Origin of the sequence: Vibrio sp. G-C-1, assembly GCF_021728015.1 — a bacterium.
Taxonomy (GTDB): domain Bacteria; phylum Pseudomonadota; class Gammaproteobacteria; order Enterobacterales; family Vibrionaceae; genus Vibrio; species Vibrio splendidus.
The window spans coordinates 1-115,343 of sequence record NZ_JAKKCR010000010.1; the positions used below are offsets into that span (position 1 = coordinate 1).

General features: G+C 44.5%; 62 protein-coding genes and 2 pseudogenes (1 of these 64 running past the window's edge). 32 read left to right on the forward strand and 32 right to left on the reverse strand.

The window, feature by feature from the left end; translation table 11 throughout:
* Window positions 1-814: 814 nt before the first annotated feature.
* From L3V36_RS15250 to L3V36_RS15295, 10 genes and pseudogenes are all read right to left on the reverse strand, one after another.
* Window positions 815-2,383, reverse strand: coding sequence for a polysaccharide lyase family 7 protein (locus tag L3V36_RS15250; protein ID WP_065682235.1), 1,569 nt, complete (start codon window positions 2,381-2,383; stop codon window positions 815-817).
* A gap of 422 nt (window positions 2,384-2,805) precedes the next feature.
* Window positions 2,806-4,548 (reverse strand): polysaccharide lyase family 7 protein, encoded by a 1,743-nt coding sequence (locus L3V36_RS15255; protein WP_102447722.1) that lies wholly within the window; start codon window positions 4,546-4,548, stop codon window positions 2,806-2,808.
* 237 nt (window positions 4,549-4,785) lie between these two features.
* Window positions 4,786-6,657, reverse strand: a complete 1,872-nt coding sequence (locus L3V36_RS15260; RefSeq protein ID WP_017095152.1) for a methyl-accepting chemotaxis protein — start codon at window positions 6,655-6,657, stop codon at window positions 4,786-4,788.
* A 1,076-nt stretch (window positions 6,658-7,733) separates the two neighbouring features.
* Complete coding sequence (locus L3V36_RS15265) at window positions 7,734-8,615, reverse strand: NAD(P)-dependent oxidoreductase (RefSeq protein ID WP_004733521.1); 882 nt, start codon at window positions 8,613-8,615, stop codon at window positions 7,734-7,736.
* A 512-nt stretch (window positions 8,616-9,127) separates the two neighbouring features.
* Window positions 9,128-11,206 (reverse strand): DUF4962 domain-containing protein, encoded by a 2,079-nt coding sequence (locus tag L3V36_RS15270; protein ID WP_017077170.1) that lies wholly within the window; start codon window positions 11,204-11,206, stop codon window positions 9,128-9,130.
* Between the two features lie 219 nt (window positions 11,207-11,425).
* Entirely contained in the window at window positions 11,426-13,204 is a 1,779-nt protein-coding gene (locus L3V36_RS15275) for a transporter (protein ID WP_102447721.1), read from the reverse strand.
* Between the two features lie 767 nt (window positions 13,205-13,971).
* Window positions 13,972-14,688: a FadR/GntR family transcriptional regulator gene (locus tag L3V36_RS15280; protein WP_017091179.1), complete on the reverse strand. Its 717-nt coding sequence runs from the start codon at window positions 14,686-14,688 to the stop codon at window positions 13,972-13,974.
* A 390-nt stretch (window positions 14,689-15,078) separates the two neighbouring features.
* Window positions 15,079-15,917 (reverse strand): annotated as a pseudogene (locus L3V36_RS15285) (fumarylacetoacetate hydrolase family protein).
* 297 nt (window positions 15,918-16,214) lie between these two features.
* On the reverse strand, window positions 16,215-18,368 hold the full coding sequence (locus tag L3V36_RS15290; RefSeq protein ID WP_208775195.1) for a heparinase II/III family protein: 2,154 nt from the start codon (window positions 18,366-18,368) through the stop codon (window positions 16,215-16,217).
* Window positions 18,369-18,370: 2 nt separating this feature from the next.
* Window positions 18,371-20,578 (reverse strand): heparinase II/III family protein, encoded by a 2,208-nt coding sequence (locus tag L3V36_RS15295; protein WP_208775193.1) that lies wholly within the window; start codon window positions 20,576-20,578, stop codon window positions 18,371-18,373.
* 333 nt (window positions 20,579-20,911) lie between these two features.
* Between L3V36_RS15295 and L3V36_RS15300 the strand changes: the two genes are divergently transcribed.
* From L3V36_RS15300 to L3V36_RS15320, 5 genes are all read left to right on the forward strand, one after another.
* The gene (locus tag L3V36_RS15300; RefSeq protein WP_004733502.1) at window positions 20,912-21,247 is read left to right on the forward strand and encodes a cupin domain-containing protein; all 336 of its coding nucleotides are present in this window, start codon (window positions 20,912-20,914) and stop codon (window positions 21,245-21,247) included.
* A gap of 34 nt (window positions 21,248-21,281) precedes the next feature.
* The gene (locus tag L3V36_RS15305; protein ID WP_017077178.1) at window positions 21,282-22,214 is read left to right on the forward strand and encodes a sugar kinase; all 933 of its coding nucleotides are present in this window, start codon (window positions 21,282-21,284) and stop codon (window positions 22,212-22,214) included.
* 73 nt (window positions 22,215-22,287) lie between these two features.
* Window positions 22,288-22,914 carry a bifunctional 4-hydroxy-2-oxoglutarate aldolase/2-dehydro-3-deoxy-phosphogluconate aldolase gene (locus tag L3V36_RS15310; protein WP_017069898.1) on the forward strand — a complete coding sequence of 209 codons (627 nt, stop codon included), beginning with the start codon at window positions 22,288-22,290 and terminating at the stop codon, window positions 22,912-22,914.
* Between the two features lie 859 nt (window positions 22,915-23,773).
* Entirely contained in the window at window positions 23,774-25,540 is a 1,767-nt protein-coding gene (locus L3V36_RS15315) for a transporter (RefSeq protein WP_017077180.1), read from the forward strand.
* Window positions 25,541-25,805: 265 nt separating this feature from the next.
* Window positions 25,806-26,570, forward strand: a complete 765-nt coding sequence (locus L3V36_RS15320) for a transporter substrate-binding domain-containing protein (RefSeq protein WP_102447717.1) — start codon at window positions 25,806-25,808, stop codon at window positions 26,568-26,570.
* A 120-nt stretch (window positions 26,571-26,690) separates the two neighbouring features.
* Here L3V36_RS15320 and L3V36_RS15325 read toward each other — a convergent pair whose 3' ends face one another.
* The 3 genes from L3V36_RS15325 to speA form a co-directional block, all read right to left on the reverse strand.
* On the reverse strand, window positions 26,691-56,951 hold the full coding sequence (locus L3V36_RS15325) for a retention module-containing protein (RefSeq protein ID WP_208775191.1): 30,261 nt from the start codon (window positions 56,949-56,951) through the stop codon (window positions 26,691-26,693).
* A gap of 663 nt (window positions 56,952-57,614) precedes the next feature.
* On the reverse strand, window positions 57,615-58,544 hold the full coding sequence (gene speB / locus L3V36_RS15330; protein ID WP_102447716.1) for an agmatinase: 930 nt from the start codon (window positions 58,542-58,544) through the stop codon (window positions 57,615-57,617).
* Entirely contained in the window at window positions 58,544-60,451 is a 1,908-nt protein-coding gene (speA, locus tag L3V36_RS15335) for an arginine decarboxylase (protein WP_102447727.1), read from the reverse strand. Before speA ends, speB begins: the two co-directional genes overlap by 1 nt.
* Window positions 60,452-61,012: 561 nt before the next feature.
* Between speA and L3V36_RS15340 the strand changes: the two genes are divergently transcribed.
* From L3V36_RS15340 to L3V36_RS15355, 4 genes are all read left to right on the forward strand, one after another.
* Window positions 61,013-62,449, forward strand: a complete 1,437-nt coding sequence (locus L3V36_RS15340; protein WP_102447715.1) for a coniferyl aldehyde dehydrogenase — start codon at window positions 61,013-61,015, stop codon at window positions 62,447-62,449.
* Window positions 62,446-63,024, forward strand: coding sequence for a TetR/AcrR family transcriptional regulator (locus L3V36_RS15345; protein WP_017088387.1), 579 nt, complete (start codon window positions 62,446-62,448; stop codon window positions 63,022-63,024). The genes L3V36_RS15340 and L3V36_RS15345 overlap by 4 nt, the downstream gene beginning before the upstream one ends.
* A 492-nt stretch (window positions 63,025-63,516) precedes the next feature.
* Window positions 63,517-65,091, forward strand: a complete 1,575-nt coding sequence (locus L3V36_RS15350; RefSeq protein ID WP_102447714.1) for an ATP-binding cassette domain-containing protein — start codon at window positions 63,517-63,519, stop codon at window positions 65,089-65,091.
* Between the two features lie 114 nt (window positions 65,092-65,205).
* Window positions 65,206-66,444 carry a leucine-rich repeat-containing protein kinase family protein gene (locus L3V36_RS15355; RefSeq protein ID WP_102447713.1) on the forward strand — a complete coding sequence of 413 codons (1,239 nt, stop codon included), beginning with the start codon at window positions 65,206-65,208 and terminating at the stop codon, window positions 66,442-66,444.
* Between the two features lie 133 nt (window positions 66,445-66,577).
* On the opposite strand, the gene L3V36_RS15360 is transcribed toward L3V36_RS15355, so the two are convergent.
* The 6 genes from L3V36_RS15360 to thrS form a co-directional block, all read right to left on the reverse strand.
* A complete protein-coding gene (locus L3V36_RS15360) occupies window positions 66,578-67,027 on the reverse strand; it encodes a hypothetical protein (protein ID WP_102447712.1) in 450 nt (149 codons plus the stop codon).
* 69 nt (window positions 67,028-67,096) lie between these two features.
* Entirely contained in the window at window positions 67,097-67,411 is a 315-nt protein-coding gene (gene yqfB, locus L3V36_RS15365; protein ID WP_017086672.1) for a N(4)-acetylcytidine aminohydrolase, read from the reverse strand.
* Window positions 67,412-67,623: 212 nt separating this feature from the next.
* The gene (gene rplT, locus L3V36_RS15370; protein ID WP_004733517.1) at window positions 67,624-67,977 is read right to left on the reverse strand and encodes a 50S ribosomal protein L20; all 354 of its coding nucleotides are present in this window, start codon (window positions 67,975-67,977) and stop codon (window positions 67,624-67,626) included.
* 42 nt (window positions 67,978-68,019) lie between these two features.
* Window positions 68,020-68,214, reverse strand: a complete 195-nt coding sequence (rpmI, locus tag L3V36_RS15375) for a 50S ribosomal protein L35 (RefSeq protein WP_004733518.1) — start codon at window positions 68,212-68,214, stop codon at window positions 68,020-68,022.
* 104 nt (window positions 68,215-68,318) lie between these two features.
* The gene (gene infC, locus L3V36_RS15380) at window positions 68,319-68,870 is read right to left on the reverse strand and encodes a translation initiation factor IF-3 (protein WP_076646145.1); all 552 of its coding nucleotides are present in this window, start codon (window positions 68,868-68,870) and stop codon (window positions 68,319-68,321) included.
* Window positions 68,871-68,872: 2 nt separating this feature from the next.
* Entirely contained in the window at window positions 68,873-70,801 is a 1,929-nt protein-coding gene (thrS, locus tag L3V36_RS15385; RefSeq protein ID WP_029222173.1) for a threonine--tRNA ligase, read from the reverse strand.
* Window positions 70,802-71,198: 397 nt separating this feature from the next.
* Between thrS and L3V36_RS15390 the strand changes: the two genes are divergently transcribed.
* Window positions 71,199-72,182, forward strand: coding sequence for a DUF3187 family protein (locus L3V36_RS15390; protein WP_102488255.1), 984 nt, complete (start codon window positions 71,199-71,201; stop codon window positions 72,180-72,182).
* Window positions 72,183-72,298: 116 nt separating this feature from the next.
* Here the strand turns inward: L3V36_RS15390 and L3V36_RS15395 are convergent, their stop codons facing one another.
* Entirely contained in the window at window positions 72,299-73,042 is a 744-nt protein-coding gene (locus tag L3V36_RS15395; RefSeq protein WP_016789246.1) for a sporulation protein, read from the reverse strand.
* 181 nt (window positions 73,043-73,223) lie between these two features.
* On the opposite strand from L3V36_RS15395, the gene hutC reads away from it, so the two are divergent.
* The 6 genes from hutC (at window position 73,224) to L3V36_RS15425 (ending at window position 80,576) form a co-directional block, all read left to right on the forward strand.
* Entirely contained in the window at window positions 73,224-73,937 is a 714-nt protein-coding gene (hutC, locus tag L3V36_RS15400) for a histidine utilization repressor (protein WP_102488256.1), read from the forward strand.
* A 113-nt stretch (window positions 73,938-74,050) separates the two neighbouring features.
* Entirely contained in the window at window positions 74,051-75,301 is a 1,251-nt protein-coding gene (hutI, locus tag L3V36_RS15405; protein WP_208775190.1) for an imidazolonepropionase, read from the forward strand.
* Window positions 75,288-76,316 carry a formimidoylglutamase gene (hutG, locus tag L3V36_RS15410; protein ID WP_102488258.1) on the forward strand — a complete coding sequence of 343 codons (1,029 nt, stop codon included), beginning with the start codon at window positions 75,288-75,290 and terminating at the stop codon, window positions 76,314-76,316. The genes hutI and hutG overlap by 14 nt, the downstream gene beginning before the upstream one ends.
* Before the next feature lie 66 nt (window positions 76,317-76,382).
* Window positions 76,383-78,077 carry a urocanate hydratase gene (gene hutU / locus L3V36_RS15415; RefSeq protein WP_017078666.1) on the forward strand — a complete coding sequence of 565 codons (1,695 nt, stop codon included), beginning with the start codon at window positions 76,383-76,385 and terminating at the stop codon, window positions 78,075-78,077.
* Between the two features lie 14 nt (window positions 78,078-78,091).
* Complete coding sequence (gene hutH / locus L3V36_RS15420; RefSeq protein ID WP_017085756.1) at window positions 78,092-79,624, forward strand: histidine ammonia-lyase; 1,533 nt, start codon at window positions 78,092-78,094, stop codon at window positions 79,622-79,624.
* A 226-nt stretch (window positions 79,625-79,850) separates the two neighbouring features.
* Complete coding sequence (locus L3V36_RS15425; RefSeq protein ID WP_010438254.1) at window positions 79,851-80,576, forward strand: DUF3581 domain-containing protein; 726 nt, start codon at window positions 79,851-79,853, stop codon at window positions 80,574-80,576.
* 156 nt (window positions 80,577-80,732) lie between these two features.
* Here the strand turns inward: L3V36_RS15425 and L3V36_RS15430 are convergent, their stop codons facing one another.
* Together L3V36_RS15430 and L3V36_RS15435 are read right to left on the reverse strand one after the other, a co-directional pair.
* A complete protein-coding gene (locus L3V36_RS15430; protein ID WP_208775188.1) occupies window positions 80,733-81,167 on the reverse strand; it encodes an isoprenylcysteine carboxylmethyltransferase family protein in 435 nt (144 codons plus the stop codon).
* 66 nt (window positions 81,168-81,233) lie between these two features.
* Complete coding sequence (locus tag L3V36_RS15435) at window positions 81,234-84,269, reverse strand: FAD-binding and (Fe-S)-binding domain-containing protein (protein WP_017078670.1); 3,036 nt, start codon at window positions 84,267-84,269, stop codon at window positions 81,234-81,236.
* Window positions 84,270-84,490: 221 nt separating this feature from the next.
* Here L3V36_RS15435 and L3V36_RS15440 point away from each other — a divergent pair, with 221 nt between their 5' ends.
* The 7 genes from L3V36_RS15440 (at window position 84,491) to L3V36_RS15470 (ending at window position 90,669) form a co-directional block, all read left to right on the forward strand.
* Complete coding sequence (locus L3V36_RS15440; RefSeq protein ID WP_004733423.1) at window positions 84,491-85,174, forward strand: DUF3334 family protein; 684 nt, start codon at window positions 84,491-84,493, stop codon at window positions 85,172-85,174.
* A 209-nt stretch (window positions 85,175-85,383) separates the two neighbouring features.
* Entirely contained in the window at window positions 85,384-86,073 is a 690-nt protein-coding gene (locus tag L3V36_RS15445) for a DUF2786 domain-containing protein (protein WP_004733422.1), read from the forward strand.
* A gap of 142 nt (window positions 86,074-86,215) precedes the next feature.
* On the forward strand, window positions 86,216-86,884 hold the full coding sequence (locus L3V36_RS15450) for an OmpA family protein (RefSeq protein WP_004733421.1): 669 nt from the start codon (window positions 86,216-86,218) through the stop codon (window positions 86,882-86,884).
* Between the two features lie 157 nt (window positions 86,885-87,041).
* On the forward strand, window positions 87,042-88,136 hold the full coding sequence (locus L3V36_RS15455; protein WP_102483129.1) for a tetratricopeptide repeat protein: 1,095 nt from the start codon (window positions 87,042-87,044) through the stop codon (window positions 88,134-88,136).
* A 165-nt stretch (window positions 88,137-88,301) separates the two neighbouring features.
* Entirely contained in the window at window positions 88,302-88,490 is a 189-nt protein-coding gene (locus L3V36_RS15460; RefSeq protein WP_004733419.1) for a hypothetical protein, read from the forward strand.
* A 344-nt stretch (window positions 88,491-88,834) separates the two neighbouring features.
* Window positions 88,835-89,242: a SulA-like leucine-rich domain-containing protein gene (locus L3V36_RS15465; RefSeq protein ID WP_102483130.1), complete on the forward strand. Its 408-nt coding sequence runs from the start codon at window positions 88,835-88,837 to the stop codon at window positions 89,240-89,242.
* A 323-nt stretch (window positions 89,243-89,565) separates the two neighbouring features.
* The gene (locus tag L3V36_RS15470; protein ID WP_004733417.1) at window positions 89,566-90,669 is read left to right on the forward strand and encodes a phosphoribosylaminoimidazolesuccinocarboxamide synthase; all 1,104 of its coding nucleotides are present in this window, start codon (window positions 89,566-89,568) and stop codon (window positions 90,667-90,669) included.
* A 176-nt stretch (window positions 90,670-90,845) separates the two neighbouring features.
* Here the strand turns inward: L3V36_RS15470 and L3V36_RS15475 are convergent, their stop codons facing one another.
* Window positions 90,846-91,223, reverse strand: a complete 378-nt coding sequence (locus tag L3V36_RS15475; RefSeq protein WP_004733416.1) for a hypothetical protein — start codon at window positions 91,221-91,223, stop codon at window positions 90,846-90,848.
* A 203-nt stretch (window positions 91,224-91,426) separates the two neighbouring features.
* A complete protein-coding gene (locus tag L3V36_RS15480; RefSeq protein WP_102483131.1) occupies window positions 91,427-93,805 on the reverse strand; it encodes a helicase-related protein in 2,379 nt (792 codons plus the stop codon).
* Between the two features lie 184 nt (window positions 93,806-93,989).
* Here L3V36_RS15480 and L3V36_RS15485 point away from each other — a divergent pair, with 184 nt between their 5' ends.
* The 3 genes from L3V36_RS15485 to L3V36_RS15495 all read left to right on the forward strand — a co-directional run bounded on the left by L3V36_RS15485 (window position 93,990) and on the right by L3V36_RS15495 (window position 98,240).
* The gene (locus tag L3V36_RS15485; RefSeq protein ID WP_004733414.1) at window positions 93,990-95,678 is read left to right on the forward strand and encodes an NAD-dependent malic enzyme; all 1,689 of its coding nucleotides are present in this window, start codon (window positions 93,990-93,992) and stop codon (window positions 95,676-95,678) included.
* Window positions 95,679-95,872: 194 nt separating this feature from the next.
* Window positions 95,873-96,673 (forward strand): ElyC/SanA/YdcF family protein, encoded by an 801-nt coding sequence (locus tag L3V36_RS15490; RefSeq protein WP_029406252.1) that lies wholly within the window; start codon window positions 95,873-95,875, stop codon window positions 96,671-96,673.
* A gap of 196 nt (window positions 96,674-96,869) precedes the next feature.
* Window positions 96,870-98,240: a DASS family sodium-coupled anion symporter gene (locus L3V36_RS15495; RefSeq protein ID WP_017085749.1), complete on the forward strand. Its 1,371-nt coding sequence runs from the start codon at window positions 96,870-96,872 to the stop codon at window positions 98,238-98,240.
* Between the two features lie 300 nt (window positions 98,241-98,540).
* On the opposite strand, the gene L3V36_RS15500 is transcribed toward L3V36_RS15495, so the two are convergent.
* Window positions 98,541-98,891, reverse strand: coding sequence for a GlpM family protein (locus tag L3V36_RS15500; protein WP_004733411.1), 351 nt, complete (start codon window positions 98,889-98,891; stop codon window positions 98,541-98,543).
* A gap of 124 nt (window positions 98,892-99,015) precedes the next feature.
* Window positions 99,016-100,311, reverse strand: coding sequence for a GGDEF domain-containing protein (locus L3V36_RS15505; protein WP_208775187.1), 1,296 nt, complete (start codon window positions 100,309-100,311; stop codon window positions 99,016-99,018).
* Window positions 100,312-100,615: 304 nt separating this feature from the next.
* On the opposite strand from L3V36_RS15505, the gene L3V36_RS15510 reads away from it, so the two are divergent.
* Entirely contained in the window at window positions 100,616-101,440 is an 825-nt protein-coding gene (locus tag L3V36_RS15510) for a DUF2797 domain-containing protein (RefSeq protein WP_017070245.1), read from the forward strand.
* Between the two features lie 287 nt (window positions 101,441-101,727).
* On the opposite strand, the gene L3V36_RS15515 is transcribed toward L3V36_RS15510, so the two are convergent.
* Window positions 101,728-102,951, reverse strand: a complete 1,224-nt coding sequence (locus tag L3V36_RS15515; RefSeq protein WP_102483146.1) for a sensor domain-containing diguanylate cyclase — start codon at window positions 102,949-102,951, stop codon at window positions 101,728-101,730.
* Between the two features lie 401 nt (window positions 102,952-103,352).
* A complete protein-coding gene (locus tag L3V36_RS15520) occupies window positions 103,353-104,237 on the reverse strand; it encodes a LysR family transcriptional regulator (protein ID WP_102483133.1) in 885 nt (294 codons plus the stop codon).
* Window positions 104,238-104,476: 239 nt separating this feature from the next.
* Here L3V36_RS15520 and L3V36_RS15525 point away from each other — a divergent pair, with 239 nt between their 5' ends.
* Window positions 104,477-105,148 (forward strand): type 1 glutamine amidotransferase domain-containing protein, encoded by a 672-nt coding sequence (locus tag L3V36_RS15525; protein ID WP_102483134.1) that lies wholly within the window; start codon window positions 104,477-104,479, stop codon window positions 105,146-105,148.
* A gap of 191 nt (window positions 105,149-105,339) precedes the next feature.
* On the opposite strand, the gene L3V36_RS15530 is transcribed toward L3V36_RS15525, so the two are convergent.
* Together L3V36_RS15530 and L3V36_RS15535 are read right to left on the reverse strand one after the other, a co-directional pair.
* Window positions 105,340-106,575, reverse strand: a complete 1,236-nt coding sequence (locus L3V36_RS15530; RefSeq protein ID WP_208775185.1) for a cysteine desulfurase-like protein — start codon at window positions 106,573-106,575, stop codon at window positions 105,340-105,342.
* Window positions 106,559-107,215: a 2OG-Fe dioxygenase family protein gene (locus tag L3V36_RS15535; protein ID WP_029405778.1), complete on the reverse strand. Its 657-nt coding sequence runs from the start codon at window positions 107,213-107,215 to the stop codon at window positions 106,559-106,561. The genes L3V36_RS15530 and L3V36_RS15535 overlap by 17 nt, the downstream gene beginning before the upstream one ends.
* Before the next feature lie 1,611 nt (window positions 107,216-108,826).
* Here L3V36_RS15535 and L3V36_RS15540 point away from each other — a divergent pair.
* Window positions 108,827-109,861, forward strand: coding sequence for a Kiwa anti-phage protein KwaB-like domain-containing protein (locus L3V36_RS15540; RefSeq protein ID WP_017093813.1), 1,035 nt, complete (start codon window positions 108,827-108,829; stop codon window positions 109,859-109,861).
* Between the two features lie 157 nt (window positions 109,862-110,018).
* Here the strand turns inward: L3V36_RS15540 and L3V36_RS15545 are convergent.
* Window positions 110,019-110,093, reverse strand: a pseudogene (locus tag L3V36_RS15545) (regulator); the annotation flags it as partial.
* 521 nt (window positions 110,094-110,614) lie between these two features.
* Window positions 110,615-111,001, reverse strand: coding sequence for a DUF6575 domain-containing protein (locus L3V36_RS15550; protein ID WP_017093815.1), 387 nt, complete (start codon window positions 110,999-111,001; stop codon window positions 110,615-110,617).
* A 312-nt stretch (window positions 111,002-111,313) separates the two neighbouring features.
* On the opposite strand from L3V36_RS15550, the gene trxB reads away from it, so the two are divergent.
* The 3 genes from trxB to cydC form a co-directional block, all read left to right on the forward strand.
* Window positions 111,314-112,273, forward strand: a complete 960-nt coding sequence (gene trxB, locus L3V36_RS15555) for a thioredoxin-disulfide reductase (protein WP_004733400.1) — start codon at window positions 111,314-111,316, stop codon at window positions 112,271-112,273.
* A 161-nt stretch (window positions 112,274-112,434) separates the two neighbouring features.
* Complete coding sequence (gene cydD / locus L3V36_RS15560) at window positions 112,435-114,219, forward strand: cysteine/glutathione ABC transporter permease/ATP-binding protein CydD (RefSeq protein WP_208775184.1); 1,785 nt, start codon at window positions 112,435-112,437, stop codon at window positions 114,217-114,219.
* On the forward strand, window positions 114,212-115,343 hold the 5' portion of the coding sequence (cydC, locus tag L3V36_RS15565) for a cysteine/glutathione ABC transporter ATP-binding protein/permease CydC (protein WP_208775182.1). Its footprint extends 590 nt past the window's final position; only the first 1,132 of its 1,722 coding nucleotides appear in the window; its start codon is at window positions 114,212-114,214; its stop codon lies beyond the right edge, outside the window. Before cydD ends, cydC begins: the two co-directional genes overlap by 8 nt.

A 115,343-nucleotide genomic window follows, 5' to 3' on the forward strand; every position in this document is an offset into this window, starting at 1 on the left:
ATCTTCAATGGTCTCGTGTGCCATTGCTAATTCTTGTTCAAGCATAAAAAAATCCCCATCAACGTTGTTGATGGGGATTATCTGCTAACTGCAAGATCGTTCAAGTCTTCTTAAACGATCGGCATTAGTCCTTGTGACGGCATTTTTATTCCATTCAACTTACCTAAATCGTTCATTTGTCAGAAGCTAACTCGCAGACGCCCACCTATTAGCTTACTTGGATGTACATACTTAACACTCACTACAAATTCAGCTTATATAAACTCGTTAATATCTGTCGAATCAATGATGCATTAATATTTCATCAAAACAGCATGTTAATTTTTTAAAACCAACACTATTAGCTGAAGAGGCAAATAGAGCTCTGTATTACCCATTTAATGCCTCAAGTTCAATTTCTACCCTGATCTATCATCGTTAACCCATTCTCTAGCATTTGAAACATCCGCAGCCTGTAAATTCGACTTTGAAAATAGAGAAGCATTGGTGCATATTGATACCAATTCATCTTCTGGTTTAATCACACCAAAAACCAACCTTAGACACTCTTAGACACTCTTAGACACTCTTAGACACTATCCCTAGATTGGTTAACCCTGTCTTACGAATACAGGTCTATGAGCGAATGAAAGACTATACGTTAGATATTAGATTAGGGGGATTGGAAAGAGGATGTTGAAAGCAGAAGTCAAGGTCAGCCACCAGCTTTTAATCTATATGTTTATCTTTAATAACTGATGGTTTCTGCCTAAACAACAGGCACAAAAAAGCCTCCGAACTCTGAGAGTTGGAGGCTTGGGTTTATAGGGTTAGATTACTTTTGGTATTGATCGTGCGATACATCTAGCTGGTAGAAAGTCGCTTGTGAGTAATCGTCTAGGTCGCCGCTGATGTTTTGGTTGTAAACACCGGCCTTGAAGTACATGTACTTGCCGCCTGCGTCGTAGCCGCTGTTGCTCATATCAACCACTTGTACAACATCGTCTTTGCCTTCACGCATTAGCGTTACAGTCATCGTGTTGCCTTTAACGTCAATACGGTAGCTGAACACTTCGCCAAGCGCGATACCATCGTCACCCACTTCAGCCGTCATGTCGCCCACTAGAGGGTAGAAGTCCTCTTTAGTTGCGTCTTGGCTTTCATGTGCGAAGTAAACAGCACCCGTTTCTTGGTTTGGCAGTTTACGGTAGTACAAACGAATTGGTTCATCGTTTTGATCGTGAATCTGACCAATGATAAAGCGACCTACTTCATTCGCATTACCCGTCGTTGTTGCATGGTCGATTTTCAACGTCGCTTCTAGAACGCCGTCAATACCCGCTGCCGACTCTAAGTCAGATTCAGGAGCACTTGAGAATACCCAGTTATTCTTGTTAACACCTTTAGTGCTAATAGACTGATCACCACGACGCATCATTTCACGAAGCTCTGTACGCGCGTACTTAGTGTTTTTAGATGTACGTACACCTTTCACGTAAGCTTTGAATACTAGGCCGCCGTCATCAGCTGTGTAGAAGATTTCAGGGTGTTGGTAACCGTTTGCAAGATTCCACTCAGAAACGTCATCAGGTTTGCCATTTTTGTCATGGTCAAATGGTTGAGATAGGTACCAATGCGTCATGTCAAAGTTTTCGCTCGGTGCGTTACCAGCAACTGGTGTCGCTGGCAGGCCTGTAGGAACTGGCAGTGCACTGCGTGTGTCGCATTCAACGGTCGTCTCACAAGGGTAAACCGCTGCTACACCGAAGTTACCAGAGCGTAGATCTTTGCGCGCATCTTTACGTGCTTTTTCTGCCGCTTTCATTTCAGCAATAATCACGGCTTCTGCTGCTACCACGTCTGAAGTGATGATATGGCTAGCAGGACATGCGTTGATGCTACAGTTAACCGCCGCTAATCCAGTCACACTGTTCCAACCGTTTTTGGTGTTACCGTGACCAACGTATCTTACGAAGCGTGCTTGCACTGCTGGCTCAAATTGGAAACGCTCTAGGCCGATCGCTTTACCTGAGCTTAGTTGGTTTTCTAGTACCGTTGTCCAGCTTTCGCCATCAACACTCACTTGGATATCAAATTTAGATTGGCGCTGATTACCTTTACTGAAAGATGCCTGAACCGCGTCAAACTCTTGTACTGAACCATAGTCTAGCGTTGCCCACTCGCCGTCACCCGCAGATGACCAACGTGTAGTTAGGTCTTGGTCAACGAGACGATCAGGTCCGTTACCATCATGGCTACTAGCGGAAACAGCAACTGGCGTCAGAAGCGCTTCACCAGTTTCTTTGTTATTTGGAAAATCAGCAGTAGGCGTGCTCGTGCTCGCACAACCAACCGCAAGTAGAATAGAAGAAGCGAGTAAAGTTTTTAGAGTAATTTGTTTCATATTTAATCCATTATTATAATACAAAGACAGCGTTCGTAAGTGAAAGCTAAATCAGCAAACACGAGCTATAAGGCGATACACCTATCAGTATTTGCGATAACACGAAAATATTACGTAATCTTATAATACAAATAAAACACTTCGTTGGATAAATGAGACTAGGAACACTTTCCGATTTTTCCATACTTTAACTGGATCACATTTCCTATTGATAAAAGACGATATATGAAAATTTCGAATGCAAAATGGGCTATCAAGAGCAAAGAAACAGAGCTGTAATAATAAGTGTTTGTATCAATCTATGCAGAACATTTGTCCTTCCAAACACATCACTGTAAGTGTCCAAAAACAAAAAAGACCACATTGTAGGTATCAATATGGTCTTCTTCATTACCGACATGGCTAATCAAACATCAGAGAACTCAGTTATGCTCTGCTCTTAGAGAACTAAAGCTCACATCAAACACTTCACCCGCATAGTCGCTATCAGGCTTAAATTGTGGGTAGATGCCCGCTTTAAAATAGAAAGCGATGTCTGTCGATGTCCAATCTGACGTCAACGAGACCGTGTCCCCATTTTTATCTGAGTAATCCTTTCCCCACGGGATTAGGTGAGAGACTGTATTAGTTCCATCTAAATCATGAGTCGCCAAATAGACACCGTCTTGATTGGCGCGAATCGTATACCGCCACTCTTCGTTAGCTGAGTATGTGCCTAATTCGACACTGAACGGGTCACAATGGTTACAATCTTGGTTGTTGCGTTCAAAATCGGAGTTCAGTATCACTCTTACTGGCTTACTCTCTCCTTCCCATAACAACTTCACCAATGCTTGATTGATCTTCCAACCATGGACTTGTCCAAGTACCACTTTTGGATCTTGATTGTTGATGTTCGGGTAATCTTCAACTCGCAAAGTTGCGGTGAGCTGATGGTTAGTTTTATTGGTTCTTGTATCGTCCAAATACCAACTTGTATCTTCATCGCTGGTGCTACAATCCGGTTGAGCACTGCTTTGATACAACTCCCTGAGCTCAGAGCGAATATAGCTAGAGTTTTGTGTGCTAGTGCCATAACCCATATCTGCTCTAAAGTGCATTCTTCCTTCATCGGTATTGAAATAAGAAAGGTCAATATCGCTATGATAGACATCGCTATCATTAGCGAGAAGGTCTTTACTCGATTCACAGCGCTCAGGTTCTAGTTCAGCCGCACTGTCACCCCCACTTCCATACCAAGTGTCTTTACTCGCAGGAATCGTCAACTTCCAATCATTAGTATCCCAATCGTTTGAGCCGTTGACCTGTGTGGTCGTGTATCGCAGTGCCTGAAAGTGAGCCGTGGCTTCACCATTTTCAAATTGATTATAGATACCCGCTTTAAAGTAACTCAGTAGGTGCTGCCAGTAGGTGATGTCTTCGTCGACTTTAACTTCATCGTTCACTTTGATCGAAAGGGTGTTTTCATAAACAGAAAGATCAAACTTAGTGAAGCTATCAAGATCCGCCTCTCCTAAATCATAACGATTATATGAAGTGGCGTAACAATCCGAAGAGTCAGCAGCGCTACTACAGTCAATGGCATTATTTTTCATGACTGCCCAGTAGTGACCTGTGAGGCCATCTCGTTCTTGCTCCCAAACCACACGCAATAGCGGATGAGGGATATAACCCGTACCACTCTCGTCTGTACCTTTATTGTGGATCTGTAGCACGGTCACTTCATCGTAATCAGCCGGTGAACTTGCCATCGAATGTTCGATATCGGGCAAGCTTATTTCTGCATACAAACTGCGTCTCACGCCTGCTTCATTGATATCGAAGTTTTCTCCTTCACGAACTTCAGAGCGCATCTTGTAGTTCGCCATTTTGAAGATCAGATTTTCCGTCTCTTCGTCAGCATAAAAATAATCACTGACATAACCATCGAAGTTACCATCTTTGACTTCAGAGGTTTTATTGCCCTCCTCTCCATTAGGATCAGATACCTGAAGATCTGAGCTGGAAAGAATGTTTTGATACTTGGTAATATCATAGGGAGCAACAACACCAGCGGGCATTCCTGGGTTATTGGTATCGGAAGGATCACTACTGTCACTGGAGCTGCTTCCACCGCAGCCGTACGTAAACGAAGCGAGTACTACGACGAAGATTGGCTTATTCACATTTATCTCACTTATCCATAAGAATAGAGTGACAATGTATATTTGTACTATTTTATGTCAATTGTCTATTTATCAGAATGTGAGATGTGGCAAATGAAGTGGAATGAATGAGTATTGCGTAGAGTTAGACTCAAGAAAAACGCATAAAGGCCACTCTAAACTCGCAAGTTATTGAGTGGCTCTCAGATCAACAAATAAACTTAGTATGTTGATTTTTAAATATAAATATTAGAAAAGTTAAACCTTAAAGCTGCTCATCAAGTCACTAACGCTGCCGTTAAGTGTTTTGATTTCTGCTGATTCAATCAGCTGATCTTGGCTTAGCTTATTAAGCTCCTCAACAAAGCTTTCAATCTTATGCATGTTCTTAGCGATGCTCTGAATAAGGGCGTTTTGCTCAACAGACGAACCCGAAATGTCATTGTTAAAACGACTCACCGTTTCCATCTGTTCCGTTAGCTTCGCTAACATATTTACCGCTTGAACCACTTGAGCACGGGTCATTTCACAGTTGCTTTTGGTCAACTCAATCGATTTAACCAAACCATCTGATTTAGACTGCAAGCCAGAGAGCGCTTCATCAATTTCAGAAGTACTGATTTGAGTTCGGTTGGCTAACGCACGGACTTCATCAGCAACCACCGCGAAACCTCGACCATGCTCACCCGCCCTTGCCGCCTCGATTGATGCATTCAATGCCAGCAAATTAGTTTGTTCCGCAATTCCACCAATCACAGACACGATTGACTGGATGCTCTGCGTTTCATTGGCCATTGAGCGAATATCATCAGAGGTGGTGCAGACTTGCCTCTCAAGATCACTGATATAGGTTTCCGTCACCATGTTAATCTGTTTGGTCTCATCACTGAACACAGCCGCTTCTCTTGCTGCTTCTGCCGCCGACTGAGAACTCTTCTCTACTTCGTTTGATGCTTCAGACAAGCCGTTAATCGCAGAGACCACTTGAACCGTTTCATCAGTATGAACTTTCAATACATCGCTGGTTTCTTTGCAACCTTCCCTAATACTCAATACCTTGGTATCGAGATCCGAGTTCTTGAATTTGACGTCCTTAACCATCTCTTGTAAACCGATAATGAACAAGTTTATGTCTTTGGCGATATGCCCTAAGTCGTCATTCCCCTTCTCAGCAAGCCTTTGGGTCAAGTCTCCGTTACCTTGAGATAGGTCGTGGACGATTTTTCTCAGTGATACGATTGGGCGGTAAAAGCGATTTAGAAGCAAAATCATCAATATCACCGAGCCAAGCACACAAGCCACGATAAGGATGCGCGCACTCGACATCACGCCATTCAACTGATTGAGCGCGAGTTCAGGGTCAATACTGGAGATCATGAACCACTCTTTCTGGCTGCCAATATCCACTTTCTTGGCCATCAAGATTCTCCGGTTACCATCAATCACCCCCTCAATGAATTGATCAGGCTGTTCAATGGCACTGTTGAGTTTCATTTGAGTATCTGCAGAAGATATATTGGTTTGCGGAAGTACGTTTTCGATTGTTGAAGCGACCACCATCCCCTTCTCGTCGATGATAATGCCTTTGGCTTCGTAGATGCTGTCCAGCTGTTCAAGCTGAGTTTCCAAATCGTCAAAACGTATGTCGGCCATGATGACACGATCTTGGTATGAGTACGTCACACCAATCATAGGCACTTGAGTACTCTTAGTGAAAAACAGATCACTAAAAGATAAGCCTGATTTCAATTTCGCTTGTTGATACCAAGGTCGAGTGGTTGGATTATACTTTTCTTTTATTCCAACACCGTTAGGGAAAGACTCTGAAGGGCGAGAGGTATAAGAACGGCCGTCGTCAAAACCCACCACAATCTTGTCAATGCCACCAAGCTTAGCCGCATAATGCATGAGTGCTTCATTCGGCACTTGGTATGGGGATTTCGTAAACTCTTGTGCAACAGAGTTAACGGTATCGATGGTACGCTGAACGGTACTTTCTATATGATTGATTTCTATCGTAAGCGAGTGATCAATCTCGTTATAAATCGTTTGGTTTACCTGTTCAGTGGCCAAGTTAAGCGTAAACCAGTTCGTAAATGCTAAAGCACTAGAACTGACGATCGCTACCATTAAAATCAATTTTCCTTTAAACCCTAGAGACAATTTTGAATTCATAAAACTCATCATCCATATCAACCTATGTCTATTATTTTCATCCGAATGAAATGGTCATTTTTTACATTTTCGAAGATACGGAAAGCGAAACTTGTTCATGCCGTTCCATCGTCACAACCATCAATTTAATTAATATTGTATGTTTAATTGGCCAGGCATTCTGTGAGCGATCTTGATATATTAAAACTGGCTAAAATCGCCCTGTGACATAGGTATCATTTATGAGTTTGGATTTTGTTCGAAGTTAAACATTGACGCATAACACATTCAAATAGATCGATTTTTAGATAATTAGCTCATCATTTCTCCGATAACATCTTTTCGAAAACTCTTCTTATTTACCTCACCCAGCTGAGTGAAAAAATGAGTCTTAACTCACACTTCTACCAACTAACCATTCACTAAAGGCATTCAAACTTAAAATTTATTTGTAATACAATAAGCCTTAAGTTATGGTGTGTTTGAATCATAACTTAAGTTCTTTCTGGATGCTTTTGTTCAATTCAAAGTGATAATTGAAGCAGCCGCTTTAAGGTCATTGAACGCGTTTAACGTAGAAACTGTCGGGGGATCTCGTTATTCGTTTTTTCACTTACTATTGCTCATTTGTTTGTCCAGACGGCTCGTCCGAACATGCCCATACAGTCACCAGCTGTGTGGGCTTTTTTTTACTTTCTTTTCAGACCCGATATACGAGCGGTGTTAGGCCATCACCAACAATCAGTTAAGTGCACTGGTTTTAAGTTTACGTAGAAAAGTAAGTGAACGAGTGGGTGCTAGAAGGCTTTGAATTTGCCGTTAGAAATAGATATAGATATAGATGTAGATATAGAAAAAAATAGGAATTGAGGCAGTAACAGAGTTAAACAGAGATTTGATTAGGTGTAGCTGAGGAAATTGAAGTAGAAGTAGAAGTAGAAGTAGAAGATTTTAACGAGGGAACAAAAGTTGGATATGGCAGATAAAAACGAACCTCGCTCAGGTATCGCCATCTAAAAGACAGGCAATACCCTAGCGAGGTCGTACGTCGATTACTTCTCTAGTTTAGCGAAGTAGTCGAAGATTACTGGTACGTCGTTGTTACCCATGCCAGCATCTACAGCAGCTTGTAGGCTTGTTGCAGTACCTTGAGCGATTAGAGACTCAGTACCTAGCTCTTCACAAAGAGCAAGGAAGTAACCAAGGTCTTTGTTTGCGTTAGCAACAGAGAAACCTAGCTTCTCTTCGCCGTCTACCGCGTAGAACTTACAGAATTGCATGAACGGAGAGTTAGATGGACCTGCAGACATGATGTCAAACAGTTGTTGGCCATCAACACCAGCGCGTTGAGCAACAGCGAAAGCTTGAGACATAGTCGCAACAGTCGTCATACCCATGAAGTTGTTTACAAGCTTAGTCACGTGACCAGAACCTAGAGCACCTAGGTGGAATACGTTTTCGCCTTGCTCTTCAAGAACAGGTTTAACTTTGTTGAAAGTTTCCATGTCGCCAGCAGCCATGATGTTCAGAAGACCATCTTTAGCGTGTGCAGGAGTACGACCTAGAGGTGCGTCGATCATGCCCGCGCCTTTTTCAGCAAGAGCTGCGCCGATTTTCTTAGTAGAAGCAGGGATAGAAGTACCGAAGTCTACTAGTACTGCGCCTTCTTTGATGCCCGCTAGAACGCCGTCTTCGCCGTAAACGATTTTTTCAACAACAGCAGAAGTTGTCAGACAAAACTGAACGATGTCACTTGCAGCAGCTAGTTCTTTAGCAGAAGTGAATGCAGTTGCGTTGCCGCGATCTGTAACGCGAGCAACAGCTTCAGCGCTTAGATCCATTACGTTTACGTGGTAGCCGCGCTTTTGTAGGTTTTCAACCATGTTGCCGCCCATAAGACCTAGGCCAATGAAACCGATTACAGGTTTAGTCATGTTCAAACTCCAAATATAGTATTGTATGATTATATGCTCATTATAATAACGACGTCTTTCTCGTTACGCAATAGTTTTAGGGCATTGATTTGATGGTTAGACGCAAGTTGTGACGGGGGTTCACTTTACGAGAAAATATGGGGCACGCTTTGTACTTACAGGAACTATTTACTACTTTAAAAACCGTCTATTGATGAAATAACATACGTTAAATGTCATACGATTATTAAGAACAAGCTACGCCTTTACCTATGTATAGTTCACTACTCCCTTACTCAGCCAGTGACGAAGGTAATTCACTGTAAAACTGACTAAACCGTCGTAACGCTAACTAAACCGTTGCAACACTGGGCTCGGTGCTTGGGTTACTTAAGGCGGTGGTTTTCACCAAGGTGATTTAGGTTTATTTCGACCTAAAGGATTTGCCAACTTAACTAACTAGCTAGACAAACAAAAAAACTCCGAGCTTTCACTCGGAGTTTTTAGTATCTAACTTCTGTTACTTCAGCGGATTACAGTTCGATTGAAACCGTTTCGCCATCAACATTGAGCAGTAGCGTGTTGCCTTCAAGCTTGTGAGACACTTCAACTTGCTCGCCTTCGTTCTTATTAGGAACAAGAAGCGTCAGGATGTTGTGCTCTTTCGATGGCTTGAATTCCACTTCCACGTGACGGTGGATCTCAAGATCTTTGAACTCGTATGGGTCAACTTCGCCAAAGCCTTCAACGTTCTTAACTGACGTGATGTTATCAGCAGACTCGTTGATGAAGTTTACGTCTAGGTGCGCAACTTCGCCACGGATAGTGAAAGACTTGTCTGCCACTTCGTTTGCGAAAGTTGTGTGCATTAGCCAAGTCATGTCTTTCTCTTCAGAAAGCGTTGCCTTGTCTTGCATTACGAATACTTTACCTTGAACGAACCAGACTTTACGCTTGTAAGATTCAATTTCAGGAACGAAGTACTTGTAAGATGCCGTTGCATCACCTTCAACCATCTTCACATCAGATTCTGTGTCGAAGTCAGAGATAGTACCGCCCGCTTCGATACAGAAGCGATCTTGGTGGTTTTCGTAGCCTGTGTTCTTGTTCTCGCCGTACTGACCTTTACCACCGAATAGTGGAAGGTTTTTAGAGAACGTTTGACGACGCCATTTCGTGTGCATGTCTACACCGAAACCACCGTAGTAACCTGTTACTGATGCTAGCGTTTCACCGAATGCGTGCAACGTAAATGCGTTTTGGTCACCGTGAGAGTGGCTGATTGAGCCAAACGGAGAACATTTGAATACCATGTGAATATGGTTATCACGCTCAGTCATCTTGTTGTGGAATGCAGCCCAACCCGTGATTGGGAATACTTTCAACAGTGGATCGTTCGATGGTGCTTTCTCTTCAGGTGCATCCCAAAGGAAGTTGAAACGAAGATCGTCGTAGCCGAAGTCCCACCAACCAAAGTTGTAGAATTTGGTGTGTGCTTCAGTATCACGGCCTTTCAGTTGGTTGTAGTACCAAACGTACTCAGGCTTCTGGTTAACACCTGCGTAGTGCTTGATGTTGTAAGCCAGTTTTAAACCTGGGAAATCGCCGATTGAAGACTGGTCACAGAAGCTCGCACGCTTAGAGTGAACAGGCATGCAGTAAAGCGGGAAATCACCTGTGTTTTCGTAGAATGTTTTATTAAACATGTCTACACCACAGTATGCTTTCAATAGGTCGAATGCTTCGCCTAGGAATGCAGTTTGCGTGTTCCAGTAATCAGGACCTTCAGCCCAACCGCCGTCTACACCGCCCCATGGTGGGTAATGTACTGCGTAGTATTCTAGCGCGTATGCAATGTACTCGCCTGCTTTCGGGTGATCATGGTAAAGCGCGATACACGTTGGGATGATAGCAGAAGAGATAGAACGAACACCGTGGCTGTTTAGTGGGTTGTTCAATAGATCAACCGTCACTTTCAGGTGGTGCATGATTTCGTCTAGACGCTCAATCAAAGCATCTTGAACTTGCTGGCGTTCTTCATCTGTGAAGTAGCCGTGTAGCCAGTCGTAACCCCAAGCCATAGCAGCAATAACACGGAAAGCCGCTTCATCGTTATAGCCACGAGAAGTCACGCCTTCTGGATCGTACGTAGACAGTTTTAGAGTCCAAGCTTTTGCTTTCGCAATTAGCGCTTCGTCTTCTTTCACAACACCAGCAATCGCTAGGTTACGTGTCGCGTTCAGTGCCATTTGGCAATCAACGTACATTTGACGCCAATAAGGACGCCATAGAGAAGCTTTACCTACCGTCTCAGCTGGGTACGCTTGAGGCTCTTCGAAAGGAGCAGTCTCAAGGAACTTAACGGTAGAGTTGTTGTAGAAATCATCAAACATACAGTGAGCTTGATCAGCTTTCACTTTTGCTTTGAATTCTTCTAACTGATCAGCTTGAACAAGAAGACGCGGACGTGCTTCGCTCAAGGTGTCTAGGAATGATAGGTCGAAGTCACGTGTTTGAACTTCGATAGGAAGTAGGTCTACAAGATTACCTGCTGAAGTATCGTTTTCCAGCTTCATCTTCCTGATTGCATCAAGAGATTTTTGGTCGCTCATTCTAACTCACTTATTTTTCAAGTTGATTGAAAGGAATTAGCAATAATATACGTCTTATTGTAGGACAATTGAATATATTTCGATTCGATTGAACCACTTTGTACAGTTTTCGTGATTTAGGTCAGATATCTTTCACCTGACGGTTTTCCGGTTCCGCAGAATAAAAAAATGCGACGCCCTTTCGAGTCGTCGCATTCTATTATAAACGTTTTCTATGTATTAGCTTTCGGTTACTGCTTTCGCTTGCTTGCCGCCATCATCGACCGCTTTCACAAGTAGAACACCAACACCACCAACAATCACACCACAAAGGATGAAGACTAAACGTCCCCACATTGGGTTCGTCAGAACAGCCATCAACATGATACCAACACCCGCTACCGCAATCAGTTTACCAAGCATTTGACGTTGTTTGTTATCCAACACTTTTTGCTCTGCCGATTCTGCTACTAATGGTGTATCTAAGTTGCCAAAGAACTTATCAACATCCGCTTGACGTTCTTTTGATAGAGGCTTGTAGAACATCGTAGATAGTACGAAGAAGCCACCGGTTAGCGTGATGTGAGCAATCAGACCAATCGCAACTTTAACATCAGACCATTCACGTCCTGTTAGAGTATCAAGACCAAACGCCGCGGCTACCATCTCTGCGTCGATAACAAAACCAACCACATAAGATACGATACCACCAACAACTAGCGTACCCCAACCAGCCCAGTCAGGAGTCTTCTTGATGAAGAAACCAAGGAATGCAGGAATCGTCATAGGGAAACCGATTAACGCACCTACGTACATCATCGTATCAAACAGGCTTAAACCTTTTAATGAGTTGATGAACTGTGCGATTAGGATAATAGCGAAACCAAATACCGCTGAAGTAATTTTAGATACGGTTACTAGCTCTTTTTCTGATGCTTGACCTTTACGAACGATTGTTTCGTAGAAGTTCTTAACAAAAATACCTGAGTTACGGTTTAGACCTGAGTCCATTGAGGACATTGTCGCTGCAAACATCGCGGCAACTAGAAGACCAACCATACCTGCTGGCATGTACTCTTGTACGAAGTATAGGTAAGCAAAGTCACCCGCTTTTTTACCTGCATTCGGGTAAGCCGCTGATAAATCAACACCTTGGCCTGCAATGAACCAAGAAGGCATGAACCAAATAAACACACCACACAACATCAACACACAAGCAAGCAATGCAGCTTTCTTAGCATTCTTTGAATCTTTTGCTGCTAGGTAACGGTATGAGTTAAGCATGTTGTTCGTGATTGAGAACTGCTTAACGAAGATGAAGAATGCCCAAATCGTAAAGATGCTTAGGTAGTTGATGTTGTTGCCCCAAAGGAACGAACCACCATCTTGTACTGGGAAGTTGTTAACAATCTCACCAACACCGCCACCTTGAACAACCGCTACAACCGCACAAGTTACCGTTACCGCCATGATGATAACCATCTGCATGAAATCAGATGCGATTACCGCCCATGAACCACCTGTTACCGACATTGCCAATACCACTAGGCCAGTCACCCAGATAGTCATGTTCATGTCGAAACCGAAGATACCCGAAGCGATGATTGCCAATGCGTTTAACCACACACCCGCAGATACCACTGAGTTTGGCATTGAAGACCAAGTGAATACTTGTTCGTTGGTCGCACCAAAACGCATACGAATCGCTTCGATTACCGTAACAACGCGAAGTTGACGGAATTTCGGCGCGAAGTACGCGTAGTTCATGAAGTAACCAAATGCGTTGGCTACGAAGATGACCGCTACAGCGAAACCATCGTTATACGCTTTACCTGCTGCACCGGTGAATGTCCATGCACTAAACTGGGTCATAAAGGCGGTTGCACCAACCATCCACCACAACATGTTACCGCCCCCGCGGAAGTAGTCACTCGTAGTGCTTGTAAATGTTCTAAACATCCAACCTATCGCAATCAAGAATAGGAAATAAATGCCGACAATAATCGTGTTGAGTTCCATCGTGTATCCTTTGTCCGTTTTAATTTGTTACGAGGACTATAGGAAATTCGACTCCTTATTTGTAGTACAATAATCCAAATAAGTGATGGCGATCTTATTTTGATTGATTAAGTTAATTATATATATGACATAGGATGGAATATGGCTAATCCATTAAGGAAATTGTTAGGGTTTTAGGTAAAAACCCAAAAGATCAAACACTCAAAATAAATTAAACCTTAAAAACAACAACTTAAAATAAAAGTGAGACTTTGCACACTTATTAACAAATACAACCAAACACATATAAACATAAAGATCTCAAAAATAATAAAAGAGAATCCGTGACCAAACCCACATCATTCATCACACAATAAACCAGTGTTTTTTACGAAATCGAGCGGGTAATATCATTAGAATTCAATTTAAATATCTAAATATTAAATCCACGAACCCTGTTTGTTTAATCCCAGATTTTGAATACTTAGAGGTGAAAAATCCCGGCTGTCGCATAACTACTTGTCTGATACGGGCAGCTAAAAATGTGTTTAGAACGATGCTTGGGGATTGTTACGTAGACGTTAAAAATAAGGCGGGTTGTAACGTGGAAGAATAGCTTAACAGACGTTGCAAAAAGACTGACCCAAAATAGTGCTACAGATGGTGCAACAAGCGGTCTAAAAACCCAAAAAGGCATGCACTAGGCATACCTTTTTAAGTCGCTTATCTGCATATGAGGCTATTCATCTCAATGTGAGATGGCTCAGATGCACTTTAAATCGTTTCTATTACGCAGTAGCCAAACGGTGGTTAGCATCTTGCAAGTGAGCTGCAGACACAACTCTCGCCTTGTCACTGTCACCCGCCATGATAGCTTCATAGATTCTACGGTGTTCATTGATACATGTGCTCCCCTCTTCAGAAGAGTGCACAATGAAGTTAATGAACATAGTTGTCAGAATGTTGCCAAATGGCAAGTAGAAGTCGTTACCTGTCGCATTGAAGATCAAGCTATGGAAACGAGTATCAATGTCTGTCCAACGTTCTTGGTCAAACACTTCAGCTTCATCCACTTCGACCATTTTTTGGAAGATCTCTGAAAGCTCAATACGTTGTTCAGCCGTCGCAAATTTGGCTGCCAGTGCACACGCTTCAGGTTCAATCGCACGGCGAAGACCTAAGAACTGTGAACAGAATTGGTCTACGTCGGTTAGGCCGTCCATCCATTCAATCAGTTGTGGATCAAGGAAGTTCCAGTATGCGCGGTCTACTACACGAGTACCGATTTTCGGGCGGGACTCTAATAGACCTTTAGAGGTCAATAGTTTAACTGCTTCGCGAAGTGCCGTTCGGCTGATACCAAACTGTTCACACAACGCCATTTCACCAGGAATAATAGAACCTTGCGGCAGATCACCAGACAAAATTCCACGAGCGATTTCGCGTGCTACTTGCACGTGCAGGCTACGCTTCGAGCCCGAAATTGAATTAAAAGTGCTAGCCATAAGTTCGCTTATTTATATGTTATGTTTATGTATTATTTAAGGAGCACTATAACAGTATTTCAACCTACAGCCAATTGAGTAAAATCAAAGCGGATAGTACCTATTAATTTATGCAATTAATCAAACACTTAGAAAGCATCTAATTTCTCTTAGCTAGAAACACTGTGTTACACCACTAACAAAACCCTCGCCGAGCATGTAGGTTCGTCATTCTCGTTTTCTCTGCTCGCTTCCAAAAACATCACTCAATTGGGCTAAAATAATGGAACCGAAAAACGGTTAGTTTATTCACTACACAAGTTAACCTAGTTCAAATTAATAGGTTCAAGTCGTCTACGTACTGCAAATTCAGACATAAGCTCTGTAGCTCCCAACGCTAATTCAATTCCATCAGAACCGCACTTCGTTGACCACAGTCCCTACCCCTTCAATCGTTACACTCACTTGGTCCTTGTCGGACAAAGCATAGGTTCTTCCCGGCGTTCCCATGAAAACAAGATCGCCCGGTTTGAGGGTAAAATAGTGGCTCAAGTAGCTGATGACTTTTGTAGGTTTGTGAATCATAAACGATGTATTCTCTTGTTGAACAACCTTGCCATTTACACGCGTGGTTAATTGCACGTTGTTATAATCGATACCACGAACAATCGTATTACCAACGGGGCCAAAGCCATCTGAAGCTTTCGCTCGAAGCCATTGTAAATCCGTGCCTTGCCAGCTTCTTTCTGTAATATCGTTGCCCACCGTGACACCAAAGATCGCTTGTTCGGCTTCTTCTTCACTGGCTTGACTGAGCTCTTTCCCAATCACAACCACCAGCTCGCCTTCAAAGTGAACATTTCTTGCTTTTGGTGGCACTTGAATCACTTCGCCTGTGAGAATCAAAGAAGAAGGAAGTTTAAGAAACATCGGCGGTGGTGCATCGGCGGTGGTGCATCGGCAGGTGAGGCTAAGTGGCTAGCGAAGTTCATCCCGACGGCGAAGACTTTCTCTGGTTTTGTCGGTAGTAACACCTCAACCGACTCTAACGGGATCGAATTTTTTGCTACCGAATATTCGCCAAAGAGATCGCCGCTGACCGGTAACACTGCGTCATTGTCTAGCTTTCCATAGCTGATTTTGTCTTGGTATTGATAACGGACGAAATGCTCACTGCTCACCTCAACATTCTTATTTTCTGCCGCCAATGCGACACCAGACATCGCAACTATTGCCAATAACCACTTCATCCTTGAATCCCTTTATTTTTAAATCCTAAATTATACTTTAGCCCACTCTGTAAGATTCGAAGGAAAAGGGCAGCTCCGTTGCCCCATCCTCTTTCCCCCTTCTTATAAAAGCAGCACGCATAAAAAAACCGAGCAACTCGCAGTGAGTTACTCGGTTTGACTTATTCCCGATGTTTTCAGTCGTTGTTGGTATCAACGAACGATTTTGCAATCACGACTGAATTCAATGTGATGCTTCGTTCCCGCAAAGCACCACATCAATACATGCCATCGTTAAACGGCATGTATGTTAATCATTTACAGTTGAGCAAATGATCCTTCCCACGAGTATGTCTCACCCACGAACTCAACAGTGTGAGTTGCTTGCTGCGTGTCTTCAGCTTGGTTTGAGATACCGTAGTGGTAAGTGTTGCCAGCAGTAGTCTGAATGCGAACAACAGTCCCGACACTGTTATGGCCCACAACAGACACTGATTTAACTAGACCACGAGCGCCTACAGAGGCTTCGATAGACTCGTTAAAGTAACCATGCGTTTCTAGTACAGAAGCAAACACGTGGTTTTGACCAGACTGACGTAAGATGAACGCAGGCTCACTCTTAAGGTTGAAGTCTGGATCGTTAGCACCAGTGCGAGCAAAAATCACTTCGCTGCCCGCATTCGCGCTGGTTACTAGGCTGTAGTAGCTGCTGTCATGTAGCCAGCTTACTAGAGAACCTTCTTCGTTCACTTTGCCTGAAGCCACGTTCCATAGGTGTTGGTAACCGTTGTCTTCACCTAATGGCTTAAGCGTTTTTTCCATGTTGTAATCGAAGTCAGTACGGATGATTTGACCAGAGTGGTGAACGGGTAGGTCGTACTGGTGTTCAGCGTCAGCTTCGATGCGGTATACATCAATCACTAGTGGCTTCTCGAACTCAGGAAGTTCAGCAAGAATCACGCTGCGTTGCATGTCTACGCCAGTGTAGTATTCAGAAATTGTGCCGCTCATGCCTTGTAGAGACTGGTCGTCTGCTACGAAGAAGTGCTTCTGACCAAACTTAGACTCAGCCAATGCTGTGTTGAAGTTGTTCTGCGTTTTCTGATCAACCGTTACTGTGTTGTGAGCAACCGTCTGCTTACAGTAAGACTTGTTCTCTGGAATGTAACGACCGCCAAACTTAGGCTCAACGTTTACCCAGCGACCGAAGCCGTAATCGTGCAGCACTTCGTGGCCACGGTTGAATACGCTTAGGTGCAGGCCATCGTAGTGACCGTGGTCTAGAGCCGAGTGGTACTGGTGATCAGAACCGTGTTGACCAAACCAGATCAACGCCATCGTGTCGTCATCTTGCTCGTCACGGTGACGAAGGATGCTTACGCCGCCTTTTTCGCCTTCAGGGCCGTCGGTTACAAACAGGCTACCCCAGTTGAATGCTTTGATGTCGTCTGCTGAATCAACCGCGTCAGACAATGTTTTACCTGAAGCATGAACCCAAACGTTTTGTTGGTGGTTAGCCATACCAAGCAGAGTTTCAGTCTGCTCGTAACGGTGGTAACACACAGACGTTGCCATGATAACGCCTTCATCGTTGATTGAGATTGTCTTCGATGAATCGTTCAGAGCTGGCAATGTACCGTCTGGGAATGCCGTTTTGAATACAGAGTAAGACGTTGTCTTGATCACTGAATCGTTGAATTCATAGATTCCAACCTCAGGCTGACGACGTTCAATCGCTTCTGCGAACAGGTAGATTGGACGCAGAGAGAAACGGTGGTAGTAAGGACCTTCCATGTAGTAGCCGTCTGGCGAAAACAGTTGGTCTAGTTGCGCTAAGAAACCGCCGCTTACTTTGTCTAGTTTCAGGCCGTATAGTGCTTTGTCTACAGACTCTTGATCGTTGATTGCGTAACCACAGATACCTACTGCTGCCACTGCCCATAAGCCGTGGTTGTGTACGATATCGAAGTCGTGTGCGTAAGTCACAACGAACATTTCGATCATTTGCTTAAGAAGATCGTCTTCGATCAGGCGCTTTTGCTCTTCAGAGATGGTGTGGTAGATGCAGCTGTACGCACAAGAAGCGTAAAGCATCCACATGTTCTCGTTCAACGTTTGGTGGAACAGCTTACCCGGAGGGTTAGAGTCACGGCTTACGTTGCTTTCAAGTGTTGGGTACACCGTCGCGTACGCTGTTAGCATATCAACGATGTAATCTCGGTATTTTGTTTCCTCAGTGATAAGGAACAAACGGCCTGCTAGATCCATATGGATGTAGTTTTGCTTATGACGATTGTGCTCGTAACCGCCGCCTTCACCGTGACCTGGTACTTCAATGCCAACTTCCGCCATGTAAGCGTCAGTTTGTTTAATGTCGCGAGTCAGTGCGTTACCTAATAGGCTATCCTTGCCAAGTTCTTTACGAAGTTCAGCTGCTTCATCAAAGTTAAGTAAAAGTGGTTGATAGCTCATTATTATTTCCCCTGCTCTGCAGTGCTAAGTTCTTCTGAATTCGTTTCTTGTAAAGTTGTCTCTACTGAGTAGAAGCCTTTCCAGCTGTATACTTTGCCATTCAGTTCTACTTTGTGTTCAGTGCTGTCAGTCGCGCCAAGTTGGTTGCTGATCATCACTGTCACGTTTGATTTCTCTGTGGTGATCTCAACTACCGAACCGACATTGGTGTGAGCCACGACTTTGATGTCTTTCACAACACCACGTGCATTGACAGATTGCTCGAATTCTTCGTTGAAATAACCGTGCGTTTCAACAACAGAAGCAAACAGTGTTGTTTCGCCTTTGCTGCGTAGAATGAACGCAGGCTCTGAACGTAGATTGAAACTTGGGTCGTTAGCGCCAGTGCGAGTAAATATTACTTCAGCATTATCGTTAGACGTTGCACCTAGCCATGTGTAGTAGGTGTTGTTTTGTAGCCAGCTTACAATTGCTGTGCCCTTCACTTCACCGCTTGCGACGTTCCATAGGTGTTGGTAACCGAAATCGTCACCTAGAGTGTTCAGCTCTTTGTTTGCTTGGTATTCAAAGTTAGTACGAACAATCTGACCTTGATATTGGTGTGAGTAATCGTATTGATGCTCGCCTTCGCCGCCTTTCTCAGAATCTAAACGGTAAAGGTCTAATAGTAGCGGAGATTCTATCTCTTCAAGGTTTAGCATGAACACGCTGCGTTGCATGTCAAAGCCTTGGTAGTGATCGTTAGCAAATGCACTCATACCGTTGATTTGCTCGTCTTCTACTTTGAAGAAGTGTGGTAAACCGTGTACAGCGTCTGCACGTTCAACGTCAAAGTTGTTCTGACATTTTTCATCAATCGTGACTGCGTTGTGAGCAATCGTTTGACGAGCGTAAGATTTGTTTTCGTCTAGGTAACGGCCGCCGAATTTAGGCTCCACGTTAACCCAACGACAGAAGCCGTATTCGCGTAGCACTTCTTGACCGCGGTTGAAGAAAGAAATACCCAGCGTATCAAAGTTGCCGTGACCCATGCCGTGTTGGCCGTAGTTCATCACAAGTTGAGAAACATCGCCTTTCTTATCCTGCATGCGGATAAAGCCTTGCGCGCCGTTGTGACCTTGAGGGCCTTCATTCAATTCAACACTAGGCCAGAAAGGCATGCCGATTTCTTTCTCCTCAGAAGCGGCTTCGTAGGCTTTAGATAGCTCAAGACCACATGGGTGCATCCATACTGCGTCTTGAATCTTCGCCATACCCAGAATATTTTGGTCTACGCCGTTTTCAGAAGAGTAATGCTTGCTGTAAACACTTACCGCAACCTGAACACCCATGTCTGTGATACCCATAGTACGAGAAGCATCATTCAGAGCTGGGAACTCGCCGTTCGGGTAAGCCGTCGCAAGCATCGCTTGTACTGTGTTACCAATCACGCCGCCTTTGTAGTTGTAGATATCAACTTCAGGCATATGACGGTGAATCACTTCAGCGAACACACACGTTGGACGAATCGCGTAACGGTGATAGTAAGGACCTTCCATGTAGTAGCCAGAAGGTGCAAATAGCTGAGAAACTTGCGCTAGGAAACCGCCAGTATCATTACGGTCGATGCCGTACACTGACATTTCTAGGTATTCACGTTTGCCTAAAGCAAGACCACAAATACCCACAGCGGCTACAGCCCAAATACCGTGATTGTGAATACGGTCGAAGTCGTGTGCGTATTTAACGGTGAACATTTCTAGCATGGGTTCAAAAATGCGAGACTCAATGTTGTCACGCTGCTCTTGTGTCAGTGTTGAAGCAACACAAGAGTAAGCTAAGCTTGAGAACATTAACCAGCAGTGTTCGTTTAGGATTTGGTGGAACAAACGACCTGTTGGGTTGGTGTTTTTCTGTACGTGGTAATCAAACGTTAGATATTTGTCTGCGTACTCTTCCAGTAATTCTGTAACAAAGTCAGCGTATTTTTGCTCTTTAGTGATCAAGAACATGCGACCAGCTAGGTTCATGTACGTGTAATTTTGCTTGTGGCGGTTATGTTCGTAACCCCCAGCTTCACCATGACCCGGGACATCAATAGGTAAACGCATGAATGCTTCTAGGTCTTTCGCGTTCGCTGCAATGGTTTTGCCCATTAAGCTAGAACGGCCCACTTCAAGATGAAGCTGTTCGATTTCAGCTTCAGTCAACAATACTGGTTTAGTCGTCATATTCTTTGTCACCCTCAATAAAGAGTTTATCTGCTTAAACTTTGATTAAATTTTCAAACTCCATATAAAGTAATACAATATTAGCTTTAATTATACCTATTCGTCGCCAAATGATGAGTAGAGTCACATAATTCACCGTAAGCCATTGATGCAGTTAACTAATGCCAGATACCAAGCAATTCTTAAGTTGTTGATTCATTTACGCTATATAAACTATCGCTTGATCAATATCACACAAATTTAGATATATTGTATTACAATTGAACTCATTCCCTTATGATGGATGCAAGTTAAGTAACACTTAAAAGATTTAAACAGATTAGGAGATACACAATGAACTCTTTCTTTATCCTAGATGAAAACCCATGGGAAGAACTTGGTGGCGGCATTAAGCGTAAAATCGTTGCTTACACTGACGATCTAATGGCAGTACACCTATGCTTTGATAAGGGCGCGATTGGCCACCCTCATACTCACGAAATTCACGACCAAATCGGTTATGTTGTTCGTGGTAGCTTCGAAGCTGAAATCGACGGCGAGAAGAAAGTGCTTAAAGAAGGCGATGCTTACTTCGCTCGTAAACACATGATGCACGGTGCGGTTGCACTAGAACAAGACAGCATCCTTCTTGATATCTTCAACCCTGCGCGTGAAGATTTCCTAAAATAATAACTAGCGCAACCTCAGTTGCTAAGGTAAGCATATGAAATCATTAAACATCGCGGTCATTGGCGAGTGCATGGTTGAGCTACAAAAGAAACAAGACGGGCTTAAGCAAAGTTTTGGTGGCGATACGCTGAATACTGCACTTTACTTGTCACGCTTAACAAAAGAGCAAGATATCAACACGAGCTACGTAACTGCACTAGGCACTGACCCATTCAGTACCGACATGTTAAAAAATTGGCAAGCGGAAGGTATCGACACGAGCTTAATTGCTCAGCTGGATCACAAACAACCAGGGCTTTACTATATCGAGACCGATGAAACTGGTGAACGCAGTTTCCACTACTGGCGTAGTGATGCTGCAGCGAAGTTCATGTTTGATCAGGAAGACACGCCTGCTCTTCTTGATAAGCTGTTCTCTTTTGACGCGGTTTACTTAAGTGGTATTACGCTGGCAATCTTGACAGAAAATGGTCGCACGCAGCTATTCAACTTCTTAGACAAATTCAAAGCTCAAGGCGGCCAAGTATTCTTCGACAATAACTACCGACCTAAACTTTGGGAAAGCCAACAAGAAGCGATTTCTTGGTACTTGAAAATGCTTAAGTACACAGATACGGCCCTGCTGACGTTTGATGATGAGCAAGAGCTATACGGCGACGAAAGCATTGAACAATGTATTACACGTACGTCTGAGTCTGGTGTGAAAGAGATCGTCATTAAACGTGGCGCGAAAGACTGCTTAGTGGTTGAAAGCCAAAGCGCTCAATACGTTGCACCCAACCCTGTAGACAACATCGTTGATACGACTGCCGCTGGCGACTCGTTCAGTGCAGGCTTCTTGGCCAAGCGTTTGAGTGGCGGTAGTGCTCGTGATGCTGCATTTGCAGGTCATATTGTGGCAGGAACCGTGATTCAGCATCCAGGTGCTATCATTCCTCTAGAAGCGACGCCTGATCTGTCTCTATAATTACGCACTTTAACTATTAATCAAGGGTTTGCTTAGTTGAAAGCAGGCCCACATTTAACGTGAGAAAGAATTCATGACGACATTAAATGAACAACTAGCAAACCTAAAAGTAATTCCTGTAATCGCGATCAACCGTGCTGAAGACGCTATCCCTCTAGGTAAAGCGTTGGTTGAAAATGGCATGCCATGTGCAGAAATTACACTACGTACAGAATGTGCAATCGAAGCGATTCGCATCATGCGTAAAGAATTCCCAGACATGCTAATCGGTTCAGGTACTGTACTGACTAACGAGCAAGTTGACGCATCTATCGAAGCTGGCGTTGATTTCATCGTAAGCCCAGGTTTTAACCCACGTACTGTTCAATACTGTATCGACAAAGGTGTTGCAATCGTACCGGGTGTTAACAACCCAAGCCTAGTTGAGCAAGCAATGGAAATGGGTCTTCGCACGTTGAAGTTCTTCCCTGCTGAGCCTTCAGGCGGTACTGGTATGCTTAAAGCACTAACAGCCGTTTACCCTGTTAAATTCATGCCTACTGGTGGCGTAAGCTTGAAGAATGTTGATGAATACCTATCGATCCCTTCTGTTCTTGCGTGTGGCGGTACTTGGATGGTTCCAACTAACCTTATCGATGAAGGTAAGTGGGACGAACTAGGCAAGCTTGTTCGTGACGCAGTTGATCACGTTAACGCTTAATCTGTTTTAGATTTGGTGATAAAGCCTCACTTCGGTGGGGCTTTTTGTTATCTGACGTTTATTGCGCTGACTAACCGTAAAACACGCTCAATCAACGTTCTGTTTCCCCATACCCTATCGCCGTTCTCCCTATGGCCTCGTACAGCTCCGTGACTAAGACAGGCAAGAACGAGTGATGTAAGGCTTTCAAGCGACCTCAGTATGCATCTAGCGAAGCGTTACTGGTGCTCCCTACCGCTTATCCAGCTCCTTATCCATCCCTTTATCCGACAATATTCCTTTTCAATACGTCGTCAAACATTTCTCATAGCATGCACTGAAGACCACAATAGACAAAGTGAGCCGAAAGAGTGTCCCGTCGTCCAGTTTAACGCCGACTCAGTGACAAACATTCCAAATACGCGTCTCTCTAGCACGAAAAAATTAATCAATAGCATGGAAAGGCTACAGAACCGCAGACAAACACAAAATAGCGAGGTGAAAACAATGAGCTACACTTGAAATCCTAATACAAGAATTTCCAGAATAGAGTTTCAAATTAACGTGAATGGCGTCGCACAACACACCAATTTGTAGCACATTTGTTACGGTTATAATTAAAATCTTATAGATAAAGTAAAGTAAGCGCTTTTGCTTATATTGTAATACATATAAACATTTAACCCTCACTTTATTTTATATCTAAAACAAAACACGCAACCAATTAAAACCAATTAAAACAATGACTTGATTAGTTACTTACCAATACCTAAAAAATCAATGCGACCTAGATCATACTAAAGACATATTGTAGTACAAATAAACCTTTGAACGCGTTAATCTAAGCCCAGTTAATTATGATATTTAAAAGGCTGAAAAGATGACTATCGATACTTTTGTTGTTCTCGCCTACTTCTTCTTTTTAATCGCGATTGGTTGGATGTTCCGTAAGTTCACCACCTCTACCAGCGATTACTTCAGAGGGGGCGGCAAAATGTTGTGGTGGATGGTTGGTGCAACTGCCTTCATGACACAGTTTTCAGCATGGACGTTTACAGGTGCCGCAGGACGCGCGTTCAATGACGGTTTCGTTATTGTAATCCTATTCTTAGCCAATGCTTTTGGCTACTTCATGAACTATATGTACTTCGCTCCAAAGTTCCGCCAACTTCGTGTGGTAACGGCGATCGAAGCTATTCGTCAGCGCTTTGGTAAAACGTCTGAACAGTTCTTCACATGGGCAGGTATGCCTGACAGCCTTATCTCTGCGGGTATCTGGCTAAATGGTCTAGCTATCTTCGTAGCAGCGGTATTCAACATCCCAATGGAAGCAACCATTGTGGTAACGGGTATGGTTCTAGTATTGATGGCAGTAACAGGCGGCTCTTGGGCGGTTGTTGCTTCTGACTTCATGCAAATGCTTGTTATCATGGCGGTTACGATTACTTGTGCGGTTGCAGCTTATTTCCACGGTGGTGGCCTAACTAACATCGTTGCAAATTTCGACGGCGACTTCATGTTAGGTAATAACCTTAACTACATGAGCATCTTCGTACTTTGGGTTGTGTTCATTTTCGTGAAGCAGTTCGGTGTAATGAACAACAGCATCAATGCTTACCGTTACCTATGTGCAAAAGACAGTGAAAACGCACGTAAAGCGGCAGGCCTAGCATGTATCCTTATGGTTGTTGGCCCACTAATTTGGTTCCTACCACCTTGGTACGTTAGTGCATTCATGCCTGACTTTGCATTGCAGTACGCTTCAATGGGTGACAAAGCGGGTGATGCAGCTTACCTAGCATTCGTACAGAACGTAATGCCAGCAGGTATGGTTGGTCTTCTTATGTCAGCAATGTTCGCTGCGACAATGTCTTCTATGGATTCAGGTCTGAACCGTAACGCTGGCATCTTTGTAATGAACTTCTACAGCCCTATTCTTCGTCAGAACGCGACTCAGAAAGAGCTGGTTATTGTAAGTAAGCTAACGACTATCATGATGGGTATTATCATCATCGCGATTGGCTTGTTCATTAACTCTCTACGTCACTTGAGCTTGTTCGATATCGTAATGAACGTAGGTGCGTTAATTGGCTTCCCAATGCTTATCCCTGTACTACTTGGTATGTGGATTCGTAAGACTCCTGACTGGTCTGGTTGGTCTACGCTAATCGTTGGTGGCTTCGTTTCTTACATCTTCGGTATCTCTCTTCAAGCAGAAGACATCGAGCACCTATTTGGTATGGAAACAGCGCTTACTGGCCGTGAATGGAGCGACTTGAAAGTTGGTCTTAGCTTAGCTGCTCACGTAGTGTTTACTGGTGGTTACTTCATCCTAACTTCTCGCTTCTACAAAGGCCTATCGCCAGAGCGTGAGAAAGAAGTTGACCAACTATTCACTAACTGGAACACACCATTAGTAGCTGAAGGTGAAGAGCAACAAAACCTAGATACTAAACAGCGTTCAATGCTTGGTAAGCTTATCAGCACAGCAGGTTTCGGTATCCTAGCAATGGCTCTGATTCCAAACGAACCAACAGGACGCTTGTTGTTCCTACTATGTGGTTCGATGGTACTCACCGTTGGTATCCTACTGGTTAACGCATCTAAAGCTCCGGCTAAGATGAACAACGAGTCAGTTGCTAAATAGCTAAACAGCTAAACAGCTAAAATAAGCAGCTAACAAGTTAAACCAAAATGAAGCCCATGTTATTCGATAACATGGGCTTTTTGTTTGTCTACGGTTTATCAAAATGGAATATGAAACACATCTTTATCAATGTTCACAAATCAATAAAGTTACCTATCTCCTGCCCTCGTTTTATCTTCTTTTACAACCTTTCCAATGGTTTGATCTCTTTCTCTGATTGTTTCTGTTACTTTGAATAACAACACAAACACAACAGATAATTACAATGAAAAAAACATCACTATTACTTGCTTCCATTACTCTGGCACTTTCTGGTGTAGTACAAGCTGACCAGCTAGAAGACATTCAAAAATCAGGTACACTTCGCGTCGGTACTACAGGCGACTACAAACCTTTTTCTTACTTCGACGGCAAAACCTACTCTGGTTATGACATTGACGTAGCCAAACATGTTGCAGAGCAGTTGGGCGTTGAATTACAGATTGTTCGTACCACATGGAAAGATCTACTGACCGATCTAGACAGCGATAAATACGACATCGCGATGGGCGGTATCACACGTAAAATGCAACGCCAGTTACACGCAGAACAAACTCAGGGCTACATGACCTTTGGTAAGTGTTTCTTAGTTGCGAAAGGCAAAGCAGAACAATACGACAGCATTGAGAAAGTGAACCTTTCTTCTGTGCGTGTGGGCGTGAATATTGGCGGGACTAATGAGATTTTTGCGGATGCTAACTTGCAAGACGCGAGCTTTACACGTTACGAGAACAACCTAGACGTTCCGCAAGCCGTTGCGGAAGGTAAAGTTGATGTAATGGTGACAGAAACTCCTGAAGGTCTGTTCTATCAAGTGACGGACGAACGTCTTGAAGCGGCACGCTGCGAAACACCGTTTACCAACAGTCAATTCGGTTACCTGATACCAAAAGGTGAACAACGCTTGTTGAACACAGTGAACTTCATTATGGATGAGATGAAATTGAAAGGCGTCGAAGAAGAGTTCCTAATCCACAACTCTCTTAAGTAACTCTTTACGATTTATACAGTGACAAAAAAGAGGCCAGCAATGCTGGCCTCTTTCGTTATGGTTTAATGGTTCGCTTTTAGTTTAATCGTTAGATTCTAATAGCTAGCCTCCAATTTGGCGTTAACCGTGAGTGATGACATTTTGTTGCACTAACGCATCCAGAATGTCTGACGGCATGGTGCCACTTAAGGTTAGCTGAGGAGCAAGGTCTTCAACCACAATCACCTGTTCCGTAGTGCCTAAACCATCAGACTTGATCGTAAGCTCAATATCATCCCCTTCCACTTTCGCGTCTATCTGTTGTAGTAACGCCGTCATGTCTGGAGATGTGTTCTTCAGCTCTGGCAATACTTCGCGCAAGTCGATCTGGTCACCTTCAGATAGGCTGAAATCGGTAATGGTGTCTTCAACGCCATCTTCGATATTAAGCCATACGAACGAATCCATACCATCGCCACCGGTTAGAATATCTGAACCGCCACCGCCAATCAGTGTGTCGTTACCGTCACCACCAACAAGCGTATCATCACCCGCGCCACCTTCCAGTCGGTCATTTCCAGAGCCCGCAGTTAGGTCAGTCGCATTCGCGCCAGCCAATAGCTGAACATCGTCAGTTTCCGAAGCCAGGTTAATATCAACCGCGTCAGACACAATGTTCAGGTTAAGGTCTATTGAAGTTGATGTCGCCGTATCGTTGTTGTCAGTCTCTTCAGAAACCGCCTCAACTTTAAGCGTGTAACTACCCGGAGTTTGAGAAAGCCCTACTGCCTGTAAGCTATCGATCGCATCTGCCGTTGCCACCCAAACACCGCCACCGAGATCGGTCACAGAGCCGACATCACTGGTGATTTGAGCGCCAGCAGGCACATCACTGATATGCAGCGTTAGCTCCTCTGTAATGTCCGTTAAGGCGGCGATAATTCCAACCAAAGGAATGCCACTCGCACTGACTGACTGGCTCGCGGTAATGTTTCTCACATAATTAGACGCAGTATCAATCGACAAGGTTGGCGCATTTGCCACTGGCGTAACCGCGATGTTGTAAACAACAGGTGCTGTCTCTATCGCAATACCAGAAGGGTTTCCGCTGTCTTTGGCGACAACTTCTAACCCAATGCTATTGGTTGGAGACAGGCTCGCATCAAGGTAAACACCATTTGGACTAGTCGGCGTATCAATCAGCGCATTCAGGTCACTCAGAGCACCGACTAAGGTGACTGAACCAGTATTGTTACCGTTGACCATCACTGTCGTCACTGCCGGAAGTGATACGTTCAATGTACCGTAATCCACCGTCAGCGTGACTGTCATGAGATCATCGGAAAATGTATCAACATAATCAGGGTCACTGACATTGATACCACTCAATAGCTGACCAGCATCCTCGTCAACAACTGTAGTGACACTGTCACCATTAACAACAGGCGTATCGTTCACTCCATCGACAATCGCGGTGATCTCTGCAGTATCCGTTAAGAAGTCATTGGCGCCATTGGTTGTACCATCATCCTCGACGGTATAAGTGAACTTAACATCACCGTTGTATTCGTTGGCTGCGGTAAATACCCAGTATGGGCCAGTAATCGCAGCATCATCAGCACCGCCCACGTTCTCAAAGTGTTGTAATTGGCCTTGGCCTTCATCGAGCACCAGATTAGTCACGGTAATCGTGTCGTTTTCTGGGTCACTCGTTGCGCCAATCAAGTCTTCCTCTTTGATGATCAACTGACCTTCTTCTAGGATGGTGCCTAAATCGATGTCCGTTGCCACAGGCTGATCATTCACATCTGTTACCACAACACTGATTTCGCCGGTATCTGTTAAGAAATCATCAGCGCCGTTGGTTGTACCATCATCCTCAACGGTATAGGTGAACTTAACGTTACCGTTGTATTCATCAGCAGCCGTAAATATCCAGTACGGGCCAGTAATCATAGCGTCATCAGCGCCGCCGACGTTCTCGAAGCGCTGTAATTGGCCCTGACCTTGATCGAGCACCAAACTGTTCACAGTAATCGTATCGTTTTCCGGATCAGTGGTTGCGGAAATCAGGTCTTCCTCTTTAATGACCAGCTGTCCTTCTTCAAGCATGGTGCCCAAATCAATGTCCGATGCCACTGGCTGGTCGTTGACTTCTGTCACCACAAGGCTGACTTCAGCGCTATCGGTTTTAAAATCATCCGCACTATTGGTTGTACCATCATCGATAATGGAGTAATTGAATTTAACGTCGCCGTTGAAATCATTATCTGCAATGAATATCCAGAACGGCCCCGTAATCCCAGCGTCATCAGCACCACCAGCATTTTCAAAGCGCGTTAGCTGACCTTGCCCTTGAGTAAGAGTTACGCCGGTTACCGTGAGGTTATGGTTTTCTAGATCAGAACTAGCTGCAATCAAGTCACCTTCAACAATCACGATTTGACCATCTTCCGCAATCGAACCTAAATCAACATTAGTCGCCACAGGAGCATCATTCACTTCCGTCACCTTAATAGTGAAGGTAGCTTGATTGGTTTGACCGGTATTCGGATCACCTGCGTCAATCAGACCGTTATTACCACCATCATCGAGGGTCGCATTGATTGTGACTAAACCACTCTGGTTGAGGTAGTTCTGGTCTGGGTCGGGTTTGAATGTCACCGCTCCATTGGTCAACGCGGTATTGATGTCAGCTTCTTTACCGGTAATCACCAACGAACCGTCTGGCTGCAATACAAACGTCACGTCAGGTGAGCTGGTAAACTCAAACACGCCTTGCGCTCCTGGCAGTGTTTGATCCACTTGTAACGTAAGAACATACGGCGCATCTGGGTTATCAAAGTTAGCGTCAACATCGTAGATACTGAAGTTGTCGATAGCGATGCTAATATCTTCCGGCGTTTCAATGTTGGTCACATTCACAAATGTCGGTTGATCGTTGATAGGATCAATCACTAAATCAACATCGAAGCTGGTTGGCGTACCTAAGTATTCGGTGTTATCAGCATCTGTATCCACAGAACGAACGGTAATCTGCAGTGGACCATTGATACCTAGAGCATTACCCGCATCACTATTATGTTCGCCAGAGTTAAATACGATCTTATCTAGCGACTGAGCTGGAACATCTAGAGTCCAGAGCTGTGTAATTGGGTCATAACTACCCAAGGTGGTTCCGTCAGGGTAGTAGATAGATGCATCTTGAGGAACGCCTGCCACTTCGACTCGAAGGGTTTCAGGTGCATTTTCAGTAAACGTCCCACTTCCTGTTGCAGACAGTTCTTTGTCCAAAATCGTCGCATTGATTTCGATATCAATATTTTGGCCTTCATTGCCTGTCACAGAGTCGGTCGGGTTAGTATCGACATCATCACCCACAGGGAGTACGTGGACTTCAAAGCTCGGCAACGTGCCTGCATTCGTAGGAACACCTAGCAAAGACTCTTGAGTAAAGACTTCGACACCAAACTCAAAGGTACCACTGAAATCTTTCGGCGGTAGAACAGAGATCTCACTTAGATCAAATGACGTTGACACGCTAGGCGGTAATTGGACACTCCAGACTCCCCCACCATTATTCTTCACAGTAAAGTCTGAATTGTTGTCGACTCTGAATTGGAAACCATCCGGCACGTCAGTAAATTTAATCGAAACAAAGGATTCTGAACCATCTAAATCCGTCAAACCAATTGAGATCGGGCTAGTTCCAGACAACGAGATTTCTTGATCTTCGCTACCCGTAATTTCGATAACATCAGGGTCACTACCTGGCCCTGTGACGAGAACATCATCCACGACAGGGACGACGTCGAAACTCACCGACGTTGAAAAAGATTCGCTTGTAGCATCTTCAGTTGTGCTAGAACCTCCCTCATTAAACGTCGCGGTGTCTAAAATATTCCCGCTCACAGTAACGCTAACAGTACTGACATCAACACCATTTACATCATCGTAAGTCGGGAAGTTCTCTTTCGGTCTAAACAGCACACCAGACAAGGCTCCATTCTCAATTTCCGTCTCAGTGAAAGATATTGATGTGCCTAAAGCCGTTCCAGTATCACTGTAAAATTCACCATTACTTGTGTCATTTAAGGTTAGAGTAATATCGGTGAAGCGCTCATTGCCGCCTTCAACACCATTAACTTGGTCTGCAACCGAACCCGAGAAATCAAGCACAATATAGGTGTCTTCATAACCCACAGCTTCAGCCCCCGGTTGGCCATCGATATCAACTGGGTCCAACGAGTCATCTAAAGAACCCGCGATATCGACAGAAATAGTTGGCGCTAAGTCAGTTACTGCGGAGACTTTAATAATGGCGCTGGTATCAAGTACGTTCTCATCACCCGATATCAGGTCTTTGGTGATCACCTTAAATGGCAAGTCAAAGTCACCTGAATAATTTGCAGGTAAATTCAATACCAAATCAGAAAAGTCTGGCACTACACCTTGTACCAAAGTGGACTGATACACATATTCGCCGTTAACGAAGTCAATCTCACCGCTGCCCCCAATGCTTATATTTATGATCGTTTGGTCAGAACCTCCTGGGTTAACAACCACGGTATCATCAATAACGATGGTAATTTGATCATTAAATGCATCGCCACCACTGAAACTAATAATACTTTCAAGAGCATCACCCAGCATGAGTTGAGTGTCTTCAATTGCGTCGATAGTTTGATCTGGTGTCGCAGTTATATCCGCTGCTATTTCGCCACCACCACTGATCTCTTCTGGGAAGGTCAAAATAACGTTACCCTCTCGTGGAACAATCGCAGAATTCTGGTCACCTAATTCGTCCCCCAAGTCTTCAACTTGAGTAAACACCGTCATCTTAATGCTGCTAGTGTTAGTCGAGATACCATCATCATATGGCGCTGTTAGATCTAAGCCTTCTGGTGCGCTAATCGTAAATGCATCTTCATCTGTGACTACCCAACGGCCATCCCCCTCATACACAGCACCAGTCACGAGCAGTTGACTCAACACCTCTTCTGGTAACGCGCCATCAGACGTAGTAGTCAACTGAACCACGACCTCGTTAACGACTTCATTAATAGCAAATTCAGGAGAGACATCTTCTTCTTTATAACGGATAACGTACTCACCATCCAAGGTTTCAACACCGCCACCATCTACGGCTTCGTTATCGCTATTGGTCGTAAATTTGATAACACCTGCGGCATCAGAGGTAATCGTTGCCAATTCTCCACTGCCATCTTCATTGGAGAAAACGATAAAGTTATCGTCAACTCCATCTCCATCTGGATCTTCAGGTTCCACAACAGGCACAACTTGTACTGTGATGGTGCCTGTAATTGCTGGATTAGCAACTACCCGGCCGCCCTCACCAACAATAGCGTCGTCGGTGTACTCGAAATCTCTCTCCTCCATCTCCACGACAGTTGTCAGCGTAAAGTCTACACTCGAGTTTTCTGGTGGTGTCATTTGGATAAAGTTATTCGCCAAAGCAATCTGAGTAAATTGCTCCGGTGTTTGACTAGCGTCTTTAGGAGTAATAGTTAACGTACCTGCACCATCGTTTACAACAGTAACATCACCATTTACAGTAGGTGTGACACCCGATGGAATACCGGAAATCGTAATCGAAGTGAAATGCTCATCAGAATCAATATAGTCTGCACCTTCGGGGTGCCAATCAATGTTGATAGCCGTATCTTCATCACCGTTAGTCGTGTTGACATAAGTTGCTGATGTATCGATTCGAGGTATAACAAGCACTCGAACCTCTTGATCGAAGGACAGTGTATGACCATCATTCTCAGTCACAATCACTTTACCTTGAATATGAATATTCTCGGTTGAAGAATCGACAGGTCTGATGCGGATCCCTGAGGTTTTACCTGCCTCAGTAATATTCGCTTCGTAGATAGGTTTGGATAAGTCAGGACTACCGCCCGGTCCAGTTTCGTAACCAACAAAGTTAAGATCAATAACCGTACCGTCGCCATCTTCGAGAATCACACCATCAGGAATACCTGAAAGGATTACAGTAATGGCTTCAGATCCATCTCCAGTTAGAGGAGAATCTGTTGGGTCATCAGGTTTACGTTCGCCAGACAATACAGTGAAGTCAAGCAGAGCAAAGCTATCGCCATTTTGACTCTCTTCAATGGTAGTTTGAACACCGCTTGTCGCGCCATCTGTAAACGTTGTCCAATCTGTGCCATTCGTTCCACCATAAGGAACATCAGCAACACCTTTAACCTCGACGTTGACCGTTTTTGTACCCAGTATTTCTTCATCGACTTGTTGAGGATTTATTGATAAGTCCGCGGTGTCTTTGACCACACCTGTAACGTCAAAAGTGAAGTTTTCATTACTGTGTTTAGTAGGAACAACTTCCACGTTAGCCAAATCGGAATACGCGATTTCTTGGTAATTGGTACCACTAACTGTAGGCACCACATCAGTTGTACCTAAAAAGTAAAGTACGGCGCCTTCTGTAATATTACTGATACGAACAAACAGTTCTTCAGAGCCATCGGTATCCACCGACCCAGTCATGGTAATGACTTCGTCTAACGTGAATGCGTCTTTGTTGTCTAAAGACCCGACGTAATCTGGATCATCGATATTGTCTTCGTTGATCTGAATTCGACTAACACTGAATGTGCCAGGGTCCGCATCTGCGGTCACATCAATAACAATACTTTGTTCCACAGAACGAGCCGTCGTCTTATCGTTTGCTCCACCGTTGGCTGAATCATCGTATGGGTTAAGCGTCTCTTCCGTAATTGCCGTCGCTTTGAACTCAATCTGCCCTGAGAAATTATCAATAGGGTTAACTACGGTGCTATTGATATCAGCAGATGCGATGATATAAACACCATTAACGGGCGTTAGCACATTGCCATTTTGATCAAGTAACTCAAACTTCCCGTCGCCTTGAACTGCTTCAAGTTCGTAGGTAATCGTCTCAGTATTACTGTTATCTTGCGACTCTGCGTTCAGCTGCAACGTGACATTGTCTTCATCTTCGTTGACTTGATACTGATACGTGCTACTGGTGTCATCCCAAGTCGCAATATCCGCTACAGCTTCAATCTCAATTCTGAAGTTTGAATTAACGGTGTGATCCGTACTGCCATTTTTCTCAATTTCAAGCTCATAGCGAACTCGCCCACCAGTTTCATCCGAACTAGCGTGTTGGTCAGGAACAAAGAACAGGTTGTCTATCGTCGCGATAGTTTGTCTTGGTTCACTCGGGTTTGGAGCGAAGCTTTGTTCGAGTTCAGGAGAGCCAAATATAATGCTCCCATTTGACTCAGGCACTAATTCAATGTAGTCAGCACCATCAAAGTAATAAAAAGTACCTTGGTGACTATCACCTCCGTTCGGGCTTTTAATCGTCAACTGCCCAATAGATTCAGCGTTATCTTGGTCATACAGACTAACTTGCAGCGCAACTTGCGCTGGCGCATTCGGCAAACCATTTTGGTTATCTTGAACATTCTCAAGAGTCGGCTCATCACCTGTTGCGTAAGGTATCGTTGAATCTCTACCCGCGTCCTCGAAGGTCGTCACTTTCAGCGCGATTCTTGTAGAGTCCCTATCAGTAATCGTGATATCTAACGGTGTTTCAGAGGTGTCTAAATCACCATCTGTCGCAATCACGTTAATCGAGAAGTCGATAGTGTCATCACCGTCATGATCTAGATAGCCGTTAGCTCTGAATTCAACCTCACCATTTGAGTTGATGCGTAGACGGCCAAGTTCACGAGTATCAGCACCGCCATTTGTTTGCTCGTAGACTCGAACTTGTTGGCTACCACTGTTTAAATCGAAGCCGCTACTGTATGGCCCATTGTTTCCGCTACGGAAAACAATATCTGCACCATTATTTGAGATACCCTCAATTCGACTCAGTACCGCACCATCAGCCCCCACATCCGTCGCATTAGCAAACATGTCGACTTTAGAGTTGTTGTAACCCTGCCCTTCAAGACGAGTAATCGATTGAGTTGTCACCAACGGAACATCATCAGTAACCGTGATTTTTAAATCGATCGCGTTTGATTGGTCTTGATCAAAATCTTCTGCAACAACAGAGAAATTAAGGTCAATCGCATTTTCATCTGCACCATCAGGGTGTTTAAGTGGTTTAAACAATTCAAATTGGTAGCTATTATCCGAGGTATCGAAAATAATCTCGAACACCGCTTCATTACTCGTTGCAGTTTGAGCAACGTAAGTAAATGTTGTGCCGTTTTGTGAAACAGCTAGCCACTCTAAGCTTTCTCCATCAGAGGTTAAGCCAGTCAGAACCAAATCTTCATCAACCAGCTCATACAGCACAACGCCATCCGCACCTTCATCAACAGTGAACAGTCCATTGATAATGGTATCTTCAGATTGATCGGAACCAATCCCAGTAAGATCGTCTTCATCAACAACCGTTTCACCCGTCGGCGCCGTCATTACGGGCGCATCATCTAGCACCTCGATTGGTAATACATATTGGTTAGAATCGTCGCCATCACCATCAACAGCAACAACATCAAACGGTATTGTGAGTGTATCGAGGTTGCTCGGTGTCGTAGCGTGATTGAGAGGGCCAAGCAAGGTAAACGTGTAAGCACCATCATCAGTCAGCACTAATGTGAAGATTGGCGTTCCGCCTGGGTCAGTTGCGCCTTGGTAGGTGGTCGTGTTAGCAGCACCTGTGATCTCAGTGATCTTAATACCTTCACTGCCCGACGATAGCGTTGCTTCCAAAGTTGATATATTACGTAGTTCGTAAACCTCGACTTGGTCTGCACCTTCTGTGGTTACAAACGAACCTGTCGCTTGTGCCAGAGCGCCCAAATCATCTTCATCAACCACAAACGTACTCGCGACAGTGGTGTCAGTAATGGTTGGTACATCATCGGTAATCGTCACCGTCAGAGGCTTCACCGCTGAGTCAGTGTTGTCTTTATCGACTGCGATCACTGGCAAGGTGAAGATTTGATCATTGTTACCTTGTACAGGCAGGTGATCTAACTCTTCCAACAAGGTGAATGTGTACTCTCCTAGAACCACGCTGCTAAAGGTGATGGTGAAGATATCCGTTTGGACACCGCCGCTTTCAACGTAACCAATATAATTATCGCTGTTTAGAGGATCTTCTTTTAACTGAACCACCAAACCATCCGCTTTCAGATCGCCTGATGTGTTGAATTGAGCCGGATCAATACGGAAGTGGCTCACATCATCACTTCCTGCTGTGAAAGTAATGGTTTCAGTTTGGCTAACAGGTAAACCCGGTGAAGAACCATCAATCAGATTTGCTTCAGCCAACGCGACAGTCGGTACGGTGTCGATAGTTGGTGGCGCGCCATCGGCAATAGTTAACGTCACTGTAGACGTCACGATATCGCCGTCTTTATCTTCAGATGTCACCGTAATGGTCTTGACGATATCGCCACTAGAGTGGTCTAGATTGCGGTTAGGTTCAAAACGTACATCCCCTTCGAGATTGATAAACAAGGAACCTTCAGTGAACACAAATTCTTGCTCACCCGTGTCGGTTTGTACCAAGGCTGTTTCAGCTTGATTGTCATACACAAACTTAGTGATTGTCGCGCCATCTGCACTTTGCGCAGGCATCACATCAAATGTCGTTGTGGTTGGTGTTCCCGTGGTTGGCTCAGTAATGTTGAGCGCACCTGACTGCATCAGCTGAACATCATCAGTAATAGTGACAGTCAGTGGTTTAGACGCTGAAATATCACCATCGGTATCTTCTGCGTAAACAGAAAGATCAAAGCTCAGATCGTTATTTCCCAAACCATCAACATGGTCTAAACGTTCAAGTAGAGTAAACGTATATTGACTCGGATTCGTATCATCAAAATCTAGAGTGAAGATAACTTTCTCAACACCCGAACCATCCGTCGTGAATGCTATGTAGTCGCCAGAGTTTGCAGGGTCTTCACGCAAACTCAGTGACAAACCATCCGACTTCAACGCGCCGTTGGTATTGAAGAGCCCTACTTCCACCACTATTTCAGCAATATCATCACTGCTTGCAAGTGAAGTAATGGTTTGAGTCATACTCACGGGATTTACGCTAGGCGTCGAACCATCCGCAAGTAAGCTTTCTGACAATGCCACACCCGGCACAACGTCGATTGTTGGCCCATCACCATCAACAATGGTGAGCGTAACCGTCGACGAAAAGATATCGTTATCAAAGTCTGAAGACGTGAACACAATTGATTTAACAATGTCGCCCGCAGAGTGATCAAGGTTTCTATTTGGCTCAAACCTTACATCACCATCTAGTGTCACAAACAGTGAACCTTCAGTGAAAACAAACTCTTGTTCACCACTGATGTTCTGATTCAGAGTAATTGGAGAACCACCGTCATACGTGAACTGCGTAATGTTCGCGCCGTCTGCACTTGGTATTGGCATCACATCAACGGTAGTTGTTGTTGGAGTACCAGAATTTGGCTCGGTAATGGTTAAGAAGCCATCTTGCATTTGCTGGATGTCATCTTCTATCGTAACCACCACATCGCGCTTTGTTGACTCAGAATCATCTGTATCAACAGCATAGATAGGTAAGCGGAAAGTAAGGTCGTTGTTGAGCACGCCATCAAGGTGATCAAGCGCCTCAATCAAGGTAAATGTAAACTGAGCTTTGTTTGCACTATCAAAGCTAATGGTAAATACATCGGTAACGTTACCCATACCATCATCGGTATAACCAATGTAGTCACCAGCAGAAGAAGGATCTTCTTTTAGTTGAACAACAAGACCACTTGATTTCAACAGATCGCCAGGATTGAATTCGTTGGTCGCAATTCTAAAGTGACTAAAATCATCACTTCCTTCGGTGTAAGTGATTGTGTGAGTCGAACTTACCGGAGAACCAGTTGGCGTCGAGCCATCCGCTAGGTTGACTTCCGATAAGTTAACATCTGGAACCACATTGATAACTGGATCGATACCGTCTTTAATCGTCAAAGTGACATCCGCGGTATCTGTATCGTTATCAAAATCACTGGTGGTGACGACAATCGTTCTTACAATGTCGCCAGATGAATGGTCTAGATCTCGGCTCGGTTCAAAACGAACTTCCCCTTCAATGGTGATGTACAGCAAGCCATCGGTTACGGTAAAGACTTGTTCTGTAGAGATGCTTGGGTCTAACGTTACAGCTGTGCCACCATCGTAAGTAAACTGTGTCACTTTCGCGCCATCAGCACTCTGCGTTGGCATAACATCAATGATTGGCGTCGTTGGTGGCGTACCCGATGCCAAATCAGCTAATGAAGGCTCAGTGATACTCAATGTACCATCTTGAACACCTTGTACGTCATCGGTAATCGCAACCGTCATTGGCGACATTGCAGAATCATCACCATCCGCATCAACCGCTAACACAGGGACATCGAAGCTTAGTATATTGTTTTGTAATCCATCGACATGATCTAATGCCTCAAGCAGTGTGAACGTGTATTGCCCTAAATTGCTCGTCGAAAAGCTGATCGTGAAGACGTTGGTTTCTACGTTAGAACCATCTTTAACGAAGCCAATGTAATTACCAGAATTAGCTGGTTGCTCTTTTATTTCGACATCTAGACCGTTCGATTTCAAAGCCCCTGAAGTATTGAACTGCGTAGGGTCAATTCTGAAATGGCTTACGTCGTCACTACCCGCTGTATAGGTAATGGTTTGTGTCATTGTCACTGGATTACCGGTTGGCACAGAGCCATCGGCCAGATCCACTTCAGATAACGTAATTCCGGGAACAAGGTCGATAGTAGGAAGGTCACCATCAACAATCTTCAGTGTCACTGTCGATGTGACAATATCGCCATCGAGGTCAACAGATGTCACCTCAATAGACTTAGTAATGTCACCAGCAGCATGGTTTTGATTGCGCACCGGTTCGAAACGTATCTCACCTTCCGTCGTAATGAATACCGAACCTTCCGTGAAGACGAACTCTTGTTCACCATTCACATTTAAATCAAGGCTTTCTGCAGTATTGCCGTCAAAAACAAATGAAGTGACTTTGGCTCCATCAGCGCTTTGGTTTGGCATCACATCAAAGGTATTCGATGTTTCTACACTTGTTGCAGGTTCACGACTGGTGATTGTGCCGTCTTGCATCAACTGCACGTCGTCGCCAATGGTCACGCCAAGCTGAGAAACTATCGAATCATCGCCATCACTATCAACCGCATACACAGGCAGATTAAAGCTTAAATCGTTGTTGCCACGAGCATCTTGATGATCCAGAGCTTCGATTAAGGTAAATGTGTATTCGCCTAAGGTTCCAGAGTTAAAGTCCAACGTAAATACTGTTGTCTCCACATTAGACGAACTGGTAGTAAAGCCAATGTACTTACCCGAGCCTTGAGGTTCTTCACGCAGTTCGACCGCTAAGCCATTCGATTTAAGTGCATCGTTAGTATTGAACTCGGTTGGTTCCAAACGGAAGCGAACCACATCATCACTTTGGTTGGTGAAAGTAATCGTCTGTGTTGAGCTGACCGCGCCAGCATTTGGTGCAGAACCATCAGCTAGGTTTGTTTCTGAGAGCGTGACACTTGGCACTGCATCGATGGTTGGAATATCACCATCGGTAATGGTTAGCGTAACGGTTGAAGTCACAGGATCGTTATCAAAATCACTTGAAGTAACGACAATCGACTTCACGATGTCTTCGCTGACAGAGTGGTCAAGGTCACGATTAGGTTCAAAGCGCACTTGGCCTTGAAGAGTGATGAATAACTCACCTTCTGTGAAACTAAACTGCTGCTCGCCTACGATGCTTTGATCCAGTGTTTTGACAATGCCGCCAAATGAGAATTCAGTGATCGTCGCACCATCGGCACTCTGATTTGGCATCACATCAATGGTGTTGGTTGTGATTGTTCCGTCTGCAAGATTTGGCTCAGTGATATCTAACGTACCGTCTTGCATGATTTGGACATCATCACCAATGGTCACATTGAGTTGAGACACCAGTGAATCATCGCCATCACTGTCGACAGCATAAACAGGCAGATCAAAACTCAAATCGTTCTTATCTAGGCCATCTACATGGTCTAACGCTTCAAGTAAGGTAAAGGTGTACTCACCTAGCGTGGTTGCCGAGAAACTAATGGTAAACACTGGAACTTCAGCGTTCGAACCATTGGTAATAAAACCTATGTAAGTGCCTGGATTAGCAGAGTCTTCTTTTATCTCAACCGCAAACCCATTCGATTTCAGTGCACCGCCCACATTGAACTCTGTTGGCTCAATACGGAAACTCGCCACATCATCACTTTGATTGGTGAAGGTAATCGTCTCTGTTTGACTTACAGCACTGCCGCTTGGCGCTGAGCCGTCACTAAGATTAGTTTCAGACAGAGTAACGCTTGGCACTGCATCAATGGTTGGGATATCACCATCAGTAATAGTCAGAGTGACCGTTGACGTCAGTACATCGTTATCTAAATCGCTTGAAGTCACCACAATCGACTTCACGATGTCTTCGCTCGCTGTGTGGTTTAGATTGCGATTTGGCTCGAAACGCACTTCACCTTGCAAGGTGATGAACAGTGAACCCTCAGCAAAGACGAATTTTTGTTCACCCGTATCGTTTTGATCGAGCGTTATTGCCGCTCCGTTATCGTAGATAAACTGAGTGATTGTCGCGCCATCGGCACTTTGACTAGGCATCACATCAACAGTGGCTGTCGTCGGAGTACCCGCAGCCAAATCAGCAACCGTAGGCTCAATAATATTAAGCGCTTGGTTTTGCATGACCTGTACATCATCACCAATGGTCACATTCAGTTGAGACACCAGTGAATCATCACCATCGCTATCAACGGCATAAACAGGAAGATCAAAACTCAGATCATTCTTCGCTAAGCCATCTACATGGTCTAGAGCTTCAAGTAAGGTGAAAGTGTATTGGCCTAAATTGGTATCCGAGAAGCTAATCGTAAACACGTTAGTTTCAACGTTCGAACCATCAGTCACAAAACCGATGTAGCCACCCGGTGTAGTTGGGTCAGCTTTCAGTTCGACCGCCAATCCGTTCGATTTCAGAGCACCACCAACATTAAAATCAGTCGGTTCAATACGGAAACTCGTCACGTCATCACTTTGGTTAGTAAAGGTAATGGTTTGAGTTGAACTTACCGCACTTGCATTCGGAGCAGATCCGTCGTTCAGATTCGTTTCTGACAGAGTAACGCTTGGCACCGTGTCAATCGTTGGGATATCGCCATCAGTAATGGTTAGCGTTACCGTTGAAGACACAAGATCGCTATCGGAATCACTTGAAGTTACGACTATCGACTTCACGATATCGCCACCAGTATGGTCAAGGTTACGACTTGGTTCGAAACGAATATCGCCTTGCAGAGTGATATACAATGACCCGTCAGCAACCACGAACTTCTGCTCACCTGTATCGTTTTGATCAAGCGTTAATACCGCCCCACCATCATAAGTGAACTGAGTAATGGTCGCCCCATCAGCACTCGCGGATGTTAATACATCAAATACTGATGTTGTTGGCGTGCCTGCAGCCAAGTCGGCAACAGTAGGCTCTTCGATACTAAGCGAACCACTCACCATCACTTGAACATCATCAGTAATCGTCACCGATAGTGATGACATTAACGAATCGTCACCGTCGGTATCCACTGCGTAAACTGGCAAGTCAAATATTAGGTCGTTATTGCCTTGAACAGGCGTGTGGTCAATCGCTTCCAGAAGCGTGAAGGTGTACTCACCCAAAGTGGTACTGCTGAAATCGAGTGTAAACACAGTGGTTTCGACATTCGAAATATCGGTCGTGAAACCAATATAATTGCCTGATCCTGTTGGTTCCTCTCGAATCTCAATGATCAAGCCATCGGACTTGAGCGCGTTGTTAGTATTAAACTCACTTGGTTCTAAACGGAATTTCTCAACATCGTCACTTTGATTAGTGAAAGTGATGGTTTCCGTTTGACTAACCGCGCTGCCACTTGGCGATGAGCCATCAGTTAAATCAGCTTCTTCAAGTACAACGCTCGGTACCGAATCGATAGTCGGATTGTCACCATCAGTAATGGTCAGCGTAATGGCTGAAGTCACCGGATCGTTATCGAAGTCGCTTGAAGTCACTGCTATCGACTTCACGATGTCTTCGCTAACGGAATGGTCTAGATCGCGATTAGGTTCAAAGCGCACTTCACCTTCAAGGGTGATAAACAACTCGCCTTCTGTGAAGCTGAACTGCTGTTCACCAGTGTCATTTTGATCAAGCGTTCTTAGCTGACCGTCATAAGTAAACTGAGTGATCGTCGCACCATCAGCACTTTGGTTTGGCATCACATCAATGGTGTTGGTTGTGATTGTGCCGTCTGCAAGATTTGGCTCGATAATATCTAACGTACCATCTTGCATGATTTGAACATCATCACCGATGGTCACATTCAGCTGAGACACCAGTGAATCGTCGCCGTCCGTATCAACCGCATAAACAGGCAGATCAAAACTCAGATCGTTATTATCTAGGCCATCTGCATGGTCTAGTGCTTCAAGTAAGGTAAAGGTGTATTCACCTAAGGTGCTCGTAGAGAAGGCAATAGTGAATACAGGAACTTCAGTGCTCGAACCGTTGGTAATAAAGCCTATGTAAGTTCCCGGATTAGCCGAATCTTCTTTTATCTCAACGGCAAAGCCATTCGATTTCAGTGCACCGCCCACATTGAACTCTGTTGGCTCAATACGGAAACTCGCTACATCATCACTTTGGTTGGTGAAAGTAATTATCTCGGTTTGACTGACTGCACTGCCGCTTGGAGCTGACCCATCCGTAAGATTGGTTTCAGACAAAGTAACGCTTGGCACTGCATCAATGGTCGGAATATCACCATCGGTAATCGTCAGCGTCACTGTGGAAGTCAGTACGTCATTATCTGAATCGCTTGAGGTCACCACTATCGACTTCACGATATCTTCGCTAGCTGTGTGGTCTAGATTTCGGTTTGGTTCGAAGCGTACTTCACCTTCAAGAGTGATGAACAACTCGCCTTCAGTGAAGCTAAATTGCTGCTCACCATTGTCAGTTTGATCCAGAGTGCGAACTTGACCGTCATACGTAAACTGGGTGATAGTCGCGCCATCGGCACTCTGATTTGGCATCACATCAATGGTGCTAGTTGTGATTGTTCCATCAGCCAGATTTGGCTCGATAATATCTAACGTACCATCTTGCATGATTTGAACATCATCACCGATGGTCACATTAAGCTGAGACACCAGTGAATCGTCGCCATCCGTATCAACCGCATAAACGGGTAGATCAAAGCTCAGGTCGTTATTCGCAAGACCATCCACATGGTCTAGCGCTTCAAGTAAGGTAAAGGTGTATTCACCCAACGTACTCGTAGAGAAGGCAAGCGTGAATACAGGAACTTCAGTGTTCGAGCCATCAGTGATAAAGCCGATGTAAGTACCCGGATTAGCAGAATCTTCTTTTATCTCGACCGCAAATCCATTCGATTTTAATGCACCACCCACATTGAATTCGGTTGGCTCAATACGGAAACTGGTCACATCATCACTTTGATTGGTGAAGGTAATCGTCTCAGTTTGACTAACTGCAGTGCCACTTGGCGCAGAGCCGTCACTAAGATTGATTTCAGACAGAGTAACGCTTGGCACTGCATCAATGGTTGGGTTATCACCATCCGTAATGGTCAGCGTCACTGTGGAGGTCAGTGCATCGTTATCTGAATCGCTTGAAGTCACCACAATCGACCTAACGATGTCTTCGCTAACCGTGTGGTCTAAATTGCGGTTTGGTTCGAAGCGAACTTCACCTTCAAGAGTGATGAACAACTCACCTTCTGTGAAGCTAAATTGCTGCTCACTATTGTCAGTTTGATCCAGAGTTCGAACTTGCCCGTCATAAGTAAACTGAGTGATCGTCGCGCCATCGGCACTTTGCTCTGGCATCACATCGATAGTATTCGTTGTGATTGTGCCGTCTGCAAGATTTGGCTCAGTGATATCTAAGGTACCATCCTGCATGATTTGGACATCATCACCGATGGTTACATTTAGCTGAGACACCAGTGAATCATCGCCATCACTGTCTACCGCATAAACAGGCAGTTCAAAACTGAGGTCGTTGTTGCCACGAGCATCTTGATGATCCAGAGCTTCGATTAAGGTAAATGTGTATTCGCCTAAGGTTCCAGAGTTAAAGTCCAACGTAAATACTGTTGTCTCCACATTAGACGAACTGGTAGTAAAGCCAATGTACTTACCCGAGCCTTGAGGTTCTTCACGCAGTTCGACCGCTAAGCCATTCGATTTAAGTGCATCGTTAGTATTGAACTCGGTTGGTTCCAAACGGAAGCGAACCACATCATCACTTTGGTTGGTGAAAGTAATCGTCTGTGTTGAGCTGACCGCGCCAGCATTTGGTGCAGAGCCATCACTCAGATTCGTTTCAGAAAGAGTAACGCTCGGAATAACCTCAATCGTAGGGTTATCACCATCAGTAATGGTTAGTGTTACGGAAGAAGTCAGCGAGTCGTTATCGAAGTCGCTTGAGGTCACGACAATCGACTTCACGATATCTTCACTAACGGAATGGTCTAGATCGCGATTTGGCTCAAAGCGCACTTCACCTTCAAGGGTGATAAACAATTCACCTTCCGTGAAACTGAATTGCTGCTCACCATTGTCATTCTGATCAAGTGTTCGTAACTGACCATCATAAGTGAACTGAGTGATCGTCGCGCCATCGGCACTCTGATTTGGCATCACATCAATGGTGTTGGTTGTGATTGTGCCGTCGGCAAGGTTTGGCTCGGTGATATCTAACGTACCGTTTTGCATGATTTGAACATCATCACCAATGGTCACATTAAGCTGAGACACCAATGAATCATCGCCATCCGTATCAACCGCATAAACGGGTAGATCAAAGCTCAGGTCGTTATTATCTAAGCCGTCCACATGGTCTAACGCTTCAAGTAAGGTAAAGGTGTATTCACCTAAGGTGCTCGTAGAGAAGGCAATAGTGAATACAGGAACTTCAGTGCTCGAACCGTTGGTAATAAAGCCTATGTAAGTTCCCGGATTGGCCGAATCTTCTTTTATCTCAACCGCAAAACCGTTCGATTTCAGTGCACCGCCCACATTAAACTCGGTTGGCTCAATACGGAAACTCGCCACATCGTCGCTTTGATTGGTGAAGGTAATCGTCTCAGTTTGACTGACTGCACTGCCACTTGGTAAAGAACCATCTGAAAGGTTGGTTTCAGATAAGGTAACGTTTGGCACCGCATCAATGGTTGGGATATCACCATCTGTAATAGTCAGAGTAACAGTTGAAGTCAGTACGTCATTGTCTAAATCGCTTGAGGTCACCACAATCGACCTAACGATGTCTTCGCTAGCCGTGTGGTCTAGATTGCGGTTTGGCTCGAAGCGAACTTCACCTTCAAGAGTGATAAATAACTCACCTTCAGTGAAGCTAAATTGCTGCTCACCATTGTCAGTTTGATCCAGAGTGCGAACTTGACCGTCATAAGTAAATTGAGTGATCGTCGCGCCATCGGCACTTTGCTCTGGCATCACATCGATAGTATTCGTTGTGATTGTGCCGTCTGCAAGATTTGGCTCAGTGATATCTAAGGTACCATCCTGCATGATTTGGACATCATCACCGATGGTTACGTTAAGCTGAGACGCCAACGAATCATCGCCATCGCTATCAACAGCGTAAACGGGTAGATCAAAGCTCAGATCATTATTTGCAAGGCCATCTACATGGTCTAACGCTTCAAGTAAGGTGAAGGTGTATTGACCTAAATTGGTATCCGAGAAGCTAATCGTGAACACGTTAGTTTCTACGTTCGAGCCATCCGTAACATAACCGATGTAGCCGCTCGGTGTGGTTGGGTCGGCTTTCAGTTCGACTGCCAGGCCGTTTGATGTGAGAGCGCCACCAACATTGAACTCAGTCGGTTCAATACGGAAACTTGTTACATCATCACTTTGATTAGTAAAGGTAATGGTTTGAGTTGAACTAACCGCGCTGCCACTTGGCGCAGAGCCGTCACTCAGATTTGTTTCCGACAAGTTCACAGTTGGAACATTATCAATGGTTGGGATATCACCATCGGTAATGGTCAAAGTGACGGTTGAGGTCAACACATCGTTATCGGAATCGCTAGACGTCACCACGATTGATTTCACGATGTCTTCGCTGAGTGTGTGGTCTAAATTACGATTAGGCTCAAAGCGCACTTCACCTTGAAGCGTGATGAATAGTTCACCTTCCGTGAAGCTGAACTGTTGCTCGCCATTATCATTTTGGTCAAGCGTTCGAAGCTGGCCATCATAAGTGAATTGCGTCACACTCGCCCCATCAGCACTCGCGGATGTTAATACATCAAATACTGATGTTGTTGGCGTGCCTGCAGCCAAGTCGGCAACAGTAGGCTCTTCGATACTAAGCGAACCACTCACCATCACTTGAACATCATCAGTAATCGTCACCGATAGTGATGACATTAACGAATCGTCACCGTCGGTATCCACTGCGTAAACTGGCAAGTTAAATGTTAGGTCGTTATTGCCTTGAATTGGTGTGTGGTCAATCGCTTCCAGAAGCGTGAAGGTGTACTCACCCAAAGTTGTACTGTTGAAATCGAGTGTAAACACAGTGGTTTCGACATTCGAAATATCGGTCGTGAAACCAATGTAATCGCCTGAACCTGTTGGTTCTTCTCGAATCTCAATGATCAAACCATCGGACTTGAGCGCATTGTTAGTATTAAATTCACTTGGTTCTAAACGGAATTTCTCAACATCGTCACTTTGATTAGTGAACGTGATGATTTGAGTAGAGCTCACCGCGCTGCCACTCGGGGCAGAGCCATCACTCAGATCCGTTTCAGAAAGTACAACGCCCGGTACCGCATCAATAGTCGGAATATCACCATCGGTTATCGTCAACGTTACGGTTGAAGTCAGAGAGTCGTTATCAAAATCACTTGAAGTCACCACAATCGACTTCACGATATCTTCGCTAACTGAATGATCTAGGTCGCGGTTTGGCTCAAAGCGCACTTCACCTTCAAGGGTGATAAACAGATCGCCTTCCGTGAAGCTGAATTGCTGCTCGCCATTGTCATTTTGATCAAGCGTTCGTAGCTGACCATCATAAGTGAACTGAGTGATCGTCGCGCCATCGGCACTTTGATTTGGCATCACATCAATGGTGTTGGTCGTCACCTTACCATCAGCTAGATTTGGCTCAGTGATATCTAACGTACCGTCTTGCATGATTTGGACATCATCACCAATGGTCACATTCAGCTGAGACACCAATGAATCGTCGCCGTCTGTATCCACAGCATAAACAGGCAGATCGAAGCTCAGATCGTTGTTATCTAAACCATCCACATGGTCTAGCGCTTCAAGTAGTGTGAAGGTGTATTCGCCTAACGTAGTACCGGAGAAGCTTAAGCTGAAGACAGGAACGTCCGTTCCAGCATCATCAATAAAGCCGACATAAACGCCAGAGTCTGCAGGGTCTTCTTTAAGCTCAACCGCAATGTTGTTCGACGTTAACGCACCACCTACATTGAACTCGGTCGGTTCGATTCGGAACTTCTCAACATCGTCACTTTGGTGAGTAAACGAGATAGTCTCAGTTTGACTCACCGCACTGCCGCTTGGTGTCGAGCCATCAGAAAGTTGTGTTTCTGATAGCGTCACGCTTGGTACGGACTCGATGGTTGGAATATCGCCATCAGTAATGGTCAGTACAACCGTTGCCGTTTCAACATCCACATCGCCATCGCTGGATGTCACCACAATCGACTTCACAATGTCTTCGCTAACCGTGTGGTCTAGATTGCGGTTTGGTTCAAAACGCACATCACCTTCAATAGTGATAAACAACTCACCTTCTGCGAAGCTAAATTGCTGCTCACCATTGTCAGTTTGATCCAATGTTCGAACTTGACCGTCATACGTAAATTGAGTGATCGTCGCACCATCAGCACTTTGCTCTGGCATCACATCGATAGTATTGGTTGTGATTGTGCCGTCTGCAAGATTTGGCTCCGTGATATCTAACGTACTATCCTGCATGATTTGGACATCATCACCGATGGTTACACTCAATTGAGAAACCAATGAATCATCGCCATCACTGTCGACGGCGTAGACTGGCAGATCAATGCTCAGATCGTTATTTGCAAGGCCATCCGCATGGTCTAATGCTTCAAGTAAAGTGAAAGTGTATTGACCTAAATTGGTATCCGAGAAGCTAATCGTGAACACGTTAGTTTCAACATTCGAGCCACCTGTAACAAAGCCGATGTAGCCGCCCGGAGTGGTTGGATCGGCTTTCAGCTCAACCGCCAATCCATGTGATGTGAGAGCACCGCCAACATTGAACTCAGTCGGTTCAATACGGAAGCTGGTTACATCATCACTTTGAGTGGTGTAAGTGATGGTTTGAGTTGAGCTAACCGCGCTGCCACTTGGTGAAGAGCCGTCACTCAAACTTGTTTCTGACAAGCTCACTGTTGGCACATTATCAATGGTTGGGATATCACCATCGGTAATGGTCAGCGTAACTGTGGAAGTCAGCACATCGTTATCGGAATCGCTAGACGTCACCACAATCGATTTCACGATGTCTTCGCTCAGCGTATGATCTAGATTACGATTAGGCTCAAAGCGCACTTCACCTTCAAGCGTGATGAACAACTCACCTTCTGTGAAACTAAATTGCTGCTCACCATTGTCATTTTGGTCAAGTGTTCGAAGCTGGCCATCATAAGTGAATTGCGTCACCGTTGCGCCATCGGCACTTTGATTTGGCATCACATCAATGGTGTTGGTTGTTGCAGTGCCAGCGGCCAAATCTGCGACGGTTGGCTCGACGATATCTAACGCACCGTCTTGCATGATTTGAACATCATCGCCGATGGTCACACCGAGTGGAGACATCAGCGAATCATCGCCATCACTGTCTACCGCATAAATAGGCAGGTCAAAGCTGAGGTCGTTATTGCCACGGGCATCTTGGTGGTCCAAGGCTTCAAGTAAAGTGAAGGTATATTCACCTAATGTGGTGCTAGAGAAACTCAGCGTAAATACCGTGGTTTCTACATTCGTCGCACTGGTCGTAAAACCAATGTAGTCACCCGAGCCTGCCGGTTCTTCACGTAGCTCAACGGCTAAACCATTCGATTTAAGATCGTCGTTAGTATTGAACTCCGTTGGCTCAATACGGAAACGAACCACATCATCACTTTGATTGGTAAAAGTAATGGTTTGAGTCGAGCTTACCGTGCTGCCACTTGGAGCAGAGCCATCACTCAGATTAGTTTCAGAAAGCGTAACACTTGGAATAACATCAATCGTAGGGTTATCACCATCCGTAATCGTCAGCGTTACGGTAGAAGTCAGAGAGTCGTTATCGAAATCACTTGAAGTGACCACAATCGACTTCACGATGTCTTCGCTAACTGAATGATCTAGGTCGCGGGTTGGCTCAAAGCGCACTTCACCTTCAAGGGTGATAAACAACTCGCCTTCTGTGAAGCTGAACTGCTGTTCGCCAGTGTCATTTTGGTCAAGCGTTCGTAGCTGACCATCATAAGTAAACTGAGTGATTGTCGCGCCATCAGCACTCTGATTTGGCATCACATCAATGGTGTTAGTTGTGATTGTGCCATCAGCCAGATTTGGCTCGATGATATCTAACGTACCGTCTTGCATGATTTGAACATCATCACCGATGGTCACATTCAGCTGAGACACCAGTGAATCGTCGCCATCCGTATCAACTGCATAAACGGGTAGATCAAAGCTCAGGTCGTTATTTGCCAAGCCATCTACATGGTCTAACGCTTCAAGTAAGGTAAAGGTGTATTCACCTAACGTAGTAGCAGAGAAACTAATGGTGAACACTGGGATTTCAGAGCCGGAACCGTTGGTAATAAAACCGATGTAAGTCCCCGGATTAAAAGAACCTTCTTTTATCTCAACCGCAAAACCGTTCGATTTCAGTGCACCGCCCACATTAAACTCGGTTGACTCAATACGGAAACTCGCCACATCATCACTTTGATTGGTGAAGGTAATCGTCTCAGTCTGACTGACTGCACTACCGCTTGGTGCTGAACCATCATTAAGGTTGGTTTCAGACAGAGTCACACTTGGCACGGCATCAATGGTTGGGATATCACCATCGGTAATCGTCAGCGTCACTGTGGAAGTCAATACGTCATTGTCTGAATCACTTGAAGTCACCACTATCGACTTCACGATGTCTTCATTAGCCGTGTGGTCTAGATTACGATTGGGTTCAAAGCGAACTTCACCTTCAAGAGTGATGAACAACTCACCTTCTGTGAAGCTAAATTGCTGCTCACCATTGTCAGTTTGATCCAGAGTGCGAACTTGACCGTCATAAGTGAACTGGGTAATCGTCGCACCGTCAGCACTTTGCTCGGGCATCACATCGATGGTATTGGTTGTGATTGTGCCATCTGCAAGATTTGGCTCAGTGATATCTAAAGTACCATCCTGCATGATTTGGACATCATCACCGATGGTTACGTTAAGCTGAGACGCCAACGAATCATCGCCATCGCTATCAACGGCGTAAACGGGTAGATCAAAGCTCAGATCATTATTTGCCAAGCCATCAACATGGTCTAACGCTTCAAGTAAGGTGAAGGTGTACTGGCCTAGCGTACTCGTAGAGAAGGCAATGGTGAACATTGGCACTTCAGTGCCCGAACCGTTGTTAATAAAGCCGATGTAAGTACCTGGGTTAGCAGAATCTTCTTTTATCTCGACCGAAAATCCATTTGATGTCAAAGCGCCACCAACATTGAACTCCGTTGGTTCAATACGGAAGCTTGTCACATCATCACTTTGATTAGTAAAGGTAATGGTTTGAGTTGAGCTAACCGCGCTGCCACTTGGTGCTGAGCCATCACTCAGATTTGTTTCTGACAAGCTCACTGTTGGAACATTATCAATGGTTGGGATATCACCATCGGTAATGGTCAACGTGACGGTTGAGGTCAGCACATCGTTATCGGAGTCACTAGACGTCACCACGATCGATTTCACGATGTCTTCGTTCAGCGTGTGGTCTAGATTACGATTAGGCTCAAAGCGCACTTCACCTTGAAGCGTGATGAATAGTTCACCTTCCGTGAAGCTAAACTGCTGCTCGCCATTATCATTTGGGTTAAGCGTTCGAAGTTGGCCATCATAAGTGAATTGAGTGATCGTCGCGCCATCGGCACTTTGATTTGGCATCACATCAATGGTGTTAGTTGTCACTGTGCCAGCGGCCAAATCTGCGACGGTTGGCTCGACGATATCTAACGTACTATCTTGCATGATTTGAACATCATCGCCGATGGTCACACTTAACGGTGACATTATTGAATCATCACCATCACTGTCTACCGCATAAACAGGCAGTTCAAAACTGAGATCGTTGTTGCCTCGGGCATCTTGATGATCCAAAGCCTCAAGCAGAGTAAAAGTATATTCACCTAATGTGGTGCTAGAGAAGCTCAGCGTAAATACCGTGGTTTCTACATTCGTCGCACTGGTAGTAAAACCAATGTAGTCACCCGACCCTGCCGGGTCTTCACGTAACTCAACGGCTAAACCGTTCGATTTAAGATCATCGTTAGTATTGAATTCCGTTGGCTCAATACGGAAACGAACCACATCGTCACTTTGATTAGTGAACGTGATGATTTGAGTAGAGCTCACCGCGCTGCCACTCGGGGCAGAGCCATCACTCAGATTCGTTTCAGAAAGGGTAACGCTTGGAATGACGTCAATCGTCGGGTTATCACCATCCGTGATCGTCAGCGTTACGGTTGAAGTCACCGGATCGTTATCGAAATCACTTGAAGTGACCACAATCGACTTCACGATGTCTTCGCTTACCGAGTGGTCTAAATTACGATTTGGTTCAAAGCGCACTTCACCTTCAAGGGTGATATAAAGCTTACCTTCCGTAAAGCTAAACTGCTGCTCACCAGTGTCATTTTGATCAAGTGTTCTTAGTTGACCGTCATAGGTGAACTGAGTGATCGTCGCGCCATCAGCACTCTGATTTGGCGTCACGTCAATGGTGTTGGTTGTGATTGTTCCATCAGCCAGATTTGGCTCAGTGATATCTAACGTACCGTCTTGCATGATTTGGACATCATCACCGATGGTCACGTTTAGCTGAGACACCAATGAATCATCGCCGTCCGTATCGACCGCATAAACAGGCAGATCGAAGCTCAGATCGTTCTTATCTAAACCATCTACATGGTCTAACGCTTCAAGCAGAGTAAAGGTGTATTCACCCAATGTGCTCGTAGAGAAAGCAATCGTAAACACTGGGATTTCAGCGCCCGAACCGTTGGTAATAAAGCCAATGTAAGTACCCGGATTAGCCGAATCTTCTTTTATCTCAACGGCAAAACCATTCGATTTCAGTGCTCCACCCACATTGAATTCAGTCGGTTCAATACGGAAACTCGCCACATCATCGCTTTGATTGGTGAAGGTAATCGTCTCAGTTTGACTGACTGCACTGCCGCTTGGCGCAGAGCCATCAGCAAGATTTATTTCAGACAGACTAACGTTTGGCATTACATCAATGGTTGGGATATCACCATCGGTAATGGTCAGCGTCACTGTGGAGGTCAGTACGTCATTGTCTGAATCGCTTGAGGTCACCACAATAGACTTCACGATGTCTTCGCTAGCCGTGTGGTCTAAGTTACGATTTGGCTCGAAGCGTACTTCACCTTCAAGCGTGATGAACAACTCACCTTCCGTGAAGCTAAATTGCTGCTCACCATTGTCAGTTTGATCCAGAGTGCGAACTTGCCCGTCATAAGTAAACTGAGTGATCGTCGCGCCATCGGCGCTTTGCTCTGGCATCACATCGATGGTGTTAGTTGAAACAGTGCCATCAGCCAAATTTGGTTCGACAATATCTAACGTACTGCTCTGCATGATTTGAACATCATCACCAATGGTTACACTCAATTGAGAAACCAATGAATCATCGCCATCACTGTCAACGGCGTAGACTGGCAGATCAAAGCTCAGATCGTTATTTGCAAGGCCATCCGCATGGTCTAATGCTTCAAGTAAAGTGAAGGTGTATTGACCTAAATTGGTATCCGAGAAGCTAATCGTGAACACGTTAGTTTCAACGTTCGAGCCATCAGTAACAAAGCCGATGTAGCCGCCCGGAGTGGTTGGATCGGCCTTCAGCTCAACCGCCAATCCGTTTGATGTAAGAGCGCCACCAACATTAAATTCAGTCGGTTCAATACGGAAGCTTGTCACATCATCACTTTGAGTGGTGTAAGTAATAGTTTGAGTTGAACTCACCGCGCTGCCGCTAGGTGCAGAGCCATCACTCAGATTAGTTTCAGACAAGTTCACAGTTGGAACATTATCAATGGTTGGGATATCACCATCGGTAATGGTCAACGTGACGGTTGAAGTCAGCACATCGTTATCCGAGTCACTAGACGTCACCACAATCGATTTCACGATGTCTTCGTTCAGTGTGTGGTCTAGATTACGATTAGGCTCAAAGCGCACATCACCTTGAAGCGTGATGAACAGTTCACCTTCTGTGAAGCTAAATTGCTGCTCGCCATTATCATTTTGGTCAAGTGTTCGAAGCTGGCCATCATAAGTGAATTGCGTCACCGTTGCGCCATCGGCACTTTGATTTGGCATCACATCAATGGTGTTAGTTGTCACTGTGCCAGCGGCCAAATCTGCGACGGTTGGCTCGACGATATCTAACGTACTATCTTGCATGATTTGAACATCATCACCGATAGTGACGTTTAACGGAGACACCAGTGAATCATCGCCATCACTATCTACCGCGTAAACAGGTAAATCAAAACTGAGGTCGTTGTTGCCACGGGCATCTTGGTGGTCCAACGCTTCGATGAGTGTGAACGTGTATTCACCTAATGATCCAGAATTAAAGCTTAATGTGAATACTGGAGTTTCTACGTTCGTCGCACTGGTCGTAAAACCAATGTAGTCACCCGACCCTGCCGGGTCTTCACGTAACTCAACAGCTAAACCGTTCGATTTAAGATCATCGTTAGTATTGAACTCCGTTGGCTCAATACGGAAACGAACCACATCATCACTTTGATTGGTAAAAGTAATAGTTTGAGTCGAGCTTACCGCGCTGCCACTTGGAGCAGAGCCATCGCTCAGGTTAATTTCAGAAAGCGTAACACTTGGAATAACATCAATCGTCGGGTTATCACCATCAGTGATCGTCAGCGTAATGGTTGAAGTCACCGGATCGTTATCGAAGTCGCTTGAAGTCACGACAATCGACTTCACGATATCTTCACTCACTGAGTGGTCTAGATCGCGATTAGGCTCAAAGCGCACTTCACCTTCAAGGGTGATAAACAGTTCGCCTTCTGTGAAGCTGAACTGCTGTTCTCCTGAAATACTTTGATCCAGTGTGTTTACGACACCGTCATAAGTGAACTGAGTGATCGTCGCGCCATCAGCACTTTGATTTGGCATTACATCAATGGTGTTGGTTGTGATTGTACCGTCAGCAAGATTTGGCTCGGTGATATCTAACGTACCGTCTTGCATGATTTGAACATCATCACCGATAGTCACATTAAGCTGAGACACCAATGAATCGTCGCCGTCCGTATCAACCGCATAAATAGGCAGATCAAAGCTCAGATCGTTCTTATCTAAACCATCTACATGGTCTAACGCTTCAAGCAGAGTAAAGGTGTATTCACCCAATGTGCTCGTAGAGAAAGCAATCGTAAACACTGGGATTTCAGCGCCCGAACCGTTGGTAATAAAGCCAATGTAAGTACCCGGATTAGCCGAATCTTCTTTTATCTCAACCGAAAATCCATTCGATTTAAGTGCACCGCCCACATTAAACTCTGTTGGTTCAATACGGAAACTTGCTACATCGTCGCTGCCTGCGGTAGAGGTAATCGTCTCGGTTGCGCTAACTGTACTTCCGCTGGGAGCAGAGCCGTCATTAAGGTTGGTTTCAGAGAGAGTCACAGGCGGGATCAAATCAATGATCGGATCTTGGCCATCGGTAATACTTAACTCAAGCGTCGAACTATCAGTATCCCCATCACCATCTTCGGCTAAAAATGAGAACTGTTTGACGATAGTTTCACTGCTTGAGTGGTCGATATCACGAGCGACTTCAAAACTGAAGTCACCGTTTAATGAGATAGTGACGACACCTTCAGTAAAACTGAAAATCTGGGTAGCATCGGGGAGCAGGCTTTGATCGAGTGAGTAATCAACACCGTCGTAGTTAAACGATTGAATTGTAGAACCATCTGCGCCTTCAAAATTGAACAGGTTATACGAAACAATAGTATCGCCCGCTAAGGTCGGCTCGGTGACTGATTCAACCTTATCAACTAACTCAACGACATCGTCTTTAACATTGACGAGGATCTCAGCAGCTTCTGGTGTGTTCGAACCTCCAGACAGTGCAGAACGGTCGCCATCTGCATCAACAGCATAAATTGGCAATGCAAAAGTTAGCAGCGCATCTTCAGCGCCTTGATGAGAAAGTTCTTCATAAAGATTAAAATCATAGTTGCCCAATGAAGGGCTATCAATTTTAACGTCAAAGACCGTAATTCTCGAACCATTGACCTCAACATAACCTTCGTAAGTTCTTACACCGTTGGTTTCATCAATCAACTCAAGTAGCACAGCCTCGCCATTTGAAACCAAGCTGCCACCAGTATTAAATTCTGTAGGTTCAAGTTCATAATGGTCAATGATGTCACTTTCAAAAATGTCCGCGGTGATACTGCCAGTGCCAGACACTGGCGCCGTGCCCTCTTGTGAGCCGCCAACAATACCCGCTTCATCAACGTCAATACTGTCAACATTAATGATAACCGGGCTATCGCCATCAGTAATGGCAATGTTGATCGTATTGGTTACAACATCTTGGTCAAAATCGGTAATCGTGATTGGCAAAGCGAACGTCAGTGAATCGGTACCCACTTGTTCTATTGGATTAGACTGCTCGAATTTATAGGTGCCATCGGTATCTAGAGAGATAGTGAGAACAACCTCACCTCGACCTTGGATGGACAGAGTAATCGTTGTTCCATCATCAGAAAGTCTCGCAAGCGTGTTTTGATTATCACTGAGCAACCCATCAAACTGGTCCAGTGCACTTGCATCAAATACGGCTGATTGAAGGTTATCACTACCAATATTTGAGAACGTCCCTTCGATTGCCGCGCTGCTAGTTTCAACGTTAGTGATATTGACACTTTCAACAGACGGATCTATCCCGTCAAACACTGAAACTTGTGCGTTAACGGGTGTTGCTAGCGGGTTCCCAGCGGTGTCTTCACCTTGAATATCAAAGGCAATATCTATTTGATCGCCAGTGTAAGAAACCTGACCACCGCCAACCGACGGTACATGATCAATCGGCTGGGAAATCGTTGTGGTTAGAGAAAGCTCAATGTTATTGCCAACACTGACGGCATCAATGTCGATACGTAATACTTCGTCGGTACCTTGAACACCAACGATAGAATTAGTCGTCGCGTCATAGGTGAAGATAACGGACTGACCACTTGAAGTAATGTCGCTGTTTAATTCACTAAGTAGTGAAGCGAGGGATAAAGTTTCTGGAATGAAAGAGTCAGGGGCGAGAGCTAAACTACCAGCAATAATCGTTTCTGTCGTTGTTACAGATTGGGGATAGGTATTGCCAGATATGGAGCCTTCAGTCAGTGTTTCACTGATTGATTGGCCACCTGATGAACGAGTGATCGATCTGAATTCTTCTCTGTCTTCATCAACAGTTTGTTCTGCTAGACCAGCGGTCTCAAAGAAAGTCGATGGATGAGTTTCAGTGTAGTTATAGTCAATCGTCACAAAGCCAGCATTTGCAGAACCTAGTCCGCCACCAGCAGCCGTTGCTTCTAAGATTTGAGTCGGATCGGCACCACCTAAAATGGCTTCTTGAATTGCAGCAAGGTCGTCTTCAGTGAAGGTTTCTGCGTCTGCTTGCTGTAAGTCAAAATTAACCTCACCAGCTATTAGGGCATCTACCCATGCAGCGTTGTCATCAACACAACCGACGCAATTCTCTGCAACCGGAATCGAATCATTCTGAACGCCTAACACAAGCTCTGACTTGTTGGCCGTAATCACGATCTCATTTTCACGGATGGTATCGCCAACTGAAACTTTTCTTGCGCTGCCGTCTGGCTTAACTACGACGACATCTCCACTCGTTGCTTCAACTACCGCAACCTGTCGCGAAACTTCAATATCCATACATCCCCCGTTGTCACAAAGCACTATTTTTAAGCGCTGTGAAAATTATTTGTAATAGCAATTTCAGGTTTTAATTGAACACATACTTAGCTCTCATCAATGGCAATCCATTGTTATACCCAATCGGCTTGAAAAGAGAGAAGTATTTCACCTGTTTTTTTATAGTTTACTTACCCTTAAGCCTAGTCTTCCCCATAAAAAATGCCATGTCTGTGCGAAGAGACATCTTTTCGCAAATCCAAGTATTCTTTCAAGGCTTAAAAACCCTAGTCAAAAGTTAGTAGGATGCTGATTAATATGCAAATGAGCGCGCAATATAAATACACATCTTCGTTTTATAAATATATACAGTAACAAAGTTGATAAATCATTAGCGAATACAGGGCATTAATAGCGGTAAGCTCTGCATCCTTAGTAAAGCAGAGGCAAGTCCCATCTTTGAGACACCTCTCAGAATCAATGTGATGATTTTTCGCTCACAAACCATGAGATAAACCGTAGAATACGAGCCTTTTAGCCTATTAGTTCACAGCCAAGAAAAGACTACTTACTGAGATGCGAGAATAGAATTTTTGTTGCTCGACAAAACAAAAAAGCCCACTAAGTTGAAACTTAGTGGGCTTTAAAATCAGTATGTAGCGTTACGCTTTTAACAATCAAACACTATGATTTAGCGAGGCGATTTGCCGTCCAAACATAAAGCAGCTCAAGTGCGATAGTTGCACCAGCCAATGCTGTAATCTCGCTTTGGTCATACGCAGGTGAAACCTCAACAACATCCATACCGACCATGTTGATACCTTGCAGGCCACGGATAATTTTCAGAACTTTGTCTGAATTCAAACCGCCGCATACTGGCGTACCTGTACCCGGAGCAAAAGCAGGATCCAGACAATCGATATCAAACGTTAAGTACACTGGCTTATTACCAACAATACCTTTCACTTGAGCAATGATCTCGTCAACGCTCATGTCATTGGCTTGCATCGCATTAATGACATTGAAGCCGTGACCTTCCTGCTTGTACTCTGTACGAATACCAATTTGCACTGAATGTTCAGGCGAAATTAAACCTTCATTTGGCGCATGGTAGAACATAGTACCGTGATCGTAACGACTGCCCTGACTGTAAGTGTCAGTGTGCGCGTCGAAGTGAATCAGAGCCATCTCACCGTACTTCTTGCCGTATGCTCTTAACAAAGGCAGTGTAATGAAGTGATCGCCACCTAAACCTAACAGAGTTTTACCATTGTTTAGAATCGCATCAGCAGCCGCTTCTAAACGCTGAGTTAGGTCTTCTGCATCACCACAATCAAACACAAGATCGCCAGCATCAATCACCGAGGTATGTTCAAATACATTGAAGTCCCAAGGGAATTTTTTGCCTTCCCACGCCAAGTTTACCGACGCACGACGAATCGCATCTGGTCCCATACGAGCGCCCGGACGACCCGACGTCGCCATATCTAACGGCGCACCTAACACAACCACATCGGCATCGCAATCGATTGGGTTCTGTACCAATGGACGACGCATAAACGTCATGGCGTTGGAATACAGCGAGTAATCTGGTTTCGTAAATAGATCGTTCATTAAAAATCCTCAAGATAGGTGTAACCCATCAGGCCTTGCTCTAACTCTTCAAGTACGCTTTGCTGCTCTTGTGCTGGTACTTTTGCTGTTACCAGTTCTTTGTAGTTCTGACGAATCAGGTCCATATCGATGTGAACATAACGCATCATGTCTTCAACCGTGTCGCCTTCGTTGATGTAATCGATGTTCGCTTCACCGCTTTCGTCAACGTTGACCACTACGCTGTGCGTATCACCAAATAGGTTGTGCATATCGCCCAAGATCTCTTGGTATGCGCCTACTAAGAAAAAGCCCATCAGATAAGGTTCATCTGGGTTCCATGCAGGAACTGGCAACGTTGTTTCAATACCTTGACCATCAACGTACTGATCAATCGTACCGTCAGAATCACATGTGATATCCAGTACCACAGCGCGTCGCTCATCCGCATTATCCAAACCACTTAGAGGCAATACAGGGAACACCTGATCGATACCCCAAGCATCTGGCAGCGATTGGAACAACGAGAAGTTCACGAAAAACTTATCAGCCAAACGCTCGCTCAACTCATCCAAGATTGGACGGTGGTAGCGGTTTTTAGTACTCATGCGAGAGCTAAGTTCGTAGTTAATTCGCAAAGACATCTGTTCTGCCCAAGCACGATGCTGAAGGTTCAGCATGCCTGTTGCAAATTGGTTGTGTGCTTCTGCGATATCACTCTGCGTGTCGTTATAGATCTCGATCAACGCTCGATCATCGTTACCTGCATCTAGCTCTAAGAAGTTCCTCCACATGTTGTTTAGCAACATTGGTGCATCAGCTTCAGGCGCAGCCATATCTTCTGGCGAGTAGCTTTCAGTACCAATCACGTTGGTGATCAATACAGCATGGTGCGCAGTCAGTGAGCGACCAGATTCCGAAATAATCACAGGCTGTGGTTGATTGTAGAGCTTACAAATATCCCCGACTGTCATCACGATGTTGCGAGCGTACTCAAGCAAGCCGTAATTCATTGAGTTTGAAGATTGGCTGCGTGTGCCGTCGTAATCAACCGCCAAACCACCACCAACATCTAAGTACTTCAATTGAGCACCGATATCGCGCAGTTCACAGTAGAAGCGAGCCGCTTCGCTCACACCATTTCTTACATCACGAATATTGGCCATTTGTGAACCAAGATGGAAATGCACTAACTCTAGAACATCAAGCTGATCTTCTGCTTTCAAGCGTTCAATAACGGTAAGCACTTGTGATGCAGACAAACCGAACTTCGACTTCTCACCACCACTTGCTTGCCATTTACCTGCGCCTTGAGAAGCAAGACGAATACGCAAACCTAAACGAGGTTTCACGCCAAGCGCTTTCGCTTCAGAAAGAACAAGATCAAGCTCAGATAGCTTCTCTAGAACGATAAATACTTTATGACCCAGCTTTTCGCCAATAAGAGCAAGACGGATGTATTCTCTGTCTTTGTAACCGTTACACACGATCACCGAGCTCGCTTTTTGAGCCAGTGCCAATACCGCTAATAGTTCAGGCTTGCTGCCCGCCTCTAAACCAAGCTGCTTCTGCTCTAATTGAGCTTGGCTCGCTAAGATCTCGTCAACCACTTCTTTCTGTTGGTTAACTTTAATCGGGTAAACAAGTAGGTAACGGTTATCGTACTGATATTCGTCGATCGCTTGGTTGAATGCGTTACAGATATTGTGCACACGTTGATGCACGATTTGAGGAAAACGCACAAGAGCAGGCAAACCAATATTTCGCTGCTCTAACTGTTTTACGATCTGACTAAGAGGAACTTGATGATCGGTTTCGCTCGGTGAAACATACACCTCACCGTTATCATCAATTCCATAAAAACCTTGGCTCCAGTGCTTTACATTATACTCAGCACGGATGCGTTCCAAATTAACCGAATTTTCCAATTCTAGAGACCTCACACTATAGGGCCATCGACAGAAGATACCTCATTGGAATAGCGAGGTATAACCCAACAAAAAACGTTCGAAAACGATTTGTTGGCTGCATTAACCGATATTATTAAGAGTGAGTCCAACCATTGATATTTGTGGTTACGATTACGTTTTTTTATCGTCGAACCGACTTAAAGTGACAGGTAAGGTATTACAAGGTTTTAGACCAAAAAACAGGCTGAAGCGCATGAGATTTAAAGCACTTTCTAACAAAAAATCAGGTGAATAAAATACCAAAGACACATAAAATTCTTGGCTAATCAGGTCAAGTTAAGTCAGGGTTTTGACAAATATGACCACTTCCCAATCTGAACTCTCGCTATCACAAACACTACTTGTATCCCACGATTCGAGGCCTATAAACACTTCGTTCTTCCTACTAAAACTCGCTCACTTCAATGTTGTAACCGCTCAATTTTTGAACTTTTCTCGCGCATATCTTGTATTCGGTTCGATCTTCTTGTAATTTCAGCTGACCAACCAATCGGTCAGCTTTCGAATTTAGGGGATACTATGAGCCATAATCTAGACCTTGAACCAACCACGTCGAACATCAACGACATGGATAAAATATTCAACCGACAAAAAGATCACTACCGCAATAATGTTAACCCTACGCTTGAGCAGAGAAGAAAAAACCTCTCGGAATTAAAAGCGTTGCTAATACGCTACCAAGAGCAATTGATTGACGCAGTGTCTGAAGATTATGGCCATCGCGCAAAACACGACAGCTTGATTGCTGATATCACCCCTTCTCTTCACCAAATTAATTACAGTGATAAGAACCTTAAGAAGTGGTTGAAGCCATCACGCCGCAAAGCCGGTTTGATGCTGACGCCAGCAAAGATCACGGTTCATTATCAGCCTGTGGGCGTTGTAGGCATCATTGTTCCATGGAACTTCCCAGTCATGCTCTCTTTAGGCCCTCTGATCACAGCGTTAGCGGCGGGCAACACTGCAATGCTCAAGATGTCCGAGTTTACTCCTGCGACCAACCGAGTTTTAAAAGCCATGCTGGCCGAAGGCTTTAGTGAAGATCAAGTCGCGATTATCGAAGGTGAAGCGGATGTTTCCGCTAAATTTAGCCAGCTCCCGTTTGACCATATTCTATTTACTGGGTCGACCTCTGTGGGTAAGCACGTCATGAGAGCAGCAGCCGACAACTTAACGCCAGTAACTTTGGAGTTAGGCGGCAAGTCTCCAACGATTATTGCTCCCGACTTTGATGTGGCTGACGCCGTTGAACGCATCCTGTTTGCAAAAAGCTTAAACGCTGGCCAGATTTGTGTGGCGCCCGATTACATCTTATTGCCACGAGAAAAAGTCGATGCGTTCATCACAGCTTATAAGCTGTACTTCAAAAAGCTGTATAAAGCAGGCATTGAGAGCAAAGACTTAACTTCAGTGATCGATATGCGTCAATACAATCGTTTGAAGGGGGTGATTACAGATGCTCAATCTAAAGGCGCAGTTGTTCACACCGTCACCGAACAAGCTCAAGACGATGTAAACCACAGAATGACGCCGCACCTTCTCACCGAAGTGAACGACGACATGGTCGCAATGCAAGAAGAGTTGTTTGGCCCCGTACTGCCTATCGTTCCTTATGATTCTATTGAAGAGGCGATCAGCTACATCACAACAAGAGAACGTCCGCTTGCTTTGTACCTGATGAGTCATGATAAGCAGACTCAAGATCTAATCTTATCGAGCACGCACTCTGGCGGCGTGTGTATTAATGATTCTTTGGTGCATGTGGCTGCAGAAGACGCGCCGTTCGGTGGCATAGGCCCTTCAGGCATGGGACACTACCATGGCATTGAAGGCTTTAAGACCTTTAGTCATGCTAAAACCGTTCTAAGTAGAGGTAAAATTAACTTCACCAAGTTAATGCACCCTCCTTACAACAATCCAGTTAAAAAGATTCTGTTCAAAGTACTCAATAGATGATCACTAAAAGACAAAAAATCCTAGATGCTGCACTCTTGCTCTTCTCTCAACAGGGGCTAGAGGGCACATCTACCGGACAAATAGCGAAAACAGCCGGCGTGGCAAAAGCGACGTTGTTTCACCACTTCGAGAACAAATCTCTATTGATTGATGAACTGTTTCGCGAGCTGAAGTTGGAGCTATTCTCTACCCTTCAACAACACACTGATATTGCTGAGCAGGATCTCTATCAAGCCTTTAAGTTCATGTGGATCACTGGGATTGAATGGGCACTAGAAAATCCGGTTGCGATGAAGTTCTTCACCAATGTTCATTTCGACCCAACGACCCAAACTCGAGAAGTAATCGTCTCGCAGATGTTCGCGTCGCTAGACGAGATCATTTTGAAAGGACAAGAGGACGGTGAATTGATGGCATTAGACATTAACCTTGTAAGGCACTTCATCCACAGTCACTTTCTGATTTGTGCAAACTGGCTTATTGAGCAAAACGAATCTCCACCAGAGCAAACATCGAAGTACATCAATGATAGCTTTGATATGTGTTGGCGAGCCGTTGGTGGACAAACCAAGTAGCTTTAACTCTAAGCTCCAAAATATAAGTTCTAGACTCAACTTATTTCCAATAATGATCACTAAAGCGCCACACAGGCGCTTTAATCATTTGAACACAATTTAATCACCTCAGTATATTGACTTTAAGCACCCTCTTTCAGTACCATCCCACCATCATTTCAAAAGAGAATAACGCCATAATGAAGTACTAACATCCTGACATCCGATTTATTTTTATAAAAATCATTTGGACACTCGGGGTTAGTGGGCGTTACTTCGTCATCTATTTTCGCGACAAATCAAGCTCTTAAAGATCCGTTTTTTGACAAGCTACATCTTTAAGATCAGTACCTTAAAGACAGAAATCAGATCAGCACTCTATTTCCTATCTTTGATTAGTACGCTACCTAAGTAACGTCTTTGGCGATCTATACATAGAATTCTGTGTAGGGTTCTATATAGAAAAAGCGCCTCACCCCTTTTACTCGTTTACACGTAAAGGGAGGTATTTTTATGCCTACTATATTAGCCAACAATCTCTCATTCCAACTCGATACTGGTGAGTGGTTATTCAAAGACATCACCTTTAATTTGAGCACTCGCCTCACCGGCCTAGTCGGAAGAAATGGGGCTGGAAAGTCACTACTTCTTTCGTTACTGATCGGGCAAAAACAGCCCACAACAGGCAGTATTTCGCGCCAAAGCTCGATCGGCTTTTACTCTCAGTTGCCATCAACGCTACTGGATTCCGCCACCACCATCGCTGACTTCTTAGGGCTCACCGAAAAGTTAGATGCATTAAAAGCGATAGAGCAAGGTAGCTGCGAACTGCAGCACTTCAATATCGTTGGAGATGATTGGGATTTAGAGACACGTACCCAGCAGTTGCTAGGTACACTCAAGATCACTAGTGATTTGAACACGCTTTGTTGCTCTTTGAGTGGTGGGCAACTCGCCCTGTTACAGCTTCATCAGCTGTTCGTATCAAATAACGACATACTGATCCTCGATGAGCCTTCGAACCATTTGGATAACGATGGACGCAATTGGTTACTAGAACAATGCCAGTTGTTTGAAGGCAAGGTACTTGTCGTCAGCCATGATCGAAGCTTATTGAGACAAATGGACGGGATCTACCATCTAAACAGCTTGGGCGTACATTTCTATAAAGGAAATTATGATGATTACTTCAAACAAGTGTCTAGCCAAAGCGAAGCGCTAGACAAACAGATTGCGCATCATCAGTCCGAAAAGAAACGACTCGAGCGTCAAGCTCAGACTAACAAGGAAAAAGCTCAACAACGTGAATCTCAAGGTAACCGACTTCGAAAATCGGGTAGCCAACCTAAGATATTATTGGACGCTATGAAAGATAAAGCAGGTCAAAGCCAAGCCGCGTCTGCGACAAGCCAAAGGAACCTCATTGACCAAAACCAACATAAACTTCAGTCGCTTAAAGAACTGAAGGAACGGCTGAAACCACAAGCTTTGTATCTACAGCAAAGTAATAGCAGTAAAAAGAGCTCTTTGTTAACCGTTGAGAACTGCCGCCTTGTTTACGGCTCTGGTGCGCCCATCAGTTTCTCTTTATCACAAGGGGAACGGTGTTATCTAACCGGTGCTAATGGGTGTGGAAAATCGACACTGTTAAAAGCGATTAACGGTCAACACGCCAATTATAAAGGCTCGATTAAGCGCTTGGGGGCGACCATCTATTTGGATCAACACTTTGGCCTGTTAGACACCAACGATACGATGTTCGATAGTTTAATAACGCATAGTTTTGGATTAACAGAGAGCGACGCGCGAACCCTGCTAGCGGGAATTGGATTCAGGCGAAACTCGGTATATCGAAAAGTCGCTCACCTCAGTGGTGGCGAGAAAATGAAACTGGCGATGTTGATCGTTAGCCATAAGCAAGACACCCCGCTTCTATTGCTCGATGAACCGGACAACCATCTAGACATAGACTCACAACAAATATTGGCGTCCGCTTTGCGTGAGTACAAAGGCGCATTTATCTTAGTGAGTCATGATGCTGATTTTGTTGAGGAGGTCGGCGTCAGCCAAAACCATATACGACTTTAACCTTCGTAGATTCGTTCACTTAGATTAGTTAAGCGAGCATCGTTCCGGTGCTCGCCTTTCTTAATTGAGACAAGTAAACTACGCGCCTCGAACATCTATTCATAAGGCTAAGGTTTGCATACTCTAGAACAATTAAAATCAGGACAACTAAACGGTATTACGCGCTTACAACTGTCAGAAGGTCTCACTGAATTTCCTTTAGAGATCTTAGAACTCGCCGATTCGCTAGAGACTCTGGACCTTTCAGGTAATCAGCTGTCAGATTTACCAGAAGAGTTATCACAGCTGACCAACCTGCGTATTATCTTCGCGTCGAATAACCTGTTTACGCACCTGCCTGATGTTCTGGGGTCACTTCCTAAGCTTGAAATGGTTGGCTTCAAAACGAACCAAATCAAAACCGTTAGCGAGCAATCTCTGCCTACTCAACTACGTTGGTTAATCCTGACCGACAATGAGATTGAGGCTCTGCCTAGCTCACTAGGTGAAAGACCACGACTACAAAAGCTCGCATTGGCGGGTAACAAGATTCGTGTTCTACCAGAAAGCATGGAAAACCTATCAAACCTTGAGCTAGTTCGTCTGTCTGCAAACCAGCTGACTGAATTCCCTGAGTTCCTAATCAAGCTACCAAAACTGGCTTGGTTAGCGTTTGCGGGTAACCCGTTTTGTAAACACCCAAGCAGCTTAGATAGCGTGCCTGCCGTGAGTTCGCAGTGCTACTCACTAAATCAAGTACTTGGACAAGGTGCGTCTGGTGTGATTTCTCATGCTAACTGGTTAAACGGTGACTTTGATTTCCCACAAGAAGTGGCGGTTAAAGTATTCAAAGGCGAAGTGACCAGTGACGGTTACCCACACGATGAACTTGAAGCGTGTCTTCAAGCAGGCCAACATAGCAACCTAGTGAAATCTATCGCTCAAGTCGACGAGTCAGACTACCTAGCGTTAGTCATGGAGCTTATCCCAAGCAACTATTACAACCTCGGTTTGCCCCCTACTCTTGAAAGCTGTACTCGCGATACGTTCAATGAAGGCTTTGAGCTTTCCATTGCTCAAATCAAGAGTATTACAGAGCAGATGATTGATGTGTTTGAACACCTTCATGCCAACAAGGTCTGTCATGGTGATTTATACGCACATAACACTTTGGTTAATGAACAAGGTCAGATGATCTTTGGTGACTTTGGCGCTGCAACTATCTATGGTTACCTAACTGAAGAGCAGCAACAAGGTATTCGTCGAATTGAAGCACGTGCATTGAAGTACTTTATTGAAGACCTACTGACGGTTTGTGCAAAGCAAGATCAAGACAGCGAGCTTTATACTCAGCTGGCGAACTTCGAAGCTTAATGGCTTAACTTAATAGCGCGTTGATTGGAAGTAATCGGTCGAATTGAAAACAACAAAGCCAACATCACTGTTGGCTTTTTTATTCTTGGAACATCACTCATTTTAATGGGCAAGCAAGGTCGACTAAAAAGGATTAACGCTCAGCCTGCACCAATTTCAGATACGAATGCAGTTCACCATTTTTATATTCCACCGCAGAATGAATATTAAGATCAGCACGAGCCACAACAGCAAACTGGTAGCGGTTGTCACCCTTCAGAATCTCGACGTGTAACAAACCGTCGGCTAACTGCCACTGCCCTGTTGTTTCAAATCGATCGAACAAACGATATTCAATCAGAGAACCGTCAGCATTGAAGTGCACTTCAGTGATGTAACCGCCGGGGCAACTCTTCACCCACACTCGACTCTCGATATCACTGACAGTAAAGTCACGCTTGGTATCACGCCACGCTAGAAAGCCTTCGCTATCATAAAGAGCAATGTTGAGATCAGTTCTAGAAATTAACGGCTGCTCAGTTTGCTCACGACAATAAAGTTGAAGTAGAATTTTCTGAACTGTTTCGTTCTGTAATTCACTCATTGTGACTTCCCTTTCTTATTACTCAGCAGTTAAACACTGTAGTGATCAACAAATTTCATTTAAAGCGGGTTACACAAGCTCGTAAGAAACCACATACAACTCAGAGATCCCAGGATAGATATCTTGAATCACGTCTTTGAGTACTTGCAGCGTCATGTTCTCTTGCTGAGCATGGAATTCACCTAAGTCATCAAACAGGATTGGTTCAACACTGATGATCTTAAGGTTACAGAACACACGGCCTTGCTCTAGCGTTGATACTTCCACAACACTGCCTGGCTGGTAGTCGCGTTCAGATTCATCGCGAATAGTAATGGTCTTTTTGCCAGAAAGGATGTCAGTTTCAAAACGTTCGAAGAACGTCATAGTGGTAGGTGCGGTCATTTATCTCGGTCGCTTAACATTAAAGGTTAGGTAGATGTTTATATACCAGAATGCGTGTTCAAGCGAATAAAAATTAGATGCGGAAGTTCATCTCGTCATTCCCAATGACTGACGGAGGAAGGAGTTGGGAATCTCTAAAAGAGACAAATTACAGGCAATAAAAAAGGAGAACCGAAGTTCTCCTTTTCTTAAACCTTTAAGCTAACTCTAAATTATAGAGATGCTTTCGCTTTTTCAACTAGAACAGCAAATGCTGCTTTGTCGAATACTGCGATGTCAGCAAGAATCTTACGGTCGATCTCGATAGATGCTTTCTTAAGGCCATTGATGAAACGGCTGTAAGATAGACCATTTTGACGAGATGCCGCATTGATACGTGCAATCCAAAGTTGACGGAATTGACGTTTCTTGTTGCGACGGTCACGGTAAGCGTATTGACCAGCTTTGGTAACTGCTTGGAAAGCTACGCGGTAAACACGTGAACGTGCTCCGTAGTAACCTTTAGCTTGTTTTAGAACTTTCTTATGACGTGCACGAGCTTGTACACCACGTTTTACGCGAGGCATTATGCTTCTCCTAAACTAAACGAATTTATAAACTAAAAAGAATTAAGCGTATGGCATCATACGTAGAACTGCAGCCACTTCACATTTTGGAAGGATTGAGTTCGGACGAAGCTGACGCTTGTTCTTAGTAGTACGCTTAGTCAGGATGTGACGTTTACCAGCGTGCTTAAACTTAATACCACCAGCAGTTTTCTGGAAACGCTTAGCAGCACCTTTGTTGGTTTTCATCTTAGGCATGATGAATAACTCCGCATTGTTGAGTTGTTAATAACATAGTAATTAGGGCGAATAAAACCCTACAGCCTATGGCTGCAAGGTTTAATTACTTGTAAAGCCGTTAATTACTTCTTTTTAGGGGCCAACACCATGATCATCTGGCGACCTTCAATTCTCGTTGGGAAAGATTCGACAACTGCAAATTCTTCAGTATCGATTTTCAAACGATTAAGAACGTCAACACCGATTTCTTGGTGAGCCATTTCGCGGCCACGGAAGCGAATTGTTACCTTCACTTTGTTGCCGTCTTCAAGGAAACCAGTCAGGTTGCGTAGTTTTACCTGATAGTCTCCAATATCAGTTCCAGGTCGGAATTTAATTTCCTTGATCTGAACCTGCTTTTGCTTTTTCTTCTGCTCTTTCGCAGCTTTGCTCTTCTCGAAGAGGAACTTACCGTAGTCCATCACACGACAAACTGGCGGCTCGGCGTTAGGGCTGATCTCTACGAGATCCATACCAGCTTCATTTGCAGCTTCCATCGCTTCAGCGATTGTTACTACACCAACAGCTTCGCCGTCTGCGCCAGTTAGACGCACTTCACGAACGCCACGAATGTCACCGTTTAAACGGTGCTGGTTTTGTTTGGCCGGTTGTTGGCCACGTCTTCCGCCTTTAATAGCTATTCCTCCAGATTGAGCTTACGGTTTGAAACCTCGGCTTGGATGTATGAAATAAAGTCATCCACTTTAAATTTACCAAGGTCCTTACCTTTACGTGTACGTACTGCAATTTCGCCGGCTTCCATTTCTTGGTCACCACACACAAGCATGAACGGTACACGTTTCAAAGTATGTTCGCGGATTTTAAAGCCAATCTTCTCATTTCTCAAGTCTGCTTTGACTCTAAATCCACTTTTTTGCAGTTTTTTCGCAATTTCTTGTACATATTCAGACTGTTTGTCCGTAATGCCCATAACAATTGCTTGTTCTGGCGCCAACCACGTTGGGAAGAAGCCAGCGTATTCTTCAATAAGAATACCAATGAAGCGTTCTAGTGAACCTAAAATCGCGCGGTGGATCATAACTGGCGTGTGACGCTCGTTATCTTCACCTACGTAAGTTGCACCTAAACGTTCTGGTAATGCAAAATCGAGCTGCACTGTACCACATTGCCATGCGCGGTCCAAACAATCATGCAAAGTAAATTCAATCTTAGGTCCGTAGAACGCACCCTCGCCTTCTTGAATCTCGTATGCAATCTCCATCGCCTCAAGCGCTTGCTTAAGATCGGCCTCTGCACGGTCCCACATTTCGTCTGAACCTACGCGCTGTTCTGGACGAGTAGATAGCTTAACAACAATGTTTTCGAAACCGAAAGTTGTGTAAGTATCGTAAACCATTTCAATACAAGCTTTAACTTCTTGCTGAACTTGGTCTTCAGTACAGAATACGTGAGCATCATCTTGAGTGAAGCCACGAACACGCATAATGCCGTGAAGTGCGCCAGACGGCTCGTTACGGTGACATGAGCCGAACTCAGCCATACGTAGCGGTAGATCACGGTAAGATTTCAAACCTTGGTTAAAGATTTGAACGTGACCGGGACAGTTCATTGGCTTAATCGCGTATTCACGGTTCTCTGAAGAAGTAGTGAACATCGCTTCAGCGTACTTATCCCAGTGACCAGAACGTTCCCAAAGAACACGGTCCATCATTAATGGGCCTTTAACTTCTTGGTAATCGTACTCAGTCAGCTTCTGACGAATAAATACTTCTAGCTCACGGAAGATAGTCCAACCATTGTGATGCCAGAACACCATGCCTGGTGCTTCTTGCTGCATGTGGAATAGATCTAAGTGCTTACCGATTTTACGGTGATCACGCTTAGCCGCTTCTTCTAGGCGCACTAGGTGAGCCTTAAGCGCTTTCTTGTCGTGGAATGCAGTGCCGTAGATACGTTGAAGCATCTTGTTGTCACTGTTACCACGCCAGTAAGCACCCGCTACGTTAAGTAGTGTGAAGTGTTGGCAGAAGCCCATATGTGGAACGTGTGGACCACGACACATATCGATGTATTCTTCATGATGGTACAGGCCTGGACGATCGTCTTTAGAAACGTTCTCATCCAAGATTTCGATTTTGTAAGTTTCGCCGCGAGCTTCGAATGCGTCACGCGCTTCCTGCCAGCTAACTTTCTTCTTAACAACCTGGTACTTGGTCTTCGCTAGCTCTTTCATACGCTTTTCAATCTTTTCTAGATCTTCTTGCGTTAGAGAGTGCTCAAGGTCGATATCGTAATAGAAACCGTTATCGATGGTAGGACCGATCGCCATTTTCGCTTCTGGAAAAAGCTGCTTAATCGCGTGACCTAAAAGGTGAGCACAAGAGTGACGAACGATCTCAAGGCCATCGACTTCATCTTTAGCTGTGATGATTTCTAGGCTTGCATCGTTTTCGATAAGATCACAAGCATCAACACGCTCGCCGTCTACACGACCAGCAATGGTTGCTTTCGCAAGACCAGGACCGATTGATAGGGCAACATCTAGAGTTGATACAGGGTTGTCAAATTGACGCTGACTACCGTCAGGAAGAGTAATAATTGGCATTATTTGTCCTTTACAGTGGTGTTGCACACCAAGCAACACATGAAAATGTTTAATATATGTTTTTCAACCAACAAGTATGTTGATCGGAGATATATGCATAATAAAGATACCCACATAGAAGCAAATACAGATGCCCCATTTGTGAGTAGCCGAACATTGTAACGAAATTATATGAAATGACAATGACAGAGAGAATCTGCCCGCTCTCCAACCACTTCGTTTCATAAGGTTTTATCATAATACCGGTAACTTCCCTGCCCCTCCTCTTTCCAGTCAAGCTGTATCAACTCAACTATTTGTCCTATCTCTTGTGAGTACGCCCTTACAACTTATCTCTTACAAACGAGTTATTTAGAACTAAGCTGTATAGAAGCAACGGAATGCGGATGAGGTGCATATGGGAAAACAGGCTGTCTTTATATCGTTCATACCACCTTTACCATTACTAATAGCAACTGTTGTTTTTACTCCAACCGCATGGGCCAACAAAGATTACGGCCCGCTAATCAGTTATACCCAAGCACCATTGCAGTCAGTTCGTCTTACTCCAACGCTCCGCTCTGGCTTTCCGCTCGAAGAAAACAAGCTTGAAGTATTTGCTTCTTTAACCGCCGCGAGTATATGGGCTAACTCTCACGACTATCATTTAGACTATTATCAGAATCAACTTCAAACAGGGCTGAAATGGCAACTAACAACAGCATGGCAAATAGAGTTCAACTATCGCTGGTTATACGCCGCCAATAATCACCTTGATAAGGTCATCATCAATTACCACGATCTATTTGGCATCGACCAAGCAGGGCGGGAACGTAAAGACAGACACCAATTTGATGTTTACGCGCCAAGCCATGGCATCAATATCAGTGACTTCTCCGGCGACACGCTGACAAGTGCTTTCACACTCTACACTCAATACCAAATCATAAATCTTGAAAACCATGGACTATCTTTTGGTGTCTCCCTTTATCACAACAACGTCAACCACGGTGCATTTAAGGGAAACAGCACCGAACAAAGCGCTCAACTCAACTATGCATACCAACTCGACATCAATACCTTCTATACAAGCTTAGGGTTGGCCAATCAGTCTAATCGAGAGGTGGAAAATAGTTTTATACATAAGAAAACAACATGGTCATGGATGGGAGGATATCAACTCACGCTATTTGAAAACCATGAGTTGCACCTTGAGTATCGTTGGTATGAAGGCGCCGAAGACGGTGATACTGAGTTTTCAGAAGCCGCAAATGAAATAATGCTTGGATATCGCTACCTAATGCAACGTTCAGCGATCGAGATATCCATTATCGAAAACATCTTCAACATGGACAACTCCACCGATGTTGCCTTCCAGTTGGCCTATCGTCATCAGTGGTAAGTCCATTTAGGGTCGAGATAGTAGAATTAAAAAAGCCGAACGGTTAAGTTCGGCTATAGAAATCGTACTATCTTGTCTCTATTAATAGAAAGAGCATCTACTAACAGAGATAGCAACTACGCACTCATGATTCTTGATACAGCGTTGCGAATGTCTGAGTCAGCCGCGTTCGCAGGTAAGCTGAATGAGATGTATTGGTCGCCACGAAAACTCATTGAGCGGTCGATTTCGGCTAGGCAGTGAACCATTGAACCTTCTACGATGAATGACAGCTCGATCTCTTTATTATTCATGAAGCCGCCGCTGCGAAATTCAATCTCTTGGTAACAGCCCGAACGAGAAGCAAAGCTGTTGCCTTTTAAGAAGCCCTTCTCTACGTCTGCTTTCACCATTGCCATACCCGATGCTTCCACGCCTTGGATGATTTTAGCCACTGTTGGCAGTGGGTGTACGGAGATAAAGTCACGGTCTTTAGGGTCAATCGCGAAGCCTATATCTAGGTTGGTTTCAACCCACACATGGCATTGGTTCATTTGTGCGTTCAACGCGGTGACTGGCGTTTCATCATTTAACTTAAGACGGAATGGAACCAGTTTGGTTTCACCCGGTTGGATAACGAAAGGCTCTACGGCTTGAATACGACCCAGTGAAAAGGTTTCGTAGCTGGTACTGTCTTCCGTTTCTACTTTTACTTCTGTGTTGAGAACCAAGTTAATCAAGTCGATTTGTTGCTCAACGTCGCCACCAACAATGTGAACATTGCCAGACAACTCTCCACCTTGGAAAACTTCAATATTATCTAAGACAGTATCAACCTTTGCTGCACCGATGCCCAACGAGGCCTTTAATTTCTTAAACATATTATTTCCCTTTCTAATTATCTGATTTACGAATAGTTATTGCGTGACAATTTGCGACACTTGCCTCACAGAATCAAGCAATTTGCCCCATCTATGTTGAATAAGGTCACATTGCCCGAGGAAATGTTGAAATCGTGAAAAATTCCGTTACTCTATTTGTATAGTCAAATAAGGTTTCATTATGTCGAAAGCGCCGCTCTACCTTCAGATAAAACAGTTCATAGACGAGAATATCACCAGTGGTCACTGGCCAGTGGGTTACCAGATAACCACAGAGCTAGAACTCACTGAGCAGTTCAAAGTGAGCAGAATGACAGTCAATAAAGCCATTCGAGATCTGGTGTCTGAAGGCAAACTCATCAGGAAGCCAAGGCTAGGTACTTTTGTTTGTGAACCAGACGAAAAAGCGCAATCTCCGCTGCTTGATATCAACAACATCGCACAAGAGATCAAAGACCGAGGTCAAACGTATGCTAGCCAGGTTATCAAGCACAAGAGCATCAAGGCAGATGAAAGCACCGCGACACGGTTAGGTGTGATGATCAATGCCGAAGTATTCTATAGTGAAATCATCCACTTTGCTGACAACACACCGATTCAATTGGAAGCGCGCTGGGTGAACTCGCAAGCCGCACCAAAATACCTAGAGCAAGACTTTTCAACCTCTACACCCAATGAATACCTTTCAAAAAGCTGCCCGTTGAGTGCAATCGAGCACACGGTTGAAGCCATTATTCCTGACTCTCAAATCAGAACGTCACTAAAGCTATCTGAATCAGAACCTTGCCTACTTTTGAATAGAAGAACATGGAGTAAAGAGCGCCTCATCAGCTTTGCATTGCTCTACCATCCTGGTTCTAAGTACAAATTAAGCTCCAAGATACTTCTAAATTAAAGAACATCATCCTGATCGCCGATCACATTTTTGCAACATCGACTTGATTCGGGTCAGCGTTTAGCCTATTTATTTGTATATACATTTAATGTTTAGCAAAGATCTAGGTGATTATGAATTTGATCCTCAAAAACGCACGAGTGGTCTCCATGAGTTCGGGAGTCGACGGTTATCAGCCCTCCTCCCCTCAAGATATCGTTATCGAAAGCGGTAAAATCGTGTCCATCTCTTGTTCAAACCAAGGCGTACTTGCTTCTGAGTTAGAACAAGTAAGTATTGATGGTTCTTTGGATTACATCACCTATGATTGCAAGAACAAGCTCGTCACCCCTGGGCTGATTGATTGCCACACTCACCTCGTATTTGCGGGTAATCGCGCCAACGAGTTTGAGCAGCGTTTGAATGGTGTCTCTTACACCGACATCGCCAAGCAAGGCGGCGGGATTCTCGCGACAGTCACCGCAACGCGCGCAGCACAAGAATCTGAACTGGTTGAAATGGCACTACCTAGGCTCGATGGCCTACTAAGAAGTGGCGTAACCAGCATCGAAGTAAAATCCGGCTATGGTTTAACTCTTGAAGATGAGCTCAAGATGTTACGTGCAGCCAAAGCGTTGGAGAATCATCGCCGAATTAAGATCACCACCACTCTCCTTGCAGCGCATGCTGTGCCACCTGAATATAAAGAACAACCGGACAGCTATATCGATTTGGTTTGCCAAGAGATCATTCCTAAAGCTGCAGAGCAAGGGCTCGCCGATGCTGTTGACGTGTTTTGCGAATCTATCGGCTTCAACCTAGAACAAACCGAACGTGTCTTTGCAACAGCCAAAGAACATGGGCTCGCGATTAAAGGCCATACAGAGCAGCTTTCTAATATGGGTGGAAGTGCGCTTGCAGCTAAATACGGCGCACTCTCTGTTGACCATGTTGAGTACTTAGATGAAACCGGAGTAAAAGCACTGGCAGAATCAGGCACAATTGCCACCTTGCTACCCGGTGCTTTCTACTTCCTGAAAGAGACTCAACAGCCGCCTATCGCCCTACTTCGTGAACACAACATTCCAATGGCAATAGCGACCGACTTAAACCCCGGCACTTCTCCCTTTGCTGATTTAACGCTGATGATGAACATGAGCTGCACCCTGTTTGGTACAACGCCTGAAGAAGCGCTGCGCGGTGTAACTTGTAACGCAGCTTCTGCCATTGGCGACTCACAAACCAAAGGCAAAATTGAAATTGGTTATGCCGCTGATTTGGCTATCTGGAATATCGAGCATCCAGCAGATCTGAGCTATCAAGTTGGTGTTCCTCATCTACATAAACGCATTGTTAATGGCGAGGTGTGTCATGACTCAATCTAATTCCAACGGCATTCAAAAGAACGCAACAACCGTGCATAACTTTGTGTGGACAGGGCGTAATGATCTTGAAGATGGCGCACTCGGTACTCGCGTTCATCACATTACCAAGCAAGTGCAAAATAGTGAGTTAAGTGACGAGCTGACTAGCAGCGCTATCGCCTTAGTTGGCTTTGCCAGCGATGCAGGTGTTGCAAGGAATAAAGGACGCGTGGGCGCGAAACAAGCACCCAACCTGATTCGCCAAGCGTTGGCTAATATGGCTTGGCACAGTGATGCTCACATCGCGGACCTTGGTGATATCGAATGCAATGATGGCCAACTAGAAGTCAGCCAAAAACAGTGTGCTTCTGTGATTGCCAATGCGTTATCAACCAACAAAGTGATTACCCTTGGCGGTGGTCACGAGGTTGCTTGGGCATCGTTTCAAGGTCTTGCGGAACATCTAAATAAAATTCAATCAGAACGCAAACCTAAGATTGGTATCGTCAACTTTGATGCTCACTTTGATCTTCGTGAATTCGAAAGCGACATTACTGATGTTAAACCCAGTTCAGGTACGCCTTTCAACCAGATTAGCGATTACTGCCATACACATCAGTGGTCTTTTCATTACGCTTGTCTTGGTGTGAGTGCGGCTAGTAATACCAAAGCGCTGTTTAATAAAGCTGACCAACTGGGCGTTTGGTATGAACACGACCGCAACATGACCCAAGTGAACCAAGTCGCTCAACTGGTTAAGTTACAAAAATTCATCGCTGAGTGTGATTACCTCTATCTCACTATCGATCTAGACGTATTTCCAGCAGCGACAGCGCCGGGCGTCAGTGCACCAGCGGCAAGAGGCGTGAGCTATGAAGCACTCGCTCCTTTTCTAGAACAGATTTTCAAACACAGTGAAAAACTCATTATCGCGGACATTGCGGAATACAACCCAGACTACGACATCGATAGCCAAACGGCTCGATTGGCGGCACGTTTGTGTTGGGATATAGCCAGTGCAATGGCCAGCGCCTAATCCAGCTATACCGATAACTACAACTACAACTACAACGATATAACGTGAAACAGAAGGAATTCCAAAATGACGGAACACCACAACAGTGACCCTCGTCTCGACACGACTCGCGAAATTCGCGCACCTCATGGCACCACATTGCGCGCTAAATCTTGGTTAACAGAAGCACCACTGCGTATGCTGATGAATAACCTAGACCCTGATGTGGCAGAACATCCACATGCACTGGTTGTGTATGGCGGTATCGGTCGCGCGGCACGTGATTGGAAATGTTATGACAAGATTGTTGAAGTATTAGAGCGTTTAGAAGACGACCAAACGTTGCTTGTTCAATCAGGTAAACCTGTGGGCGTGTTCCCGACACATAAAAACGCACCTCGCGTACTGATCGCGAATTCTAACCTTGTTCCACACTGGGCGAACTGGGAACACTTCAACGAGCTCGATAAAGAAGGCTTGATGATGTACGGCCAGATGACCGCAGGTAGCTGGATTTACATTGGCTCACAAGGCATCGTTCAAGGCACTTATGAAACGTTTGTCGCTATCGCGAAGAAGCACTTTCAAGGCGAAGCAAACGGCAAGTGGGTTCTAACGGGTGGTCTTGGCGGTATGGGCGGTGCTCAACCTCTCGCAGCGACTATGGCTGGCTTTTCAATGATCGCGGTTGAATGTGATGAATCACGAATCGACTACCGCTTGCGTACTGGCTATGTCGACAAAAAAGCCACCAGCATCGATGAAGCGATGGCAATGATTAAAGAATCAGACACACCTATCTCTGTTGGCTTACTTGGTAACGCAGCAGACGTATTCCCAGAGCTTGTTGAACGCAATATCACGCCAGACGTAGTGACTGACCAAACCTCTGCCCACGATCCACTGAACGGCTACTTGCCACAAGGTTGGACGATGGAGAAAGCAGCGCAAGAACGAACCATTGATGAAGCTAAAGTAGTGAAAGCCGCTAAGCAGTCCATGGCGATTCAAGTTCAAGCTATGCTAGACCTGCAATACCGTGGTGCTGCGACCGTAGATTACGGTAATAACATTCGCCAAATGGCACTGGAAGAAGGCGTGGAAAACGCATTTGATTTCCCAGGTTTCGTTCCAGCCTATATACGACCTTTATTTTGCGAGGGCGTCGGTCCGTTCCGTTGGGCTGCCCTATCTGGCGACCCAGAAGACATCTACAAAACAGACCAAAAAGTAAAAGAACTGATTCCAGATAACCCACATCTACACAACTGGCTAGATATGGCGCGTGAACGCATACAGTTCCAAGGCTTACCCGCTCGTATCTGTTGGGTTGGTTTGAAAGATCGTGAACGTTTAGGCCAAGCATTCAATGAAATGGTTAAAAATGGCGAACTAAAAGCACCAGTTGTTATCGGTCGTGACCACCTAGATTCAGGCTCAGTAGCGAGCCCGAACCGCGAAACAGAAGGCATGATGGATGGATCAGATGCCGTATCAGATTGGCCTCTATTGAACGCCCTTCTAAATACGGCAGGTGGCGCAACATGGGTTTCTCTGCACCACGGTGGCGGCGTTGGCATGGGCTTCTCACAACACTCCGGAATGGTGATTTGTTGTGACGGCAGTGAAGATGCATCACAGCGCATTGCTCGTGTACTTCACAACGACCCAGCAACAGGCGTTATGCGTCATGCTGATGCGGGTTACGATATTGCCAAGCAGTGTGCTAAAGAGCAGAAGCTTGATTTACCTATGCTAAACGAAGAACTTCGTCGCCTTTAATTTCTGGAGAGAACATGTTGAATTTATTACTTAAACCAGGACTTCTAGGCCTGCCTGAACTTCGCAAAATTAGTCGTAGCCCTGTGAACTTATCACTCGATCCTGCAGCCATTCCTGATATTGAAGCGAGCATGCACGTTGTCGAGCAAGTGATTGCTGAAGATCGCACCGTGTATGGCATCAATACAGGTTTTGGCTTATTAGCGAATACCAAAATAGCCCCTGAAGATTTAGAAGTACTACAGAAAAGTATCGTGCTTTCTCACGCGGCCGGCATTGGTAAATTCATGTCTGATGAAACCGTGCGCTTGATGATGGTGTTAAAGATTAACAGCTTGTCTCGTGGTTACTCGGGTATCCGACTCAAGGTCATCAATGCTCTTATCGATCTAGTGAACGCACAAGTTTACCCGTGTGTACCACAAAAAGGATCTGTGGGTGCTTCAGGAGATCTTGCTCCCCTCGCCCACATGAGTACGGTACTGCTTGGTGAAGGCCAAGCACGTCACAACGGCAAAATCATCACGGGCTTAGAAGCAATGCAGATCGCAGGCTTGGAGCCAATCACACTTGCTCCGAAAGAAGGCTTAGCTCTGTTAAACGGCACACAAGCATCGACAGCCTTTGCATTAGAAGGTCTGTTCGCAGCTGAAGACTTGTTTGCGTCTGCAACCGTGTGTGGCGCGATGTCTGTTGAAGCAGCGCTGGGTAGTCGTCGTCCGTTTGATCCTCGCATACACCGCGTTCGTGGTCATCGTGGTCAAATGGATGCAGCACTTGCTTACCGCCATATGCTTGATCAAAAGAGTGAGATTGGTGAATCACACACTTGTTGTGAAAAGGTTCAAGACCCTTACTCGCTGCGTTGCCAGCCTCAAGTGATGGGGGCGTGTTTACAGCAGATTCGTAATTCAGCAGAAACCTTAAACATTGAAGCAAATGCCGTATCCGACAACCCGCTAGTTTTCGCTGACGATGGCGACATCATTTCGGGCGGTAACTTCCACGCGGAACCTGTCGCAATGGCAGCCGATAACCTTGCACTAGCGATAGCTGAAATCGGTAGCTTGTCAGAGCGAAGAATGGCGTTATTGATTGATAGCGCGCTAAGCAAACTTCCACCTTTCTTGGTCGATAACGGCGGCGTGAACTCGGGCTTTATGATTGCTCAAGTAACGTCTGCAGCACTCGCTAGTGAGAACAAAACATTGGCTCATCCTGCGTCAATAGACAGCCTACCGACTTCTGCAAACCAAGAAGACCACGTATCAATGGCCACCTTTGCCGCTCGTAGGCTTAGATACATGGCTGAAAACACCCGTGGGATATTGGCAGTAGAATATTTAGCAGCAGCACAAGGGCTAGACTTCCGCGCTCCGAATCTATCTTCTCCTCGTGTGGAAGAAGCGAAACAGATTCTGCGTGAAAAAGTCAGCTTTTACGACAAAGACAGATATTTTGCTCCGGATATTGAACAAGCGAACTTATTGCTCAAATTGTCCGTTCATAATCACCTAATGCCAGAAGGCACTTTGTGTAGCTTTTAAAGCAAAAACATTCTGAACAACACCCATTAGAGTGTCATATAAACAAGGGCTATTAATTAGCCCTTGTTGCATTGAGCCAAAGGCCATATTTCCCTCCAAATCGTCACATACCATCCAACGTATTTATCTAATTGACTGATATATAAGCAAAGTTAACTGGATAGACCATTAGAACGAAGTTAGTTAGCTATAATCCACCCCAGATTTGATGACTAATAGCGATACTATGTTTCTGACACCTTACTTTTCTACTGAAGACAATCAATTTCAATTCACTCGTGAACAGGCTAGCCACTTTGCTAAAAAAGTAGCCGCTGACTTCAACCCAATTCACGATGAAGACAATAAGCGCTTCTGCGTGCCTGGCGATCTTTTGTTTGCAGTACTGCTGCAAAAAGAAGGCATCAGCCAAAAAATGCGTTTTGATTTTTCAGGTATGGTGGGTAACGGTATTGCGCTAAGCGTTGACAACAAATGTGAGAAAGAAAGCTCACTGGTTGACGAGAAAGGCAAAGAGTACCTGCACATGTCTTGTGAAGGTGAAAAGAGCCACGATCAAGCATTCATCGAGCACGTAGTAACAAACTACGTTAAGTTCTCTGGTATGAACTTCCCACACATCATGGTTCCTCTTATGGAAGAACAACAGATGATGATCAACTGCCAACGCCCTCTTGTAATTTACGAGAGCATGGAAGTTGAATTTACTCGTCTAGACCTATCTCACCCAGAAGTTGAATTCTCTGGCGCGACTTTTGATGTTGAAGGCAAGCGTGGCATCGTGACACTAAACTTTGACTTTAAAGAAGACGGAGAAGTTGTCGGTAAAGGCGTGAAGCGCATGGTAGCAAGTGGCCTTAAGCCATACGACCAAGCTTCTGTCGACGACCTAGTAAACCGCTTCAATGAGCGTAAAGAGATGTTTCTAGCTCAGTTCGCAGCTGCCGCTTAATCAGCATCCTTATTTACACATCTCGATGTAAATAAGCTCTAGAATAAGATCAATAAAGCCCAGCTTGATATCCTCAAGCTGGGCTTTTTTAGTACGATCTCTGACTACACGAAGACACTCAAGTCAAAACTAAATCCAGCGCCTAACCTTTTGTTTTTAATCAACATATTCCGCACCGAACAATTGCTCTAGAGCGCGTTCTTCTGGCTTAATTTGGAACTGATTCATGTAGATTACGAATACAAAACTGAGTAAGACACTGAATAGGTTTTGGAAGAAGTAGCCAAAGCAAAATAGCAGGATGAATAGCCCTAAATACATTGGGTTTCGTGTGTAGCCAAAAATGCCACTGTCCACGACTGCAGACGCGGTTTCGACTTTAATCGGGTTAACGGTGGTTTTCTGTTTTCGGAATTCCCATATGCCTGATATTCCAATCACACCACTCAATATGATCCCGACGCCTAGCACAACCATTCCATAAGGTAATGCCAGTGTCCCTTGGCTCGACTGCTGAGCGCAGAAGTATGATGCTACGAATACAATAATGAACAGTGCAACGGGTGGTACTTTTAATTCTAGATATTTCATACTTTTCCTTATTAACATTCCTTTGTTAGTTTAGAAAAAAGCCCAGCAATTGCTGGGCTAAATGTATTAAAGAATTTTTGCTAGCGCCTGTAATGGGTGAGCAAGCTTCTCACCTTCAAAACGCTTCACTTGGCTACGGCAAGAGTAACCCGTCACCAAACAACGATCTTTTGGTAAGTCCTGCATTTGAGGTTTCCAGCTTAAACCGTATATGTCTTTCGACATTTGCAGTTTATCCACTTCATGGCCGAAAGTACCCGCCATACCACAACAGCCGACAGGAACGCTGGTTAACGCAGCACCAAAGTGTTTGAAGATAGCGCCCCACTCTTTTTCAGCGTTCGGCATCTTGGTCTTCTCTGTACAGTGAGCGAACAAGTACCACATCTCTTCACTTGCTGAGCGCGCTTCGAACTCACCTAACGATGGCATTAACCATTCATGAACGGTGAGCACATCAAAGTCGCCACGCTTGTCACCTAAGATCTCGACGTATTCATCGCGATAACAAAGTACCAGTGCAGGATCAACACCAACCAAAGGAATACCGATATCCGCCACCATCGACAAGAAATCCGATGTAGATTTCGCCTCACGAGCAAAACGATTTAAGAAGCCCTTAATGTGCAGCGCTTTTCCATTGGGTTTGAACGGCAGCAGTACCGGTGTTTTACCAAGCTTCTGAGCCAGAGTGACGAAATCTTCGACTACCTCTGCATCATAAAAGCTAGTAAACGGGTCTTGAACGATAAGTACATGCTGTTTCTTCTGCTCAGAAGACAAGCCTTCTAAGTACTGTAAGTCGAAGAGTTGCAGTTCTTTACTCACCAGACGATTTTTTAGCGTAGGCACCGACATCAATGGTGCATCAACATAACCGACTGTTTTAGCCGTTGCGGTTTGTATCCACTTTTGACCCAATGCTGCGTTAACAACCTTTGGTGCTTTCGCCATTAGCGGCAGCATGGTTTCAATGTTGGCAACTAAATAGTCTTTTGCAGGGCGCTGATAACGAGAGTAATAGATGTTCAAGAATCGAGAACGGAAACTCGGCACATCGACTTTAATCGGACACTGGCTCGCACACGCTTTACATGCAAGACAACCATTCATCGCTTCGTGAACTTCATGCGAGAAATCGTATTCATGGCGTTTGTTCATCGTGTTACGAACACGCTCAACCATGGTTTTAACCGGAGTATTGTCCTTCAGCGCTTCTTGCTCTAAATCGAGAATATCGACGCCTTGTTCCGTTAACTGACGCAACCACTCTCTTACCAAACCTGCGCGGCCTTTTGGCGAATGACGACGGTCTGCAGTGACTTTCATCGAAGGACACATTGGCGAGCTAGTATCGTAGTTGAAGCACAAGCCGTTACCATTACATTCCATGGCTTGTTTGAAGCTATCTCGAACTTGTACGTCGATCTGACGGTCATAGAAGCCACGCTTGGTATCGGTGACTTTCACCAACTCAGCATCGCTTTCTAATGGCGTACAGATCTTGCCTGGGTTCATCTTGTTATGCGGGTCAAATGCCGCTTTAACTCGTCTTAATTCGGTAAACAGCTCTTCACCGAAGAAGTCAGGACCATACTCAGAACGGAAGCCTTTACCGTGTTCACCCCACATCAAGCCGCCGTATTTAGCCACCAGCTTAACCACTTCATCAGAGACTTCGTGCATCAGTGCTTCTTGCATCGGATCACACAGATCAAGTGCTGGACGAACATGCAGTACGCCCGCATCCACGTGACCAAACATGCCGTAATTCAACTCTTTTGAATCGAGTAAGACTCTAAATTCAGAGATGAAGTCGGCCAAGTTTTCCGGTGGTACACAGGTATCTTCAGCAAAAGCGACTGGCTTAGCTCGGCCTTTCGCCGCACCCAATAAACCTACCGCTTTCTTACGCATGTTGTAGATTCGGCCAATGCTCGCCAAATCACTGCATACTTGGAAACCAATCACACCGGCTTCTTCGGTTTCAAGCATGCTTTCAAGTTGTGCAGTCAGCGCTTGAACTTGTTGTTCAACTTCTGCTTCATCTTGGCCTGCAAACTCAACCATGTTGATGCCAAGCATCTCTTTATTGGGAACATCCATAAGCAGGTCGCTCACGGTGTGCCAAACGATGTCTTGCTTCGCTAGGTTCAATACTCTTGAATCAACCGTCTCAACAGACAGTGCTTTCGCTTCTACCATAAACGGAGCATTGCGCAGCGCAGAATCGAACGTGTTGTATTTCACGTTAACCAGTGTGCGCGCTTTTGGAATCTTGGTTAGGTTTAACTTTGCTTCCGTGATGAAGGCTAATGAGCCCTCTGCACCACACAGGACGCGAGTCAGGTCGAAGCTGTCATCTTGTTCGTTGATTGCGTTCTTTAGGTCGTAACCTGTTAAGAAGCGGTTCAATGGTGGGAATTTATTAAGAATTTGAGCGCGCTTGTCTCGACAAACTGCCTCAGTAACCGCAAGGGCATGGTGAGCAAATTCACCCTCAACTGGCAAGCCGTGTGATAAATCAGACTCTAGACACGAACCATCTGCGAACACCGCTTGTAGCGACAACACATGGTCGGACGTTTTTCCGTACTTCAACGACCCTTGGCCCGAAGCATCGGTATTGATCATGCCACCTAAGGTTGCTCGGTTACTGGTAGAAAGGTCTGGAGAGAAAAAGTAACCGTAGGGACGTACCGCATCATTCAATTGGTCTTTAACGACACCAGACTGAACTCTTACCCAGCCCTCTTTCTCGTTAATCTCAAGAACCTTATTCATGTGTCGTGAAAGGTCAACCACAACACCTTTTGTTAAGGATTGTCCGTTGGTTCCGGTACCGCCGCCACGAGGGGAAAAGGTCACGCGTTCGTAAGCGGATTTAGCACCCACCTGACCGAGCAACACAACGTCTTGAGTTGTTTTAGGAAGGATGACCGCCTGCGGCAATTGCTGATAGACACTGTTATCAGTCGCCACAGCCAAACGGCTAGAATATTGAGATTCAATGTCGCCAGTAAAGCCCGCTGTTTTTAGTTCATCTAAAAAGCGTACGACTACTGGATCGACATCAGCATTAAGTTGAAGTCTTGGTAACATTTGCTTCCTGCCCCTACTTCGCTGATCCAATCAGCATTGGGTTATCTGAGATTTTTAATAATTTTCTTTGAATTTCGTCACTTTACTACTATTAAGATCATATAAAAAGGTGATCAAATCAGAATCTCAGTGCAAGAATGGAGAAATAGTCACTTTCGTCTTAATTCAGTCCAATATACTGAATAACATTTTGTTTAAGACATCTCCATGAGCACATCACAATGAAAAAAAACAAAACAGTCACAACTGAAGATATTCTTCTTAAGCTATGCCAATCAGTCTCAAGCGTACTCACTTCAGCGACGGCTTCTCAGGTGTCCTATTCAGCTATGGTTCAAAAGATCAACAAGACAAGTCTGAAGCCAGACTTTGGTTGTTTCGTCTTATTTGACGGTGGCTTTTCTGGCCTTGTTGTCATCAATTTTACGTCTAAAGCCGCGCTAGAGATCTATACCAATTACATGCGTAACATGGGCATGCCAGAAGATGAGCTGGCGGTACTTCACACGTCTGACGAAGTGGGCGATGTTTTGGGTGAGTTAATGAACCAGTTAGTTGGTGATTTCACCAATAAGATCCGTAAAGAACTGCAAACCAACATCACACAGAACCAACCGAAAATGCTGGCATTGAACAAGCAAGTAAACCTTTCTGTTGATACTAACCTAGATCGTCCACAAGCCCGTCGTGTGACCTTCTCGACTGCAAACAACAACATCTTCTACCTAGAGCTTGCAATGGATAAGACAGAATTCATCCAATTAGAAGAATTTGAGATCGCTGAAGACGAATGTCCAGACAGTATTCTTGAGGCTACTCAGAAAAAAATGCAGGAAGCAAATAAGCCCGCTCAAAGTTCAGGTAATGATTCTGCAGCCGATCTACTCGATGAACTTGGTATCTAGTTTGCTAATGCTCTAGTTAATCCGGAAAATCGTGTCACTAACGCCATCAATACGCTTGATGGCGTTTTTGTATTACCCAGAAGCCATCTCTTCCATCCTTCATAAATGGCTCACCGCGTAATAACAAATGACTTTTGACTTTGCTGTTACCTGCCAAAACATGTAAAATGTCGGACTTTTCAAAATTTGCGGTAATGATTAAGTAGTCGATGGATAAGAAAAAAGCCCTAAAGAAAATTGCCAAGTGCCTTGAGCTTGGAAATTCTGCGAACGTCAATGAAGCGGCCAATGCGATAAAAATGGCGCATAACTTGATGCTGAAATATGGTCTCGAGAAAGACGATATTGAATTTATCAAGATGGGGAAAACTCAGTCCAGTCACCTGTTACCTGCAAATATCAGCTCTACACTGCTGCGTGTTATTCGCGGTATTAACACCAAGTTTGGCGTAGAAGCCGTATTACTGAACCACAAAGGCCTTAAGCGTGTGGAGTTCATTGGTGAAGCTGATCGAGCGATCTTTGCTGCCTTTGCTTTCGATATTATTTATCGCGAATTGAACGAGCATACGGGTCAATTCAGAAACAGCTTTGCAGGATCTGGTACAGGAACTCTCGAAGTCACTCGTCGTGTGAACTCTTACGTCTCTGGTTGGGTAGAAGGTGCGCTTGAAAAGTTGCCGATCATTACCCCGGATGACGAGTCAAACAACAAAATCAATAACTACATTGATAAAGAATTTGAAAATATTGACCGTGAAACCTTCAAACAACAACTCAGAGAAGCGATGAAAAACCTCACCGCTGACTATGAAGTTGGTTTGAAGAAAGGTCGTAAGCTTTCGGTAAACCGCCCTGTTGGCGGAACTCAAGCGGCTAAAAAAATCACCAAATCGTAGAGCATGCCATTTAGCTAAATCATAATGCTTGCTCTTTACATTTCCTCAGCACATTGTTAAAACCATCAATAATACTTATAGGACTATATGTTTGTCATTCGCAATCCATGCGTTTGACAGAAGTACATGATGGAGAAATACGTTGAAAAAAATCACACTAGCCCTAGCGCTTACTGTCGCTCTAACGGGTTGTCAGGCAACTCAACGCCAAAATGCTACAACTGGCGAATCTGAGACTAACTCTGCAACTCAAGGCGCTCTAATTGGTGCAATCGCTGGTGCCGTTGCTGGTGCTGCTACTGGTGACGATTCTAAAGATCGCCGTAAACGTGCACTCATCGGTGCTGCTGGTGGCGCTGCCGTTGGTGGTGGTATCGGTTACTACTTCGACCAACAAGAAGCTGCACTTCGTGAAGAACTCATGAACTCTGGTGTTCAAGTTGAACGCGTTGGTGAGAACCAGCTTCTACTTCGCCTAGAAAACGGCATTGGTTTTGGTTCTGGCTCTTACGCTTTAGAGTCTAGTATTCACAACACACTACGTGGTGTGGCTCGTATCTTAGTTGAATACCCAGACACTAGCCTAGTGATCGACGGTCACACTGACAGCACTGGCAGCGAGTCGTCTAACCAAATCCTTTCTGAGCGTCGTGCTGAATCTGTTCGTGCATTCTTGATCTCTCAAGACGTTGCTGCAGGTCGTGCCATTGCTCGTGGTAACGGTGAACGTTACCCTCTATGTGACAACAACACCTCTCAAGGTCGTGCTTGTAACCGTCGCGTAGAAATTCAAATTTTGCCGCTTAAGTAGCACGGTTAAAGCCCAGTTACCTTTATCTATTGAAATAACCACTATATAGTTGCTTGTCATTCGTATGGCTTATTTTAAGCGCTACGACTTAACACTCAGCCACATAGCGTATTCATCCTGATACATCGGCACTGGGCTTTTTTACGAGACTTATCTTTTGCTTATCCTATCCAACTTTCTGTCATCGTCATTTCTTAGGCCTCTATTTCTAGCCCTCATATTTTCCACGATACCGTTGTCCACCACACATTTCGTGCACGCAGCAAGCAATGATGAATTTTCATTAGATCCACAATCTCAAGAATCACAACCTCAAGACCCAATTTCTCAATATCAACTCGCTCAAGCTTATGAATCGGGTGTCGACGTCCCTTTGAGCACCAGCGATGCATTTTATTGGTACTCGCAATCAGCGGATAACGGCAATGCAAATGCGCAATTTAGGCTGGCTGAATTGTATTTATCTGGGACAGGTGTAGAGCAAAGCAACAAGCTAGCTTTAGAATGGTTTATCAAATCAGCATTGCAAGGTAACAAACGCGCCTCAGTTGAGGTCGCAAAGATCTATGAGTCCTCGCTTGAGAAAGATCTACTCCAACCATTAGATGCAGCACAGCTATGGTATGAAGCGGCCCTAAAAGACAACCCTGATGCAGAAGATGGTTACAATCGCGTTCTGGAAGCACAATTTAACCAACAACGCGCCAAGCAGATCTCTTCGATTGAGCAGCTCAATGACAACGTCAGTGCAGAAGCCAATACGAATCAACCAAGTACCTTCCCTTCGGCACTAACTTCTAGAGACCAAGCAACACGTTCTAACCTAACAAACTCTGACTATATGATCGGCGCAGTACTGGCCGTTTTGATTGCAATAATGAGTATCAGCGCGACTCTGGTTGTATCGCGAAAGCGACAGATCCTGAAGTCTGGTGAGTTAAATCAGCAACAGCAGACACTTGAAGCGCAACTTAGCGCGAAAGACTTCACCATTAAGCAGCAAAAGCGCCAACTTCAGACTATCTATAACGAACTGAAGAAGCAGAAAAACAACAAGAGCTTGAACAATTTTCAGGTAGCTTGTGCGCTATTTGGCTACACGCCTAGCTCAATTCCGGACCAGAAAAGCATCAAAATACGATACAAACAATTATCAAAGATCTACCATCCAGATGGTCACGGATGTGACGAAGAAATGAAACGTTTGAACAATGCGCTAAAAACCATTTTACAAAATGTTACAAAACCGTAAACAACTACACATATTAAATTTGCAAGGTCGCAAAGATATCGATTTTATTAGTGTTGCAATCGATCCCCCTCTCAAAAACGGGTAACAAACTATTAACTAATGGGTCTTACTTGTGTCATAATTTGCGCCGAAAATACACCTGACTTAAACAGGTGAGGAGAGAATATGTTCACAATAGAAGGCGTTTGTGATTGGTGCAAAAAGCCAAGCCTAGTTAAAAAGCACGACTACCTAGATGGTAAGTGTCATCATGCATGTAAAGAGTGCAATGATATTGCAACCATTGATGTTCGCCAGTTCAATATTGGTGAAATGGAAATGAGAGCAAAACTCTCCCAAGCGACATTGAGATAAGCAACACCGTTGAAATATAAGAAAGCGCCTAAGGCGCTTTTTTTGTGTCTGTGGTTTTAGATCTTCTCTCTTCTCTCTTCTCTCTTCTCTCTTCTATACAGGTGTATACAGTACTTTTCTGTCAAAACCACTGTATACACCTGTATAAGGCTCACATTTTTTCAAATTATGAGACAAAACAGCAAATTCATTCAAATTTAATTTATTATTTAATTTCAATAACTTAATTATGTTTAATCTATAACTTAAGACAAAATCGTCCAATAATCCCGCAAAAAACGCTTGATCTTATAAGCAACTAAAACTACTGTATACACATACAGCATGTATATAAGGACAGCAAAATGATTCAAGCACACGTTAAAGCCCAACACTCTAGCCCGCTAGTTCGCTGCGCATTTACATCAGTTTCTCGTAAAAGCAAAAATTCAAACGAGGAAGCGTTATTTGCAAGAATGGCGTTGCTGTCCAACCAACATCAGTGGTTACTGTTTACGGCTCAAACACCGAGACCATCGGCTAAGCAGCTGAAGCAACATAATGTTTGCTGCGACCGAGTTATTCATATGAAAGCCTCTCATCAAATGACTGAGGTAGAAACAGTCGAGAAAGCCATTCGCTCTAAGAATGCGAGTGCGATTGTGGCAAGTGCATCGATTGATCAATTCAGTCAGCAATATCTAAGAATATTAGGAATGCGCTTTCAGTGTGAAGTCTTCTTTATGGATGCGAATTCAGAGCGAATTCACTAAGCCACCTTGCTTAATAACATGTTGGCTTAATAACATTGTTGGCTCAAAAACATAGCCCATACACATAGCTTAATCTTTTAGCTAACAAAGTTAACTTAACAAACATAGCTCCAAAACACAGTCCAAATATACTGCCTTCCCCTGCCCTACGATTCGCCTATTTTTTGGCGAATTGTTAGGCGGGGGTTTTTATTTAAACAATAGATTTAGCAATCGTTTGCTTTTTATCTGGAAGGAAATAGTAGATTGAGTATAATGCCCGTCTAATCATGTGCACACCGCACTTCTCTGTATGACGTTTGATAAAAGATAGGAATGTCTAAATGAGCCTTGCTGATCAAGTTCTTGCCGTAAATGATGACCTACCAATCCGTACTGACAAACCTGTCCACAGTGGCAAAGTTCGCTCAGTCTACTGGTTAACTGAAGAAGATAGTCAACGACTAATCAAAGAGAAAGGCTACGATGTAGCACCAGATGCGCCTTTAGCCATCATGGTGATCAGTGACCGTATCTCTGCATTTGATTGTATCTGGCGTGGTGAAGGTAATCTTAAAGGTGTTCCGGGTAAGGGAGCGGCTCTGAATGCTATCTCTAACCACTGGTTCAAATTGTTTAAAGACAACGGACTTGCTGACAGTCATATTCTTGATATCCCACACCCGTTTGTATGGATTGTACAAAAAGCTCGCCCAGTCATGATCGAAGCGATTTGTCGTCAATACATCACCGGCTCAATGTGGCGTGCATACGCAAACGGCGAACGTGAATTCTGTGGTATCGAGATGCCTGAAGGCCTCGAGAAAGACAAGAAGCTACCTGAGCTACTGATCACGCCTTCAACAAAAGGGATTTTGAAAGGTATCCCTGGTGTTCCAGAAGCTGACGATGTGAACATCTCGCGTAACAATATCGAAGATAACTTCGCAGCGTTCAACTTTACTCAAGCAAGCGATATTGCGCACTACGAGAAGTTGCTAAAAGAAGGCTTCAACGTTATCAGCCAAGCACTCGCGAAAGTCGACCAAACCTTTGTGGATACAAAGTTTGAATTTGGTTACGTCAACGATGCTCAAGGTAAAGAAAAGCTGATCTACATGGATGAAGTGGGCACGCCAGATTCATCTCGCATTTGGGATACTCAGGAATACAACAAAGGCAACATCGTTGAAAACTCTAAAGAGGGTTTCCGTCAGTTCTTGCTTAACTACTTCCCTGATGCAGACATTCTTTTGAACAAAGAACGCATGCCAGAACGTGAAGCGTTAGCTCGTGACAATGAGCTGCCTCTTGATTCACTGATGTCTCTGTCTCGTACTTATCTTGATATCGCAGCGAAAATCACAGGTGCAGAGATCGTACTGAGCGAGAATCCTAAGCAAGAAATCATCGATGTACTGCGTGCTGACTATGGTCTAGTTGACTGATTGACTGATTTCAGTCTAGAAAGCGAGTAAGCTCGTAAACACAAGTTTCAGATACTAAAAGGGCCTCATCATTATTGAGGCCCTTTTTACGTGTGCGATTTTTAATATTCTTTGAGCTAGCTTCTAAGCTGTATGCTCTAAGCTCTAAGCTCTAAGCTCTAAGCAATAATGAGAGATTACAGCTTGATAGTAAACTCTTCTCCAGTATTCTCGGCGATCACCAAATGACTGCGCGTCTCGATGTACTCTATCTGCTCTTCTTCAAGAGAATATGGCATAACAACTTTGAGTTCATTGATCCCTTCTAGCCTAGCTAGCTTAAGTAAGGTAACAATGTTTGACTCATCACTTTTACGCGTCGACATTGATTTTAATGCCATCTGCCATAAACGATCTTCAGGGCTTGCTAGCTCTTTAATGCTATCTCGCCAGACGGTACTGAATACTGGCGCAATTGTGGTTAGTGCTTCCAGAAAAGTCCATTTTTTACTGCATGAGGCGCCAAGAAAGGTTGTGTAATCGAACTCTACACGCGTCTCTATCTGTTTTTCCATGATGTCCCCCGACACTTTGACAACACAATATACTCAATATCTATCAACTCTTTCTTTATAGCAATAGGATATAGAAGAATAGTCTTTTATGACCTTTTGATTGGTTAAAAAGGCATATAAAAATCAATTTTGTAACAAAATAAGCACTGAATAATCATATATGCACCTATTTGATTAATATTTTAGAGATAAAACTTATCTATCTATTTTATATCAATTATCCGGCTCGCTTTTTTGTATTGAATAAGCCAGCCAGACCATGTTGGCAGCTCCCAGCGTTTTGGTGATAACTTTCGGCTACCCGATTGATAGTGAACGTAAATCAGCTTTCGTGCGGGCAAGTATTCTACATCAAGTTGCAAGTCGGCAAGGCTCAGTGCAAACGGGTATTTTTCAGAGAACTCTGAATAGAGCCAACTTGGAATCCCATCGAAGGGTATGTCTGCATGGTCGAACATTTCCAATTCGCTCACATCAGTGACACCTAGCACCTCAAGCTGCTCTATCAACCATAGCTCAAAGTTAATGTTCTCAATTTCTGGTGTGTATTGAGTTTGTTCATCGAGACCGAGTTTCACATACAGCTGCCAGTGTTTGATTTCTTGAGTGCGAACCTTTGCAAAACCGGGAAGTTGGACGCCTTTTAACACAAGATCGACAATAGGCTTTAATGATAGTTGCCCTTCAGCCGCGACGAGCTTGGTCGTAATTGTACGGCCTGCGTACACCAAAGCCATCTCGGTAAAGACACCATCATCATTTACTCTTGTTTCACCTTGCTCCCAATCTCCGAGTTCAGCTTCGATGATAAGCTCAAGAGGAATAGGTGCCGTGACCGTCGCTAAGGTCAGTGTTTGCTTAACACCTCTTCCCGGCAAACTATGGGTATCAAGCACCAACATCGCTTGTGCATTGTCCGGGAAACGATTCTGACGGCCGAGTACGACCTCTAACACTCCATTAGCAAAGGCTTCTTTCCTCTTCAGTCGGCGCACAAACACCAGCTCAGGATGCAAATGCACAATAGTCTTAAGCAGTTCAATACGTTGGAAACGTGACGCGACTTCTAACTGAGGAAGTTCAAACACCTCACGCATTTGCTTTGCCAGCCCTTGTGCTTCATTCAGTGCCTGTTGGTCGATTTCTAAATGCGGATAATCGCGACCACGAACAATCTGAATTAACAGGCTTAAGTCACACCCTTCTTTCTCTTGTTGAGCGAGTGCTTCAAGATGTTCTGCATTGCTCGGCAACTGATACAAACGAGCAGGAACGGACAACGCCGCGGTGAGATCGACCATCGCTTCTTTTAATGCTTTGGTTTTGATTCGAGTAACAATATCGGCATACAAAGCATCAATCGGCAGCGGATACAGCTTTTTGCCATGCTCGGTAATTTGATGGTCGCTATTAATCGCCTCCATCGTGAGCAAGGTTTGAGTCGCGCTGTTTAATGACTTCTCAGGAATAGGATCAAGGAAGGACAAGCTCTCAAACGGAGCACCACAACATGCCGCGGCCAACATAGGCTCTGTCAGCTCTTCACGCTGCAATTCAGGTGGTGTGACTAACTCTAACGCCGCATGCTCGCCATATAGACGCACACAAATGCCATCCATCACCCTACCCGCGCGGCCAGCTCGTTGTTTGGCACTCGCTCGTGATATGGACTTAAGCATCAGTGTGGTTCTTCCGTTTCGTTGAACGGTGCGTCTTTCTAACCCTGAATCTATCACCACGCCAATATCAGGTATGGTGAGGGAGGTTTCAGCAACGTTGGTCGCCAAAATGACCTTTCTCAGGCCATTACCTTCAGTATTGATATTACGACCCGATAACGCTAAATCTCGTTCTTTTTCACTGACTGACGCATGCAACTTCACCACTTGGATATCTGGATTCTTTGATAAGGCTTGTTCACATTGCACGATCTCTTTTTTACCCGGTAGGAAAACCAAGATATCGCCATGTGAAGCGATCAGTTGATGATTCACTTCTTCAGCAATACGTTGCTCTAGATGTCGAATATCGGGCAATGCTCTGGATTCATTGGCCCTGTGTTCAATAGCAACTTGATAAGTTCGGCCTTCACAGCTAATTCGATTCGCATCCAAGTAATGAGCAAGACGCTCCCCTTCAATGGTTGCTGAAGTGATCACCAAGCGATGGCTCTCTTTTTGTTTGAGAATCGCCACCAGCAGATCAATGTCCCAGCGCCTCTCGTGAAACTCATCCACCACAATCACATCAAAACTGGCTAATCCGTCTTCTGATAACCAACGCAGCGCGATACCGGGCGTCACAAAAACAACGTTAGTCTGCTCGTTGTACTCCGACTCAAGCTTAATCGCATAACCAACCTTGCTACCAAGCTTCTCACCCGATTGCTGTGCGAGGTATTTAGCTAATGACGTACACGCGATACGTCTTGGTTCCACCACCAGCACTCGTCCATGCTGAGAAGCCCAAAGTGGCAAACGCGTTGATTTACCCGATCCGGTTTCAGCTTCGACTACAAGGTGAGAATTGGCGATTTGCTCGTGGAATACGTTTTGATAAGAATCGATAGGAAGTAATGACATAAAAAGGAGGAGTCGCGAAAAAGTGTGAGCGAAGTATAACGAATTATGGCGCTAGAATTCGATAAGTGTGGGACATAGGTAAGAATATCATTTTGTTTGCAAAGATCGGAGGGAAACTATTTACAATTGAATAACTAAACCGTTATCATTTTTCGGTTACCCTTTCTCCCATATTAGGCATCCAATGAACAACGATAAACGCCCTCTATATATCCCTTATGCTGGTCCTGCTCTACTAAGTACCCCTCTTCTAAACAAAGGCAGCGCATTCTCTGCTGAAGAGCGCAGTTCTTTCAACCTTGAAGGCTTGTTACCGGAAACGACCGAAACAATCCAAGAGCAAGTAGGACGTGCATACAAGCAATATTGTAACTTCGAAAGTGATATGGATAAGCATATCTACCTTCGTAACATCCAAGACACTAATGAAACGCTTTTTTATCGTTTAGTTCAAAACCACATTTCTGAAATGATGCCTATCATTTACACACCAACGGTTGGCGCAGCATGTGAGAACTTCTCAAATATTTACCGTCGTGGCCGTGGTCTGTTTATCTCATACCCGAACCGCGATCGTATCGATGACCTACTGAACAATGCGACAAACCACAACGTTAAAGTTATCGTGGTTACGGATGGTGAGCGTATTCTTGGTTTGGGAGACCAAGGTATCGGTGGCATGGGTATTCCAATTGGTAAGCTAGCACTGTACACAGCTTGTGGCGGTATCAGCCCAGCTTACATGCTACCTATCGTGCTCGATGTGGGTACAAACAACCCTCAACGTCTTGCAGACCCAATGTACATGGGCTGGCGTCACCCTCGTATCACAGGTGCTGACTACGATGCATTCGTTGAAGAGTTCATCCAAGCTGTTCAGCGCCGTTGGCCTGATGCATTAGTTCAGTTCGAAGATTTCGCACAAAAGAACGCAATGCCACTGCTTGAGCGTTACAAAGATCGCCTCTGTTGTTTCAACGATGACATCCAAGGCACAGCAGCCGTAACGGTTGGTTCTCTACTTGCAGCATGTAAAGCAGCAAACAGCAAACTTTCAGATCAACGCATCACCTTCTTAGGTGCCGGTTCTGCAGGTTGTGGTATTGCTGAAGCTATCATTGCTCAAATGGTGTCTGAAGGTATCAGCGATGCACAAGCACGCTCTCAAGTTTACATGGTTGACCGTTGGGGTCTGTTACAGGAAGGCATGCAAAACCTGCTTGATTTCCAACAGCGTCTCGTTCAAACCAACGAAAACACCAAAGACTGGGAAAGCGACGGCACTGGTTTCTCTCTACTAGACGTTGTTCGCCACGCGAAACCAACCGTATTAGTTGGTGTATCTGGTGCTCCAGGTCTGTTCAGCAAAGAAGTCATCAAAGAGATGAACCTACACTGTGAACGCCCTATCGTGTTCCCACTGTCTAACCCAACAAGCCGTGTTGAAGCAACTCCAAACGACATTATTCGTTGGACTGATGGCCAAGCACTGGTTGCGACAGGTAGCCCATTTGAGCCAGTAACTCATAACGGCACCACTTACCCAATCGCTCAGTGTAACAACAGCTACATCTTCCCAGGTATTGGCCTTGGTGTATTGGCTGTGAATGCGTCACGTATCACTGATGAAATGTTGATGGAATCAAGCCGTGCGCTTGCTACGTGTTCTCCACTCGCTATCAATGGTTCAGGTGCACTACTTCCACCATTGGAAGAGATTCACACCGTATCTAAGAAGATTGCTCTTGCCGTTGGTAAGAAAGCGATTGAACAAGGTGTTGCACTAGAGATCACTGAAGAAGCTCTTCAACAAGCGATTGACCAGCACTTCTGGCAGCCGGTTTACCGCCGCTACAAGCGTACTGCATTCTAATAAAGCGTGCTGCGCTCTGAATAAAAGCGTGCTGCGCTTGGAATAAAGAGCGTTAACTACTCTTACAAGAGCCTCTGCAACTGCAGGGGCTTTTTTCTTTACACTGTCTTGTCTTTTTAACTGATTTTTCTCATTTTTATTTGGTATTATCGAGCACTCAAAAATTAATGATCAGTCAAAGGACCATACCGAGAGTGAAATTTGATTCTCACATTATCCGTAGCTACATAAAAAAAGCTTACAAAAAACTGCAAGGTTTTCTGTTTGGCGCTTTCCTCGTGTTCTTAGTTGGCAGCGCTGCGGTTATTGCGATCGATTATTGGGTTTCATGGCAAGCGGAAGATCGCATCATCTACGATATTGATGACGTGCCCGAGCTTGAGGTCGCGGTTGTGCTTGGCACGAGCAAATATTTGGGTAGAACACTCAACGACTATTATAAACACCGAATCGAAGCCGCGATTGAGCTGTTCGATCGTGAAAAAGTTGACCAATTTCTACTGAGTGGCGATAACGCTCATCGCTCTTACAATGAGCCGTGGACGATGAAACGCGACTTGTTGAAAGCGGGTGTCCCCGATGAACGCATCAATCTAGATTACGCGGGGTTTAGAACCTTGGACTCGATTGTTCGCGCTAAAAAGATATTCGATACTGATAATTTTCTGATCATCACTCAGAAATTCCACTGTGAAAGAGCGCTCTTCATCGCCAATTCTTACGATATTCATGCGCAGTGTTTGGCGGTTTCAGGACCAACTCACCATTCGGGAACCTCAATACGTTTACGTGAAGTGTTTGCGCGCACCAAAGCATTCCTTGATCTGTATATTATGGGGACAACGCCAAAGTTCCTTGGACCTAAAGAGCCGATTCAACCCAGTCCAAAACCGGAATCATTTCCGATTCCAAACCCTATTACTGACCCCACTGTAAACCCTGTTGTAGACCCTACAGCAAGCCCTATTTTAGAACCAGCAGAGACCGATGTGTAGAAAACTACACATTTTGAATTTGTTGCCTCACACTTCCCCATTGTTAAGCAAAAACACACCAACACTCCTTTATTAACTTGAGTAACATTCTTCCAACAAAGTCTGACCCTACATCAAGCTATATACCTCGAAAATAATAAGCACGACTCAATGAAGTCGTGCACCAATAAAACGAGGATAACAAAAGGAGCGTCTTATGACGGCACTTGTTACTACACTGAAACACTGGTTGTTTACCCGCAACAGCATGATCTTAATTGGTAATTTCACGTTATTTGCACTTTTGCTCAATACCCTGCCATTCGAAGCGCAAGTGAATACAGGTTTAAGTATTCTCGTATTCGTTGCCATTCTATGGTTAACAGAAGCGATTCACGTCAGCATCACCGCTTTGCTCGTTCCCCTATTGGCTGTCTTGTTTGGTGTATTCAACACGCCCGCTGCGCTGGCTAACTTTTCGAACCCAATCATCTTCTTGTTCATGGGTGGCTTCGCATTGGCAGCCGCGCTGAACAAGCAAGAGTTAGATAAAGCGATTGCTGACAAAGTGCTGTTGATTGCAAAAGGCAGAATGTCGGTCGCCGTGTTCATGCTGTTCGGTGTGAGTGCGGGCTTATCAATGTGGATATCAAACACCGCAACCACAGCAATGATGCTTCCTCTTGTTCTAGGCATCATGAACAAAGTTGACCAAAGTGAAGACCGTAACACCTATGTATTTGTGCTACTAGGCATCGCTTACTGTGCATCGATTGGTGGCATCGCAACCTTAGTGGGTAGCCCACCAAACGCAATTGCTGCCGCAGAAGTTGGTTTAAGTTTCACAGAATGGATGGCGCTAGGTCTACCTATCTCAATGATCTTATTGCCAATCACAATGGTTGTCCTGTACGTGATGACTAAGCCAAAGCTCGACCATAAATTTGAGCTAGACCACGCTCCTGTAGAGTGGACAAACAGCAAAAAAATCACACTGTCTATCTTCCTTTTAACCGTAACGCTTTGGATATTCGGAAAACCAATCAACGCAATGATTGGCGGATTCTCTAAGTTTGATAGCTTGGTAGCGATTGGTGCCATTGTACTGCTTGGCGCTTCTAGAGCGGTTGAATGGAAAGATGTCGAGAAGACAACGGATTGGGGTGTGCTTATCCTGTTCGGTGGCGGTATCTGTTTAAGTAACATTCTTAAAGCGACTGGAACCAGCGTATTCCTAGCACACTCACTAAGCGGATTTTTAGAAACAGCAGGTGTACTTCTTACGATTCTAGCCGTGGTAGCGTTCGTGGTATTCCTAACGGAGTTTGCGAGTAACACAGCGAGTGCGGCATTGCTTGTCCCTGTATTTGCAACCATTGCTGAAGCGCTGGGTATGTCACCTGTTATCTTATCTGCACTGATTGCGATTGCCGCATCTTGTGCCTTCATGCTACCAGTCGCGACACCACCTAATGCGATTGTATTTGGCTCTGGTCACATCAAACAAAAAGAAATGATGCGAGTCGGTATGGTGCTGAACCTAGTTTGTATCCTAGTACTAACACTGTTCGCGTGGATCTTCTGGTAAGCACTAACGCCCTATAGACTTATGTTTATAGACAAGAGCTTATAGGAATGCCCCCCCCCCCACACTCAAAAACATCTGGTTGCAGCTTCCCCCGGCTCAACCAGTACAAAAATGCCCGCTCAGCTAGCAAGATCAGTTTAACTAACAAGACCAGTTTAACTAACAAAACCAGCTAAACGGGCATCTAAAAACAAGAAACGCTTTTCCCTTTTGGTGGCCCCGCGCCACCTTTTTTGTGTCAGCTTGTCACCTTTTCTGTATCAACTACCAAGCACTCATTACCGTTCTAAAATCTGGCTCTCACGCCACACTTGGCACCAAACGCGTCCAACCTAACAGCAGCATAGAAGCACACATAACCCAAACGACAGTGGCTAAAGAAAGCGTCGATACCAAATTGTAGCGATAACTGAACACATAAACCGCGCCAAGATAAGCCGCGTATGGCACAAGCGAGAACAAGCCAAAGAGTGCCGTGGTACGTAACTCCACCATGGTTTGTTCCGTGCCAACAATGTAGTGAGCAATCAGAGCAAAGGTTGGAAACAACGGCACTAAGCCTGCGATGTAAAAGCTCTTACTTTTCGACAGCAGCGCAATCAACAGAACAGCCGCCGCACCAAGCAAACATTTAAAGAACAGTGAAATCATTTTTTATACGTTGTCCAAGCAAATCAACAAAGGCTCTAGAGGGTAAACTCATATAGCGCCCATAAAAATGCCACACGTCGCATATGCACGTGTGGCTTATAAACTAACCAGAACAATTTTCAGATTAGTGACTCAAGATCACCTGATTTCGGCCTGAATGCTTCGCTTGATATAGAGCTTCATCAGCGCGAGCAATGGTCTCTGTCACCCGCTCTTGTTTCATCTCAGCAATACCGATACTGCAAGTGAGTGGATCGCCATGAACCCAAAGGTGCTGGCTGACTAAAAGTCGGATTTTCTCGGCCTTTCTTTGTGCTTCGCCAAGATCAGTCTCCGGGCAAAAAACAATGAACTCTTCACCACCCCAGCGCACCAATTTATCTGTCGCGCTGATCGAACTGCCGACCACCATGCTGAATTCTCGTAAAATATGATCACCCATTTGGTGTCCGTATTTATCGTTGACGCTCTTGAAGTAGTCAATGTCGAGATACAACATACTCAGCTTTCCATGCCCCTGCTTTACCTGCTGAGACTGCATTTTTAGCCAATCACGAATCGCGTGTCGGTTGAGAATCCCAGTCAGTTCATCACGATGAGCCTTTTCTGAAAACTCAAAGTTTTGCTCTCTCAGTGCTCGATTGACGTTCTTTAAGTGATGATGTCTTTTCTCTGCAAGCACCATACGTTTTCTTGAACGGTTTAACTCAGACAATAAGAATACGGTGCCTGTGCCAACCCAAACAAACAGTAGAATCAAGAACAAGCTTTCGCCTGAAATATAAGATCCCTCGAACTCAATACTACGGATGACTATTCTGTGGTGACCCAGTTTCGCTCCAGACGCGGTAGCAAACTCAACCATATTCACGTTCGAATACTCAGGCGCTGAATGCTCTAACGCAATCTCGTTATCCGCTAACCACCATGTCATTACTTGCAGGTTTTTGATCGGAATCTCAATCACACCACCATCCACGCCAGGAGAAAACTCCATCCCGTTGTACTTATGCGTGTACTCGTCATCAGGAACCGAATAAGCAGGATTATAATTACGCAGGTAAGTTCGCAAACGACCGCTAGAATCGGCCTCCGCATGGTAATCAATATTGACTCTAAAGGTGTGGTACTGCGAAAGGTCAAGGCCAGTGGTAATGTCTGGGTTGATACGAATCGATAGGCCGCAATAAGGCCACGGATACTCAGACTTTTTAAGCTCACAGTCGAGAATATACTGGCCATTTTGATAAGATAATTGGGACGTACTGACGCCCTTATCCACTTGATCGCTGGTCGCGATAAACTCATATTTATCCGGCGTAATTGCCGTTATCACACGATTTCCGCTCACACGGTAATACTGGACAATCGCCAGTGTCGTGATAACTAAAAAGATGACTATTTTATGGATCCATTTCACGTCTAAGCTTCCGGCTTAAGGTCCCTATAGTTGGGATTTCACGATAGAAAATAAGTTAGGTAAATTAGTGATCTTAATGCCAATAATTTACTAAAAAACGTTATATCACGCCTGAACAAAATGTCATACCATAATTTTGAGCGAGCGTTTACTCATCAATTATCCATCGCAATAATCAAGTAATATTGCGTATTAAAACGGACTCTATTTGTTATACTCATCGCATAATCATCGTTAACCGTAGCGCCTGCTTACAGAGCGTCCGAGTCGACGAAATAATAATCAAAATACAACGAGTAATGTCATGTCTTTATTAGCAAAAGGAACACTCAAGAAAATGAGTGCTTCGCTCGATGGTGCGGTTACCTACCGTTTACCTGTCGGTGAAGAGTTTGTAGAGCTAAACCCTCTGATTGGTAAAACCATCAACCTCACTCACACCGGTAATATTTTTTGCTGCTCGTGTGGCAAGAAAACCAAGAAAAGCTACTCTCAAGGCCACTGCTTTGTGTGCATGAGAAAGCTAGCAAGCTGCGACATGTGCATCATGAAGCCAGAAACTTGCCACTACGATGAAGGTACTTGTCGTGAGCCTGAATGGGGCGAAGCGAACTGCATGGTTGATCACTTCGTTTACCTATCAAACACATCAAGCCTTAAAGTGGGTATCACTCGTCATACTCAAATCCCGACTCGCTGGATTGACCAAGGTGCTACTCAAGGCCTGCCGATCTTGAAGGTAAAAACACGTCAGATTTCTGGCCTGATTGAAGTTGAGTTAGCAAAACACATTGCCGACAAAACCAACTGGCGCACGTTGCTAAAAGGCGACGGTGACGATATGGAGTTGGTAGAAAAAGCCAAAGAACTCTTGCCATTGGTTGAGGATAAAATCCAAGAGATCAGAGCGAAGTTTGGCGACGATGCAATCGAGATTCTTAGTGAGAACATCACTTCACTGAGCTACCCAGTTGAGCAGCACCCGGTGAAGATTGTGTCGCACAACTTTGATAAGAACCCTGAAGTATCTGGCGTGCTGCAAGGTATTAAAGGCCAATACCTTATCTTGGATACTGGTGTGATTAACATCCGTAAATTTGGCTCTTACGAAGTAGAAGTTTCTGCTTAGTAAGCCAACAGCTTTGAGATGACCGCTGTTTTGATAAACCAAAGCTAAACGGCTTTGATCGGTGAAAGCTAAACGGCTTTGATGAGCTAAAACTAAAATGCCCTCAGCAATTGCTTGAGGGCATTTTTGTATCATGACCAAACATTATAACGGGGTGATACCCTAGTTAGCTTTATTACTTAAGCTTCTAGGTTTATAGCTTATGCTTCTAGATTTATTACTTAAGCTTCCAGATTTATTGCTTATGCTTCTAAATTGATCGAGTTTACTCAATAGATTGAAGTCGTTTAGTGCGGTAATGCTTGGCTTATATCGCTGGCAAACACTTCTCCGCACACGCAGTTCTTTCCATTCGCTTTGGCTCGATACAAAGATTGGTCTGTGAGGTTGACGAGTGCATCGATGGACACTTTTCCTTCGCAAGAGCGACTATCACTCACTCCGATACTCACACTCACATTAAAACGAATCTGTTCGCCCACTTTGAACTCGACCTGATTAAATTGCTGTCTGATCTGATCAGAAACTTCTCGCGAAACGTTAGATGACGCATTGGGAATAAAGAGAATAAACTCTTCTCCACCCCAGCGGCCTGCCACACCACCCACTCTATCTACATTACGTTTGGTAATGTTGGCCAATGCGCAAATAACCTCATCGCCCACCATATGGCCGTAAGTATCATTGATCGATTTGAAGTCATCGATATCAAGCAGCATACTGACGACATGAGTATCAGAGGCAATATGTTCCCTTAACCACTCATAAATCGCTCTGCGATTGAGTAAGTCAGTCATTTCATCGTAATTCGCTTGATGAACCAATTGCTTTTCCAACATCACCTTTTGAGTCACATCTTCGAGCACAACCTGAACGGCCGGCTGACCTTGCCAAGTAATCGCATTATCGTAAATATTGAAGAATCGATGAATGCCATCGAACCCAATGTTTTCAACCACAGTGCTGGTTCCCGACAACTCACCCGACACGATCGCTTGATAGTGCTTACTGATGCCATCCGTATTCTGTTTTGGCACCAATGTAAGGATAGAGTCCAGCTTTAAAACTTGTTCTATGGAAGAACCACCCTGCATTTTAACCCACGATTGATTGACCATCAGCGGCTTGAACTCTCGGTGAACCAAGATGCCCTGCCCTGATTGCATGATCATATCGTGATACATCTTATCTTGTTCACGCACCGCATTTTGTAGCTGAATCGCAGGGGAAAGATCGATCACCGTGACTTGCAGTGCTGGCCGACCTTGCCACTCTGTCACATGGTCAATAGAGAACACTGTGAACTCTCGACCATTGCGATCAACATTAACATAGGTGTGGACCTGCGGATCGCGTTGACCACTGATCGTTTCAAGGTAATTTTGATAGGCTAAAACATGGTATTCTTCTGAGATTAGATCTAGGAAGCTATCTATATTAGTAAGTAGTTCTTCGGGTGATTGGTATCCATAGATGCGAGCATAATTAGCGTCAACACTAACTACATTCATATCTTGAATAGTTATTACACCGTACGTGGATTCGAAATTTATTGAAGACATTGCCAACTCCGCACTCTCGCTACACTCCACAAACTGGAGCATAACAACACATCCTGCCAACGCTTCCACACAATCTTTCACGCGTTAGGGGCATTAATATGGTATCTAGTATATCGTACTGCAACGGGCTTCTCTACAATTCTATCGCTAACACGAGTCACTAAAAGTAGACAAGTATCTCAATCCTATTACTCGCGTCAAAAAACAAAAAAAGATAACGTATATCTATGTAAGCATTAGCTTTTCTGTTTTCCGCTTTCAAATAGGTAGCTAGAGCTCATCACGACTCTTTTCAAATCCTTTTATTATTCACTTCTATCTTGTTGGCTGTTAGCTTGAAACCTTGTCGGTTATTCATTCCAATCCGAAAAGTAAGCGACTAGGAAGTCGATCGCTAATCTTGCTCTCTGGGGTAAAAAACGGCGGTTTTGATATACGACCCAACTGCTGGTTCCCGCACCCCAATACTCTTCTAGCACCGGGACAAGCTTTCCATTAGTCAGGCCGCCATTGAAGCTGCTTTTGGGTAGGTAGACAACACCAAGCCCCTCTTCACATGCTTTCAGTACTGCACTCGAATTGTTACTGCGCCAGCGCCCATGTACTCGCACCGCATTTAACGGTTTACCCTCTTTCTCAAATAGCCACTGATCACTGTTGGCGATAATACAGCTGTGCATTTTTAACTGCTCTGGATGAGTCGGCGTACCAAATTGCTCTATGTAGTCTTTACTGGCTGCCGCCGCCATCGGGCGATCGACGAGCTTTCTTGCCACCAATCCTGAATCGTCCAATCGGCCATAACGAATCGCGAAGTCGATGCCATCTTCGATGAAGTTAACCATCTTGGTATTGAAATTCATTTCTATGGTGAGCTCAGGATGATCTTTAGCAAATTCCATCAGCGCCGCCGCGACATGGTTTTCTGCAAACGCGCCTGCGGCACTCACACGCAAAGTACCGCTAAGCTGAGTTTGTTGAGAAGTCACTTGCTCGTTCGCTTGCTGAAGCCCAATGACCAAATCTCTACACTGCTGATAATAGGTATGACCCGATTCGGTCAGGCTCACCATTCGTGTAGAGCGTGCAAGCAGTGCCACACCCACTCTCTCTTCTAACCTTGAAACTTGGCGACTTACATGACTGGTACTGCAACCCAGTTGTTTTGCTGCTGCAGAAAAGCCGTGACACTCGGCTACCGCAACAAACTCATTAATCCCTTCAAAGCTATCCATACTTCACCTGTTAACGTCTAACGAATTCACATTCGACTAATTCACATCTGACTATTGCTATATAGCAATAATGTTTTGCCTATTCGGCATATTATCACTCAAATGGTTTACTACTAGTATTACAGGTAACGAAACAGCGGCATCTAAATTGAAAACTTTGGTTTTCTAAATAAAAACCACGATGCCTAAAGAAAAACCACAACGCTGAAACCAAACAAACGTGCTCAAAGGGACAAATCATGAAAAAAATACTAATACCTGTAACTAACCACGCAACACTAGGCGACACAGATCAAGCGAACGGTACTTACGCGCCTGAACTGACTCATGCTCTGAAAGAGATCATTGCTGCGGGTTTTGAGTACGACATCGCGTCTATCAAGGGTGGTAAAGGCCCACTGTATGGAACCGATATTGAAGGTGATTCAGTAAACGCAGAAATCTTGGCGGATGATGACTTCCAGAACCGCATCAACAACACGATTCCGGTAAGCCAAGTTAACGTAGAAAGCTACGATGCTATCTTCTACCCAGGCGGATTCGGCCTACTTTCTGACTTAGCAACCGACGAGCAATTCGCAACGATTGCCGCTAAACATTATGAAGATGGCGGTGTGATCGCATCAGTATGTCACGGCCCAGCAGCACTGCTTCCGATTGTCCTAAGCAACGGCGAAAAGCTACTAAGCTCTAAATCAGTGACTGGCTTTACACGCGAAGAAGAGATCGACTTTGGCACCATCAATGACATTCCGTTCTTATTGGAAGAATCTCTTGCTCGTAGCGCAGCGCGTTTCAACAAGGTTCAACCTTGGCATGAGCTTGTAATTGTTGATGAGCGAGTGATTACCGGTCAGAACCCAACCAGTGCTCACGCAGTAGGTGCAGCTCTGGTTAAACACCTATCTTAGTTAAATCAAGAACTTAATCGAGTAACGGTTTTAGTCTGAGTAACCGTCCTAATAGAATAACTGCCGTTAAACAGATATAAGCTCAATCAAACAAAAAGAGCATACTTCCTACTCAATATTATTGAGAGAAGTATGCTCTTTTCTAATTCTGTAGCTATTAAGTGCCTGTGACGTCTTGCTAATTACTTCTGCTAGCGGCTTCGCAAGATCCCTTCAAGCACATTGAACAACAAGTCGATCTCTTCAATCGAGTTGTAATGCATACAACCAATACGCACCACGCCCTGCTCTTCAATACCCAACTGTTTGACCAAACCTAATGCGTAGAAATGTCCATTCCACACACAGATATTATGCTCACCCAACTTCTTAGCGATGAACTCTGGAGAATGGTTTTCAAAGGTAACGGCAAAGGTTGGCGTTCTTAGATTCGAATCAAACGCGGTTTTCCCGTAAAGCGTTGCCCCTTCAAGATCGGCCAAGCGTTTAAGGAAGTACTCGCTGAGTTGGCTTTCATGCTTATTATACAGCGCGTAACTTTGCTCTAAACGAGAACGCAATGAATCGGCGGGATCGCCTAATTGCGCCAAGTAATCTACCGCCGCAATCACACCGGCAAGGCCTTCGAAGCTTTGCGTACCTGTCTCAAATCGACCTGGGCCGATATTGGTTGCAGGCTCAACCTTGTAAGGCTTTAACGTGTGTAGCCATTGAGGCGCAACATAAGCAATGCCCACATGCGGGCCGAAGAACTTATACGCTGAACACGCTAAGAAATCACAATTCAGTTGCTGAACATCAATCAAGTGATGAGGTGCGTAATGCACGGCATCGACATAAACCTGCGCACCATGCTGATGTGCAAGCTCGATAACTTTCGCCATGTCGACAATCGAGCCTGTCGTGTTCGAAGCAAACGTCACCGCGACAAGCTTGGTTTTCTCGTTAAGCAGCGATTCAAAATGCGCCATATCCAAACTGCAATCCGACTCGTCTACGCGAACTTGGCGAACAATCGCGCCTTTGTCGTCTGCCGCTTGCTGCCAGCTCGATACATTTGAGTAATGGTCTAACGCTGTGACGATAACCTCATCGCCCTCTTTCCAATCGCGGCTGATCGCTCGGCTAAGTTGGAAGGTCAGAGATGTCATGTTCGCGCCGAACACAACGTTGCCAGAAGACTCCGCATTAAGCAGTGCTTGCGCCGCTTCTCGCGCTTGCTGCATTAAGCTTGTGGTCTTTTGGCTAGAAAAATAGTGGCCGCCTAGGTTTGAATTGAAATGCCCTAGGTATTCGGTCATCGAAGCTAAAACATTCTCAGGCACCTGAGATCCACCCGGCCCATCAAAAAAGGTCACAGGCTTGCCGTTATGATATTGGCCTAAAGCACTAAACTGTTGGCGCACATCATTAAGAGTGAAGGACATTGCGCGCATCCTTAGCTGTTAGAACAAACACATCCATATAGCCCATCTCATCGTGGTCTATGGTGCGAATCGGTTGTGCATTGTGCCAAAGCTTACTGTCTGCCAGCATCGCAACCTCGCCATCGCCTAACACTTTTCTAAAGAATGGCGCTTCATGTGAATCTTGATACAGCATGATTTCACCACCCACAATGTTATGTCGGTTAACGCCGATTAAAGCGATGTGGTCAAAACCATCTTGGTGAACACCTTCAGGAGCAACCTGAGTTTCTTCAAAAATAGCGGCAATGCGGATCTGATGGATTTCGATTTCTTGCCCGTCTTCAAGCCCGTTGGTTTCTATAAACAACTCACACATTTCTTGCATGCCTTCACTGCTTAGAATCTTCGCTTCAATCGGCTCGAACTGACGAACGACGTCACCTTGAAAGTGATTAATGTTTTCAGACTGAACAAAGTTATGTTTGTCTTGCTCAACGACTTGTCCATTACTGAATTGAACCACCGAGTACCTTCTCAATCGAAACTGGCCATCCGCATGCTCTGTGCTTGGTAGCTTAGAGAATGAAGGTGACAACTCCTTAACTGCGTGGTTACTGAGGTGGGTAATATGTAGGGTATTTTCGTGAGCATGTAACATCATCGACTCCTTAATGATTGTTAATTTACTTTCGATATTTAACGTTTTGTTTACATAAAGGATACTTGAAGATCTTGTCAAATCAACATTAAACAATCATTTATCCCGCCAGATTTAATAATTCAGACACTAAATCCAACCCGAAATCAAATAGCAGTGTATAACACCAGAATAAAAGATGACCAACTCTTAAAACTAGCACACTCCACTAGCTAGTTATAAATCCCTATAAATTTAAATATAACGATATTATCCACTGGGAAGCTAAGTTTCATATTGTGTCAGCCCTTTAGCGTCAATACGCCAACCTCCTTACATGAGCTCAGGCGTCACGCTCGCCATCATTCATTTCTATGCTTTTGCACAGCGAAATACGACCTACCTATCAATTGCCAGGCTATTGATTATTTACACAACAAACTGAAATTGGTTAATTTATGAGTACGCCAGAAACCAAACGCCTTTGCTTGCGCGTCTGGAACAGGTCGAGTTCGGGGGGAACTCGGCCGCCCTCAATGGTTTACTTCTTCTTGGGGCTTGGACTTCACTGGTCTTCAATTTTTGAAAGCGCTTGAAGTCGAATATTGCGAAGGGAGTTTACTTAGTGTTTTTTGACTGCCAGAACATAACTAGGTGATCACAAATGTTAGAGACTTTTCGCTAATACGTTTGTGTCACACACTTTCGTTAGAGATTCACAACCTGCTCATGGGCTTTACGCTGCTAAAAGTTATCCATCCTTCTAATACTGTTCATCGTGAGCGGACGTGCTGTATCACGGGGAAAAATTCGACGTAATGAAGGCAACCCCGGGACACCTTTAACTTTCTATCTTGCCAGTTACCTAGCAAACCTTGATCAATAACATAATCGGCGCATACTTTTGGCCGCTATAACCGATAAGGCTTTTGTATGCATCTGCTTTACATATACAATGTGCACATCAACCGTAATCTACGAGTACCAAATTGATTTTACGCGAAAACACATACCCTAAATTATCGCTTTTTTATGAACTCGTGTTTTTCATCTCCGCATATTTCCCTTTATTTTTAATTCTCTATATACGAGATATGAAGTTCGTGACGTCAGAGCCAATCACGATAAAGGTAGGTCAGATTCCTTGCATATTTACTGTTAGTTATTTGGCTGCAATTATGTTGATTCTATCGGCTTGTTGTACGATTTGGATCGGTTGGATTTGTAAAAAGTATCTCCTTCAGCTTCCTGACGATGTTCAACCAAACGAATACAAGAAAGTGATTATCAAGTCATCGAATAGACAGCATGGGGATATGATTAACTTTACGCTTCCCTTCCTAATTGGGTTGTTTGCATTTGATTACAAATCGATTCAATCAATTGCAAGTTTATTCGTGTTTTTGACATTCATGTTTTTCTTTTTAAGAAACGAAAACATGCTGCTATTAAACCCTATGCTTTTGCTCAAAAAAGTCACTTTACACGACATAAAGTACATCGAAATCGGTGATATACCGACACAATCCGCAAGAGTTCTGTGTATAGGAACACCGAAACCCTCTAACAATGAACTGTATCTAAAAGAAATAGCAGGGACACATTTCCTGTGTCCAAAATCAGAGAAATAATATGAATAACGCAGTGGCGGCCAAACATAACAGTCAATCTGTATCATCTATCACGCAACAAGCACAACTCGACCTACACTTGGAAGCACTAAAAGAATTAGAACTTTCAGATGCAGAGTTACAGATCTATGTAATAAAGACCAATGTAAAAAAAACCGCAGCAAACAGGTTTGTTGAAATAAGGCAGTTAGTTATTGATTCTGAAATGGCTAAAGATCTTAAGGGAGCTATTCAAGCATGTATTAATGGCAAGGACCATATACTGGAACTACCGTTAGTACATACAATCCAAGATAATCGCTTTTTCCAAGTAGGCACTAGTACTACAGACTTCGGGTTTGCGACCGAGTGGATCAGAAATAACCCAGTCTTAAAGATCGGAAAGTTGGATGAACTACATAAATATAACTCTTATGTCGTTCGACTTATATTCAAAGATACAAACAACAATTATTACAACCTATGGGGTTACCACTACTTTTCCAATTCTTGGTCTGCGTCCAAATCTCCCTCTAAACGTATTCGAATAAAAGATCTAACTAATGGTGTATTGACTGCCTCTATCGACAAAAGCCCAAGCTTTACAATGACCGACAAGATAGATTTCATTGAGTTTAATGGGTCTATCTTTATTGCAGATGTCGGAAAATTTGAAACAAGTATGAACTATCAAGAGCGATTAAAAGAACTCAACGAAAGCTCTACAACCAAATTATTTGCTAGTGCTTCAATGAAGGCCTCGGATAAGGCAACGTTCAAAGCCGTTATTGGAAACGACAAACATTTGATGAGGCAAGTGGCATCAGTCGGTCATAAAGGTCATTTTGAAGATCCTGTTTGGATGGAGAAACTGAGAACAAAAGCTAAGCAATTCTCTGATTGGAAAATTGAGTTTGATGACGACAAAAAAATAGTAATTAAGGAAGATAAAGCCTATATCAAAGAGCTCCTAACACTACTACAGAACAAGCGCGTAATGACATTGGTTGACGGGAAAGTTTGTGATGTAGATGGTGAATTAATTCCCGTTGTATAGCTAGATTCTCGAAGAATAGGAGCATATCTCCTATTCTTTATTTAATTTTATATCCGTGATAAGTATCATTTAGTGCAGACGGAACAAAAATAAAATACGCCAAAGCCAAAGGTTATAAAGTTTATGGCTAAGCAAGAAACCAAACAGTCGCCCTCCTCAAAAGCGCTACTCCTGCTAATATTTGCTGCGGCTTAACCACTTGACCTGTCGGCAACTCCATCCTATCCAGAAGCTACATAGGCTGAGTTTTACCTGTGGCACTTTCTAACTCGAAAGTGTCCCTCATCAAGTCAGGAAGCCCTTAATCATAAGGATTGATCACATTGATGAACTACAATTCAGTTGATGATATACTTCGTCTTGATTTTCAATTAGTTAACAAATTTAATAATATGGATAATAAAAGATGAATGTGGGAATTATAATCATAGGTGTTGCATTCTTAATAGTTGCTATATTTGTTATTAATGTATTACAGCAATCTAAACTTACAACTCAGTACAAGGAGTTACCTACAATGGAAGAGGCTTTAGCAGCCAATTCTAAAAACGGCAAAGTCATATGCCCTAAATGTGGAGGCAATTCATTTATTAATTGGGGTGTCGGGGGAAAAAGAGACAGTAAACGAAAACATATTTGTAATGACTGCGGGAACACTGTCTATAGAACAACTTGGTCATAATCCTATTCAACAAAACTCTAACGAGCTTATGTCCAATTGTGAGTTTAAATCCCGTAACTCCCCTGAACCCACTAAAACATACAAGCTTCTTCAAGGTCGATTTCAAAATCAACGGGCGGTAAGTTTACTAATTGCTTGTTCGTAGCATTCAGTAGTTCGACTTTCGCGGGCTTCCCTACTTCGTTTGTGTAGATAGTCGCTAGATAAAGCTTGTCTGAACGGTGGAACGCATCATGAAAGCTCACTTCTTTGTTTAGCAAGCTGGCTAGCAATGGTTTGGTTACCGGAATGTAAGCCCACTTAATGCATTGGCCGTTGTCGTAATCCCCACTCCAATACACCATGAACCTTTGGGTGTTTTCATTCTTAACCGAGAAACACTTCGGCCCTAAGACGTCTTGATACACTTCCAGTAGTTCCAATTTACCTAGCTGTGTGCCTGTTGGGAGTAAGTTCATTGCTCGTTCCTCATATTTCTAACTTTGCCTATCAAACCTTGCCTATAATCTTATAGTTAAATACTGTTTTTATATACAGTTATTTGAGCGTATTTTGATATGGCGGTTCGAAATCGAAAAGGCGCAGCAACAATTCTTGAAGAAGACGGTGGTTTAGGCGATCTTCCAGCCACGAAAACGTTTGTCTCCATTAAGTTCTAACGTATAACGATTAATTACACTTCAGCCCTTGTTTAACCTTTTATTGCCTCCATATTTTCCATACAATCCTAAGCGATTATAAATAAAAACAATTTCAATTTCGGAGTCCTCATGAGCGACGTAAAGCACTGTAATTTATTGATTCTTGGTTCTGGCCCTGCTGGCTATACAGCTGCAGTTTACGCTGCTCGTGCAAACCTAAACCCAGTACTTGTTACGGGTATGCAGCAAGGTGGTCAGCTTACGACCACAACAGAAGTGGAAAACTGGCCGGGTGATGCTGAAGGTTTAACGGGGCCAGCTCTAATGGATCGCATGAAAGAGCACGCAGAGCGCTTTGAAACAGAGATCCTGTTCGACCACATTAACGAAGTCGACCTATCTAACCGCCCTTTCCGTCTTAAAGGCGATTCAGGCGAGTACACGTGTGATGCATTGATCATCTCTACGGGTGCATCAGCTAAGTACTTAGGTTTAGATTCTGAAGAAGCATTCAAAGGCCGCGGCGTTTCTGCTTGTGCAACGTGTGACGGTTTCTTCTACCGCAACCAGAAAGTAGCGGTTGTGGGTGGCGGTAACACCGCTGTTGAAGAAGCACTTTACCTGTCTAACATCGCGTCTGAAGTTCATCTAGTTCACCGTCGTGACACGTTCCGCGCTGAAAAGATCCTAGTAAAACGTTTAATGGACAAAGTAGAGAACGGCAACATTGTTCTTCACACTGATCGCACGCTAGACGAAGTTCTAGGCGACGACATGGGCGTAACGGGCGTTCGCATTAAAGATACTCAGTCTGATAAAACGGAAGACATCGAAGTAATGGGCGCATTCATTGCTATCGGTCACCAACCAAACACTGAAATCTTCAAAGGCCAAGTTGATATGAAAGATGACTACATCATCGTTCAGTCTGGTCTTGAAGGTAACGCGACACAGACAAGCATCCCTGGCGTATTCGCTGCGGGTGACGTAATGGACCACAACTACCGCCAAGCAATCACTTCTGCTGGTACAGGTTGTATGGCTGCACTGGATGCTGAACGCTTCCTAGATGGCCTTAACGATAAGTAAATCTGAGATTGCAGATTTAAATATCGAAGCCCTCACCTCAGTAGATGCAGGGCGTCATCACATTTTGTTGTAAATCCCTAGAGCCCAGTGGTATATCCACTGGGCTTTCTTTTGTATACTAGCCGCCCTCAACAAATAATAATTATCATTAAGCCTTCATAATGGATAAGAAAAAACAACGCAGCTTGAACAAGTGGCTTAAGCAACAGAGTAAGTTAGCGAAACGCTGGCTTATGATTGCGATTAGCCTTGGCGTACTTTCAAGCGTGTTCTTAATTGCTCAAGCAGCTCTTCTCGCCTCTATTCTTCACCAGCTGATCATCGAGAATGTCGATAAATCTGAACTGGTTGGTCATTTCGCAGGCTTGGCATTATCGGTCGTTGGCCGTGCTGGCTGTACATGGGGACGTGAAATCGCAGGTTATCGCTGTGGTGAACAGATCCGGGTCTACATAAGGCAACTCATCCTTGATAAGTTACGTGAGTTAGGCCCTGCTTACATTAAAGGTAAACCTGCCGGTACGTGGGCAACGCTGTTGCTAGAACAAGTAGAAGACATGCAAGACTTCTTCTCTCGTTACCTACCTCAGATGTCTTTATCGGTAATGATCCCATTCATTATTTTGGTTGTGGTGTTCCCTGTAAACTGGGCAGCAGGATTGATCTTCTTGATTACTGCTCCACTGGTACCGATGTTCATGGCACTTGTTGGTATGAAAGCGGCCGACGCAAACCGTAAAAACTTCAAAGCGCTGCAGCGTCTTTCAGGTCACTTTTACGACCGTTTGCAGTCAATGACGACTATTCGTCTATTTGACCGCACCAACGCTGAAACAGAAGTATTGAAAGGTGCATCTGAAGTGTTCAGAACGCGCACCATGGATGTGTTAAAAATCGCTTTCTTGTCTTCTGCGGTACTTGAGTTCTTCACGTCGATCTCTATCGCGATGACGGCGGTTTACTTTGGTTTCACCTACATCGGTGAGCTGAACTTCGGCCACTACGGTGCAGGCATTACACTATTCGCAGGTTTGTTTATCCTTATCTTAGCGCCAGAGTTTTACCAACCTCTGCGTGACTTAGGTACTTTCTACCATGCGAAACAACAAGCAGTTGGCGCAGCCGAAAGTATTGTCGAGTTCCTAGAAACCGACATCACTAAGGTTAAATCAGGCAACACTCAGCTCGATCCGGCTCAAGGCATCAATATTGAAGCTACCGACCTAAAAGTGTTAAGCCCTGAAGGTGTTCAATTAGTCGGTCCTATCTCGTTCGCATTGAACACTCGCCAATCAACTGCGTTAGTTGGCCCAAGTGGTGCGGGTAAAACAAGTTTGATCAATGCCATCCTTGGTTTCATGCCTTATGAAGGAAGCTTGAAAATCAATGGTATTGAATTGCGTGACCTCGACTTAGCCTCTTGGCGTAAAACCATTAGCTGGGTTGGTCAAAACCCGTTGCTACTGCACGGTAGCATTCGTGACAACGTCACTCTAGGTAAGCACGATATCGCTGAGCAAGTTGTCGAGAATGCACTTGAGCAATCATTTGCTAGCGAGTTTGTAAACGAGCACGGCTTGGATTACATGATTTCTGATCGCTCTGGCGGCCTTTCTGTTGGTCAATCTCAGCGTTTGGCACTAGCTCGCGCAATGATTCAAGACGGTCAGTTCTGGTTATTAGATGAACCAACTGCCAGCCTAGATACTCGTAGCGAACAGTTAGTAATGAAAGGCATCAATAGCAATATTGAAAGCCGTACTGCCCTACTTGTGACGCACCAACTCGCTCCTCTTAAATCAGTCGATAATATTCTGGTTATGCGCGATGGTGGTCTGGTTGAACAAGGTCATTACTCTCAGCTTTCGACTGCGGGTGGTTTGTTTGAAGAAATGCTGAACGCGAACTTAGCTCAACAAGATAATAAGGGTAATTTAGATGCGTGATTTACTGCCTTACCTGAAACTCTATAAAAAGCATTGGTTTGGCCTATCGCTAGGCATGCTATTGGCTTTTGCAACTCTGTCGGCTTCTATCGGCTTGTTAACGCTATCAGGCTGGTTTATTTCAGCTTCTGCGGTTGCTGGCCTTACGATTGCGCGTGAAACCTTCAACTACATGCTGCCGGGTGGTGGTGTACGTGGTTTGGCAATGAGCCGTACTGCGGGTCGTTGGGGTGAACGTGTTGTCAGCCATAATGCAACATTCAAACTGTTAACTGATTTACGTATCTTCTTCTTCAAGAAGTTGGCTCCGCTGATCCCAGGTCGTATCTCAAACCTTCGTGATGCTGACCTTCTCAACCGTTTGGTTGCTGATGTCGACGCGATGGATCACGTGTACCTGCGCTTAGTAAGCCCTGTGACGGTGGGTGTGTTCGGGATCTTCTTCCTGACTCTGTTCTTGATGTGGTTCGATAGCTCGCTTGGTTTGATCTTGGGTTCTATCCTTCTGATCATGCTTTTGGTTTGGCCAATCTTGTTCTACAAATTGGGTAAACGTAACGGTGGTGAACTGACACAGAACAAAGCTGATCTTCGTGTGACTACGCTAGATTGGATTGAAGGCTACAGCGAGCTGACTCTGTTCGGTGCTGAAGAGCGTTACCGTAATGCGATTCTAGAAACGCAACGCAAGCTGATGGCTAATCAGTTTGTGAATGCTAACCTAACCGGTATGGCTTCAGCAGCACTAATGCTGTTCAACGGTCTGACGCTGGTTCTTATGCTTTGGCTTGCGGCTGACGGTGTGGGTGGTAATGCACCAGACCCGTTTATCGCGCTAATGGCATTCGCAACTATGGCAAGCTTCGAGCTATTAATGCCAATTGCAGGTGCGTTCCAGCATTTAGGTCAAACTCTGTCTTCTGCTCGTCGCTTGAATGAAGTGATTCTGTCAGAGCCTGAAGTTCAGTTTGCTGAAGAGAAACTCGACATCAACAAGCCGCTTGATATTACGTTCTCAAACGTGACGTTCAACTACCCTGATTCTGAGCGCAATGTTCTGAACGCTGTTGACCTAACGATCCCTGCAACAAACAAGGTTGCGATTGTGGGTCAAACGGGTTCTG

Bases quoted from the DNA above. Each gene is read 5' to 3' on its own strand.
- L3V36_RS15250 (WP_065682235.1), bottom strand. From the start codon at position 2,383: ATGAAACAAATTACTCTAAAAACTTTACTCGCTTCTTCTATTCTACTT.
- L3V36_RS15260 (WP_017095152.1), bottom strand. From the start codon at position 6,657: ATGGTAGCGATCGTCAGTTCTAGTGCTTTAGCATTTACGAACTGGTTT.
- L3V36_RS15265 (WP_004733521.1), bottom strand. From the start codon at position 8,615: ATGACTAAACCTGTAATCGGTTTCATTGGCCTAGGTCTTATGGGCGGC.
- L3V36_RS15270 (WP_017077170.1), bottom strand. From the start codon at position 11,206: ATGAGCGACCAAAAATCTCTTGATGCAATCAGGAAGATGAAGCTGGAA.
- L3V36_RS15275 (WP_102447721.1), bottom strand. From the start codon at position 13,204: ATGGAACTCAACACGATTATTGTCGGCATTTATTTCCTATTCTTGATT.
- L3V36_RS15280 (WP_017091179.1), bottom strand. From the start codon at position 14,688: ATGGCTAGCACTTTTAATTCAATTTCGGGCTCGAAGCGTAGCCTGCAC.
- L3V36_RS15290 (WP_208775195.1), bottom strand. From the start codon at position 18,368: ATGAGCTATCAACCACTTTTACTTAACTTTGATGAAGCAGCTGAACTT.
- L3V36_RS15295 (WP_208775193.1), bottom strand. From the start codon at position 20,578: ATGACGACTAAACCAGTATTGTTGACTGAAGCTGAAATCGAACAGCTT.
- L3V36_RS15300 (WP_004733502.1), top strand. From the start codon at position 20,912: ATGAACTCTTTCTTTATCCTAGATGAAAACCCATGGGAAGAACTTGGT.
- L3V36_RS15305 (WP_017077178.1), top strand. From the start codon at position 21,282: ATGAAATCATTAAACATCGCGGTCATTGGCGAGTGCATGGTTGAGCTA.
- L3V36_RS15310 (WP_017069898.1), top strand. From the start codon at position 22,288: ATGACGACATTAAATGAACAACTAGCAAACCTAAAAGTAATTCCTGTA.
- L3V36_RS15315 (WP_017077180.1), top strand. From the start codon at position 23,774: ATGACTATCGATACTTTTGTTGTTCTCGCCTACTTCTTCTTTTTAATC.
- L3V36_RS15320 (WP_102447717.1), top strand. From the start codon at position 25,806: ATGAAAAAAACATCACTATTACTTGCTTCCATTACTCTGGCACTTTCT.
- L3V36_RS15325 (WP_208775191.1), bottom strand. From the start codon at position 56,951: ATGGATATTGAAGTTTCGCGACAGGTTGCGGTAGTTGAAGCAACGAGT.
- speB (WP_102447716.1), bottom strand. From the start codon at position 58,544: ATGAACGATCTATTTACGAAACCAGATTACTCGCTGTATTCCAACGCC.
- L3V36_RS15340 (WP_102447715.1), top strand. From the start codon at position 61,013: ATGAGCCATAATCTAGACCTTGAACCAACCACGTCGAACATCAACGAC.
- L3V36_RS15345 (WP_017088387.1), top strand. From the start codon at position 62,446: ATGATCACTAAAAGACAAAAAATCCTAGATGCTGCACTCTTGCTCTTC.
- L3V36_RS15350 (WP_102447714.1), top strand. From the start codon at position 63,517: ATGCCTACTATATTAGCCAACAATCTCTCATTCCAACTCGATACTGGT.
- L3V36_RS15360 (WP_102447712.1), bottom strand. From the start codon at position 67,027: ATGAGTGAATTACAGAACGAAACAGTTCAGAAAATTCTACTTCAACTT.
- yqfB (WP_017086672.1), bottom strand. From the start codon at position 67,411: ATGACCGCACCTACCACTATGACGTTCTTCGAACGTTTTGAAACTGAC.
- rplT (WP_004733517.1), bottom strand. From the start codon at position 67,977: ATGCCTCGCGTAAAACGTGGTGTACAAGCTCGTGCACGTCATAAGAAA.
- rpmI (WP_004733518.1), bottom strand. From the start codon at position 68,214: ATGCCTAAGATGAAAACCAACAAAGGTGCTGCTAAGCGTTTCCAGAAA.
- thrS (WP_029222173.1), bottom strand. From the start codon at position 70,801: ATGCCAATTATTACTCTTCCTGACGGTAGTCAGCGTCAATTTGACAAC.
- L3V36_RS15390 (WP_102488255.1), top strand. From the start codon at position 71,199: ATGGGAAAACAGGCTGTCTTTATATCGTTCATACCACCTTTACCATTA.
- L3V36_RS15395 (WP_016789246.1), bottom strand. From the start codon at position 73,042: ATGTTTAAGAAATTAAAGGCCTCGTTGGGCATCGGTGCAGCAAAGGTT.
- hutC (WP_102488256.1), top strand. From the start codon at position 73,224: ATGTCGAAAGCGCCGCTCTACCTTCAGATAAAACAGTTCATAGACGAG.
- hutI (WP_208775190.1), top strand. From the start codon at position 74,051: ATGAATTTGATCCTCAAAAACGCACGAGTGGTCTCCATGAGTTCGGGA.
- hutG (WP_102488258.1), top strand. From the start codon at position 75,288: ATGACTCAATCTAATTCCAACGGCATTCAAAAGAACGCAACAACCGTG.
- hutU (WP_017078666.1), top strand. From the start codon at position 76,383: ATGACGGAACACCACAACAGTGACCCTCGTCTCGACACGACTCGCGAA.
- hutH (WP_017085756.1), top strand. From the start codon at position 78,092: ATGTTGAATTTATTACTTAAACCAGGACTTCTAGGCCTGCCTGAACTT.
- L3V36_RS15425 (WP_010438254.1), top strand. From the start codon at position 79,851: ATGTTTCTGACACCTTACTTTTCTACTGAAGACAATCAATTTCAATTC.
- L3V36_RS15430 (WP_208775188.1), bottom strand. From the start codon at position 81,167: ATGAAATATCTAGAATTAAAAGTACCACCCGTTGCACTGTTCATTATT.
- L3V36_RS15435 (WP_017078670.1), bottom strand. From the start codon at position 84,269: ATGTTACCAAGACTTCAACTTAATGCTGATGTCGATCCAGTAGTCGTA.
- L3V36_RS15440 (WP_004733423.1), top strand. From the start codon at position 84,491: ATGAAAAAAAACAAAACAGTCACAACTGAAGATATTCTTCTTAAGCTA.
- L3V36_RS15445 (WP_004733422.1), top strand. From the start codon at position 85,384: ATGGATAAGAAAAAAGCCCTAAAGAAAATTGCCAAGTGCCTTGAGCTT.
- L3V36_RS15460 (WP_004733419.1), top strand. From the start codon at position 88,302: ATGTTCACAATAGAAGGCGTTTGTGATTGGTGCAAAAAGCCAAGCCTA.
- L3V36_RS15465 (WP_102483130.1), top strand. From the start codon at position 88,835: ATGATTCAAGCACACGTTAAAGCCCAACACTCTAGCCCGCTAGTTCGC.
- L3V36_RS15470 (WP_004733417.1), top strand. From the start codon at position 89,566: ATGAGCCTTGCTGATCAAGTTCTTGCCGTAAATGATGACCTACCAATC.
- L3V36_RS15475 (WP_004733416.1), bottom strand. From the start codon at position 91,223: ATGGAAAAACAGATAGAGACGCGTGTAGAGTTCGATTACACAACCTTT.
- L3V36_RS15480 (WP_102483131.1), bottom strand. From the start codon at position 93,805: ATGTCATTACTTCCTATCGATTCTTATCAAAACGTATTCCACGAGCAA.
- L3V36_RS15485 (WP_004733414.1), top strand. From the start codon at position 93,990: ATGAACAACGATAAACGCCCTCTATATATCCCTTATGCTGGTCCTGCT.
- L3V36_RS15495 (WP_017085749.1), top strand. From the start codon at position 96,870: ATGACGGCACTTGTTACTACACTGAAACACTGGTTGTTTACCCGCAAC.
- L3V36_RS15500 (WP_004733411.1), bottom strand. From the start codon at position 98,891: ATGATTTCACTGTTCTTTAAATGTTTGCTTGGTGCGGCGGCTGTTCTG.
- L3V36_RS15510 (WP_017070245.1), top strand. From the start codon at position 100,616: ATGTCTTTATTAGCAAAAGGAACACTCAAGAAAATGAGTGCTTCGCTC.
- L3V36_RS15515 (WP_102483146.1), bottom strand. From the start codon at position 102,951: ATGAATGTAGTTAGTGTTGACGCTAATTATGCTCGCATCTATGGATAC.
- L3V36_RS15520 (WP_102483133.1), bottom strand. From the start codon at position 104,237: ATGGATAGCTTTGAAGGGATTAATGAGTTTGTTGCGGTAGCCGAGTGT.
- L3V36_RS15525 (WP_102483134.1), top strand. From the start codon at position 104,477: ATGAAAAAAATACTAATACCTGTAACTAACCACGCAACACTAGGCGAC.
- L3V36_RS15530 (WP_208775185.1), bottom strand. From the start codon at position 106,575: ATGTCCTTCACTCTTAATGATGTGCGCCAACAGTTTAGTGCTTTAGGC.
- L3V36_RS15535 (WP_029405778.1), bottom strand. From the start codon at position 107,215: ATGTTACATGCTCACGAAAATACCCTACATATTACCCACCTCAGTAAC.
- L3V36_RS15540 (WP_017093813.1), top strand. From the start codon at position 108,827: ATGAATAACGCAGTGGCGGCCAAACATAACAGTCAATCTGTATCATCT.
- L3V36_RS15550 (WP_017093815.1), bottom strand. From the start codon at position 111,001: ATGAACTTACTCCCAACAGGCACACAGCTAGGTAAATTGGAACTACTG.
- trxB (WP_004733400.1), top strand. From the start codon at position 111,314: ATGAGCGACGTAAAGCACTGTAATTTATTGATTCTTGGTTCTGGCCCT.
- cydD (WP_208775184.1), top strand. From the start codon at position 112,435: ATGGATAAGAAAAAACAACGCAGCTTGAACAAGTGGCTTAAGCAACAG.